The sequence below is a fragment of the Marinospirillum sp. genome, from assembly GCF_035271045.1.
GTDB lineage: Bacteria > Pseudomonadota > Gammaproteobacteria > Pseudomonadales > Halomonadaceae > Marinospirillum.
Genome location: NZ_DATESC010000002.1, coordinates 1 through 115,343 on the forward strand (window position 1 = coordinate 1; position 115,343 = coordinate 115,343).

Below are 115,343 nucleotides of genomic sequence, written 5' to 3' on the forward strand. Positions count from 1 at the left end.
GATCATTGACTAGAGATACCGCTTCTTCTTTGAATTCTTTAGAGTAGGTTTTATATTTACGTTTCTGATTCATCATTCACCTCAAGCTAGACAGGGTCTATTGTCTCTCATTGAAGTGTCTATTGGAATTAGACCAGAACAATTTGCCATCATTGCCTTTATAAATTTCACATTTACCTTTATCTTTACCAGCAGCCATACTTCTCTCCTTTTTTTAATTCCAAACCCAAAAAAGCCAACTGCCTTGTTTTGGCTAGCTGGCTTTATGTATTTGGTTTTTCGTTTGTCATTGTGATAATCCTTATCTGTGTTTTGTCCATGCTTTCAATATAGCTTATTTCTACACCTTATCTAGTCATTTCGGAAAAAAAAGGGTCAGGCGCGTTCGGAGTTTTGGGAAAGGGCTAAAGCCAATTTGGAATAAAAAAGGTCAACATATGGGGTCAGAGTCGTTCGGGGTTTTGAACGACTCTGACCCCTTTAACTCTGACCCCTTTACTTCAAGCTTGAACAGGGCGCGGTAACGCTCTTGCCGTTGCTGGGTTGTTGTGCCCAAATTAAGGTATAACGGGTGGGATTTTAATAAGCTGGTTTCTTTACCTAACGCATTGTTTATATAACTAGACCAAGGGTAATTAGCTGGGTCTGCCACCATGCCTGCTCTAACTGGGTTTAATTCTATATAGCGATAAACTTCTAATAGATACATTTCACTTTGTACTAAAGAAGATTTAAAACGCCCTTCCCATAAAGTCCCTGTTCTTTCATAACGGCGGTTAAAATATTGAACATAACGTCGTCCTAATGACTGCATCATTAACGAAATAGCCGCTGGGGCTTGGGGCGTGCATAATAAATGCACGTGGTTGGTCATTAATACCCAAGCATGAATTTCTACATTAAACTTATCGGCAGCATCTTTAAGCCAAGTAATATAAGCCTGCCTATCTTCGTCATTATTAAAAATAGCCTGCCGATTATTACCACGCTGAATAACGTGTTGTGGCACACCAACAATAGAAACCCTAGGCTTGCGTGACATAAAAAACTCCTTTTTGGGATTTGGGGTCAGAGTCAATTTAGGTTTTTTTTGACTCTGACCCCTTTACTTATAGTTCAAGTAGCAGCTTGACGCTAGGGTGGTTTTTTAAATTGACTCTGACCCCTTTTAACAGGTTCGGATAAAGGCGGTATTTATAGGCTTTTAGCATGACAGTCTATGTCTATAATTCGATGGTTTGTACGGTTCAGCTAAGTATAAGTAGTATTTTAGTACACAATCAACTTAGGCATTGATTGATTAATATGCACCCAAACATTATGCCAAGCAAGTTTATCAATAATCTAAAAACCGTCTCAAGCCGACTTATAAGAAAGGCATTTGCAGATCATTTAGCGCAGCACTATTGGAAACCTGTGCTTTGGACACGCACTGACTGCCTACTTACAACAGGCGGAGCAACGATTGATACGATTAGGCGTTACATCGAAAAACAAGAGCGCCCTAGCTAGGGCGCTGTGCTTACATCTCCACCTAAATCAAAGATTCTAGGTGGAGAATTACGCACAATTAGTTAAAATTTAAGCAGGTTGTTGTCTTCTTCGCCGAATATTTGGTCTAGGTTTAGGTTTTGGGCGTTGTCTGTGGTTTGTTGTTCTTTTTGGTGGTGTTGGTTGAGGGTTTCTAGGTGTTTTAAGCGGGGTTTGGAAAGTAGTTGGGCCTGGGCGATTTCTAGGGCGTGGTGTTGGTTTAGTTCGGCCAGTGCTTCGCCATTAAGTTGTTTTAGTGCGGTGGCATCTATTTGGTATACGCCTTTTACGGGTGTTGGGGTGTTGTTTTGGTTTTGTTCTAGCGGCCAAGGCACAATTAATTGGTGTTGGGCGAGGAGGTCTACGGCTTGTTGGGTGAGTTGTTTATTGGCTTGGTATTGTTGTAAGAAGTTGATTATTTCTGTAACGGGTTGGGTAAGTTGGTTTTCTGGGGTAAACAGTGGTTCGCCGGTGGGGTTGGCTTCTGGGTTTAGGTGTACAAATTCGCTGTTTTGGTCGATGCACAGCATAAGTTCTTCGGCGGTTTTTTCCACCAGTGCAAAAGGGTGGCTGCGAAAGGTGGCGGGTATATAGGGTACGCGCCATTGGCCTTGGGTGTTTACGTAAAGGTTTAGGTTGGCTTGTAGGCTTTGCAGTGCCACCAGTTGAAAGCCTTTTTCTGTGGCTATAAAGGCTAGGGGGTAGAAGGGCAGTAGTTCGGCCAGTTCTGCTTGTAATATGGGCGCGGCAGTGGTGTTTTTGGTGAATTGATAGTGGGTATATTTTACCCAATGGGTGTGTTGGTGGGTGGATTTTTGTACCGCTACCCATTGGGGGGTGTAGGGGGTTGGGGCTTCGTTGGTGGCTGGGTTGGTAGTTGGTTTCATGGTTAGCTTTCCTTGGTGGTTGGTTTGAATTTAAGAAAAGTCATTCTAGTACAAGGGATGCTTCACTAACGTTTGCAATGACGTGACCTCTTTTCTTCTTTCTTACACATTTCTTATATTGTTAGAATTTAAGCAGGTCGTCGTCTTCTTCGCCAAAGAGTTCTTCTAGGTCTAGTTCTTGGGCGCTTTTGTCTAGCGCGTTGTGTTGCTGGTGTTGTTGGTAGAGTGTTTCTAGGGTGGCGATGTTGTTGGTTGATAACCGTTGGGCGTAGATGAAGGTGAGTAGGCCGGTGTTGCGTAGGTCGGCTAGTTGTTCTGGGCTTAGTTCGTTTAGTTTGGCTTCATCTATTTGGTAGAGGCCTTTTAGGGTTGTCGTATTTTGTATAACCGTGGGTTGCCAAGGGGTGAAGAGGTTAAGTTCGTTTAGGCGGCGGCAGGCTTGTTGGGTGGTTTGTAGGTTAGCGGCCAGTTGTTGTAAAAAGTCTAGCATTTGTTGCAGTTCATGGCTGGGTTGGTCTTGGCTGTTAAACAGTTCTAGGGTTTTGCCCGAGGTGGCTTGTTCTTTGGGTAGAATAAGTTGGCTGTTGGTGTCGGCACAAATAATGTATTCGCCTGTTTCTGGGTGTGGGGCCAGGGCGAAAGGGTAGGCGCGTAGGTAGGCGGGTAGGTAGTTGCCTAACCAGCGGCCATCCGGGGCGACAAATAGGTTTTGGTTGGCTTGGTAGCCAAGCAGTGCCACGGGGTTGTATTGGTCGATGTCTGGGTCGTGTAAAAAGGCAATGGGGTATTGGCCGGCGGCTTTTTTAAATTCTGCGCCCACTAAAGGTAGGGTTTGTTGGTGTTTGGCGTAAAGGGTGTTTTGTTTTACCACCCAAACTAAATCTTTAAAAGTGGTGGGCGAAAGGCCTTGGTATTGGGCGTTGTGCATGGCGGTCTCTGGTTAAGTTGGGTTGAAAAAACCCCACGTCCTTGTGGGAGGTGGGGTTTTGTTTGTTGCTAGAAGTTTTGAATTAAATTGACTCTGACCCTATTAAGCGTTATTTAGCTATGCTGCATTTAATGTTATTACTTGATAGTTTTTAACTACTTCCTTTGAATTGATTAAAGCTAATGCAACCTTTTCTAATCCAGTCTGATTAATAGCAAAGTCAAGTGCGCTTAGAAGTTCAGTGCGCTGTTTTGAGTGCAAGGTTTTTTTCTCGTCATTTAGCGACATAGTAAGCCCCAATTTAATGTTATCTATACCTGTTTAGCTGCGTAAGACCAACCAGCGGCCTTCTTTTTTAATTTCTTCAAAAGACTCTGAGTCTTCAAGTGCTGCATAGGTTGTTATTAATAAGTCTAGCATAGTTTTGTTTCGACCGTACAACTTTAGCGTATCTATATTATGGTCATTTTTAGCATCAAAAGAACCTGCAACAGCAGTACGGTAGGCAGTTACAGCAGTTTTAATGGCTTTTAAGTCTTTAGCCTCAACCTTAGCTTCAATTGCTGGCGAAAGCGTTACATTGAGTAGCTTCATCCAACGATTATTTTTACCTTTTTGTGAAATAACTAGCTCGCACACAGCTACAGGGCTTTTATCTTTTTGTGTGAATACGCCATAAGCTAGCGATGATGACTGTACAGTTGCTTGTGTGCTAAGGGATTCTCCTATCCATTTAAGTTGGCGTACAACTTCTTGTGGGAAAATATTACAAGTTTCTGCTTCTTTTGACCATATTTCCAAGGCTTCTTCATAAGTTGAAGAATTAAACTGTTCAAAATACATGTTTATTTACCTAGATAAATAATTGAAAAAAACCCCACTTCCTTGTGGGAGGTGGGGTTTTGTTGTTGCTAGAGGTTTTGAATCAAATTAAATCGCTTAAATTTAAATGACTCTGACCCCTATTATTATGCGAAGCCGTTTACAGCAGTTACTGTGTAGTCTGCTTCTGATAAACCTGTTAGCTGTACTAGTACGTTTGCATCGCCATTATGAACGTAAACATCGCCATCGTATGCAAAGCCTTGCGATGTAGCACCACCATTACCATCTAGGTCTATTTCAATCTGTGTGATAACAGCTGTTGTATTAACGCTGGTTACTACATCAAAGTCGGTTTCTAGTGCGGTAACTACTGCAGCACGGTTAGCAAAGACAGTGGTAATATCGGTAATTGCCGCACCGCCTGTTAATACATCAACACCTACTTCAAAGTCGGTGATGGTGGCTAACAAATTACTAGTAGTTGAAGAGAAGCCGAAGGTGTCTGCACCTAAACCGCCTGTTACCATGGCTGTTGCTATGCCAGCTGCATCAAGCGCACCAGCTGCATTATAAACAGCGCCTTGCACTGTGATGGTGTCGTTTTGTACACCACCGGTGATTTCTACGGTTTGACGGTCAACAACTTCAATGTTGTTTACACCCACGCCACTACCAAATACATCGGCAGTACCATTGGCATTGTCACCGTCTTCATTTGTGTAGCCAACCACTTTAACGGCAAAGTCACCTAGTAAATCTGATGCATCAAGTGCGACATCTTGCGCTTCGCCACCAACTTTTGTTGCAGTGAAAGGTGAAGATGCAACACCTGTAGTACCAGCGGTTAGGTTGCCTGCTGCTTCTGTAAAAACAACAGAAGCGTCACCGTTTGTATCTTCTTCAACAGCAAATGCAGTAGCAGGGTTTGCACCAGCAACAACTGGATCATAAGTAATATCAATTTGAGTTGGTGTAGTTCCATTTGCTACTGCACTAATACCAGCAATACCATCTAAAGCAGTAATCAATGCAGCAAGGTTAGCATATGCAAAAGCAGGTAATGTAAACCCACCAGTAACTGCATGCTCTGAAGTACCATCAAAAGCGAAGCTAGAAGTATCAATGGTTGCTGTTGCTGAAGTACCAGTTACTGCAGTTACTGCTGGTGTACCAATGGCAAATGAACCTGTACCCGCAATGGTGGCACTGGCTAGTTTTTTCATATCAACACCAACCGCTGCTTTACCTGAAGTGGTTACGTTCAGTTCTTCAACTTTGTTTAGGTTGGCTGTACTGCCAAGACTACCTGCAGCGTTACCTATAGCAAATGCTTTGTCGCCTTCTACCGTTAATGTTAGGGCTTGGGCTTCAGATGCATTTAATTCTAGGATGTTGTCGTGGGCTGCAACGTTTAGGTTAAGTTCTTCAGCTTTGCTGGCTGTTACTATACCGCCTAACTTACCTTCAGCATTAATGTTAACAATGGAGGCTTCGTTGGCTTGTAAAGTACCTGTAAAAGAAGTTGCTTCTGTGCCTTTGGTTCCTGCTGCATGGGTGTCGTTATAAAGGGCAGATTCAATGTTTAGGGTGACTTCTTCTGCTTTACCTGCGGTAATGGTGCCATTGTAGGTGCTGAAGGCCGAAACGTTAAAGTCTACAACTTCTGCTTCAGAAGCAACAACGGTGGCGCTAGAAGCGGTTGGTGTACCATTAACTAGTTTACCATCGCAATCAACAGGGTTGGCGTTGCCTGCTGTGGTGTTAATGATTAGCTGGCCTTCACCTGTGTAGGTTGCTTTACCTGCAGAAGCATTACCTAGGTTTAGGGTTAGCTCGGTGTTGTCTAGGTTGGCTAGTAGTAGCTCGCCTGTCATACCGTAATTAACTGTGGTTAAGCCATCTACGCCTTCACCCGATACGGTTAGCTTGTTAGCACCTGTAACGGCTAGGGTTTGGAAGTTTTCCATGGTGGGCTTAATGGTTTTATCTGCATCTGCATTTATGGTTAGCTTGTTGTTGCCTTCGCCGCCATTTAGCTTAACAGTCGTGGCTAAACCTGTTGCGCTTACGCTGATGTTGTCATCATTTGTACCCGCAGTAATTTCTTTTAGGTTTTGCGTAGCAGCTTTTGTTAAATCAGCGGTTACTTTGCCTGTGGCTGCTGAAGCATCAAATACATTTAACTGAGTGCTTACGTTAGAAAGGCTTGTGGTTGCTGCACCTGTTACGGTGATAGAGTCTATACCAACAGTACCAACATTAAATAGGTTTAGTGTACCCATTGAATTAATGTTTAGGTTATTTAGCTGGCCTAGGCCTGTGGCATCTAGGGTTATTGTTTCTGCTGCTTTGTAGTCTTTACAACCAACTTCACCTTCTGAAGCTGTACCAATGTTGTTTAGTACTAGGTTTAGGGTGTCGTCAGATGCTGAAGATACTGCACCTGTGGTGTAACCTAGTTTTAGGTTACCTTTGGCTAGGTCGTAAGCTTTAATTTCTGCGTTAGTGTCAGCCAAGTTTTTTAGTTCAATGGTTTCTGCTGCCATTTTCAGGCTATAAGATTTTACGCCTTCAATGTCTTTGGCATCAAATATGCGACTGCGTGTGCTGTCGTTGGTTAGTTCTACATTTTCTACATTGGTCATACCGCCGTCTTTTTTGGCATCGAAACCAGAGAAGTTACCTTCCATAGAAAGCTTGAGGGTGTCTGTACCCGCGCCACCGTCAATATTGTCGGATGACTGTAAGGTCGTTGTATTAGAACGGCTGGTGATAGCACCTACAATGGTGTCGTCGTTTGCGGTAGTGTACTGCACACCTTCAACGGCTTCTTCGCCTTCGGCCAAAGGCGCAATGGTTTCTGCACCCGAGGTTAACTCAAGCGTAACGCCTTCAACGCCTGGGTCTACTGGGTCTACTGGGTCTACTGGGTCTACTGGCGCGTCACCACCAACAGTCAGGCCGTTATCCGTTGCCGCTGCCTTTTTAGCCGCTGCGATATCTGCCTCATCATAGCCTACTGGGCTAGCGGGCTTATCTGCAGCCGGTGTTGCAATAAAAGTAAACACTTGAGACAAGGTAGCAAAGGCAGAAGTAACGTTAACTTCGCCTGCTTCATTAATAGAAACTTGATTCGCCAGAATACCAGCGAACACGCCTTTTAACGTTGAGTTTAAAGTAACACCACTACCGACCAACTTGTCCATAAAGGCAGTTACAAAATCTTGTGCTTGTGCTTGTGACATGAGTCATCTCCGTAAATTATTTAGACAAGGCAGGCAATCTTACCTACCTTGCTTACTACTATTTTTTAAAACGGTTGGTTAAAAGCTGGTTATTATTAAACGATTAACCAGTCAGCGCCCCAAACATCGGTTACTGCAGTAACAGCAGCGTCTACATCAGTTATGCCAGCTACTGCATCAACAATCGCCTGTTCAACATTTTCGAAGGTTAGTACCCAAGTGTCTAGCTCGCCGGCGGTTGCGCCATCGAAGAGGGTTACGCTTAGGTTGTTGCCATCTAGGGCGACGGTGTAAGGCTTGTTGTTAAAGCTTGGGTCTAGTACGCCAAGTGCTGAAGAGTCAAACTCGACTGCGCTTAGGTCTACTGAGTCACTGGCACTGAAGTTAGTGATGGTGATGGTGTTGACCGCATTATCAGGCTGTTCTTCTGCTGTGAACTTGAAGATATCAGCTTCATCTGTTGCGTTAAGGGTAAGATCGCTACCTTCTGCAACTACGGCTACGTCTATGACGTTAGCGTTTGGATCGGTAGGATCGGTTGGATCGGTTACCGTCTTTAAGCTACCAAAATCTAGCGTGCCAATTTTTTGCGAGCTAGTAAATACGTTTTCGTTCGCTTTTAGGTGGTAAGCGGTAAATTCGCCCAAGTTGCCACCGTTTTCAACCATTAGAACATAATCTGCGCTGTTGCCTGCAGTTAGGTTTTGTAGGCCGTTAATTTGGTTGTCACCAGCATTACCTGTTAACTGGTTTTGTAGGCCTGTTGTTTCTAGGGTAGCAAACTGCTCTGCTGTTAAACCAATTTTAGCCACTTTTTCAGCGTTAAAGGTTTGGTTTAAGCTGCCTAAAACAACAGTACCAGCGTTATAATCGCTGAAGTCTAGGAAGTCACGACCTGCTGAAGCAGCGTTGTCATTGTAGCTAACAACCGTGTTAGTACCGTTTTCATAACCCGTTAGCTTTAAGGTATCGTTGCTGTTTGCGCCAGTACCCATCACTAGAACGTCTGAACCCGTACCTAGGTTAATAACATTGTCGCTTTCTGCAACAGACTGAGAGCCAGTCATTGCAAAGCCAGTTTCTGTAGCAAATTCAGTGTTGTAAACACCGTTGTTTAGGGTGTTTGCTGCACTTGTGTCTAACTTAGCTACTTCATCTTCTTCTAAATCAGCTAGGTTAGGCGCTGTAATTTGGATGTTTAGGTCGCTTAGGTTCAAACCACCATCAATTAACGATTCAATCGCTAGGGCATTACCGTCGTTGTCGTGTGCTGCAATTAGCTTGCTTAACACCGCATCGTTATTAACCGCTGCTTTAATAGCTTGGTTAATTTGTAGCGTACTGGTTTTATAATCAGTGCTGTCGATAACAATCGCATCAGACTCAAAACCTTTAAAGCTTACTTTTACAGTAGCTTGGAATAGGTTGTAAGTTTGAGCAACATTGTTAGCACCAGCAGAGTAAGCTGCATCGCTGTTAGAGGTTAAACCATTGCTGTAACCCGCACCTGCAATTAGCTCATTAACATCTGTAGTGGCGTTGTTGAACACCAATACTGCTTTGCTGCCTTCGTTGTCTGTGCGTACAACGTCGTTACCAGCACCCGCATTAATGGTTGCATTGCCTGCGCCTGGGGTTAAAATCCAGTCGTTGCCATTACCTGCATTAATGGTGATGTTGTTATTTAGCTGTTGGTTAGTTAACCAACCGCCACTGTTAGTAGCAACTTGAACCATGCCGCCAAGATCGTTCACTGCTGCAACGGTAATTACGTCGTTACCAGCGCCAGTGCTTACATTAACTTGAGTGTCAACTGCTTCTAACACTTCAGTATCAATGGCTAGGTTTAATACATCTTTGCCAGAGCTTAGGTTGTAAGTAATGGCGGCTTTGCTGTCATCAGCGGTGTAAATGCCAGTGTCTTCAAATTCATAACGGCTTAGAACGTCTTCAGAAACAAAGCTGTTAATGGCAGTGCTAGAAGCGTTGGTTGCAATAACTTGCTGTACGTCAACCAAACCAGCTGAGTTAAAGTTTTCGTTTACCAAAGAAGTAACGCTGCTACCTTTTTGCGTACCAACGTTAAAGTAACCATTGCTGCCGCTTTGTAGTTCAATGCGTGCTAGATGGTCGGTAGCTGCTTTAGATTCAAGCTTGGTGAACCAAACATTGTTAGTAGCGGTAACTTTGATTTCTTCTACGCCTTTGTCTGAAGCAGACTGGCCCGCCAAATTAACCGTAGCACCTTGTGAACCGTAACCTACGTTGTCGGCATCTAGGTTAGTGCTAATTAGCTTAGTAATGGTGGTTGGCGCTACGTTATCTAACTGAGCGTAAAGGGTGTAACCAGGGTCTGGAATAACACCCGTTTTGTTAACAAAACCTAGTGGCTTTAGAGTTGCGCCTTTAGTGTCTGTTAATACAATGCTTGTACCAGAAACTGCGTCGCCTGCTTGGTTTTGAACGGTAAAGTCATTACCTAGCGTTACATTAAAGTTAGCCAGTTTTGCATAAGCTTCTGAGTTGCTTGGGTTGCCTTCTGCATCTGTTGCAGGAACATTAACACCTTGGCCTAGCTCTTCAATACGCGCTTTAACGGCTTCAAATAGCTCATCGTAGTTTTGTGCTGCAAAAATAGCGTCTGACTGAATAAGCACTTGTGCGCCGTTTAAAGTGAAGGCGAAAGTGTCAACAGGTACACGCTCTAGAGGTGTTTTACCATCTTCTGCGGCACGCAAGTCAAGCAATTCTAGGAACAACTGTGAACCAGAGCTTTCTGCTGCTTGGCGCTCGATGATTGGAGACAAAAACAAGCCTTCAAATGCGTCGCCTTCACCAATTTGGTTTTTAAGTTCAAAAGTAAAGTCGGCAGAAATTTTGCTAGCACCAGCATCTAGCTGTGCTTTACCGACGTTATAAATGTTGTAACCGTCAGTGTTAGGGTTAATTGTGGTTTGGTCTTCTTCGGTGTCTGTAAACTTAACCACTAGGTCTGCATCAACAGGCGTAACAATATCTTTAAGTGCGGCTAAGTCGGTTGAAGTGCTAGTAGAAGCAATGGCTTTTTCTACATTAGCAATGTTGCCGCCTTGGGCAACTAGCTGGGCGTTAGCAAAGTCTACCGCTGCGTCTGCACGGCTTGCACCGGCTTCTAGAGCGTTAAAAATTGATTGTGCGCTGCTTGCGCCTAGGTTTTCAGCAACTTGCAGGGCAAACTCAGCGTTGGTGCCTTGGTTTAAAAGGCCTGTGGTTGCAATAAAAGCAGCAGCTTCTTTTTGGGTGTTAAATGCTTGTAATTCTGCAGCATAGCCACCGGGTGCTACGCCTAGGGTTGCCACTGTTACCAGTGATACTTGTGCTTTAGTTAAAGCCATTTGTAAAACTCCTGATCAAGGTTTACTTCAATTTTTCCGAACATTCGGCCCATCTGTTATATCAATTTATTGCAATATCAATTTATTGCAATATCAACTTATTACAATACCAACATGGCACAAGGTAACAGCCTTCGCCTTACCCGTGTGTGATGCTGGTCACACTGTGCATTTTTTTACATTCTTTTACAAAACCAGTCTTAAACAATCCGTTCAATACTGGAAAAAACGCGAATCGCATCATATAAGCTTAAACGCCGCTATACAACCATACCTTTTGTGTTTGGTTTACTTAAAATTAAACCCAATGTGGTTTTTAAATGGGCGCTAACGCCTTACTATATGATCCTTTACTACTGACTATGACTCACTGTTGGATGCTTTGTTTATTATGTTGACACCATTTACACCTAGTTTCTCAGCCATTAATTTAAACCAACCCCAAATCATGGGTATTTTAAATGTAACGCCCGATTCTTTTTCAGACGGCGGGCGCTATACCTTGGTTGAACGGGCGGTGCAGCAAGCCCTGCAAATGGCAGCCGAAGGTGCAAGTTTTATAGACATAGGCGGTGAATCAACTCGCCCCGGTGCAGTCGGTGTTGGTGAGCAGCAAGAATTAGACCGTGTATTGCCAGTATTAGAAGCGTTGCGTAAAGAGTCAGCAGTGATGATTTCTATTGATACCAGCAACCCAAAACTCATGCTAGAAGCGGCTAAGTTGGGCGCTAATTTATTAAATGACGTGCGTTCGTTTACCCGTGAAGGCGCGTTAGCCGCAGCAGTTGCCACAGGTTTACCTATTTGCATTATGCATATGCGTGGCGAGCCGTCTTTTATGCAACAGCAAACCGATTACCTTAACGTAGTAAAAGAAGTAGCCGACTGGCTAGCGCAGCGAATGCAGGTGTGTGTAGCAGCGGGTGTTGTAAAGTCACGTATTTTATTAGACCCAGGCTTTGGCTTTGCTAAGCTGTTGCCGCATAATCTAGCGCTTTTAGCCAACTTGAGTAAATTACAAGCGTTAGGGCAGCCCTTGTTAGTGGGAATGTCAAGAAAGCGAATGCTGGGTGAAATAACCGGCAAGCCCGCGTTAGAAAGGGATGCAGCAGGCATTGCCGCGCATTTATTCGCCGCGCAGCAAGGTGCTAGCCTTTTGCGGGTGCATTCTGTGGCTGGGTTAAATGATGCATTACAGGTTTGGCAAGCCGTGCAAGCGGCCAAAGCTATTTAAAAGACAGGATTAACCATGACGACAACGACAAGAAAATACTTTGGTACCGATGGCATTCGTGGGCGCGTAGGCGAGTTCCCAATTACACCCGATTTTGTACTAAAACTGGGTTGGGCAGCGGGTAAGGTGTTTGCTAAACAAGGTAAAAAGCGCATTTTAATTGGTAAAGACACGCGCTTATCCGGTTATATGTTTGAGTCCGCACTAGAATCAGGGCTTTCTGCGGCGGGGGTGGATGTGTATTTATTAGGCCCAATGCCAACCCCCGGTATTGCCTATTTAACGCAAACCTTTCATGCCGATGCAGGCATTGTGATTAGCGCATCGCATAATTCGTTTGAAGATAACGGCATTAAGTTTTTTTCCAGAAGTGGTGAAAAGCTGCCCGATGAAGTCGAGCTAGAAATTGAAGCGTGGCTTGAAAAACCTATGGAAACCGTCGCCCCTGCGCTGTTGGGTAAAGCACGGCGCATTAATGATGCGGCGGGGCGTTATATCGAATTTTGTAAAAATACCCTGCCTTTTAACGCCAGTTTACAAGGCTTGTCGTTGGTGGTGGATTGCGCCCACGGTGCGACTTATCATATCGCCCCTGAAGTCTTTAGCGAATTGGGCGCAACGGTGGATGTGATTGGTGCCACGCCAGATGGTTTAAACATTAATAAAGGTTATGGCTCTACCAACCCGCGTGCCTTGCAAGACCGCGTGTTAGCAGTGGGGGCTGATTTAGGGGTTGGGTTTGATGGCGATGGCGACCGTTTAGTGATGGTAACGCGCACGGGGCGTTTATTAGATGGCGATGACCTGCTTTATATACTTGCTAAAAATTTACAAAGCAAAGGCCAGTTGCAAGGGGGCATTGTTGGTACAGAAATGAGCAACCTAGGTTTAGAGCTGGCATTAAAAGCGGCCGATATTCCTTTTGTACGCGCTAAAGTGGGCGACCGTTATGTCATGGCAGCGCTACAAGAACACAACTGGCTGGTGGGCGGCGAGAATTCAGGTCATGTAGTTTGCCGCCATGTACAATCAACGGGCGATGGCATTGTTGCTGCATTACAAGTGCTGCAAGCCATTCAAGAAGCCGATGGGCAGGTTGAGTCTTTGCTGCAAGGCATGAAAAAAATGCCACAAAGTTTGGTGAATATTCGTACATCAGACAATAAACAAGCACTGATGCGCCACCCACAAGTACAAGCCAAAGTTAAAGACGTTGAGGCGCGTATGAATGGCAGAGGCCGCGTGTTATTGCGCCCTTCTGGTACAGAACCCTTGATAAGAGTGATGGTAGAAGGCGATAACCAAGATGAAGTACAAGCGCTGGCAGAAGAAATCGCAGCGGTTATCACAGACATTGCGGGCTAAGCTTAAATGTTGCTAGTTGAGGTTAGTGCCGATTTTTAATAGAATCCACGCCCTTGAATTATTTATAGGCTGAATGAATGCGACAGACATTGGTAGCAGGCAACTGGAAGATGCACGGTGATAAGCAGATGGTCACGCATTTGCTTAAAAAATTGCTTACTAAGCAAACACCCAGCGTAAAGTTTTTGGTCTTTCCACCCTACCCCTATTTGTCGCAAGCGGCAGAGATGTTAGCCGGTAGCAACATTGGCTTAGGCGCTCAAGATTGTTCACACGCCGCAGAAGGCGCTTATACCGGCGAGGTTTCCGTGGCTATGTTGACTGATCTGGGGGTTAGTCATGTTTTATTGGGGCATTCTGAACGCCGCCAATACCATGCAGAAACCAATGAACAGGTCTTAGAAAAAGCTAAACGTGTGTTAGCAGCGGGGTTGATTCCAGTCGTGTGTGTGGGCGAAACGCTTGAACAGCGCCAAGCCGGTGCAACCGATCAAGTGGTTTCGCAACAGTTAAGTGGCCTTTTGCAAGGTTTAACTTTGCTGCAATTACAAAAAGTTATCGTGGCTTATGAGCCGGTTTGGGCGATAGGTACGGGCTTAACGGCTACGCCACAGCAAGCGCAAGACGTGCATGGTTTCTTGCGTAACACTGTTGCTAAAGTAAATAAAAATTTAGCAGCCAGTATGTTGTTCTTGTATGGCGGTAGCATGAAGCCTGATAATGCCGCGTCATTACTAAAAATGCCAGACATTGATGGCGGGTTGATTGGTGGCGCGTCTTTGGATGCGGATCAATTTTTAGCAATTGGAAAAGCAGCGGAATAATGAATATGCACAGTATCGTTTTAGTCATTCATGTAATGCTAGGTTTAGGTGTAATTGCGTTAGTGCTTATGCAGCAAGGTAAAGGTGCAGAAGCCGGTGCTTCGTTTGGGGGTGGTGCGTCTAATACGGTTTTTGGTAGCCTTGGGCCAGTCGGTTTTCTGGGTAAAATGACCGGCTTGTTAGCGGCGGCGTTTTTTGTCACTAGCATGGGTTTAGCTTATTTAGCCAAGCAACAGTATTCACCAGACTTGGGTTTACCTTCAGAAGACATCATTCAAGAATTTGAGCGTGAACGCCTTCCTTTATTAGATGACAGCGGCGTGATTGAAAATCATCAACCAAACGCTCAGTAAAAATAATTTTGCCTTAGGGCTTGCTAAGTGTGGTTAGCAACACTATTATTCGCTGCCTTAATTCATTAAACAATTAAGCAGCGTAAATTGTGCAGCCTAGTAAAGTAACCTTGTCGAAGTGGCGGAATTGGTAGACGCGCTACCTTGAGGTGGTAGTGGGCTAAAGCCTGTGCGGGTTCGAGTCCCGCCTTCGACACCAAACTTTATAAAAGCAAGCGTGCACAAAAAGCGTAAGTAAACAGTAGATTATAGTTAAAGGTTGACGTAACGCATTTCAACCCCTATAATTGCTGCTTATCTGATGCGGGGTGGAGCAGCATGGTAGCTCGTCGGGCTCATAACCCGAAGGTCGTTGGTTCAAATCCAGCCCCCGCTACCAAGATTTAATCAGAAGCCCCTTTTTTAAGGGGCTTTTTGTTAGGTCGAAAAAATCTTCGCCAGACGGCGCATCGCAGTCTTACCCTCGAATTTTTCCGGCCTTTGATCATCTGATCTGCATAGGCAGAGCTGGAGCCTTTTCTGTGTCAAGCAAAGATAAGCTACTAGAACAGCTAATTGAGCCGGTTGTTCAGTCCCTTGGGTTTGAATTTTGGGGGCTGGAATTTAGTGGTCGCGGACAACACACGCTATTAAGAATTTATATTGAAAGCGATCAAGGTATTAGTGTTGATAACTGTGCCCAAGTAAGCCGTCAAGTCAGCGCACTGATGGATGTAGAAGACCCTATCGAAAGCGAATATACCCTTGAAGTATCATCACCAGGTATGGATCGCCCTTTATTTAAGCTAGACCACTATCAACGTTATACCGGTCATCAGGTACAACTTAAACTGCGTTTAGCCTATGAAGGTCAACGTAAGTTTGTTGGTCTACTTAAAGGCATTGAAGATGACGAAATCATTCTTCAAGTCGACGAAGATGAATACTGTTTTCCGTTTGAAACTATCGACCAAGCAAGCATTAAAACGCGCTTGGAAAAGCAAAATAAATAGCAAGGACTGTTTCTAAGAGGCTAAGGCATGAGTAAAGAAATCCTTTTGGTGGTGGATGCCGTCTCCAATGAAAAAGGCGTTCCCAAAGATACTATATTTGAAGCAATTGAAGCCGCATTAGCGAGTGCCACTAAAAAACGTTTTATGGAAGAAGGCGTTGATGTTCGTGTTCACATTGACCGTAAAACAGGTGAATATGATAGCTTTCGTCGTTGGTCAGTGGTTGATGATGAAGATTTTACTGAACTTGAAAGTGAGCTGCCAGCAACCGCAGCTAAAGAAGAAGGTTTGGTGGTTGGCGATGTTAAAGAAGAAAAAATCCCGTCGATTGAATTTGGTCGCATAGCAGCACAAACAGCCAAGCAAGTCATTGTTCAAAAAGTACGCGAAGCTGAACGTGCTGAAGTAATCCGTCAATACGTTGGTCAGCAAGGCTGTTTGGTTTCTGGTGTTGTTAAAAAAACCACCCGTGATGGTTTGATTGTTGACTTAGGCGGTAATGCAGAAGCTTATTTGTCACGCAATGAAATGATTTCGGGTGAAAAATTTCGCATGAACGACCGTGTTCGCGCTATTTTATTAGAAGTCAATCCTAATAATCGCGGCCCACAGTTAATCTTGTCGCGTACCTGTCCAGAAATGATTATCGAGCTTTTCAAAATTGAAGTACCAGAAATTTCTGAACAGCTTATCGAGATTCGTGGCGCTGCACGCGATCCTGGTTCACGCGCTAAAATCGCCGTTAAAACCAATGACCGTCGCATCGACCCTGTTGGCGCTTGCGTGGGTATGCGTGGTTCACGCGTACAAGCAGTTTCTAACGAGCTACACAATGAGCGCGTTGATATTGTGTTGTGGGACGACAATCCTGCTCAGCTGGTTATTAATGCAATGGCACCGGCTGAAGTTGCCTCGATTATTGTTGATGAAGACACCCATTCTATGGATATCGCAGTGGCTGAAGATAATTTAGCCCAAGCCATTGGCCGTGGCGGTCAAAACGTTAAATTAGCACGCGACTTAACTGGTTGGCGGCTTAATGTAATGACCGAAGCAGAAGCCAGTGGTAAGCAAGCGCAAGAAGCCGATGTTCTAATTGAATACTTTATTCAGCATTTAGACATTGATGAAGACATGGCGCGTACCTTGGTTGATGAAGGCTTTACAAGCTTAGAAGAAGTGGCTTATGTGCCGCTAGAAGAGTTCCTTGAAGTTGAAGGTTTAGACGAAGACTTAGTTAATGAGCTTCGCCGTCGTGCGAAAAATGAATTGCTGACCTTAGAGATTGCCTCTGAAGAAGCTTTGGCTGCGGCTAATCCTGAACAAGCCCTGCTTAACCTTGAAGGCATGGATCGCACCCTAGCATCAGCACTTGCACTTAAAGGCTTAACCACCCTTGATGATCTTGCCGAACAATCCATTGATGACCTTATGGATATCGAAGCTATGACCGAAGAGCGTGCCGGTAAAATGATTATGGCGGCCCGTGCTCACTGGTTTGAAGATGAAGCTTGAGCGCAACTAGGTCGTAGTTAGAGGAGATACATAGTGTCAGAAAATACCGTTAAAGAATTTGCTAAAGTAATCAATCAACCTGTTGATAATTTATTAGCACAAATGAAAGAAGCCGGTTTAAAGCACAACAGTGAAGATCAAAAAATATCTGAACAAGATAAACAAACGCTACTTGACTTTAAAAAGCGTATCGGTGGCACGGCTGCCGAGCCAACAAAAATCACTATGACGCGCAAAACAACGCAACAGCTAAAAGGTGATGGTCGCAAAAGTGTCAACGTTGAAGTGCGTAAAAAGCGTACTTTTGTTAAGCGTAGCGAAGTTGAAGACCAGGCTGAAAAAGCCCAAGAAGTGGCGCGTCATGCAGCCGAAGTCGAAGCTTCAAAAAAAGCGGAAGCCGAAACAGAAGCTAAGCGTCAAGCCAATGAAAAAGTACGCCGTGAAGCTGAAGAAGCAGCGCGTGTTGCTTTAGCAGCAGAAGAATCTAAGCGTAAAGCAAACCAAGAAAATAAAGTGACCGAACCCGTGTTAGACGCAGAAGCGCAGAAAAAAGCCGAGGCCGATAAAGAACGCCGTAAGCAAGATGAAAAACGCCGCGCCGAACAAGCGCGTAAAGCACGCGCTAACCCTGTTACCGGCGTGCAAGACGATGCGACTGAAGAACCCGCAGAAGCTTTATTGAAAAACACCAAAGTAGCCGTCACAGATGATAAGCCTAAAGTGGCCAAGTCAGGTGCGGGTAATCGTAAGTCTGCTGGTGGTAAAAAAACCGGCGGCAAGCGTGAAGATAGCTTTGAAGACCGTCGTTTAAGCCGTAAAGGTGGTAAAGACGACAAGCGTAAAGGCGGTGGTCGTCGTGCGGCTAGTAGTTCGCGTGAGCATGGTTTTGAAAAGCCAAGAGCACCGGTAACACGGGAAGTTCTTATTCCTGAAAGTATTACCGTTGCAGAGCTAGCTGACCGTATGGCAGTTAAAAGCTCTGAAGTCATTAAGGTCATGTTCAAAATGGGTGCTATGGCAACCATTAACCAAGTCATTGACCAAGAAACAGCCGCCATTGTTGTTGAAGAAATGGGTCACTTGCCTAAATTGCAAAAAGAAAATGCAATTGAAACCGAAGTGCTTGACACCATTAGTTACGAAGGCCAAGCGATTACGCGTGCGCCTGTTGTTACCGTTATGGGTCACGTTGACCACGGTAAAACGTCACTGCTTGATTACATTCGCCGTGCCAGCGTTGCAACAGGTGAAGCCGGTGGTATTACTCAGCACATTGGTGCTTACCACGTTGAAACATCAACAGGTAACATGGTTACTTTCTTAGATACCCCAGGACACGCCGCTTTTACAGCAATGCGTGCCCGTGGTGCTAAAGCAACCGACGTTGTTATTCTTGTTGTTGCCGCAGACGATGGCGTAATGCCACAAACCATTGAAGCGGTTCAGCACTCTAAAGCTGCTGGCGTGCCTTTAGTGGTTGCAGTTAACAAGATTGATAAAGAAACCGCTGACCCAGAACGTATTCGTAACGAGCTTTCTCAATACGGTGTTATTTCTGAAGAGTGGGGCGGCGATACACCTTTTGTACACGTTTCAGCAAAAGTAGGTACGGGTCTTGAATCACTGTTAGAAGCCGTATTATTGCAATCTGAAATGCTAGAATTAACGGCTGTGCCAGAAGCACCGGGTATTGGCGTGGTTGTTGAATCTCGTCTTGATCGTGGCCGTGGCTCTGTTGCTACCGTTCTTGTTCAAAATGGTACTTTACGTAAGGGCGATATCGTTCTTGCTGGTCTTAACTATGGCCGTGTGCGTGCGCTGATTGATGAAAATGGTAAGCAAATTGCTTCAGCAGGCCCTTCTATTCCAGTAGAAATTTTGGGTTTAGATGGCACACCAGAAGCCGGTGATGAATTCACCGTTGTTAAAGACGAGAAAAAAGCACGCGAAGTTGCGCTTTTCCGTCAAGGCAAATACCGTGAAGTGAAGCTAGCACGTCAGCAAAAAGCCAAATTAGAAAATGTATTCAGCCACCTAGAAACAGGTGAAGTTGCCACCGTAAATATCATCCTAAAATCGGATGTACGTGGTACGGTTGAAGCCATTATTGGTGCGTTAAAAGACTTAGAAACCAGTGAAGTTAAAGTTAATGTGGTTTCTTCTGGCGTGGGTGGTATTACCGAAACTGACGCTAACCTAGCCCTTGCTTCTGAAGCAATACTGCTTGGTTTTAACGTGCGTGCCGATGCGTCTGCTAGAGCCATTATTGAGCGTGAAGAAATTGATCTACGCTACTACAGCATTATCTATGAGCTAATCGAACAGGTTAAGCAAGCCATGTCGGGCAAGCTTGCGCCTGAGTACCGTGAAGACATAGTCGGTATTGCTGAAGTGCGTGATGTATTCCGTTCACCTAAGCTGGGTCAAATTGCTGGCTGTATGGTGGTTGAAGGTACGGTTTACCGTAACAAGAAAATTCGTGTATTGCGTGACAACGTGGTTATCTATGAAGGCGAGTTAGAATCTTTACGCCGCTTTAAAGACGACGCTGCGGATGTTCGTAATGGTATGGAATGTGGTATTGGGGTTAAAAACTACAATGACGTTAGAATCGGCGATAAGATCGAAGTTTTTGACAAGATCAGAGTAGAGCGCAGCCTATAATACAGCTAGCGACTTAATGCTAGCGCCTTAAAGTTGTTAAAGAGCCTCGATCTTCTGATACGTCAGAGTCGAGGCTGTTTTATTGGGAAGGTAACAATGAAAGAATTTAGTCGTTTAGACCGTATTGGCGATCAAATGCAGCGTGAATTAGCGGTGATGATTCAGCGTGAGATTAAAGACCCAAGATTAGATGCCATGATTACCGTTAGCGGTGTGAAGGTGAGTAAAGACTTAGGTTATGCTGACATTTATGTCACCGTATTGGGTAAAGAAGACAAGCCCGAAATTATTGCTGAAAACATGGCAATATTAAAACAAGCCGCTGGCTTTTTACGGGGACGTATTGGGCAGAATATCAAACTGCGTGTAGTGCCTCAGTTACGCTTTCATTACGACGAAAGTGTGCAGCGTGGCCAGCATTTAAGTAGTTTAATTGAACGCGCCATTGCTGAAGATAAAAACCGCCCTGAATAAGTTTTATGCAAACAAAAAAGCAAAAGACACAAAAAAAAATCCCCCGTAACCTTGTTAATGGCGTGCTGTTATTGGATAAGCCATTAGGTTTATCCAGTAATCAAGCTTTGCAAAAAGTTAAATGGCTTTTAAAAGCCAAAAAAGCAGGGCATACGGGTAATTTAGACCCATTAGCCACGGGTGTTTTGCCTTTATGTTTTGGCGAAGCGACTAAGTTTGCAAGCTATGGGTTAGAAGCGAATAAAACCTATGTCACCACCATACAGTTAGGTGAAACACGTGACACTGCCGATGCTGAAGGTGAAGTGGTTGAGCGTTTTTCTTTACCAGCCATGACTCAGATCGGTATTGAACAGGTGCTGCAAGGCTTTTTAGGGGCGCAGCAACAAGTGCCGCCTATGTATTCAGCCTTAAAGTTTCAGGGTAAAAAGCTTTATGAACTTGCCCGTGCAGGACAAACCATAGAGCGCCCACCCAGAGCCATTACTATTTTTAAGTTACAGCTGTTAAGTTTTACAACAGACAGCCTAACCCTAGAAGTTAGTTGCTCTAAAGGCACTTACATTCGCGTATTGGGTGAAGACATAGCAACTGCGTTGGGTTCTGGTGGCTATCTAAGTGCTTTACGCCGCACTGTGTCGGGTAGCGTTAATGAAAGTGACAGTCTAACCTTAGAAAGCTTGGTTAATTTACATGAACAGCAAGGCGAAGCAGCCATAGCCGCTTTGTTAAAACCAACCGACTATTTAATTGAGCATTTGCCTAAGTATTCGGTTGATGAGGTGTCTACCGCCTTGTTATTACAAGGGCAGGCGATTAAATTGCTGGACTCAAGCCTTGCTATCGGACAAAATGTGCGCCTTTATGCTTTAGGTCAAACCTTACTAGGCTTAGCTCAGGTGCAACAAGACGCAGTAAAAGGCTTAATGTTGCAACCGATTAAAATGCAAAGCACAGTATAGATAAAAAAATTTCAGGCAGGCTGTAACGTCGCACGGCTTTGCCCTTGTTACTAAGCGACTGTGGAGCAATACAATGTTAACAACAGAAAAGAAAGCGGAAATCGTTAAAGATTTTGCGCGCGCTGAAAATGATACCGGTTCTCCAGAAGTGCAAGTTGCTTTGTTATCTTTTGATATCAACGCGTTACAGCCTCACTTTGCCAGCAACAAAAAAGATCACCACAGCCGTCGCGGTCTAATTCGTATGGTTAGTCAGCGTCGTAAGCTGCTTGATTACTTGAAAAAGAAAGACGTAACACGTTATGCCGATCTAATTAAGCGCCTAGGTCTACGTCGCTAAGTTATCGATTCGCTAGCGAATCTTAAAAACCCCTCGTTGCGAAGGCAGCGGGGGGTTTTGCATTCTAACTGCTAGTACTTTGTTTGTGCTGCTAGTCAGCGTATGATTAAAGCGCTAATTAATGGCGAAAAAAATTGAATTTAAAGGATAAATTTGTGAATCCCGTAGCTATCAAAAAAACATTTCAATATGGTCAAAACACGGTCACTTTAGAAACTGGTCGTATTGCACGTCAAGCAACCGGTGCTGTGCTAATTACTGTCGATAACACTAGCGTGTTATGTACTGCTGTTGCCAAAAAAGACGTAAGCCCTACGCAAGACTTCTTTCCTCTAGCTGTTTTCTACCAAGAAAAAACCTACGCTGTTGGTAAAATTCCTGGTGGTTTTTTCAAGCGTGAAGGCCGTCCTACTGAAAAAGAAACCCTGATTTCTCGTTTGATCGACCGTCCAATTCGTCCTCTTTTCCCAGAGGGCTTTATGAACGAAGTACAGGTAATTTGTACGGTTGTTTCTGCAGAACGCGGTATGGAATCTGACATCGCAGCGATGCTGGGTGCTTCTGCTGCACTTAGTATTTCTGGCGTGCCTTTTAATGGCCCTTTAGCAGCAGCTCGCGTTGGTTACACTGACGCTGATGGTTATATGCTAAACCCAACGTCTGCTCAGCTGGTTGACTCACGTTTAAACATGGTTGTAGCAGGAACAGAAGGCGCAGTATTAATGGTTGAATCAGAAGCTAAAGAGCTAACTGAAGACCAAATGCTGGGTGGCGTACTTTTTGCTCACGATGAAATGCAAGTGGCTATACAGGCCATTAAAGAATTTACCGCTGAAGCAGGCAAAGCGGCTTGGGATTGGCAAGCAGCACCGGCTGATACTACAACCGAAGCTTTGGTTCGCCCTTTAGCTGAAGCCGGTATTCGTGAGGCTTATAAAGTTACTGACAAGATGCAGCGTTACGGTCGTTTAGGCGAGTTGCGTCAAAGCGTGGTTGAGCAGCTAGCAACTCATGCAGAAGCCGCGCCTTCTGCTGATGCAATTAAAGCCGTCTTTGGACAAATTGAAAAACAAATCGTGCGTAATAACGTGCTGGATGGCGAACCGCGTATTGATGGTCGTGACCACAAAACTGTGCGCCCATTAACCATTGAAGTTGGCGTTCTACCTAAAGTTCACGGTTCAGCGCTATTTACGCGTGGCGAAACTCAGGCTTTGGTTGTTGCAACACTAGGCACCAGCCGCGATGCACAAATCATTGAAAGCCTAGAAGGTGAGTTTAAAGACAGCTTCTTATTCCACTACAACTTCCCTCCTTACTCAGTAGGTGAAGCAGGCTTTATGGGTGGCCCTAAGCGTCGTGAAATTGGTCACGGTCGTTTGGCTAAGCGTGGCGTTCAGTCTATGCTGCCCAGCGAAGCTGACTTCCCTTACACCCTGCGTGTAGTGTCAGAAATCACCGAATCTAACGGTTCTAGCTCTATGGCTTCTGTGTGTGGTTCGTCACTGGCGCTAATGGATGCCGGTGTGCCTTTAAAAGCGCCAGTAGCCGGTATTGCGATGGGCTTGGTTAAAGAAGGCTCTCGCTTTGCTGTATTAACCGACATTTTGGGCGACGAAGACCATTTAGGTGATATGGACTTTAAAGTAGCCGGTTCAGCAGCAGGTATTACTGCCTTGCAAATGGACATCAAGATTGAAGGCATCAATGAAGAAATCATGGAAGCTGCATTAGAGCAAGCTTTGGTGGCGCGTTTAGACATTCTTGAGCAGATGAATAAGGTGTTACCTTCTGCGCGTACTAAGCTATCTGATAATGCACCAACTATGGTTACTATCAAAATTGATACGGATAAAATTCGTGATGTAATTGGTAAAGGTGGCGCAACCATCCGCAGTATTACCGAAAAAACCGGCGCTTCAGTGGATATCGACGATTCTGGCGCAATCAAGGTGTATGGCGAATCAGCCGAGTCAGCCCAAGCAGCGATTGATATGATTATCGGCTTAACGGCTTCTGCTGAAATCAATAAGGTTTATATGGGCAAAGTGGCACGCCTAGCCGACTTTGGTGCTTTTGTTACCTTCTTGCCAGGTCAAGATGGTTTGGTACACATTTCACAGATCGACAACAAGCGCGTTGAAGCCGTTAAAGATTACCTAACTGAAGGCCAAGAAATTTTGGTTAAAGTGATTGATATTGACAACCGCAACCGTGTGAAATTGTCTATCAAAGAAGTCACTGAAGACGATAAAGCGGCTTTTGCTGCTGCAGCAACAGAAGCTTAATCTTTAAAAGCAAGACAAAAAAATCCCCGCTCAAGCGGGGATTTTTATTTCTAAACTAGCTAAAAAATATTATTTTTCTGTTTTTACTATTTCTAGTAGTTCAACTTTAAATACTAGTGTTTCATTAGGGCCAATCGAACCACCAGCACCTGCAGGGCCATAAGCTAGGTTTGCAGGAATATAAACTTCCCACTCACTGCCTTCAGGCATTAGCTGTAACGCTTCTTGCCAGCCTGCAATCACTTGATTCACTTTAAAAGTCACAGGCTCGCCACGCGCATAAGAGCTATCAAACACCGTGTCATCAATTAACTTACCTTCGTAATGTACTTTTACGCTAGCTGTTGCGGTTGGTTTTTTGCCTTTACCTTGCTTAACAATCTTATATTGCAGGCCGCTGTCGGTTACTTTTACGCCTTTCTTTTTAGCATTTTCAGCTAAAAACTTTTGCCCTTTAGCAAGGTTTTCTTCACCTGCTGCCGCTTCTTTTTGTTGGGCTTCAGCGGCCATTTTTTGTTGTAGCTGGTCTAATATCTCGCCAATTTCTTCATCATTTAAGCTGGGGGTGTTGCCTTTATAAAGGTCTTTTAATGCGGCACTAAAACTGTCGACATCTAATTCACTAATATCTTGTTGTAACTGGCGGCCAACCATAATGCCTAGACTATAACCAATACGCTCTTCTTCCGTTTTAGGCGCTGCAACGGCTAGGCTAGGCAAAGCAAGCGCAAGGCTAATAGAAGTGGCAAGGGTTAGCTTAGCAAAAGTTTTATACATGGTTATTCCTTAATGGTTTTTTGGGTATTACAGTCTGATTTTAGGTTTTTTTTGGCCAGAATAGTTCCCTGTTGCCGAATAAAGCGTTTTTCTAAGTATTCCCGCAAACGCACTGCAGTCAACTCGATTTCTTCTTCATCCAACAAAATGCTTAGCATCACTTTAAGTGGTGCGTCGTCAACTAATCTTGGGTCTTCAAAACAATGCGTCAGGTTTTCAATTAAAGCGGCCTCACGATTATCGCAGTCTATCAGCCCCATTCGCTCTTGATAGTAATAATAAAGAACGGCTTGTTCTTGCTGTTCTGCTAACATTTCAGCTTTTAAAATATGCTCGTGCATTCGGTGCAAGGGGCCGTTTTCATTCATATCTGCTTTTTCTGCTAGGCGTTTAAGCTCATCACGCTGCCGCCTTAATTGTAAAGTATAATCTTGGTGCCAGTTTTCAAACTGTATAAAAGTTTTACGCCAATCAGGGTTAAAACGTAAGCGTTGTTGCGCTGTCCAAATCGCAAAAAACAGCAAATTAATATTGGCGCCACTGTCATCTTGAAGCTGTAAACAAGCATCTTTTATTCGTTTTAGCTGATAGAGGCTCAGCGAAAAACGCCAGAAAGGGTTATCATGCAGCAGCATTTTTTGTCCTTCAAATGATAGGAATAGGTCGGGAGTAGTCGTTATGATGACATTAGCGGGTCTTACACTGCAACGCGGTGACTTACGTTTGCTAGAAAACGCCAATGTTAGCCTGCATTCCGGTTGGAAGGTAGGGTTAACCGGTGCGAATGGTGCGGGTAAGTCATCATTATTTAAACTGTTGCTGGGTGAACTTACACCGGATGCCGGTGAGCTGCAAATGTCAGGTTACGATCGCATTGCTTATATGGCACAGGAAGTACGCAGTTTACAGCTAGCGGCGATTGATTATGTACTAGAAGGCCATCACGAATTAAAGCAAGTCGAATTGGATTTAGTGGCTGCTGAACAAGCGGGCGATAACCAACGCTTAGCGGAATTATATGGGCAATATGATTTATTACACGGCTATTCTAAAAAAGCTGAAGCCGAACAATTATTAGCAGGGCTAGGTTTTCCACAGGCAGTGTTTAATAATCCGGTGGACAGCTTTTCGGGTGGTTGGCGAATTCGTTTAAACCTTGCGCGTACTTTATTTATGCCATCCGATTTAATGCTGTTAGACGAACCCACTAATCACTTAGATTTAGACGCAACACTGTGGCTAGAAGGCTGGCTGCGTAGTTATCAAGGTACGTTGGTATTAATTTCTCACGACCGTGATTTTTTAGATAACGTCGTCGACCATCTGCTGCACGTTGAAAATAAACAGCTGAATTTATACAAAGGCGGCTATTCAGCTTTTGAACGCCAACGTGCCGAACGCCTTGCCCAGCAGCAGTCTATGTTTGTTAAACAGCAGCGTGAAGTCGCGCACATGGAAGATTTTGTGCGCCGTTTTAAAGCCAAAGCCACTAAAGCTAAGCAAGCGCAAAGCCGCATAAAAGCCTTAGAGCGCATGGAAAGAATTGCACCAGCCCACGTTGATTCGCCTTTTCATTTTGTGTTTCCTGAAGCCAGCCAGTTTTCTGACCCGCTGCTGGTAATGCGTAAAGCCGATTTAGGTTATCCAGCCAAACCCGTATTAAGTGGCGTGGGTTTTACACTACACCCAGGCCAGCGCATTGGTTTGCTTGGCCCTAATGGTGCGGGTAAATCAACGCTGATTAAAACGCTGGTAGGCGACTTGCCACCAATAACGGGACAGCGCACCCAAGGCGAACACTTATACATTGGCTATTTTGCTCAGCACCAACTAGAAGCGTTAGATGTAAATGCTACGCCGCTGCTGCATTTACAGCGTTTATCGCCTGACGTTAGAGAACAAGAACTGCGTAATTTTTTAGGTGGCTTTGGTTTTCAAGGCGATGAAGTTTTGGCGTTGGTTAAGCGTTTTTCGGGTGGCGAAAAAGCCCGTTTAGCGTTGGCAATGATTGCTTGGAAAAAACCCAACTTGCTGCTGTTAGATGAACCAACCAACCACTTAGATTTAGAAATGCGCCATGCTTTAACCTTAGCCTTGCAGGGTTTTGAAGGTGCGGTCATTGTGGTTTCGCACGACCGTCACCTTTTAAACAACACGGTCGATGAATATTGGCTGGTTGCTGATGGTAAAGTAGACAATTTTGACGGTGATTTAGAAGACTATGCGAATTGGTTAAAAAGTCGCCAACAAGCTTTGCGCCGTATAGAGAAAGCCGAACAACCACAAGATGAAACAACAGCACCAGTGGTTAGTAAAAAGTTAGACCGTAAAGAAGCAGTGCGTTTAAGGGAACTGTTGCGGCCTTTAAAAAAGGCAATCGAGCAACTTGAGCAGCAAACAGAAAAAATTCAGGCGCAATTAAAAGTGATAGAAACAACGCTAGCCGATGTAGACATTTACAGCGATAGCCAGCGTAAAGACGAGCTGCAACAGTTATTAAAAGACCAAGGGCGCTTAGAGCAAGAACTAGACGAATTAGAAATGCAGTGGTTAGAAAGCAGTGAGGCATTAGAACACCACACTGCTGAGTTAGGGCTTTAACTTTAAGCTATTGCTTATAAATAAGGGCTTTAATCTTCTTGATAAACCATTTTACGATTCATGCCGCCATCGACGACAAACTCTTGCCCCGTCACAAAACTGGCTAAGTCAGAGGCTAGCCATAAAACAACACCGGCTACGTCATCTGGCTTACCCATGCGCCCTACAGGGTGTTGTTCGTGATCTTGGTTAGAATGAAATGGCTCGAAGCGTGACGAGTTTTTTTGCCACTCACCTACTTCTATCCAGCCGGGGCTAATCATATTAACACGCACATCAGGCGCTAAGCTTATTGCCAGCGAGTGGTTTAAGGCTGCAACACCACCTTTGCTGGCTGAATAGGCTTCTGTGTCGGGTTCTGATTGATTAATGCGTGTAGAGCCAATGTTAATAATACTGCCTTGGGTGGCACGTAAATCCGTTGCAGCGTGTTTACTGCATAAAAATACACCCGTTAAATTAACATCAAGGTAACGCTGCCAAACGCCTAAATCTAGGTCTTCTAACGCGCCAGAATAGGGGTTAGATAAACCGGCATTGTTGATTAATAAATTAATAGGCCCCATTTTTTTGTGGGTAGTTTCCATCAGTTCACGCACTTGATCTTCGCGTGAAACGTCAACGGAATGAAATGCTACTTTGCCAAGCGTATCAAACAAGTGGATGCATTCAGTACCGGCTTCACCGTCAATATCGGCAATCATTACCTGCCAGCCTTGCTGTAAAAGTGCGCCACAGATAGCGCGGCCTATGCCTTGTGCGCCACCGGTCACTAAAGCAACAGGACGCGATTTGGATTCACTCAAAATAGAACTCCTTAAATACACTATTTACTTTCAAGTAAGAAAGTGACCGGGCCATCATTGATTAATTCAACCTGCATATTGGCACCAAACTGGCCGCAGGCAACTTGGGAGTGGCTATTTCTAGCGCAGGTAAGAAAGTGATTATAAAGCAATTCGCCTTTTACGGGTTCTGCTGCTGAAGAAAAGCCGGGGCGTAAACCTTTGTGAGTTTCTGCTGATAAAGTAAATTGAGAGATCACCAGTAAGCCACCGCTAGTTTGCTTTAAACCTAAGTTCATCTTGCCTATATCATCGGCAAAAATACGATAACTTAATACTTTTGCTAAAAGTTTTTCGGCAATCATTTCGTTGTCGGCTTTATCAACGCCTAAAAATACTAAAAGTCCTGCATCAATTTCACCAATAACGGCACCGTCTACCGTTACTTTTGCGCGACTAACACGCTGCAATAGTGCTTTCATTTCCTATTGACTCCTATTGTTTTATAATTTTTATTATAAAAATTAATAATCAAAAAGGTTGATATTGATAAATTCATTTGTCATTCTTCACGCTGAAAATTAATTGAATGCGTTATTGTGGCTTAAATTTTTGTTGAAACCAAAGAATAGAGGGTAGAGAAATGCTACTAAAAAAAGTGCTAGGAACGGCAGTCGCCAGTGTACTCGTTGCGGGTATGGTGGCTTGTGGTGGAAGTGAAGATAAAACGGCAACTAACGCAACGGCTGAATCTAAAGGTCAGAATTGGCGTTATGCCCATGAAGAATATGAAAATGACGTACAAGATGTGTTTGCTTATAAGTTTAAAGAATACATTGAGGCCAACTCAGCGCATTCTTTACAAGTTTTTCGCTTTGGTGAACTTGGTGAATCAGACGACATTATGGAGCAAACCCAAGCGGGTATTTTGCAATTTGTAAACCAATCACCCGGTTTTACAGGTTCATTGATCCCAGAAGCGCAAATCTTTTTTATTCCTTATCTATTGCCAGTTGAAGAAGCCCACATTATGGCGTTCTTCAAAAAAAGTAAGGCAATCAAAGAAATATTCCCCAAACTTTATGCTGAGCAGGGTTTAGAGTTATTAACCATGTATCCCGAAGGTGAAGTCGTCCTAACCACCGATGAACCCATTCGTTCGCCTGACGATTTGCAAGGTAAAAACATTCGTACCATGACCAACCCACTGCTGCTAGAAACTTACAAAGCGTTTGGGGGTATTCCCACACTTTTGCCTTGGGGTGAAGTGTATGGCGGCTTGCAAACGAACATTTTACAAGGGCAAGAAAATCCGCTGTTTTGGATTGAGTCGGGTGGTCTTTATGAAGTTTCACCTCATTTAACCTTTACGGGTCATAACCAATTCACCACCGCAATGATGGCAAATAAAGAATTTTTTGATGGTTTGTCGGCTAAAGATCAAACATTAATTAAAGCAGCTACTGATTATGCTTTTAACTACATGACTGAATACGTACCCGGTCTTGGTGAGAAAAAGCTGCAAGCGATTATGGATGCTAGCGATGAGGTGACAGTCACGCGTTTAACCGCTGCTGAGCGCCAAGTATTTATTGATCGTGCGCCACAAGTTGAACAAAAGTTTGTTGAAATTACTGGCGAGTCAGGTCAAGCGTTACTTGAGCAATTTAAAGCAGATTTAAAAGCGTCTGCTATTCAATAACGTTTTGCGTTGCTAATAAAGTTTTGCGTTGCCAAGGAAGGCGACTGAAATTAAACAAGAGGTAGGTTGTAATGGATGATTTTTCAAAGGATTCAGACGCAAATTTGCCCAGTATTTTAGGTCCTATCGACAAAGCAATCAGTCAGTTTGAAGCGGTTATTCTTGCTTTGGGTGTTTTGTTAATGGCACTTAATACGGTAGCGAATGTTATTAGCCGTTTTGCATTGGGTGAAAGCCTGTTTTTTGTAGAAGAAATTAACCGTATTTTAATTGTAATGATTACCTTTGCTGGCATGGGCTATGCAGCAAGGCAGGGGCGGCATATTCGTATGTCAGCTTTTTATGATGTTTTGCCTAAAATAATGCGCCGTTATTTAATGATTTTTATCGCTTTTACAACCAGTTTTATTCTATTTTTTTTAGGTTGGTTTTCCATTAGTTATGTGCAAAGCACCTATGCTACAGGGCGCTTGCTTCCCACTTTAAGTATTCCTGTTTACCTGATGTTTTTGTGGGTGCCAGTGGGCTTCTTTGTGACGGGTATTCAGTATTTTTTTACCGGCATAAAAAACCTTTCATCTAAAACCGTTTATTTATCAACCCAAATACAAGATGGTTATGAAGATGAAAAGGATACCTGACCTATGATGATTTTAATGCTAGTGACTATGATTGTTTTATTATTATTGGGTTTCCCGATGATGATACCTTTAACTACAGCCGCAATTATTGGCTTTGTAATGATGTTTGATGGTTTTGGGCAAATAGATACGTTTATACAGCAGATGTTGGCTGGAATTAGGCCAACGGCACTTATTGCTGTCCCTATGTTTATTTTTGCTGCCGATGTAATGACGCGTGGGCAGTCAGCTAATCGCCTAGTCGATTTAGTCATGGCTTTTATAGGGCATGTAAAAGGCGGCTTGGCAGTTAGTACTGCCGCCTCTTGCACTTTGTTTGGTGCGGTTTCAGGCTCTACCCAAGCAACAGTGGTTGCGGTGGGTTCGCCTATGCGCCCTAGAATGTTAAAAGCAGGCTATAAAGATTCTTTTATTTTAGCGTTAATTATTAATTCTAGTGACATTGCTTTTTTAATTCCGCCCAGCATTGGCATGATTATCTATGGTGTTATTTCAGGCACTTCAATCGGCGAACTATTCATTGCTGGCATTGGGCCTGGTCTGCTTATTTTGTTAGTATTTTCTATTTATTGCGTTATTTATGCCACCATTAACAAAGTACCAACAGAACCCCGTGCAAGCTGGTCTGAACGTTTAACGGCCATTCGCCAAGCGCTTTGGCCTTTGGGTTTCCCTGTACTTATTGTGGGCGGTATTTATGGCGGTGTGTTTAGCCCAACAGAAGCGGCCGCTGCTTGTGTGCTTTATGCGGTTTTTTTAGAATTTATCGTTTTTCGATCCTTAAAAATGACCGATATTTACCAAATTGCTAAATCAACCGGTTTGATTACTGCGGTGGTGTTTATTCTGGTTGCGGTAGGTAATGGCTTTTCGTGGATTATTTCTTTTGCACACATTCCTCAAACGCTGTTAGCAGGCATTGGTATTAACGAAGCAGGGCCACAAGGTGTGCTGGTTATTATTGCCACGGCCTTTTTTATTGCGTGTATGTTTGTTGATCCTATCGTGGTTATTTTAGTGCTAACCCCTATTTTTGCACCGGCGATTGCTAGCACAGGTTTAGATCCGGTATTGGTGGGCGTACTGATTACGTTAATTGTGGCAATAGGTTCAGCAACACCACCCTTTGGTTGCGATATATTTACTGCCATTGCAATTTTTAAGCGCCCCTATTGGGAAGTGATTAGAGGCACACCGCCTTTTGTGTTTATGCTGGTGATGGTGGCAGGGGCAATTATACTCTTCCCACAAATCGCGCTCTTTTTACGCGACCTCGCTTTTAGATAAGTTCTTTTAGGCGGGTTTTGGTATATTTGTAACACTAAGCAGAATTAAATTTGTGGTATAATTACCCTCTATTCTAGGGCTAAATTTGAAGAGCTGAAGTGGAAAATCTGAATTCTTGGTTTTTGGTTATAGCTGTCCTGCTATGTATAAGCATTTTAGCCAGCGTAATTTCTGCACGTATCGGAATGCCATTGCTCTTGGTGTTTCTGGCAGTAGGTATGCTGGCTGGTGAAGACGGTGTCGGCGGTTTAAAATTTGCCAGCTTTGAAGCGGCTTATGTAATAGGCAATTTAGCACTAGCGATAATTTTGCTAGATGGTGGAATGCGAACCCGCATGAAAACTTTTCGGGTGGGTTTGCGTCCTGCATTAGTTTTAGCCACTTTAGGTGTTTTGGTTACTTCAGGGTTAACCGGTTTGTTAGCCATGTGGATTTTTAAGCTATCTTTATTAGAAGGCTTATTAGTGGGTGCGATTGTAGGCTCTACTGACGCTGCTGCGGTGTTTTCTATGCTTAGCGGTAAAGGTGTTAGCCTAAATGAGCGTGTTAGCGCCACGCTAGAAATAGAATCAGGTACCAACGATCCGATGGCAATTTTTTTAACCATCACCTTAATTACGTTACTAACCCAAGACACACCCAGCCTAATGAGTGCCTTACTGATGTTTTTGCAACAGTTTGGCATAGGTATTCCAATGGGTATTGTGGGCGGTTGGTTCTTTGGCAAAGTATTAAAAAAGCTACAGCTTTCGACTGGTTTTTATCCTCTGCTCATAACGGGTGCTGGTTTAGCCTTATTTGCTACCACTAATATGCTGGGCGGTAGTGGCTTTTTAGCTATTTATTTAGCCGGCTTAATGATAGGTAATAGCCGTTCGGCCAAGCTAGAACACATTTTACCAGTACACGATGGTTTTGCTTGGCTAAGTCAAATTGGTTTGTTTTTAATTTTAGGTTTGCTGGTTACGCCGCACGAAATGCTAGCAACCGCAGTTCCGGCAACGCTCTTGTCGATTGGGATGATTTTAGTGGTGCGCCCAATTGCTGTACTGCTGTGCATAAAGCCCTTTTTCAAATTCAATTGGCGTGAATTAACCTTTATATCTTGGGTGGGTTTGCGCGGTGCAGTGCCCATTGTATTGGCGATTTTTCCTGTGATTGGCAATGTTGAAAATGCCAGTCTGTACTTTAATATCGCCTTTTTTGTGGTGTTGATGTCGCTTTTAGTACAAGGTGCTAGCCTGCCTTGGGTAGCGCGTTGGTTAAAGGTGGAAGTGCCAACAGGTTTTATGCCTAAAAACCGGACTTTATTGGGTGTTTTTCCTGAAGATGACTTTGAAACTTTTGTTTATTCGGTCAATAGCGGCACGTTAGACGGGGTTGAGTTGCGTTGCTTACGCTTTCCATCAGGGGCGCGTATTGCCGCTTTGTTTCGTAATAAGCAACTGATCCACCCTTCAGGCAGTACCCAGCTTAAAGAAGGCGACCAGTTGTGCGTGATTGGCCGTGAATCGGATTTACCCATTTTAAGTAAAATGTTTAACGGTGAGTCTCAGCCAGATAAAGAAAAGAATCGTAATTTTTTTGGTGATTTTACCTTGTCGGGTGATGCACCTTTAAAAGACGTTGCCGATCTGTACGGATTGACCATTAGTCCCGATCAAGAAGGCTTAACACTGAGTGAATTATTAGTGCGGCGCTTTGGTGGGCAAACCGTAGTCGGCGACCAAATGGAATGGCACGGCATACGCTGGGTGGTGGTTAACGTAGAAAATAACCAAATAAAGCAGGTGGGTCTTAAAGCTTTAAATAGCGGTTAAGTGATTATCCCAGTGCAATCGTTGGCCTTTTTCTAGGTGAATTAACTGGCGTTCGCCGCTGTGTGCGTTCAGTTGATATACCTTGCCTTGCCCGTTGCTGACTAAAAACTCACCAGCAATCGCTGCTGCTGCAACGCCACACCCATCTGCCACATAAACGCTTGATAAAAATTGGCGCTGCTGCATATCCCAAAACATCACCTGATTACCGCGTGGTGCAGAAACCGCAGCAAATTGCCCGCTGCTATCAAAACAGGCGCTGCCGCAATATTGCTGTAACTGGCTACGAATCAGTTCAGGTATGTCTAATACTTGCAGCTTTGTACCTTGTTGGTGCGCCAACACTAAAGGCACTGGGTTGGCTGGGTTGCCTTGGTATTGCAGCGCCACAATCACCTGCCCATTCGCAGCCACATCTAAATGGCGAATGCTGCACTGGTGAAATTCATCAGCTAGCTGGTGTGTTGCCAGTAGCTTACCGCTGCTGCTATCTAGGTAGGTTAACGAAGACTGCATGGTGTCTAGGTTAAGCTTTTCTCGCCCTGCTGTTTTAATACCGCCATTCGCCACCACCAGTGTTTTACCATCGGGCATCCATAAAAACTCATGGGGTTCTACACCGCCGGTTAACAACTCGCCTACCACAGCAAAATTTTGCGCTAAATCACGCACCACCAAGCGCCCTTGCTCATTAGTTGGCTCTTTTTTATTAGTGAATTGCTCACTGGTATAAAGGTAGCGTCCATCGGGCGACAGCAGCGCATGACCTTGCAAAAAATAACCCGTTTGGGGAGTTAAAGCAGCAACAGGCTGCTGGTTACGGTAATCATAAATATCAATAAATTTGCCAGGCCGCCGCGCAATGGTAAACAGCCAACCGCGTGTTGAGTCAGCTAAAACATGGTGCGCTCTGGAAGGTAGCAAGTGAGTGATTTGTGCTTGCCCTTGTGCGTTAAAAAAACTTAGCGCATAGCCGCCTTGACTGTTTTTAGCCGCTGAAGCATAAAGTCGCTGTTTTTCTTTAGCGTTAACAACCGGCATTTGTGCTAATAAAGGTGCTGCTGCTAACCAGCCCAGCAGTTGACGGCGGTTAATACCTTGCAACGGATTAGTCCCCATCACGGCTGTTAAACCCAAGGTGTGCTTCAAGCACTGCCATCGCTAGTTGTAAATTCTGTTGCAGCTCAGCCATTTGTAAACGCAGCCGCCGCAAGGTTTGGTCGGTTTGTTCCGTTAAAGCTTGCTGCTGGACTTCTGGTGTTTTGTTCAGTTGTTGATTCATCTGCTGAAAGCTTGCTTCAATGTTATTCGCTAAGTTTTTTTCGCCAGCTTCTAGCAATAAAGAATGCACGCTAACCGGCTTAAAACCACTATAAAGCTGATGTAAAGCGGCTAAGTTAGTGCGGATGTTGCTAATGGATTGGCTGCTGCGCCAAGCTTCACTTCTGCTCCAACGCGCCTTGTCAAAACCACTACCCAATGGGTAATCCAGTTTGTAATCCATAATCACTTGTAGCGGTTCGGCTAAGGCTTTTAGTAATGGAATAGCCGCTTCAGCAGCGGTATCAAAATAAGGGTTAGCACCTGGGTTTAACTGTCTTTCTGCTTGTAATGTCCAATCTTGCTCAATTTCTTGCGCCACGTTAACCATGTAATGATTAACGCCACTTAAAAAACGGCAAGCAGGCGTATTGGGCTGTAGGTTTTTTGCCGCATCCTCATCAAATAAGATTTTTTCCATTGCTGGAAAACCTTTTAAGCTGATGCTGGCGGTTTTAAAAAAAGCATCATCATAAACGGCATCGTCCAATAACAAAGCGCTGCGTAGTTGGTTAGCGCCTGTACCGCGTTTATCCGGCCAATAATGCAACCCATAATTACGCATTAGTAAAGTAACCGGCCCGTATTGAATGTGCTGCACCGCTTGCCAACGTGTCATAGCGTGTTGATAAGCGGCTTGGGCTTGCTCAAGGTTTTTATCAGTTGGCTGCTCACACAGTAAATTAACTTTATTTTGGCTATTTTCTAACGCTTGGGTGAGTTGTTGATAACTAGGAATAATCTGCTGGTTAATGGCGGCTTGGTTATAGGCTTGCCATTGTTTTTCGCTAGGTGCTGCTAATAAATAACTGGTAGGTGTAAGGGTTAAACATAATGCTGCAACGCTAGCTAAATGAGGCAAGTACTTCATCAAAGGGACTCCACAAAATGTATTAATTGTTGGCGTTGATGTTTGGGCAGCGCCATAAATTGCTGTTTAGACGATTCAGCTTCGCCACCGTGCCAAAGAATCGCTTCCTGCACATTACGGGCGCGACCATCGTGCAATAATTGGCTATGTCCGCTGACTAATTGCGTTAAACCTACACCCCAAAGCGCTGGTGTGCGCCATTGATTACCCTTGGCTAAAAACTCGCTGTGTTCATCGGCTAAACCGTCGCCCATGTTGTGCAACAGCAGGTCAGTGTAAGGCCAGATACTTTGACTTGCCAAGAGTGGGTGGGCATTTTTTTCGGTGACGTAATGTGGGCGGTGGCAAGCAGCACAATCCAACTGCTGAAAGATTTTTTCGCCAGCTAATACTTCTGGTTTTTGAGCATTGCGCCTTGGTGGAATGGCTAAAGTTCGCACGTAAAACTCTAAAACTTCGGTCATTAAAGGCGAAGCTTCTACACCACCTAAATGCTCGCTATTACCATCAGGCAATCTACGGCAATCACTTTGTGTGCTGGTGCAGCCACCGTAGCCTTGTGGAAAAATAGCACTAGAAATGCCGATATCTTCAATAAAAGCGGCGGCATTTTGTTGTTTTAAGTTAGGCTGGATCGCCTTCCAGCCAAAGCGCCCTATGACGGTTTTTTGCTGTTGAATGTCCCAAACGTGATTCAGTTGCCCAGCTATTTCAGGGTGATTTTTTTGTGCTGCTACATTGTTATGTAGTTCACTTTCCGAAATGGCTTCTAATAAACCTAAGCCAGGCATGGGCGGCGTAACGCGTGCCGACGTGCGTAGTTGCGGGTGCAATTCACCATAAGCCGGTTTAGTTATCGAATAATGGGGTTGGCGCAGTTCCACCTGTTCACCACCAGCAAGGGCGAGTGTTTGGAAAGTATAATTTAACGTTACTTGCCCTTCAGCAACTAAACCTTGCACCGATTGATCTTGTAATTGCCCACCGTAAACGGGTTCAGGAATAAACGCCTGTTTGCCGCTGGTTAGCAGGGCTTGCTGTTGCTGATTTTGTGGCGGAATACTTAAACGTAAGAATAATGAGCGAGCATTAGCGCTGGCTGTGTCAGGTTTTGGTGGCTGGCCGCGACCATTGTTGGTGTGGCAATTTAAACACGAGCGGGCGTTATACAAAGGCCCTAAACCATCACTTGCCGTGGTAGACGATGGCGAAGAAACCCAGAGTTTGCCAAAAATGGCTTGACCTAGATTAAAGTCCATACGCTGTTCCAAAGTCATATTCGCAGCGTGTTGGGAGAAAGAATGTTTACCAGCCAGCCGTGTTGCCGTGGTTTCGCCAGCGGGTAATTGTGGATTAGCATTTAGCCAAGAAGATACAATCAGCAGCAAGAGCAATGATGCCACTTTGCTGCTGACCAATCTGGCTAACAAAGGCTTGTTAGGCATAGGTTATGGTTTTACATCACGTTAGCAGGATTATCTAGGCTATCAGAACCTTCTAGGCCGGTATTTTCTAAACCTAATAGGCTCATCGCCGCTTCAATCGAGCGGGTTTGCGTGGTTAAACCATTAACCAAGCCTTGCACCAGCGCGTTACCTTCTTTGTTACCTGCCGCAATTAGCACATCAAAAGGCGAACCTTTTTCAGCCGCTTTTACGACGTTAGATGCGGCATTAACTGACGCATTTAACGCGGTGCGTAGCTGTGCATCTAATGCAGCATCTTTAGTTTTCACTAAATCAGCAAGGCTTGGGCCTGTCACTTTACTACCATCAATGCGCGTGTATTCAGCCAAGTAAACATTGCGAATACCCAACACATCATAATAATGGGAGTTGTGTGTATTATCAGAGAAACAGTCATGCTCTTCTTCTGGATCATGCAGCATTAAAGGTAACTTGGTGCGTTCACCAGCTAACTCGCCGTAAGAAAGACTACCCATACCCACTAAAATGGTTGCAAGCCCACCATCAGTGCCTTTAGCAGCGAGTTCAGCACGCGCAGCACCACCTTCTTGCCAGTTAGCAGCCATTTCTTTTAGGTCGCTAATCAATAGGTCTGTGACAACGGTTAGGTAGTCACGACGACGGTCACAGTTACCGCCGGTGCAGTTGTTTAGGCTGTAATCAGTGGCAGGGCGTTCGCCTGAACCGACTTCATTACCGTATAAATCTTGACCCCACAGCAAAAACTCAATCGCGTGATAGCCAGTTGCTACATTGGCTTCATTTTCATCGGCTTCATGCAAAGTTTCTGCTAAAAGTTTGGCGGTGATTTTAGTGGTATCAAGGGTTTGATTGCCTAAACGTAGGCGAGTATTAGCAATCACGTTGGCGGTGTAAAAGAGGTTTTCGTCAGATTCAGTGCCATAGCTGCTGCTATCAACATAGTCAATTAAGCCTTCATCTAACGGCCAAGCATTTACCTTGCCTTCCCAGTCATCAACAATGGCATTACCAAAACGGTAAACTTCGGTTTGTTGGTAGGGTGTGCGTGACGCAATCCAAGCAGTACGTGCCGCTTGTAGGGTTTCTTGGGTTGGGTTATTGAGTAGTGCTTGAATTTTAGTACGTAGTTCTTGGGCAAGAATAACCGAATCTGTATAGCCTGCTTCAGCAATGTCGCTATAAGTTTTAAGAACATCGGCGGGTTCAACTGATTTAGATGGGTTTGTGAGTGCAGCGCAGCCAGTTAAACTAAAGGCTAGCACTAATCCAGATAGCAAACGCATGAAGTTGCTCCTTTGGGGTGTAAAATCTTGAAGGTATAAAAGATGGTTGTTAATAGTAACACTTCTCATTATTATTACAAATAATTAATTTAATACGACTCATAATCATTTAGTAGTAAGTTAAATAGCGCAAATTAAGGGAATTAAACATGGCACAAAAATTCATTTTTACCCTGCTTGGTTTGGTTTTTGTTTTACCTAGTACCGTTCAGGCAGTGGATTTATCAAAAAAAAGCGCCCAAAAAGAATACTTAGGTCAGCAGCTTTTTTTTGATACAGCCTTGTCTAAAAACCGTACCCAGTCTTGTGCAACCTGTCACGAAACAGGTCAAGCGTTTATTGATACACGGGGTAAAGGCACTGCTGCTGCAGTTTCTTTGGGTGATGATGGTCATTCGTTAGGTGATCGTAATGCACCCACGGTTAGCTATGCTGCTAGTATTCCGCCCTTTCATTTAAAAACGAATGGTATTTATGCCGGTGGATTATTTTTAGATGGGCGTTCAGCTACATTGGCTGACCAAGCGGCAGGGCCACCGCTTAATCCAATAGAAATGGGGATGGACTCTGAAGCTACGGTGGTGACGCGTTTACAAGAAAATCCTAATTATGTTGCTGCTTTTAAACAGTTGTATGGTGAGCAAGTATTTGCTGATTCGGATACAGCTTATAAGGCGATGGCGGATGCAATTGCTGCATTTGAGAAAACAGCACTATTTAACCCTTATGATTCTAAATATGATAAAGAATTGCGTGGTGAATATACTTTTACCGATGAAGAGGAATTGGGGCGTACTTTATTCTTCTCGCAGCAGTTTACTAACTGTAATCAATGCCATCAGTTAGAAACACTGCCTAACCGCAGTGGTGAAGTGTTTACTAATTTTGAATACCATAACATTGGTGTGCCAGAAAATACGGCTTTGCGAGCGATCAATGGCGTGAAAGTGTTAGATGAAGGGTTATTTCAGCATCCCGATGTGAATGACCCAGCGCAACGTGGCAAGTTTCGCACACCGACTTTACGCAATGTAGCGGTAACAGCACCTTATATGCACAATGGCGTGTTTAAAGACTTACGCACCGTGATGCTTTTTTATAATAAATACAACAGCCGTGCGGCAAGTCGACAGATTAATCCTGAAACGGGCAATCTATGGGGAAAGCCAGAAATAGTAAGTAATATTTCGATGGATTTATTAACTTTTGGACCCGCTTTAGATGATCGACGGATTGATGCGTTGGTTGCTTTTATGAAAACGCTAACCGATCAGCGTTATGAGTATTTGTTAGGTACTAAAAATTAATGGCTCATTAATCTTTAGGTGCAAATAGCGTTGGGTCGTTGTCGGCTTCAGCGTGTTTTTTTGCATCGCCCTCTTTAATTAAAGAGGGTTCAACAGCTTCAGGTTTATCTTCACTCGGCTCTGGAGTTATTGCTTGTTGGGCATTTTCTTCGAGTAAATCGGGATCAAAGTCCATTGATTCAACAAACTTGTCTTCTTTTTCTTGCTGTAACATTTCTTGATAGCCACGCAAGGCTTCAATCATAAACTCATGGTAGGCGCGAGTATCTTGTAAAGTTTTTAGATTAGCCAGCAGTGTGTGTTCTTTAGACATCAGCGCTAAGCGTTTGAATTTTCTGGAACCAAGGCGTGAGTTGTATTGCACCAGCGGGTAAATGCGATGCATATAGCCTAAACGCCCTTCTAGGTTACGAATGTATTCAATTAAATCGCGCTTTAAACGTTTACGCAGAGTCACCAGTGATGGGTAGCGATTCAAGGAAGGAAAATAGCTCATCATGCCTGCACCGTGGGTTAGCCACAGCACAAAAGCGATACCACCTGCAATGCCGCCTACCCAAGAGCTGGTTAGGCTTAAAAGACTCGCTAAAAATAAGAATAAAGCAGAACCTAAAGCAATAAACCACAGGGTTCTGGCACGTTTTGCGGTATAAAGCTCGTGATCGGTTGGAAAGTCTAAAAGTGATAGCAGGTCATAATCAAGGGATTCTAGTTCAGCATAAAGCGCACGGCGTTCTGTGTCTTGTCGCAGTTTTTCGGCATCTTCACGCTCTTGAATTTTTTTCTGCCGTTCTTCTTCTTCCCAATCAAGGCGTTCTTTTTCTCGCGCAACACGACTTTCGAGCGCTTTTGCAGAGTTAGAACCCTGCTCTGCCGCCCAAGTGCTTATTTTTTTTTGCGTATCACTTTCAAGTGAAACGCTCTGTTCGTCGTTATTGTCTGGCATATTTACAGCAAGGCCACTATGCAACTATTAGGAATGGATGATGCCATGATAAATGCTTTATCTGCTCTTGTCCGTTTCAACCTGTAACTTGCAACGTAACTTTGCAGCCGTTTGTAGCTATAAAGCTATTGCAATCTTAAAGCGAACTATCTGGATTGACGAATTTCGTTAATAAGCTTATCAGCAACGACTAGCATATTTTCTAAGCTGCCAGCAGATTTACCATCAACGACATAGCGACCATCAATAACCAAAGCAGGTACACCAGTAATGCGATAAGCCTTTATGCGGGCTACATCTTGACGTAAACGGCTTTCTACACCAAAGCTGGTGTAAAGCTGTTCAGTTTGGTCACTTTTTATGCCGTATTGTTCAAAAAAGTTACCTAAAGCACGCTGACTACCAAGATTGGCATTTTGCTGATGAATGGCGTTAAACATTGCCATGTGTGCTTGTTCTGTTAAGTTCAAAACGTCCATGATGTAGTAAGCACGGGCGAGGTGTTCCCACTGTTTATTAAAAGCAGCCGGTAGCTTAACAACCTGTACATCGCTGGACTGTTTAAGTGTCCAAGTTTGTAATTGAGGCTCTAGTTGATAGCAATAACCGCAGGTATAAGAAAAAACTGCAGTGACTTCAATTTTATCCGCTGTAACTTGCAAAGGCGCTGGGTCTTTTAAGGTGGTGTAGCCTTGAGCCATGACTTGTGAAGCAACCAAACTAACGACTAGCAATACTAGACCGCGAAGAATATGACGCATAAATTAAAGCTCCCAAACAGAAAAAAACAAGGGGTGTCGCCACCCCTTATCTAGTTAAATGACTAAAGAATTAGTGATTAACGATTAGTACCATGCAACCCAGACATATAAGAAGCAACCGCTTCCATTTCTGCATCTGTCATTTTCTCAGCAATTAAACGCATCATTGAATTAGGATCATTGTTACGTGAACCTTCACGGAAGGTTTTTAGCTGATTAACGGTGTAAGTTGGGTGCTGACCCGATAAAGCAGGAAAGGCTGCGGGCTTATTGCCGCCACCATTAGGTAGGTGACAAGCGGTACAAGCGGGAATGCCTTTAGCCATATCACCAGCGCGGTAAAGATTACGACCTTTTTCTGCTAATGCAGGGTCTGCTTGACCTAAGTTTGCTGGCTTACTGGAATAATAGTTAGCAATTTCGCGCACATCAGCATCGGTGAAATGATCGACCATACCAGTCATTTCAGGAATACTACGACGGCCATCGCGTATATCTTTAATTTGTTTAAATAAATAATTGCTACCTTGACCTGCTAAGTTAGGCCAGTTAGGTATCATGCTAACACCTTCAGCACCGTGGCAAGCGGTACACGTTGCGGTTTTTTCTTCCACAGATTGTGCATAAGCCATGCCAGTTACGCTAGCCGCTAGGGTTAAGCTTAACAGTAGTTTTTTCATCATCGGTTGGGTCTCGTTTTTTTTGCTAGTCTTTAAAATCATTTGTCCGTTCATGGGCACTAGCATCGCGCCTACGGACGGTGAGTGATAAACTATTAACCTTGTAAGTTACCGCATTATAGCTAAGGCTTAGGCTAACTGGAATGCCAGTGGTCTAACCCTTTTGTTTAATTTCTTTCAGATGACCCCTATCCATGCGTCAAGTTAAGAAAAAAAAGCCTTTAAAGAAAATCATTTATGAGCCTGCTTCACAAGTTCCTAAAGTGTTGCAGCCCAAGCATTACAACACAGTCAGCTTTTTAACCAGCTCGCCAACTTTAGCACAATGCCCCCTAGATGATGGCTGGGAAGTGGCTTTTGCTGGACGTTCTAACGCCGGTAAATCAAGCGCACTTAATTGCCTTACCTCGGCGCGTTTAGCCAGAACCAGTAAAACACCCGGCCGTACCCAGCTTATTAACTTCTTTAATGTTGATGAACAGCGGCGTTTAGTCGATTTACCTGGCTATGGTTATGCCAAAGTTCCTACTACGATACGTCGTGAGTGGGGTCATCACTTGGGTGATTATGTGACCCAGCGCAAGTGTTTGGCAGGGATGGTGATTATGATGGATATTCGTCACCCCCTAACTGATTTTGACTTGCAATTAATTGATGTCGCAGCCCGTCGTGATTTACCAGTGCATATTTTGCTGACTAAAGCAGACAAGCTAAAGCGTGGCCCTGCTGCTAATCAGTTACAATTTGTTCGTAATGCATTGTTAAGCATTACTGGCAACCTTAGCGTGCAACTATTTTCATCCTTAAAAAGTAGTGGCACAGCCGAAGCTTGGGATAAATTAGATGAGTGGTTTAAGCTTGGTGCTTATGTTGCGACTGAATCCGAAGCCGCTATTGATGCGTCTTTACTTGATGTGCCTGATGGCGATGAATCAGCGAACTAACAATCGTTGCGAGGTATTCTACAAACAAGGTGTCTTGCTGACGAAAGTGGTTACTTGAAGGATGAGCAAACACTAGCACGCCTAGGTGGTTAGTATGGTTCAAGCGACAAATAATCGCTGAGCCTTGCTGTAAGTTATCTAAGCCAAGTAAGGCAGCGGTTGTGGCGTTTAACTGTAGGCTGGTTAAGCGCTTTTTAGCTAACAAAGCTAGCTGCTGCTGCTGCTGCTCTTCGCTGGCTTCTGGCAGACCGTTAATCTTGTTATGGCTCCAAATGGCTAAATACGGCAAAGCAAAATTGTGCTGCAACTCTTCTTTTAATAGCGCCGTCAATTCTTCGGTACTTTCTGCTTCTAATAACTTCACTAATAGGCGCTCAATACGCTTTAAACGCTTTTCGTTGTCACGGGCATTGTTGAGTAATTGCTCGTGATCTTGTTTTTGTTGATTAAGTTTTTCTCGTAAATTTTTTATTTGATACAGCAGCAGTGACTCAGCGCTACCACAATCATGCGCTAACGCTAGCGAGGTTAATAGCTGCTCTCGACCAATAAAAAAATGACGATTTTGATTCAGCCAAGCGGCAACCTGTTCTGCACTTATTTGCTCTAGGGTAAGCAGTTGGCTAAGGGTGTTTTTATGTGTGGTATCGGGTGTTACTGAGTTCATAAATAAATCTGTCCTTCAAAAACACGTTGTGCAGGGCCGGTTAATTTAACTGAATGCCCTTCACCTAGCCATTCAAGCTGCAAAATACCACCCGGTAGCTGCATTTCAACACGGGAATCAAACCAGCCTTGTAAGCGACCATAAACCATCGCCGCTGCCGCGCCTGTGCCGGAAGAAAGAATTTCACCCGTACCACGTTCATACACCCTTAAACGCCCTTGGGTACGAGCAATAACCTGTAAAAAACCAGCATTGACGCGCCGTGGAAACAGTGGGTGGTTTTCTATGGCTGTACCTAACGCATGAACCGGCGCATTAATAACGTCGTCAACACGGGTTATGGCGTGCGGGCCGCCAATAGAAACCACGCCAATGGTTAATTGTTGCTGCGTGAGTTGCAGCGGATAGCTAATGGCTTGTGCTGGTGTTTCAAAAGGCAAGTCATCAGGGTTTAAGCGTGGTATACCCATATCTACCGTTACTTGATTGCTATCATTTAAAGTAAGAATCAGCAATCCACCCGCTGTTTCTACTCTAAGCGTTTTTTTGCTAGTGAGTCTTTTTTCTTGCACAAAGATGGCAAAACAACGTGCACCATTGCCAGAACTTTCTACTTCGCTACCATCCGCATTAAAAACGCGGTAGCAAAAATCAGTATCTGGCCTGGTGGGTGGTTCAATGATTAATAATTGATCAAAACCTACACCAAGGTTGCGGTCTGATAAGTGACGAACTTGTTCTGGGCGCAAGCGAACTTTCTGGCTGATTTGATCGACCACCATAAAGTCGTTACCTAGACCGTGCATTTTGGTGAAATGAATTAACATTTTTTTAGCTCGTTATTTAGGTAAACATTGCTCGCCAGCCATTTGCTGTTCATAGCTTTCACGCTGACGAACAAGGTGGTATTCAGTACCATCCACCATTACTTCGGCAGGGCGATTGCGACTGTTGTAATTCGAGGCCATCGCAAAACCATAAGCACCAGCTGAGCAGACGGCTAAAAGGTCGCCTTGAATTAGGTTAAGCTGACGGTTTTTACCTAAAAAGTCGCCAGTTTCGCACACAGGACCAACAACATCCCACGTTTTGCTAACGTCTTCTTCATTAAGGCAAACGGGGATAATGTCTTGCCAAGCATCGTAAAGTGCAGGGCGTAATAAATCGTTCATGGCAGCATCAACAATGGCAAAGTTTTTTTCTTCGCCTTCTTTTAAATACTCGACTTGCGTTAGCAAAATACCGGCATTAGCAGCAATGCCGCGCCCCGGCTCAAAGACTAATTCAAACTCACGGTCGCCTAATTTTTCTAGCAACGCCTTAATATACTCTGCGGGTGAAGGCGGTGTTTCATCGTTATAGCGCACACCTAAGCCACCACCTAAATCTAAGTGCTGCAGCATTATGCCATCGTCAGCTAGTTGATCGATCAAGACTAATAAACGATCTAGTGCATCTAAAAAAGGCCCAAGCTCGGTAATTTGTGAACCAATATGACAATCCACGCCAATAATTTTAATGTGCTGTAAGTTGGCGGCTTGTTGATAAACTTCCCTTGCTAACTCAAAACCAATCCCAAACTTATTGGCTTTTAGCCCCGTTGAAATGTACGGATGCGTTTTAGGGTCAACATCAGGATTGACGCGAATTGAAACCGGCGCGGCTAAGCCCATTTCTTCAGCAACAGCATTAATGCGTAGCAGCTCTGGCACAGACTCTACGTTAAAGCATTTAATGCCTACTGTGAGTGCGCGACGAATCTCTATTACTTGTTTGCCAACGCCAGAAAAAACAATTTTAGACGGATCGCCACCCGCTGCTAAAACACGCTCTAGTTCACCAATAGAAACTATGTCAAAACCTGCGCCTAAACGCGCCAAAATATTCAACACGCCAAGGTTAGAATTGGCTTTAACGGCATAGCAAATTAAATGCGGCTGTCCAGCCAGTGGCTCAGCATAAGCTTGGTAGCGCTGTTCTAGGCTGGCACGAGAATAAACATACAAGGGTGTACCAAATTCTTTTGCTAACTGTTGAGTAGAAACGCCTTCGGCGTGGAGTTCACCATCACTATAGGTAAAAAAGTTCATCATATTAAGCGCTCAAAATAGTATTAATTATTTAAAATAATGACTGCAGCAGCATTAGCTTAGTATCAGGCTGTGGCAGGTATAAATTACCTTTTTGCCCACAGCCTGTTATCAGCAACAATGCTAGCAAAGCTAGCGTTATAGGTTTAAGTATTTTTTTAACCACGTTCAGCCACTAAAGTTAAGGCGCGTTTGGCGGCGGCTGTTACCTGTGCTGGCGCTGTGCCACCTAAATGATCCCTTGCCGCCACTGAACCTTCTAGTGTTAGCACGTCAAACACGTCAGCAGTAATAATGTTAGAAAATACCTGCAACTCTTCTAAAGTCATTTCTGCTAAATCACGGTTTTCTTCCACACCAAATGCCACAGATTTACCGACGACTTCGTGAGCATCACGAAAAGCTAAACCTTTACGAACAAGGTAATCGGCCAAGTCGGTAGCAGTCGCAAAACCACGGCGGGCAGCTTCGTGCATCACATCGCGGCGTGGCTCTATGGCTGGAATCATGTCGGCAAACGCACGTAAACAGCCTTTTACCGTGTCGATAGTGTCAAATAACGGCTCTTTGTCTTCTTGGTTGTCTTTGTTGTAAGCCAAGGGCTGAGATTTCATCAGCGTTAACAAACTCATTAAATGCCCATAAACACGGCCACTTTTACCGCGCACTAGCTCTGGTACATCGGGATTTTTCTTTTGTGGCATGATAGAACTGCCCGTGCAAAAACGGTCAGGCAAGTTAATAAAGTTGAATTGTGAACTGGTCCACAGCACTAATTCTTCACTCATACGCGACATATGCATCAGCAGCAGGGCTGCAAAGCTACAAAACTCAATCGCAAAATCACGGTCAGAAACTGAATCGAGTGAGTTTTGTGACGCGCGATCAAAACCTAACAACTCAGCGGTTAAGTTACGGTCAATTGGATAAGTTGTTCCTGCTAACGCCGCTGCGCCTAACGGTAAAACATTAACCCGCTTACGGGTATCCATTAAGCGCTCATAATCACGTTGCAGCATTTCGTTCCATGCTAATAAATGATGCCCAAAAGTAACGGGCTGGGCGGTTTGCAAATGCGTAAAACCGGGCATGATTGTGTTGGCTTCTGCTGCTGCTAACGCAATTAAGCCCGTTTGTAGGCGCGTTAATTCAGCCGCAATCACATCAATTTCATCACGTAAATACAGGCGTACATCGGTTGCAACTTGGTCGTTGCGTGAACGGCCAGTATGCAGTTTTTTGCCGGTAATACCGATGCGCTCAGTTAAAGCGGCTTCAATGTTCATGTGAACATCTTCAAGCTGTACCGACCATACAAACTTACCGCTTTCAATGTCTTGGCGAACCGCAGCTAGACCGCTAATAATATCGCTTAACTCGGCTTCAGTTAAAACACCCACCTTGGTTAACATAGTCGCGTGGGCAATCGAACCTTGAATATCGTGGTGGTAAAGGCGCTTATCAAAATTAACCGAAGCGGTAAAACCTTCTACAAAAGCATCGGTAGGCTCGGTAAAACGCCCGCCCCAAAGCTTTTCGGTTTCAGCAACCGGATTTATTTCAGGTGCGTTTTTTATTGAATCTTTGAGGGCTGGAGCATTTTTTTGCGTCATGGCGTGTTGGTTTCCAAAAGCGTTAGTTAACAATAAATTAACAAAGAATTAAGCCAAGTTTAACAGAGGGATGGAATAAAAGTCGCCACCTAGACGGGCTAAGGTTTGCCGCCAATTGTTGAAGGCTATATTCTATCCCCTTATTAAAAGTGGGCAATCAATCAATCATCTGATTTAAGGTTATCTTATGAACGCAACAACTAAGGTACACGCCCAGTGGTCTTCACGTATGGGGTTCGTATTAGCCGCGACAGGTTCAGCGGTAGGTTTGGGTAATATTTGGAAGTTTCCTTACATGGTGGGCGAAAGCGGCGGTGCTGCTTTTGTGTTGGTTTATCTCGTTTGTATTTTCTTAATTGGCTTGCCAATTTTAGTCAGCGAATGGTTATTGGGTCGCCGTGGTCAGAAAAACCCGATTAACACTATGCGTGATATGGCCGAGAAAAATAATGCCAGTAAAGCTTGGGTGTTGGTCGGCATCAGCGGTGTGCTGGGCGCTTTTTTAATCCTTTCTTTTTATAGTGTGATTGGTGGCTGGTCATTGGCTTATATTAAAGATGCGGTGGTTAATAATTTTTCTGATCAAAATGCCGATGGCATTGCTGCTATTTTTAATGGCTTATTAGCAAGCCCTGCTCAATTGTTGGTGTGGCATTCGGTGTTTATGTTGTTGGTGATCGGTATTGTTGCACGCGGTGTTACTAAGGGTTTAGAGGGTGCAGCCAATATTTTAATGCCCGCCTTGGGCGTGTTGCTATTAGTGTTGGTTGCTTATGGCGCAACGACTAGTGGTTTTTCACAAGCATTAAGCTTTATGTTTAGCCCTGATTGGTCGCAGCTAACCGGCAAAGTTGTGTTGTCTGCCTTGGGTCATGCATTTTTTACGCTGTCGTTGGGTATGGGCATTATGATGGCTTACGGTTCTTACATTGGCGAAGATATTGATTTGCTAAAAACGGCGCGTACAGTGGTTATTATGGACACGGTAATTGCTTTAGCCGCTGGTATGGCAATTTTCCCAATTGTATTTACTGAAGGTTTAGACCTTAGTTCTGGTCCTGGTTTAATTTTTGTTACTCTGCCACTGGCATTTGGCAATATTACGGGTGGCTGGCTGGTGGGCTTGGCATTTTTTGCTTTGCTAAGTTTTGCAGCGATTACTTCAGCCATTTCTTTGCTAGAGCCGGTGGTTGAGTTTGTTGAAGAGCGTAGCCCTTTAAGTCGTGCTACTTCAACGGTGGTTTCAGGTTTTGCTGCTTGGGCGTTGGGTTTATTGGCGCTTTTATCATTTAACGTGCTGGGTGATGTTTTAATTTTTGGCTTGAATTTCTTTGATTTGCTCGATCAACTTACCAGTAAATTTATGCTGCCTTTAACCGGCTTAGGTGGTATTTTATTTATGGCTTGGCATTTAGATAAAGAAAGCGTTCGCCAAGAGCTTAATTTGGATATTTATGATTTTAGCTTGTGGAGTTTGTTAACCCGTTATTTAGCACCCATTGCTGTTTTAGTGGTATTTTTTACTAATCTTTAAAGTAAATTTCTATTAATAGTAATCAACAGCAAAGGGGTAAAAGCCAATGTGTAATCAGATGAAAGTTTTGGCTGACCCTTTGCTGCGGTAGTGGGTGTGTTGGGTTTTTTGCTAACCGGTCATAGCATACAACACTAAGGATTAACTTGTGATTAACGCGTTAATATTCTGGCATCAATGGCATAAATAGTCGCTTCAATACGCCGGTTAGTGCGGTGGGCTTGTTCATTATCATTTAAGTCTAATAAGCGTGATTCACCATAACCTTTACCAATAATGCGTGCTGGGTTTACATTGAATTTCTTTGTTAATACTTCAACAACAGCTTTAGCGCGGGCGGTAGAAAGCTTTAAATTGTATTCTTCTGTTGCAGGTGTTGAAGTATGTCCACCAATTTCAACGGCTGTATCTGGGTTCTTTACCATAAAATCAGCTACTTTTTTAATTTCAGGGTAATAAATAGGGTCAATGTAGCTAGAGTCATTGAAGAACAAGATATTGATTTTCATGGAAACAACAAACTGTTCAACAATCGAGCAGCCATCTTCATTTACTAGGTGTGTAATGGGAGTATTTGGACAAAGGTCTAAACGATCAATAACACCATCTTTGTCTGAATCTAGGTCTGGAGTTGAAGTTATAACTGTTTGTATGGGTTTGTGTGGGTGAATAAAATCAACTTCGCTAGTATAAAACTGATAACGAATGCCACCTTTTATACCGTAATCAGTTAAGTTTTTTCTCATGCCTTGATAAGCAGCACCTTCTGCAAATAAAGACCAGCGGGAAGCAAAAGGTAGGCTTGCCCCTAAGCCTAGATTGGCAAGGGCATGACCATCGGCTGGCGTAACACTTTTAATACCAGCAAAGGCATATAAATGGTTTTTTTCAGTAAAGCGGTACATTAAATCTAAACCTAAGCGGCGTTCTTTGCCACCCTGAGCAAGTGCTGAAGCACGATCATAGTCTTGCTCTGCCCATTCAATTCTTGCGCCCCAAGAAGGGCTAAATAGTACACCTAGCTCTAGGCCAGGCCCATTACCACCATCAATGTAATCATAGTCAGCATGGTCTTTTTTCTTATCATCTGTTGTTACCGATTCATAAAAGCCGCCAATATAAACACCTTCCTGAGCTTGTAACAAACTAGAGTAGGCAAACATAGCGCCACTGATTAGAAGAATTTTACTGGTATGCACTCTAAACCTCAAAATTTAATAAAAATAAAAAACGGCATAAAACAAGGGTGCTTTATGCCGTTATGCTAATTTATATTTTAACTGATTATTTGTTAATCATTAGTATTCCATAGGCTGATTATCGTTATCAAGAGTATCTGAATAGTTGTTATTTGAAGCATCAGAGTCATTTAATCCTGTTAAATGACTGTCAGTCTGATCACTTTCAATGCTTTCTGTCCAGTTTTCAGAAGGCATCATATTCTCCACTTCACTCTCGGTTGTTTTAACCCAGCCAAGGTCCTCCTGCTGCATACTGCTAACCATCATTAAATTTGTATCAGCATTAAGGCTATCATTAGTTTCATTGCTTGCTTGATTAGCACCAAAATCAGGCACTTCATCAGTCACTTCATTAGTTACTTCATCAGTTACTTCATCAGTTACTTCATCAGTCACTTCATCAGTCACTTCATCAGTTACTTCATCAGAATCAGTTGCGGCTTCTAGTTGTTCTTCAGTCTCATCAAGGCTCGATAAAGTTTGAATACCTAACTCTGACTCTTCATTGTCTGAAGCTTGCTTGCTAGCATCTGGCTCAACAACAATGGTTGTTGTATAGGTATCACTAAAGCTACCTACACCATCGCCTACTTGGAACTCGAATCTACCATCTAAATTGCTACCTTCATTAGGTTCAAACACTAATAAACCTAACTCTATGTCAGATAAAGAAATAGTATCATCTGTTGAAATTTCGACCTTAGAGCTTTCTGTAGCAACATTGCCTTCTTTATCTATAACAGTCACACCTTTTTTAATAATGCGATAAAGGCTGCCATTTTCTGGTTCTGAGACAATTTTAATAACTTGGACACCTTCTGAAAGGTCATCACCAAAATCATTTGTCTTAAGGGTGTAGGGCGTGTCTACATTTATAACTATTGAGTCATCAGAAGATGTTGGGGTAAGAATACCTGAAAAGTTAAATTCCTCTGTTGCCGGATTTACTTTTTCATAGTTTCCACCAGTAACATCTAGAACATTTACAACAACTTCTGATAAATTACCTAACTCTTTGGCATCAATGGTAAATGAGCCTCTTCCCGTAGCATTTAGCTCAACTTGCATTTCTGTTCCATTCACTTCAACAGTGGCTACTGCTTTTTCTTGTGGTGGGTACCTTTCGTCCATTTGAATTGCAAAAGTAACTTGGCCATTCTCATCTACGGTTATGTCGCTAGAGTCTAGGGCTTGCTTGTAGCTAATTTCATGAATTAAATAGTCATCAACGTTGGTTGGCGCTGTGAATTCAACCTTATCAAACGATAAGATGTTTCCATCAGCATCAGGCAATTCAAAAGTAAAAGCTTCATCAACCTTGTCGGAGCTTCCTTTGGCATTCACTTCTTTTATCTTGTCACCTCCAGCATCATAGTAGGTCACTATGGCTTTAGTGGTGCTTTTGCCATCACCAGTCACTTGTGCAGAACCAATTACTTCACCATTGTTAGTAAAGGTAAGCTTGGCTGTTTCATGGTTATTTCTCCATGCAAAAGAAACATCAATTGAGTTCACATCCTTGTCAAAATCAACAACAATTTTTTCGCCAAGGCCTAGCTCTTTGGTGTCGCCGTTAGATTTCTCAACACTTTTGTCATTGATTTTAGTTTCTACACCAAATCCATCATGGTTTGTGCCTTTAATGACGGACAGGTTGGTTTCTTTTCCATCATTACCAAAGGCTGTAATCGTTACACCATTAGTGCCATCAACTGCTGAGCTTGAGTTAATAGTTTGAGCTTTTGCTGTAGCTGTTATCGTTATATCAACAGGCGTTTTTGTATCTAACACTCTAGCTGTTGCGGTGTCATTACCAATATCTATTGGCTTGAAATTGCCTTCTGTTGAAGTGATTTTAGCTGTTAGTTCACTCACGTCTATATAAACATCTTCAGTGTTATTGCTAGCAATTTTTATTGAGCCTGAAGTTTCTTGATCGGCAATGGTAATCGTACCTTTATCTGTGACTATTGTTGTTTCGCCCTGCGACGGCTCACTTAACGTAGCAGTGAACACATAAGAGGTATCTTCTGCATCCTCATTTACAGTTGAAGCTGTTAAATCAACAGTAGCCGGATTAACAGGCTCGGGTTCTGGCTCAGGCTCTGTTGTTGGAGCATCAGTCGGTGCATCAGTCGGTGCATCAGTCGGTGCATCAGTCGGTGCATCAGTCGGTGCATCAGTCGGTGCGTCAGTCGGAGCATCAGTCGGAGCGTCAGTCGGTGCATCAGTCGGTGCATCAGTCGGAGCGTCAGTCGGTGCGTCAGTCGGTGCGTCAGTCGGTGCGTCTGTCGGTGCATCAGTCGGAGCGTCTGTCGGTGCATCAGTCGGAGCGTCTGTCGGAGCGTCTGTCGGAGTGTCTGTCGGAGCGTCCGTTGGTGTCTCTGTTTCTTGTCTTGGAGGTACTGCTTCAGGCTCTTGTGGTATAGCTGCTTCAGGCTCTGGCTCAGTAGGTGTGTCTGGGTCTGTTTCTGATCCAGTCTGGCCTTCATCTTGTCCTTCTAGAAGACTCGCAGGCGCTACATCAGCAGAATCTAGAGGTGTTATAAAATCATCAACAGCTGCATCAGAGCTGCCAGCATTGAAATTTGGATCTAAGTTTAGTGGATTAACTGGGTTTACATTGCCAGCTAGGTTGCCATCTTGAATATTTAGCTGAAGTCCATCATTTGCAGCCATAGCATCAGCAGGAGTCGCAGCCGCATCAGTTTCATCGTCGGTAGCTTTTTCTGCAAGTTCTTCTGTGTTTATTAAGCCGTCGTTGTATTCGGCATGATCAACATTAGCTTCATCTGGCGTGAAGGTTTGAATGTTTTCATTACCCGACTCTTGTGCAAGCCCCATAATGTCTGAGGTATCAATACTTTCTTGCTCTTCTTGACCAATGTCTTCGGTACGGCTTAACACAGTTGATTCGTCAAATAGCAACGCTTCATCTGATTGTTGTTCATCAACTGCATTGTCTTTAGCGGTTGATTCGTTTGAATTTTCAGTTTGATCTGCCATGACTCACTACCCCATATTTTAGAGATAAATTTTAAATTATTGTTATTCTTATTAGGTTATCCGTAAGTACGTAATCTAGCTGCTAGCCATAAGTTATATTAAGCTAAAAGGCCTAGCGCTCATTGAAGCTATTGGTCAGTCCTTTAGTTATAGGGTCTGCAAGGTAAGCTAAAAGGGTTTTTTCACCCGTTAAAATGTCGGCAGATACCACCATGCCAGGCATTAAAGGAAAGCGGCTTTCTTCGCTACCTAAATAGTTTTTATCTAAAGCGACCCAGCCTTTAAAGTAAGGCTTTTCTGTTTCATCTAGCGTGCTAAATGCTGAAATTCGACTTAATGTACCTTTTGCATAACCATAACGAGCAAAATCGTAGCTGCTGATTTTAAGGTTTACCTTTTGACCTAGGTGAAGGTAGCCAATGTCATCGGGTGAAATGCGCACTTCTGCTTGCAGTTTTACATCATCAGGAACAATTTGCATAAGTACTGAGCCAGGTTGGATAACCTGCCCAGGGTTATTAACTGACAAGCTAAACACCAAACCGCTCGCGGGCGCTCTAACCCACAGTTCATCTAGTCGGCTTTTTACTTTGCTCAGCTCTTCTTCTGTTTCTGCAATCTGAGCTTTAAGTTGACCTAGTTGATCTAGTGGTTCTTGAAGAATTTGATTTTGGCTTTCATAGAACCGACTTTGTGATTCTGCTAGTTCTTGCTTAATAAGATTGATTTCTTTCAGAATCCTATCTTCTTCGCCGCGCGCTGTAACTGCTGCTCTTTCTGTTTCTAATAGTGTGATACGTGTTACAAGGCGCTTTTCAGCCATACCTTTACGCATAGTCAGCATTTGTTCGGTTAGCTCACGGTGTTTGGCCGCAGGTTCAAGCGCTTTATTTAACTGCTCTAATCTGAATACTCTTTGTTGAATTTGACGATTAAGCACTTCAAGCGTTAAATCTCTAACTTGTATCTGGTTGCTGAGTTGCTGTTTTTGTACTGCCACCATTGTTGGGTAAATTTCATTGTAGTGACTAAAATTAGGTTCGCGATCCATAATAAAAGATTCTTGGCGCTCTGCTCTAAGCTTGAGTGATGCCAAGCGCCCTTCAATTTGTCGCAGGTCAGAAAGCGCCCTAGCGTCATCTAGTTTAATTAAAATATCACCTTCTTTGACGAGCATTCGCTCCTCAATTAATATTTCTGCAATGGTTCCACCATTTAAGTGTTGAACAACTTTAATTTGCCCTGATGGAACAATTTCACCTGGCGCTAGGGTTACTTCAGTCAGCTGAGTTATGGATGCCCAGATAAAAAAGCCAATAACCATAAAAACAATTAAGTACAAGACCGGCTTAGCGTAAGAAGGTATGAGTTCGTCTTCTACCTGTATTGTTTCAGATAAAAGTCTACGCTGACGAGAACCAAGTGAAACATCTGTTTTTTGTGTGTCCATATAAGCGTTTATATCAGCGCCTGCTTTTTTTAATTGAGAATTATCAGCCATTAACTTAGCCCTGCCATGATTTTTTCTTCGACCTCAGCATAATTACCTCTTGCTGTGATTGTACCGTTTTCCATATAAAGAATATGATCAGCGTCGCGTAGGTGGCTAGGACGCGGCGTTACTAAAATTAAAGTAACACGCCCTTGTAGCCAGTTAATACAGCGCATTAATGCCTCTTCTCCAGCATCATCCATACCATTACCGGGTTCGTCTAATAGAACAATGGATGCTGGTTTTAAAATGGTGCGAGCTAAAGATAGTCGCTGCCTAAAGCCACTAGACATCTGTTCGGTGCTGCTATTCGATATTCTAGTATTAATGCCTCTTTCCATACGCTCCACATCGCTACTAAGGCCTGTCATTTTAATAGCCCACCAGAGTTCTTCTTCTGTTGCTGCTGGGTGAACCAGTCTTAAGTTTTGTGCGAGCGTGCCATAAAAAATGTCACACTTTTGAGGCATATAGCTAATAATGGAGCGCAAATAATCTGCTGCTATCTGTCGCGTATCAATAGCATCAATTCTAATCGAACCTGCTTGTGGGTAATGTAATCGACAAATTAAAGATAATAAGGTCGATTTACCTGATCCATCGGGTCCTGTAATACCGACTAGTTTTTTCTGAGGTACTTTAAATGTGATACCGAGTAGCACAGGGTCTAGGTCTGAAGCATAGCGGAAAGAAACGCGGTTAAAATCAATGGAACCTTTGTTTACAAAGCGGTTCGCTTCGTGGTTATGGCCATCGTTTTCTTGCGCCAATTTCATTAGCTGATTCACTTGGAAAACATTGGTCGAGATACGCGACCAACTAGTTAAAGCGGTAAATAGGTTTTGTAGGGGGGCAATTAAGCGCCAAGCCAAAATCATGGTCGCCATAATAGTACCGGCTGTAATTGCTCCTTTAATCACCATATAAGCCGAGGTAACCAGAATGGCTAAACCGGTAATGCTACCAATAAGGTGAGATATGGCCGATATTTTTTGCTGTGTTTGTTGTTCTGTAAACTCGGTATAAGCCGATGATCCGCTAATATCACGAAAACGCTTCATCCAAACACCTTGGCTACCAAGTGTGCGTAAACCGCTCATTTTACCTAAAGATTCATCAATCAATTCACTTTTTTTGCCTGATGATTCCGATGCACTTTCAGCTGCCCTATCAACCATAGGGCGAGTGAGTAGAAGCAGTAATAGGAATGCTGTAATAGAGGCTAACATAACCGCTGCGGCCCAAGGGTTAATAACAAAAATAACCACCAGCAGAATAATACTAGCGGGTAGATCAAAAATAAGTGTAACCAGTGGGCCTAGGAATAAGTCTCTTAAGCGCTCTAAACTTTTAATTCGGCTTATTTGGCGGCTAACAGAGACACCGTTTAATGACGAAACGGGCAGTCTAAGTACTCGCTCAAAAATTGAATTACCCAGCACGTATTCTATTCGGCCACCAATATAGGCTAAGAGTTTTCCGCGTAATAAGTTTAGGAACCAGCCAATACTTATCGCTAGAATTACGCCTATAAGTAAAAAGCCACCCATCATAATATTGGCACTTGGTATCACCGTATCAAATACTGAACGAACAAAAAGTGACGGTGTAACGGCTAGTGCAGTACTTATTAGGGTAACAATAAAAATTAATAATAGGTGTTTACGGAATTTCCAAAACAAAGATTTAACCCAAGTCTGCTTACCTTGCAGCTGCTCGGCATTAATAGGTTGAAAAATAAAAATTTCACCGTGCTCAGAAGGCAGTTTTTGCCAAATTTCTTCACTATTACTTTGGCTGTTAAAAACTTTATAACTACCATCGGGTAAGAGTTCTAATACGGCAATGGCAGGCTTATCATCAGCCATAAAAATACAAGGCAAGAGGCGGTTATCAAACTGCTTAAATTTATTTCCTAAATAGCGTGCTCTATAGCCCATATTGGCCATAGCGCCAAAGAAATAAGACAAATCAATGTGGTCGGCAAGGTGAGGTAGTGCCTGAGTAAACTCTCGAATACTGCCACTCCAACCAAGGGAGTGCGCTAAGGGTAAAAGGCACCTTGAAAGGTCTGATTCATTAAATACTCGCGTACCAATAACCGACTCTAGTGAATCGTTACTTTCAGGTTTCACAAAGCCGGTATTATCTTTTCCTCTGCGAGCAAAGATAAATTCGCCGTCATCTGGCTCTAACTTGCCACCATTAATACGATAGATGGTGTCGGCTAATTTAACCATTGATGGGCGGTTAGTAACCATAATCATGGTTAACTCACCCTTACGCGACTCAAGGTAGAGACGTAATTTTTTATCGCCTTCAAAGTCTAGGGCGCTATTGGCTTCATCAAACAAAATAACCGATGGATTAAAAGCAAGTACACGCACAATAGCAATTAGCTGACGAACCCCCATCGGGAGCGTTTCACTAGCATTTTCGCCTAAAGGTGTTTGATACCCTTGTTTCATGCTGGCAACAGTAAGGTTTAAGCCTAGCTGCTCTGAAACCTCTAGTGCGCGTGCTTCTCGGGCTGGGTCAAACATTGTGAGGTTTTCTAAAATAGAACCAACAAAAACAACGCCTTCTTGTGGTAAAAGAGCGATTTTTTGACGCACACTTTCTGGCTGAAACTGACTAATGGGTTGACCATCAACGAGCACTTGGCCTTCATCTATTTCTTCAATACCATTAATTAAAGAAAGCAATGTTGTTTTACCACTACCACTGTCGCCACGAATAACAACACACTCACCTTTTTGAATGGTTAAATTAAGGTTTTGAAAGAGGTGTTTCATACCATCTGCTGTTTCGTGGCCTAAAGAGACTTGATTCAGGCTGATACCAGAGCGTACGTCGGTGATTTGTTGCAGGCCTTCTTCATAATGACCTGGCATCGAAAGCACATCAGTTAGTCGTTTATCGCCCGCAATAAAAACCTGATAACGCATCCAAATGCTGAGCCCTTTTTGCAAAGGCTGGAGCGCACGCACGGATAGCATCATACAAGCAGCTAGAGCACCAGAACTCATGTTGCCATCGAGCACTAGCATTGCGCCAAAAAAGATAACTAGAATAATCATAATCTGCGACATGATACTGCCAAGACTATTAGCAAAGTTGCTACCAAAAAATAAGCGTTCGCCTTGGTCAGCACTGTTTTCTTTTAAGCGCTCATAACGGCGCTGCATAATGCTTTCTAATGACATGGTTTTAATTGATAAAACACCAGCGAGCACTTCCGTTAAGAAGCTAGTACGCCTTTCATCATTAGTATCGCGCATAATAATTTGCTTATACATCCAGCGGCCAAAGAAGAAGACCGCAACGACAAAGAGTGCAATTAAAACAATAGGCACAATAACCAGATTACCGGCTATTAACCAAATAACCGTTAAAAAAACTAATGCAAAGGGCAGATCGAGTAAAACTAAAAGCGCACTACCAGAATAAACATCGGCAACCTTAGAGACGGTTTGTACTTTTTCTGCATAGGCTCCAGGCTCTTCTTTGCTAAACAGCTGCATAGGAATTAGGAATAATTTATTAAGTACTTGAATACTCGCTCGGTGTTTAAAGCGTGCGCCTAGCCAGTTAGTAACTGTCGCATTCACCCCTTTTAATATTTCTTCTAACAGCATCATTAACACTATGCCAAGGGTTAGCACGACTAGCGTATCAATGGATTGGTTTTTTAATACCCGATCAAAAATTTGCAACATACCCAAGGGCAAAGCCAAAGCGAGCAGGTTGGTCATTAATGACGTTAGAATAATAATAGGCAACAAGCGTCGTAAATCGGGTGCGGTAATAATTTTTCGTAACGAACCAATACCGTTGACTTTTAACTTGGCCTCTGTCCTTTTTGCCGGATCTTGTGCTCTAGAAAATAGTTTATTTTGATTCTGGCTCATTGGTGTCCACTTATTGCATTTGCGATTTGATTAGGTCGAAACAAATAACTAATAATATTTTGTACGAGAGGGTGTCGAAACGAAACAGCATTAGGCTGATAAATGAGTACGCCTAGTGTTTCTGCATGTTCAATGGCTGTTTTAATGTAAGCTAAATCATCTTGCATTAATTTACTAAGTTGCTCTAAATTTACTGGTTCATCATGGCTTGCAACACAATAAAGTAACTTCCAGTCAACTTTAAACTTATCAATTCGTGAAGCAATAGTAATCATTAAAGCCAGTGATATAGGGTTTTTATTTGTGCTGTGTAAGAGTTCTTTGGCAAACAGGGGGATGCCTCGTGCTCTTTCTACAATCGCAGCAATATCCGTTGCTTCGTGGCTAGGCGCTTCATTAATAAGTGTAACAATGGATGCTTCATCCAACCGATTAAGGTGTATTAGTCGGTAAATAGAATGGAGTGTTTCGTTTATTGCATAACGTTGCGGCTGGCGACCACAAACAACAACCTGCACACCTTTAGGTAGGTTATTTAAAAAACTAACTAGTAAAGTTTTACTTTCTAGCGTTAGGTGGTGCGCATCATCAAGCACTAGAAAGCTTTTATCGGCTTGGTTTATATCAGCAAAAACCTGACCTAATTGCTCTAAATTTGGGTAGTGTTCGCTGTCAAAAAAACCAGAAGGCAGAATATTAATATAAAATAATTGCCGGTCTTCTTTCAGTGCCAAGCGTGCTGCTTCTCGGCATAAACGAGATTTCCCCATACCGCTTTCACCTTCTAGCAGCAGTATGCGGTACTTTTCAGCAAGGAGGTCATCAATAAGTTGAAGTTCTTCATCTCGACCGACTAAAGGTTGGTCGTCTGCTAGATTCCAACGGTTTAGAGAATGTAATTCAGAAAATAAAAGCTGCTGATTAGAGGTGTCGCTTGGTAGTGGTAGATTAAATGCCTGCATCACCGAGGCTGCTTGAGAGTTAAAAACTAGGTGGTTAGTTGCGGCACTGTCTCTAAGTTTATGACCCAAGGTTAATAAATTACTACCTACGGTTTCTCCGGACCAGCCCCCAAAACGGTTTTGACTTACTCTAATTAAGCCTGCGACTAATGCGCCGGTTAATACTTTATTCGACTTCTCATGCTTTAAGTCTTCTGTAACAAACGCTTTCATCACTTTAAAAACATGGCCTGCAACTCGTATTGCTGTTCGTATATCTTGTGCTGATGAGCGCTTAAGGCCAAACACCAAGTCACCATCGCCAGCTTCACGGCTAATAAATAATGCTTGGCTATCAAAAGCTATTTCTGCCAGACAGGTATGAAATAGTTTCATACCCGCTTGTGGTAAATAGCTGGGTACTTTTAGGCTTAAAATAATAGCAGGGCGGCGGGCTATTAATGTTTCTTTAGTAAATACGGCATCAAAGCCTGATTGGTCTTTAAATTCTGCCAAGCGAGCAACGGCCATAGTGCGGTTTTGAACATTCAGCTTTTTAAAAACTGCTACCAAATGTTGTTTAACCGTGCCTAAGCTAATATCAAGCTCTCTAGCGATTTCTTTATTAACCTTCCCCTGCTGCATAAGCTGTAATATTTGTTCTTGACGTTGTGTTAGCTCCGCCATAACAGCAGGTGTTGATCTGGTGAGGCTCTCATCTCTTGTCATCTAATAACCTCTTATCAATCCATGACTGGTAGCGAAATTTGCGTACCTTTCCAGTCGACACTGACTTGGCTAGCATCAATTGTTTTAATTAGCCCGCCACCGTAAAGCCGCTCTCCAACTCGGTGGTAATTGGCATCATCCTTACCTCTTCCCCAGCGTATGCGAGCCAGCATTTGCCCATCTATACCTTTTTCTATGTTTTCAACAAGGTACATGGGTCGCAAGATGTAGTCTTTATTTTGAAAACTTAAAATGACTTTGTTAGCGTCAGCATGTTTTAACTTACCTTGACGATCAAGTGTGCCACCAACAGGAACTTTTTGAAGATTAAAAGAGCGGTTATCAATTAACCAAGCCTGCCCTTGTTCTATTTTTAACAGAGAATACAAGAGACCATAGTTGGTATCACTAGCTTGAATGGTGCTTGCGGCTGTCGGTCTGGTTTCTTGTGCTACTGTTTGTTGGCTAGCAGGTTTTAGCGCCTGAAGTGATTCGCCAAGCTTGTAAGAGTGCCTTTCAATTGCATTAATACCAAATAGGCCAACGTATTCAAAGTTTTCAACAGGCTTATAAATAACACAGCGCTGTTGCGTGGCTCTTAATTTTTCACACCAAGCAACCGCATCTTGCTGCTTCTCGAAACCTGCAAAGTTAACAGAATACCAAGTAGCATCATCTGTTGGGTTGGGTAGATCAACATCTATCCTTTCAACAAGGAGTGTTTTAGCAGGCTGCAGGCTTTCATATCGCCGTGGCATATCGCGCATTAATGCTTCAATAGCAAAGCGGTCGAATACGCCAGCTAACTTTACTAACCAAGGGCTTTCTGTGAAGTTTTTAGGCTTATCTAACCAGCCGGCTTGTAAGTAGCTATATTTTGAATCTGTATCTAAAGATAAAGTTTTGACGGCTTTGTTTGGCTTTGTATCGGCTTTAAAAACGGTGTTTTGTTTACTTATTTCTCGGTAAGGAATGCCGCCACCCAAAGCAGAATAGAAATCAACAAAAGCTTGGTAATATTCAAGTTCAAACTGATAGAAGCTATCCTGCCGCTCTTGGTAAGATTGAATAGAATCAAGGAAGGTTAAAAAGTCTACGCCACCCACTGAGTAAGATTCAAAACCATAATCTTGGGCAATTTTGGCTGCCTTGGCAGACTCTTGCTGTAAGGCTAGCAGTTCGCCACTAAATTCTAGTTCGGTAATGGCTCTTCGCGTTGCACGTAAGCCGTTGTGGACGGTATTTACATAACTTTCAATCAGCTCATTACGCACCGCTTGAGCGTATTTAACTTCTTGCTCTTTAGCGCCACCATCAAAAACGGTTGCACTCAAAGTGCTTAAAGCATTCCAAATTAAAGTGTTGGGTTGGAACAAGTCAGCAGGGCTTTTTACACCAGAGCTTAGATCCGCTGCTAAAGTAAGTCCAGGTAAAAGTGCTTTACGCGCAACGTCTAAATCTGCATCAGCTGCTAACATTGCTGATTCAATCGCGCGTATATCGGGTCGCCTTAACAGGTAGGCAGTAGAAATACCTTGAACATCTTGCGGTAATGAAACGCTAGTTAAGCCTAAGTTAGACAAGGCTAAATAATCGGGCGAAATACCCATTAGGTGAGCAATTTCATATTTAAGTTGTTGGCGTTCTTTTAATAGTGTTGGCAAACGAACACGAGAACCAAATATAACCGAGCGCTGAATTTGCATTTCAACAATAGTCGCATCGCCTAAACGGTAACGGTCTTCCATTGCTAGCAGCATTGCAGTTAAGGTTTGCTCTGTTTCTTGAGTATTTTTAATGCGATCATTCAGCGACAAGTATTCAAAATAACTTTTTGACAGCTGCGAGATTAAATCTAAAAGCTGGGCATCGTACTGAAAAACCGCCTGTTTAAGTTTAAGGTCTGCCGACTTGGCTAAGCTTTTGCGTTGCCCCCAAAGGTCTAGGGTGTAACTACCCGAAAGCCCGACTTCAAACTCACCGCTTCCTCTAGCTCTGCCGCCAACAGGAACAGAGCCTATACCATCGGTGGGCTTCGATGCTATAGCCCGTTTGTGCTGTAATTGAAGGCATATTTTGAGCGCCAGCTTGTACAAAACGTGCTTTGGCTTGCACTACTCGCTGTGCTGCTATCTGTAACGTTTGGCTGTTAGTAATGGCACGATCAATTAATATGGCTAGTTCTTTATTACCGGTATAACGCCACCAAAGGTTAAACGTCATTTCGTTAGGCGCACTAATCGAGGGCGTTTTAGGTGCGCTAATCGACGTATTGGCGACGGAGGGTATCCGGTTGCCAATCTCTGGTAGAGTAACAATGTCTTTATTTAATTCATCTTGCGAAGGTGAAGCAGAGCAAGCCGTTAATCCTAGTGTTATTAGTAAAAAAAACACTCTTGTCATTACTCGATATCTCCATAAAACTGTAACTATACGGCTTTTATTTTTATTTTTATCCAAACAGGTAAATAGTTTAAATGTTTTAGTGTTATTAAGTGTCAGTTATTAAGCATTTAGCGACGAATTGTAATGGAATGTTAAGTCAGTAGATACTCAAAATCCGCCCATTTTTTGTTTAATTGCCATATAGCATAAAGTACCTACTAGCATTGAAAGTAGCGCGTTGCGTTTCCAAAGGTGCAGAATAACCACTAAAAGTGCAGGGATTAAGGCATCTAGCCCAAAAATAGGTGCAGCCCAGTTAGCCGAACGAGGTAAAAAAATCGCCACTAATACGGCCATAATGCCCGCCGGTAAATAGCGACCTAAGTGCTGAGCTAGTGGGTGACTGCTGTGTCTGCCTAAAAATACAAAGGGTATTAAGCGGGTTAAATAAGTTGCTGCAGCAGTCACTAAAATGAAGCTGACAAGGTAAAAGGTGTCATTGGTCATTGGCTTTAGCATCTATATTGTTATCTTTTGTGAGGGGGGTGGGGTAGCGGTATTTATGTGCAGGGTATTGCCAAAATAGTGCCACGCAAATTAATAGCATGGCTATGAGTAGCTGTTGGCTTGCTGGAGAAATCACTATTGCTAATAAGCCCGCTGCAATCCCCAGCCAAATTGTAAAACCTGAACGCAGCACCTTATATTGTTCAATACACAACACAATAAACAAGGCAACCAGCGCAAACTCAATCCCCGTTGCATCAAAAGTTAAGTTTTTTCCCAGCCAAGCGCCAAGACCACAACCTAAAATCCAATAACCGTGATTAAACAGGGTGATTAAAAAATCGACCTGCTGTTCACGCGGCTTATCAGTGCTGCGGGCGCGGCTGGTGAGCAATGAATAGGTTTCATCGGTTAGTCCAAAAATTAAATAAGGTTTCCGCCAACCCGCACCTTTAAAAGCTTCTAGCAAAGAAAGCCCGTAAAAAACATGACGGGCATTTAACAGCAGCATGGCAATAAATACCTGTGTTAGTCCAGCAACCGCCACCAGCAGTGTAACCGCCAGCAACTGCCCAGAACCAGCGTAAATAATCACACCCATTAACGGTGCTATCCACCAAGCGTAATCTAATTGGGTGCTAAACAGCACCCCAAAAGAAGCACCTAAAGGCAGGTAGCCAAACAGTACGGGTAAAGATGTTTTAAGGGCTAACAGCCAATTTTGTTGTTGCATGAGTTAAGCTTTTCCATTAACTGCTTTTTTCCATAATTTCTGGTTTTAAGCGCCGCGCTTTTTCAGGGTATAACAAGTTCAGCGCCACAGCACCGCCATCAACAACTACCGCTGCGTGTTCACGCATTAGCTGTCTAGGTTCAGCCACCCCACAGGAATGAGCAATGCTTTCAACTTCGTGGACTAGATTGCGATGATAGTTAGCAACGCGTACGGCCTTTTCATTGGGCACTAAGCCCTGCTGTAAACGTGGATTATGGGTGGTGATTCCTGTAGGACAAGTATTTTTATTACATTGCAACGCTTGAATACAACCCAGTGCAAACAAGAAACCGCGTGCTGATACCACAAAATCTGCACCCATACAAAGCGCAACAGCAACTTCGGTTGGATTGATTAGCTTGCCTGAAGCAATCACGCGAATGCGCTCTCTTAAACCGTTATTAATTAACTGGTTAACCAGCAGCGGTAGGCTATCTCTTAGTGGTAAACCCACGCTGTCCATTAGCGCCATTGGTGCTGCACCTGTACCACCGTCAGCACTGTCTAGGGTAATAAAGTCGGGGGCTGAATCCATACCTCTGGCATTAACACGCTCACAAAATTCTTTCAGCCAGTTAGTTGTGCCCAGTACTAGCTTAAAACCAACAGGTTTGCCAGTGACTTCGCGTACATGGGCAATAAAGTCGAGTAATGTATCAATGCTGTCAATTTCAGCGTGGCGATTAGGGCTGATTGACGCTTGTCCAACCGGAATGCCGCGTGTTTCAGCAATTTCAGCGGTTACTTTTTCTGCCGGTAAAATACCGCCCTTACCCGGTTTTGCACCTTGAGAAAGCTTAATTTCAAACATTCGGACTTGTTCAATATCGGCTAAGGCTTTTAGTTTGGTGTTGTCTAGTTTACCGTCTGCATCACACACACCGTATTTAGCCGTACCAATTTGAAAAATAATGTCGCAGCCGCCCGCTAAGTGGTATTTAGACAAAGCACCTTCGCCGGTATTCATCCAGCAACCCGCTTTAGCAGCACCCATCGCTAAAGCTTGAATAGCGGGTTTAGACAGTGCTCCAAAACTCATGCCAGAAATGTTTAGAAAAGATGGTGCATCGTAGGGCGTACGACAGTTAGTACCAATACGCATCGGCTGAGTTTGTGCTGCATCTTTTTCTAGGGTTGGAAACGGGCAGTTTAAAAAATAATAGGTGCCAGGTTTAGTTAAATCACGGGTCGAACCAAAAGCTACTGTGTTATCAATGTTTTTAGCCGCACGGTAAACCCACGAACGTTGAGCGCGGTTAAACGGCATTTCCTCTCTGTCCATCGCAAAGAAATACTGACGCAAAAATTCGCCTAAATGCTCAAAAATATAACGAAAACGACCAATTAAAGGGTAATTACGGCGCAAGGTATGGGCCACTTGCTGCTTGTCGTTACGGTACATAACAAAGGCGGTAATCAACAAGCCAATAATAATCAATAAAAATAAACTACCAATAATGACAACAAATATCGCTGCTGCCTGAATCCAATGCTCATTCATACAAATTAATCCCGTTGGTGAAAAATCGGCTAAGCCTAGCCTTAAACGGTGCTTAGTATACCCTGCTGCTGGATTTCTTTTTCTAAGTAAAAATTAAATGTAACAAAAGCTTGGCAATAGGCGGTTTTTATTTGACTTGTGTTCATTACAGTTTTGAATAGATACAGTTTGGCGTAGATTTTGTTACAGTTTTACTTAGGTTTTAAACGGTTATGGGTAAGCTATAATGCTAATATGCAAGTAAAATACTTTTATAAGAAAGCTCCTGCTAGGTAAAAAAATTGAATAATAATGACTTAATAACAACGGACGCGATTAGTCACCAAGCGATAACCACTATTTTAGACAGCTTAGATGCGTTAGTTTATGTAGCTGATATTCAAACCCACGAGTTGATATTTATTAATGAGTATGGTCGCAAACAGTGGGGTGAAGCAGCAGGGCATAAATGTTGGCAGATATTACAAGCAGGAAAAACAGCAGCTTGTGATTTCTGTACGAATCATTTGCTGTTAAATCAACAAGGCGAATCAACCGGCGTGCAGGTGGTTGAGTTACAAAATACAGTCAATAATCAATGGTACCAATGCCGTGACCAAGCCGTGCGCTGGATAGATGGACGCATGGTGCGAATTGAAATAGCGACCAATATCACCGACCGTAAACTGCTGGAACAAAAGCTGCGTGATGCGCGTTTGCAAGCAGAATTATTAGCCGATACCGATGTGTTAACTGGCTTAAATAACCGCCGCGCCTTTTTTAATTTAGGTAAACAATTACTGCACCAAGCCGAGCGTAATACCACGCCAGTTGCTATTTTAATGTTTGATTTAGATTTTTTTAAACAAATTAATGATAAATATGGTCATGCTACGGGTGATGAGGTGCTGATTGCCATTGCTAACATTGCTAAACAACAAATACGTTCATCAGATGTATTGGCACGTATTGGCGGTGAAGAATTTGCAGTATTTATGCCACAAGCGACTTTCGATCAGGCATTAACGTTGGCAAAATGCTTAAAAAAAGCCATTGCTGCTAACCAAGTGATTATTAACAAGGCCGTTATTTCTTGTACCGCTAGTTTTGGTGTAAGCATCATGGAAAACGGTACAAAAACTTTAGATGCTCTAATTGCTGAAGCCGATCAAGCCTTGTACGTTTCAAAAAATGGAGGCAGAAATCTAATCAGCATGGCAAATAAATTAATTTAAAATGCCTTCTTTTAAGTAGACTATTTTGCCGATATTAACAAAATAGTCTACTGCTTATTAATTATTTTTTAGTCCATGATTTATTATCCGATTTTTGGCCTTTAATAAAAGCCAAATTCAAAAAGTGCTCCAACGAATCGTCTAAAATCTCTAACCAAGGTTCTGGTAATTCAGGTGCTAAAGTGTTGGTTAAAGTAGACGTGTAGGCTTTTTCTCTAAAACCCATAATGTCGGCAATTTTATCTTTTTGCCATTGTTTAAGAATATCGCCCTGTTTTTCAACCGCAAATTCTGGGTAGTCGGTCGCGTTGGTTAAATCACGAATGTATTTAGCTTGAAAGTCGATATGACCACTCACACTATCAACTGCGGCATATTCAGTTAGCCACTTTTGCTCGTCGGCCTCACGCGCTGCTAGTTCAGGCAATGCAAACTTATCTAAAATCACATCGCGCACATACCAAGCTTGGGCATCGAACATATTAAAAGTGAAATACTGATCTTGCATCCCCAAATAAACCAACTGCGGGTTAGGTTGCCAAAAAATGCCTTTATATAAATTGGCAGGGTATAAACAGTTGTGCGTTTGTAGGCGCAACTCATCTGGCAAGAACGGAAAGTGGAACAAATAGCCTGTACACATAATAATGGCATCAAAACACTGGCTAGTGCCATCAGAAAAATAGGCAATATCACCTTCAAAATGCGTCACTAAAGGCTTTTCGGTAATGCCTTTAGGCCAAGCATAACCTAGTGCTGTACTGCGATAGCTGATAGTGACTGATTTAGTACCGTATTTATAACACTGTGTACCTATGTCTTCTGCTGAATAACTACTGCCTACTAACAAAATGTCTTTGTCTTTGAATTCTAAAGCATCACGAAAATCATGGGCGTGCATTATACGACCAGGAAATTCTTCCAGTCCTTCAAAATAAGGCATATTAGGCGTAGAAAAGTGACCCGTAGCAACGATTACATAGTCAAATTCTTCCGTTTCTTGTTCTTTGGTTTTGTGATTCATTACCGTAACGGTAAACTTTTTGGTGTTGTCATCAAAAGTTACCCAACGTACAGGGCATTCAAAGCGAATGTATTTGCGAATGTCTTGTTTATCAATGCGCCCCATAATGTAATCTTTTAAAACTTCACGAGGTGGGTAGGAAGGAATGGATTGTCCAAAATGTTCCTCAAAAGAATAGTCAGCAAATTCTAAACATTCTTTTGGGCCATTCGACCAAAGGTAGCGGTACATACTGCCGTGAACGGGTTCGCCGTTTCTGTCTAGCCCTGTGCGCCAAGTGTAATTCCACATACCGCCAATAGCATTTTGCTTTTCGTAACACACAATTTCTGGAAGGTTTTCAACACCGGCTAAACGCGCGGCTTCAAAAGCACGTAACTGCGCCAAACCGCTGGGACCTGCTCCTAAAATGGCTATTTTTTTCTTAGTCAAGATTAGCTCCTTTAATGGTTTTGTGGGCTAATCATAACATTTTTTTATGGATGACGTTTTACTGTTAATACTAATTTTAGTGCCTAGTATTAATGTCATTATTTTGTCATGTCATTAAGTTGTAATAGACTACAAAATTTTTAAACAGTCTACTGGGGGATGTATAATGACCATTAAAACGATACTGATTGTTGATGATGAAGCTTCCATTCGTGAAATGTTGGTGATGGCTTTAGAAGTAATGACAGATTACCAGTGTTTAGAAGCAGGTGATGCACAAACCGCCCACGGCTTAGTGATTGATTATAATCCAGATTTGATTTTACTAGATTGGATGATGCCAGGAATCAGCGGTATTGAACTGGCACGGCGCTTAAAACGTGATGCTGCTACGGCTGAAATCCCGATTATTATGCTAACAGCACGTAGCGAAGAAAGTAATAAAGTTCAAGGGCTAGAAGCCGGTGCTGATGATTATATGACCAAGCCTTTTTCTATGCGTGAATTAATTGCCCGTGTAAAAGCTGTGCTACGTAGAACAACGCCGGTGGGTATGGAAGAAGCGGTTGAAGTGGCTGGTTTACGATTAGATCCCGTTAGCCACCGCGTTTCTTCTTTCGATGAAGCTTTGGAAGTAGGGCCAACAGAATTTCGCTTATTACAATTTTTTATGACTCACCAAGAGCGTGCTTTTACGCGCAATCAATTATTGGATCAAGTTTGGGGTGGTGGCGTGTACATTGAAGACCGCACCGTAGATGTGCATATTCGCCGTTTGCGTAAAGCTTTGGGTGCTAAGCATGAACATCTAATTCAAACCGTCCGTGGCACAGGTTATCGTTTTTCAACTTATGACTAATTTATTTCGTAAGGAAATACACACATTTATTTTTTATCTAATTATTGGTTTAGTGCTAGGTTGGTTAATTAATCAAGCAGTACTTGGCTTATTATTTGGCTCACTGGTATTTATTGCTAGGTGTTTGTGGCAATTACAGCAGTTGGTTAAGTGGCTAAAGCATCCTGAAAAAGAACCACCCGAAGCTAAAGGCTTATGGGGCGAAGTATTTGATAGTATTTATCATTATCAACGGCATCAACAGCAGTACCAATTTCATTTGAAGCGAATACTGGATCGTATACAAAATTCTAGCCAAGCTTTGCGTGATGGCGTGGTAATGATTGATGCAAAAGGAAATTTAGAATGGTGGAATACTGCAGCTGAAACCTTATTAGGCTTACGCTCACCGGGTGATTTAGGTTATCCCATTACGCATTTATTACGTGAACCTGTATTTGTTGACTATTTTGAATCACAGCATTATCAAGAGGCTTTAGTGCTGGCTTCGCCAATCAATGAAGCACGTAGCCTTGAGTTTCAAGTCACATTATTTGGTAAAAATGAACGTCTTTTATTAGTACGTGATGTCACTAAAATGCAGCGATTAGAAGTTATGCGTCAAGATTTTATTGCTAATGTCTCGCATGAATTGCGAACGCCTTTAACCGTCTTATCTGGTTATTTAGAAATGTTCAGTGACCATGCTGAAAACCTACCGGCTAAATGGCAACGGGGTTTGGTGTTAATGCGCCAGCAGTCATTGCGTATGCAGCAATTGGTTGAAGATTTATTAACCTTATCTAGCTTAGAAACCAGTAGTTTTCAGCCAGCAGCAGAACCTATTCTTGTGGCTAATTTATTGAGTTCGATTCGTGTTGATGCCTTAGCACTTTCAAAAAGTCACCTTGCAAAAAATCCGCAGACAGCGGATCAGCATTCAATTTTATTAGAAGTGGATCAGCAACTAGGACTGTATGGTTCAGAAAAAGAACTGCGTAGCGCTTTTTCTAACCTAGTTTTTAATGCAGTAAAATACACACCAATAGGTACAGAAATCGTTTTGCGTTGGTATCAAGATGCTAATGGCGCTTACCTTGAAGTTAGAGATAAAGGGCAGGGCATTGATCCAGCTTGTTTACCACATTTAACCGAACGTTTTTATCGCATTGATAAAGGGCGTTCCAGTAGCACAGGCGGAACGGGGTTAGGTTTAGCGATTGTTAAGCACGTTTTATTACGCCACCAAGCTAAGTTGGAAGTAACAAGTAAACAAGATATTGGTAGCTGTTTTACTTGTTGCTTTCCACTTAGCATTACTTCTGCTAAAAAATTAAGCGCTGACCATTAATCAATCAGACCGTTACTGCTACTTCTTGCTTTTCAAAGCATACCACTTGGCCTGCTAGGATCTTGCAGCGTTTACGCAGTTCTACTTGGCCATTTACCGTGACTAAACCTTCATCAATTACATCTTTTGCCACACCACCAGACTCGCACCAGCCCAGCACCTTGAGCAAGTTATGCAGAGGAATAAAGGAGTGATCTTCTAAGCTAAACGTTTCTTTCATTGTAATGACCTTACTTATAGTGATAAGAGTCGACACGTCTTTATTTTAGACAAAAAAAAACCCCATTTAAAAATGAGGATTTTTTAAGTACTTGGTGGAGACGGCGGGAGTTGAACCCGCGTCCGTCGGCACTCTGCCCTTGGGTCTACATGCTTAGTTTCGTTCTTTGTTTTAACCGTTAGGTCTCCAACGAACAGGATACCCTTCAGCGATCTTCCGATTTAGTTTTAGCAGCGCCAACGAAAGCTATTTTTGCTGCGATCCTATCTGGCTGCGCTCAATAGTCTCAATTCACCGGCGATAGGCAACATGGCTTCATGAGTAGCCTAAGCGGCTAGAGCGTAATTATCGTCGTTTGCGACTATAATAGTTTGAAATAATTGATTTACGAGAGCTACTTCTCTCTCGGCATGCACCTCAGGTTTTGCTACCGGCGTCGAAGCCAGGACGTCCCCTTTAATGAACTCACATTCTAGCACAGTCACCTCGTTAAGCCACTACTTATTCTTATCACGCATAATGCGCCCACGCTGGCGTTCCCAATCACGGTCTTTATCATCTGCCCGCTTGTCGTGTAACTGCTTACCTTTCACCAAAGCTAATAAACATTTGATTTTATTGCCTTTCCAATACAGCGATAAAGGCACACACGTAAAACCTTTTTGATTAATCTGCCCCAATAAACGCGCAATTTCTTTAGTATGCAGCAGCAACTTACGCGTGCGCGTTGGGTCGGCAATGACGTGTGTAGAAGCGCTGGGCAACGGCATAATGTGTGAACCCAGCAGCCAAGCTTCTTCATCTTTAATTAAAATATAAGTATCAGTAAGCTGGCCTTTGCCGGCTCTAAGACTTTTTACTTCCCAACCAGATAAGACCACACCGGCCTCAATGGTCGATTCAATGTGGTATTCATGCCGAGCGCGACGGTTAACCGCTATAGTGCCGCTGGGAGTTTTGTTTTTTGGTTTTTTAGCCATCGTCTGTTAGCCCTTGATATTAAATAGCTGGTGTTAAATAACGAAAAAAATGCGACTAAGGCGCAGCTATTAGTCATCGTCTTGGTCATGTTAGAATTCAGCCCATACAGATAGAAAATGGAGTGAATTATGAGTCGCATCAGCCGCTCTGCTTTAGTAATGCATTCTGCAAAAGAAATGTTTGAACTGGTTAATGATTGTGAATCTTACCCTAAATTTCTTCCAGGTTGCAGCAATGCGCGTCTGATTCATCGAGAAGAAAGCTATTTGATCGGTGAACTAGAGCTTTCTAAAGCCGGCATGAAATACACTTTTACCACGCGTAACGAATTATTCGACCCAGAACGCATTGAATTAAAGCTTGTTGATGGGCCGTTTAAAAAGCTAAACGGCAGTTGGTATTTTCAACCGCTGAGCGAAACCGCCTGTAAAGTGCATTTTGAGCTAGATTTTGAAGCCGGTGGCGGTCGTCTTGTTGCAGCAGTGTTAACGCCTTTGTTCAACCAAGTTGCTAGCGGTCAAGTAGAAGCCTTTGTTAAGCGTGCGGATGTAGTTTATGGCAAACCCAGCTTCTGATATTGAAATTGAAGTGGCTTATGCCTTGCCTGACAAGCAAAAAATCCTTCAAATTGCAGTCGCAGCAGGCACCAGCGTGAAAATAGCAGCGCTTAACGCTGGCATAGAAAAACATTTTGCCGGATTAGACGTTGCAACAGCGCCATTAGGTATTTTTGGTAAGCTAATTGCTAAACCTACCGAACACGTGGTTAAAGAGGGCGACCGAATTGAAATCTATCGCCCTTTGTTAGCCGATCCTAAAGCGTCACGGATTAAACGCGCCGAGAAGAAAAGCAGTTAGCGTTGATGATCAAAATTGCTTAAACGCAACTCACCTTGGCTATTGATAGCAAAGTTTAACCTAAGCGTTTCGCGTTCAATAAGCTGTTGACCTTGGCGCAGTTGAGCAATGTAGTCCCACTGGTTAGGGTTGTCGGGCGCTTTTAAAAGTGGTGTACCTAAAATGTATAAAACTTGCGCTTGGCTCATACCCACTTTTAACTGGGCGACGGCTTCCTCATCTAAGATATTGCCTTGCGGAATGCCTTGTTGATAAGGGCTAAACAAGCTACAACCGCCTAAAGAAACGCTTATAAAAAAGGCGAACAGCATAAAGGTGAGTATTTTAGTCGGTTTTTTGTGCATTATGGGTTTAACTCTATTTTACTTCGGTCAATAATAGTAGGGTTCACATGATACTTAAACTTTGTGCTAGCGCGAAGTGTTCTGTTCACTTTTGTATTGAGAGCTCTTATGGCTGATAAAAACCAAGAACTAAGAAAAGTGGGTCTTAAAGTGACCTTGCCACGTATCAAAATTTTACAGGTATTGGAGCGTTGTGCAGACGACCATTTAAGCGCAGAAGATGTGTATAAAGCATTGATTGATGCGGATGAAGATGTCGGTTTAGCAACAGTCTATCGGGTATTAACCCAGTTTGAAGCAGCAGGCTTGGTAGATAAACACAACTTTGATGGCGGTCATGCAGTATTTGAGTTGTCGAAAGACGAACACCATGACCATATGGTTGATGTTGAAACGGGCGATGTTATAGAGTTTTATGATGCAGGCTTAGAAGAACTGCAACAAAAGTTAGCAGAATCTCACGGTTTAGAGCTGGTTGACCACTCTTTAGTACTTTACGTTCGTAAAAAGAAAGCTAATTAAAATTTAAAATTAAAGCCGCTCTAGTGGCGGCTACCTTTTAGCATTTCTTTAGCATGAGCCAATGTATGTTCTGAAAGTTTAATCCCACCCAGCATTCTAGCCAATTCACCAACACGGCCTTTTTCGTCTAATAAAACCATCTGCGTAAGCGTAGTGTTTTGATCCATTTGCTTGTGAATGTGCAGGTGTTGGTCGCCTTGCGCTGCGACTTGCGGCAAGTGGGTCACGCAAAGTATTTGTCCACGGCTGGCAAGTTGCTTTAATAAACGGCCAACAATTTCTGCGGTTGCACCTGAAATACCCACATCCACCTCATCAAAGACCAGCGTGGGTATACTGCTGGTTTGTGCAGTAATTACTTGAATAGCAAGGCTGATTCGGGATAATTCACCACCTGAAGCAATGCGAATTAAAGGTTTGGCAGGTTGACCGAGGTTGGGTGCAATCAAAAATTCAACTTCATCTAAACCGTTGGCGTGCAAGCCTTCTAAGGGTTTTAAACTGACTTTAAATTGGCTTTTCTCCATGCCTAAATACGCCAATTGTTCATCCACTGCTTGCTGTAATTTATTGGCTGCGGTGGTGCGCTCTTGGTGCAGCGTTTCGGCTTGCTGACGGTATTGAGTGCTTAGCGCCGTCAATTCGCTATTTAATAAATCTAAATGGGTTTCACTGTTGTCTAGCGCGTTTAAGGCTTGTTTTAATTGGGCATGGTGGGCTGGCAGTTCTTCAGCTTGTAAATGATGCTTACGCGCCATTTGGTAAATATCGCTTAAACGTGCTTCCACCCATTGCAGGCGTTCAGGGTCTATTTCTAGCGTACTGGCATAATGTTCAAGTTCACGACTGGTTTCTTGCAGTTGAATTTGTGCTTCACTCAACATTTGTAAAACGGGCTGTAAATTAGGGGCTTTAAGTTCGCTAATGAGTTGTAAGGCTTGATTCACTCGCTGCAACGCTGCACCCTCTTCATGGTCACACAAATCTAATGCTTGTTGACTGGTTTGAATAAGCTGTTCAGCATTGGCAAGCTGCTGCTGTTCGGTTTCTAACGCGCTTAATTCGTCGGCTTGCAGCGCTAACTGGTCAAGTTCGTCAATTTGGTAACGCAACAGTTGCACACGCGCTTGCTGTACATCGTCCTGCTCACGCAAGCTTTCAATGCGTTTATGTACCCTGTGCCAACTGCGATAAGTCGCCGTTAATTGCGTGGTTTGTGGTTGTAGTCCAGCGTATTGGTCAAGAATTTTTAGGTGAACATCTTTGCGTAACAAAGATTGATGCGCGTGCTGCCCATGAATGTCTAACAGCAGCTCACCCAAGGCTTTTAGGTGCTGAACAGGGCAAGACTGACCATTAATCCAAGCTTTAGAACGCCCATTTTTTTGCAGGCTGCGGCGTAAAATGCACGTATCGCTGTTTAGCGCGTGCTGAATTAACCAATCTTTGGCGTGGGGTAATTGGCTTAAATCAAAGCTAGCGGTTATTTCTGCTCGATCAGCGCCGTGGCGAATGCTATCGCTGTCACAACGATCACCCAGTGCTAAACCTAAAGCTTGTAGTAGAATTGACTTACCTGCACCTGTTTCGCCGGTAATAACCGTCATACCTTTACTAAATTCAAGCGCTAGGTGGTCGACGATAGCAAGTTGTTGAATACTTAGGCTGACCAGCATGATGCGCCTCCTGTTAGTATATACAGCTAGTGGGTGTACACCGCTCAGTTTATACCTTAGTGTTTGTTTTTTCACAAACAAGTGTTTATTTTTAAGCCTATTTTAGAGGATTTTTTATGGCACAGTCACCAAACAGCCAAGGTCGTCTTTATATATTTTCTGCTCCCTCTGGCGCAGGTAAAACCAGTTTAGTTGCAGCACTTTTACAAACATTAAAGCAAGTAGAAGTATCCGTTTCACACACCACACGCCCCATGCGCTCTGGCGAAAAAGACGGTGTTAATTATCATTTTGTAAACAAACAGGCATTTCAGGCACTCGTTGAGCAAGGTGCTTTTTTTGAACACGCCCAAGTCTTTAACAATAATTATGGTACATCGCGACTTGCTATTAACCAGCGTTTAGAAGCCGGTATAGATGTTATTTTAGAAATTGATTGGCAAGGCGCACAGCAAGTTAGAGCGCAGCAGCCCGAAGCAATTGGCGTGTTTATTTTACCCCCATCGTTACAAGCTTTACGTGATCGCTTAAATGCGCGTGGGCAAGATTCTGAAGCAGTCATTGAAAGTAGAATGCAGCAAGCAATAAGCGAGATGAGTCATTGGCACGAATACGATTATTTGGTCATAAACGATGACTTTACTCAGGCGTTAGGCGAGATAAATGCTATTTTTGTGGCTAAAAGGTTAGAATTAGCCAAGCAGCGTACTAAAAACGCCGTTTTATTGGCTGAACTTGCACTCACCAAAGCGTGATGGCTCTTGTTGCAGGGTGTGTTGCTCCGTTACACTAAGGTCAATTCATTACTTATTTATTTAAACAGGTGTTACTTAATGGCTCGAGTTACTGTTGAAGATTGTCTTGAAAATGTTGCGAATCGTTTTGAGTTAGTGATGGTAGCTAGCAAACGCGCGCGTCAGTTAACGATTGGTGGTAAAGAGCCGCGTATTGGTTGGGAAAATGATAAAGCAACAGTTGTTGCATTAAGAGAAGTTGCTGAAGGTTTTACTAATGCATCTATTTTAGATGAAGCAGAAGTTAAGCCAGTGGTTGTTATTGAAGAGCAGTCACCACAGGAGTATTAATCCCATGCTATTGATTACCCTACCTTGTTGCGGCATTGAACGTTGGACGGTCGGGTAATGAATACCATTGATGACCTGTGCGACCGACTAAAAGGCTACTTGCCTGCTGATGAAATTCAGCAGGTACGTCGTGCCTACTTTTATGCTGAACAAGCCCATGACGGGCAAAAACGCAGCTCTGGCGAGCCTTATGTTAGTCACCCGCTGGCGGTTGCCACTATTCTTGCTAATTTGCACATGGATCATCAAGCGCTGATTGCAGCACTGTTGCATGATGTGATTGAAGATACTGGCGTTAGTAAAACAGCCGTTGCCACCCAATTTGGCGAAATCGTTGCCGAGTTAGTTGATGGTGTTTCTAAGCTAACCCAAATTACTTTTGAATCTAAAGCCGAAGCCCAAGCCGAAAACTTTCGTAAAATGGTTTTGGCGATGGCAGAAGATATACGTGTCATTATCGTTAAGCTAGCTGACCGCTTGCATAATATGCGTACTTTGGGCGTACTTAGACCCGACAAAAAGCGCCGTATTAGCCGAGAAACCCTTGATATTTATGCCCCAATTGCGAATCGTTTAGGCATTAATACGCTGCGTTTAGAACTAGAAGAATTAAGTTTTCAAGGCATTTATCCGATGCGCTATAAGCAGCTTAAATTAGCGGTGATAAAAGCACGTGGAAATCGCAAAGACCTAGTTAAAAAGATTCAAGCACGCTTACAAGAAAGGCTGGATGCAGAAGGTTTAAGTGGGCACGTTGTCGGACGCGAGAAGAATCTATTTTCGCTTTACAACAAAATGAAAGAACAAAAAAAAGCCTTTAAAGCCGTTATGGATGTTCATGCCTTTCGAATTCTGACTGATTCCATTGATGATTGTTACCGTATTTTAGGCGTTGTTCATAACACTTTCAAGCCCGTTCCCGGACGTTTTAAAGACTACATTGCCATTCCAAAAGCCAACGGCTATCAGTCTTTGCACACCTCTTTAATTGGTTTAAGTGGCACACCCATTGAAGTGCAAATTCGTACCCGTGAAATGGAGTCTATGGCCAATAACGGTGTTGCAGCGCATTGGTTGTATAAAGCGGGGCAAACCGATCATCCAATTGCTGAAGGCAGTCATGCCAGAGCGCGTCAATGGGTGAAAGGCTTGTTAGAAATGCAGCAACGAGCAGGTAATTCATTAGAATTTATTGAGAACGTTAAGGTTGATTTATTCCCCGATGAAATCTATATTTTCACACCGCGTGGCGAAATTATGGAGTTACCTAAAGACTCTACACCCGTCGACTTTGCCTATGCCGTTCACACTGATATTGGTCATGCCTGCGTTGCTTGCCGTGTTGATCGTAAATTAGTGCCGTTATCGGCCAAACTGCACAGCGGCCAAACAGTTGAAATTATTACAGCATCAGGGGCTCGCCCTAATTTAGCTTGGTTATCGTTTATTACCACCGCACGGGCACGGTCGGCGATTCACCATTATTTAAAACAGCAGCAGCGCACTGAATCTGCCACGCTGGGGCGACGTTTGTTAGAAAAAGCGTTAAGCCAGTTTGATGTTGAGCTAGAAAAAATCAGTGAAGAACGCCTTGCACCCTTGTTAAAAGAGATGGACGTTAGCTCGCTGCAAGCATTATTAGAAGCCATTGGCTTGGGCGAACGCATGGCTTATGCCGTTGTGCGACGCTTATTAAATGATGTGGAAATTAAAACCGAAGCCATTGATAACCAAGAAGCGTCGATGGTTATTCATGGCACAGAAGGCTTAGTGGTTAGTTTTGCACGTTGTTGCCACCCCATTCCGGGCGATTCGATTCTAGGTCACATTAGTTTTGGCAGCGGCATTGTAGTACACCGTGATAATTGCCGTAAGCTAATAGGCATTCGAGAAAACCCTGAAAAATGCGTCACTTTACGCTGGGCTGATGCCGTTGCGGGTGAATTTAGCGTTAATCTGCGCTTAGAAATAAAACTACAGCGCGATACTATCGCCCGCATTGCAACGCTAATAGCAGAAATGGACGCAGGATTAGACGGTGTGAATGTTGATGAACGTGATATGCACATTTCAACATTAACGTTAAGCGTATTGGTTAAAGACCGCATTCACCTTGCCAGATTAATGAAAAAGCTTAGGTTGATTTCTGAAATAAGCAGAGTCGTTCGCCTGCGTTAGTGATTTATTTAGATTAATCGTTAAATTTAAGGATCAGTAAATTATGAGTAACCGTGCCATTATTAATACCGACCAAGCACCACAAGCCATAGGCACTTATTCGCAAGCCGTTAAAGCAGGCAACACGGTTTATTTGTCAGGACAGATTGCGCTAGTACCAGCGACGATGGAAATCGTAGACGGTGGTTTTGAAGCCCAAGCTATACAAGTTTTTGAAAACTTGCAGGCGGTTTGTGTGGCGGCTGGTGGCAGTATGGATGAAATCGTTAAAGTGAATCTTTACCTAACCGACTTGGCTAACTTCACAATCGTGAATGAAGTTATGGCGCGCTATTTTAGCCAGCCCTACCCAGCCAGAGCCGCTGTGCAAGTTGCTGCTTTGCCCAAGGGTGTTGCCTTTGAAGCAGAAGCAGTCATGGTAATTGGCGATTAGCGTTTAAAGTCGTTTGCGTTCATTAAATGCCCTAACTTGCTGGCTTTGGTGTCTAAATAGTCAGCATTGTGAGGGTTAAGGCCAGTGGTTAGCGGAATGCGTTCGTCAACGTTAATACCGTAGCGGGTGAAAGCATCAATTTTTCTTGGATTGTTAGTCATTAAGCGCACACTGTTAATGCCTAAGTGTTCAAGCATAGAAGGCAGCATAGAATAATCACGCATATCAGCTGCAAAACCTAGCTGCTCATTGGCTTCAACGGTATCTGCACCGCCATCTTGTAAGTTGTAAGCCCGAATTTTATTAAGCAGCCCAATCCCCCGACCTTCTTGGCGCAAATAAAATAAAGCACCACGCCCTTCGGTAGCAATACGCTTTAAGGCTTCTTGAAGCTGAAAACCACAGTCGCAACGTAAAGAAAATAAAGCATCACCGGTTAGGCATTCAGAATGGATACGTGCCAAAACAGCTTCTGCCGTGTCTAAATCACCCAGCGTTAAAGCTAAATGTTCTTTGCCAGTTTCGCTGTCCTCAAAGCCATGCATGGTGAAGACAGCCCAAGGGGTAGGTAAGCGGGAAGACGCAATAAAACGCAAAGTCACAAGCTTGGTCTCACAGTTATAGGTTGCTAAAGTTAAGTCTAAGTCGTTAAATTTTTGGCTATTCTACGCGTTAACCAAGCTTTAGGCAGCAATTGCAACTATATATTTCTTTTAATTAAACTGACCCACAGCGTTAACACGGCTAGAATGCTTATAAACAAAGTGGTTTTTAAGTCAATTATTATTTAGGAAAGTTTCATGTCTGAATTAAAAAATGATCGTTTTCTACGTGCACTTAATCGTGAATCTGTTGATGTAACACCCGTTTGGATGATGCGCCAAGCAGGGCGTTATTTGCCAGAATATTTGGCAACACGCAAGGAAGCAGGCACGTTCATGGATTTATGCCGTAATACAGATTTAGCCTGTGAAGTAACTTTACAGCCTTTAGAGCGTTTCGATTTAGATGCTGCTATTTTATTTTCAGACATTCTAACCATTCCTGATGCAATGGGTTTAGGGCTATATTTTGAAACGGGTGAAGGCCCACGTTTTAAAAAGACGATTCGCACCGCTAAAGATGTAGAAGACCTGCCCATCCCTAACATTGCAAGTGATCTAAGCTATGTCACCGATGCGGTTAGTCGCATTCGTAAAGAGTTAAACGGCCGTGTACCTTTAATTGGTTTTTCGGGTAGCCCTTGGACTTTGGCAACCTACATGATTGAAGGCCAAGGCAGTAAAGAGTACCGTCATGCTAAAGCAATGCTTTACGGTCAGCCTGATGTAATGCATCAGCTACTTGATAAATTAGCCCGCACAGTGACTGATTATTTAAACGCCCAAATACGCGCTGGCGCTCAAGCGGTACAAATTTTTGATTCTTGGGGCGGTGCTTTGTCAACGCCTGCTTATTTAGAGTTTTCTTTAAAGTACATGGAGCAAGTTGTTCACGGGCTGATTCGTGAGCATGAAGGTCGCAAAGTACCCGTCATCTTATTTACTAAAGGCGGCGGTCAATGGCTTGAACACATGGCAGCAACGGGTGCTGATGCGCTTGGATTAGACTGGACAACCGAAATGAGTGATGCGCGGGCGCGAGTGGGTCATCGCGTTGCTTTGCAGGGTAACTTTGATCCCAGCGCTTTATTTGCACCACCTGCAGGCATTCGTGCTGAAGTGGGTCGAATTTTAGAAAGTTATGGTTCAGGCAATGGTCATGTCTTTAATTTGGGTCACGGTATTAACCAGTTTGTTAACCCAGAGCATGCCAAGGTTTTAATAGACTCAGTGCATGAGCTGAGTATTCCGTATCATAGTCAGAAGTAGAAGCTAGACTTTATTGTGTTTTAAGGTTTTGCTAATATTACAAAATGTAACCAGTAACCTGAGGTGTGTAATATGTTTACAACGAATGATGAGCTGCCTGATGTGCTATCTAATATGTTGAAAGGGATAGCTAGCCCGCTGCCGCGCTTAACGGCGGATCAGTTAGAAAGTTTTCTGGCTTTAACGCACGCCGATAACGTAACTAATTTAAAAACAACGAATAATTGGCTCAGCAATTTTAATGGCCAAATTTTAAAAAGCATGATGGCTGCTTCTTACCAACAAAGTGATGTGTTTGCACCTTTTGGTGTGCCACAAGAACTATTTACAGGTTGGTTAAAGCCTTTAGTCAAAGCAACACAAGAAGCTGTTGCAGCAGGGCGTGATCCTGATCCAGTAGCTAATGATAATCTGCGTATTGAATCCCTTTATGCTTCGCGGATTAAGCGTTTGGTAACGTCGTTAACAAAAGAAGTAAAAGCTACCCCTGAAGAGTTGGCAGAAGGCCGTGATGACATTACGCGTAAAGGCTACCGTTTAATATTTGACCGTAAAGCGTGTGACCGTGTTTGTACAGAAGCCGCAGGTCAGGCTTGGTTACTTACCCACTTGGCCGCTTTTCAACAGCTAGAGTGGCGTTACCGCAGCTATGGACAAACCCGTTTAAGAGCGATGAAAAAGCTATTGCGCTCTTTGCTGCAAGTGATTGCTAACGAGCCATTAAGCAAACTACGCCGTAACCCTTATCGTAAACTTACGCCAGAAGGTGAGCGTGTACAAAGTGATGATAAGTATTTGGCTGATTGTGAATTGCGTCTTTTGGCACTACTGGCACACGATGCGTTTGATGTGCGCCGTTTTGCGCTTGAAGCACCAACGTCTTTCTTGGGTGCTTGCGATTGGCAAACGGTCGCCGGTTCAGAGCTTTATTCGGTTAAATTAAGGCATTACCCACTACCTGAAGGCGTTAAGCGCAACGGTAGAACGCTGTATATGGCTAGCCCAATGATTAATCGCTGCGAGATTTTTGATTTAGCACCGGGTAAGTCTGTTGTGGAAGGTATGTTGCAACAGGGCTATGACATCTACATGATTGATTATGGTAATCCAGGCCCAGATCAAGCCAATTTAGGTTTAAGTTTTTACGGCAAAACCGTGCATGACAAATACCTAGAAATGATTATTGAACGCCATCCTGAACAAAGCATTGATGTGATGTCTTATTGCATGGGTGGCACATTATTTATGCCTTACCTTGCACGCAGAATCGAAGAACTCAACATCAGTGGCGGTCAGCTACAAATTCGCCAAGTGGTACTGATGACCGCACCCATTTTCTTTGATGATGAAGAAAGCGGTCATAAACCCATGCGTGATGTGATTCGTGAGCATTATTCGCCTGAAGTGATGCAAACATTTTATGCTGGCTGCAACGTGCCACCACAAACCATTGAAGTGGGTATGCACGCCATTCAACCAGGCGTTGCTTTTAGTGTAGCCGAAGGTTTTTATGCACGTGCCAACTTCCCCGGCGCAATTGATGATGCAGCACCTTTTATGCATTGGTTGAATTCTGGTACGCGTTTCCCAGCGCGGGCGCACGGCGAGTGGATTAAAAAAATCTTCCTAGATAACGAAATTTGGGAAGGTAAATACGCACTACCGTCTAAGCATCCAGAGCTAGACGGTAAGCCAGTGAATATGGATATGCTAAATATGGCAGACGTGGCGCTGTTTGATTACCGTGGTTTACGTGACCCGATTGCACCCGTTGGCTCTTGTAGAACCAGCGAACGTTGGGGACGCAGAGATGATGGCAATATACAGATGACCTGTGGTGGCTTGAACCGTACGATTGAAAAAAATGTTGGGCACATCTTTGTGGTGAGTAAACGCTTGCTGGGCGATTTTTTAGAATCAGTAACTGATTTCTTACACGATGAGCCACCGGCTTATGTTCCCAACAAAAAAGCTGGAACACCTGATCCTTGCCCACCTGGAAAAGTGATTGTTGAAATTAAAGAAGTGACTCAACAGCTTGAAATTAAAGAAACAACCGTTATTGAAGCTAAAGCACCTGAAGCTGAAACTAAAGCACCCGAAACTAAAGCACCTGAAGCTAAACCGGTTACGCCTAATAAAAAGAGACCACCCGCTAAGCGTTAAATTTTAGTTATTGTTAGATTGCCGCCCAAGTATGTAAAGTTCATGCTTGGGCGGTCTGCCCTTGTAATTCTTATTTAGCAGCGGTTAGGGCTTGTTCTAAATCTGCCAACAAATCATCAATATGCTCGATACCTACCGATAAACGCACCATATCTTCGCTAACACCTGCGCTGGCCATTTCTTCAGCATTGAGCTGGCGGTGAGTCGTTGAAGCAGGAATTGAAGAGCAGCTTTTGGCATCGCCAATATTCACTAGGCGATTAAATAATTGCAGCGCATCATAAAATTTCACGCCAGCTTCTTTACCGCCTTTAATGCCAAAGCTAAGAATGCCCGACGCTTTGCCGCCCATGTATTTTTGCGCTAACGCATGGTCAGCATGATCAGCTAAACCGGCATAGTTAACCCAAGCAACTTGCGCGTGTTGTTTTAAGTATTCAGCTACTTTTTGGGTGTTTTCACAAGTACGTTCAATACGCAGGGCAAGGGTTTCTAAACCTAATAACAAGTTCCAAGCCGCTTGTGCAGACAGTGCCGCACCCATATTACGTAAAGGTACAACGCGGGCACGGGTAATAAAGGCCGCTGCGCCGACATCTTTTACATAATTAACGCCATGATAAGAAGCATCGGGCTGGTTTAATAGAGGAAAGCGCTCGGCATTGTCACCCCACGGGAACTTACCCGAATCAACAATAACACCACCAAGCGTTGTGCCGTGTCCACCAATGTATTTAGTGGCAGAGTGAATAACAATGTCTGCGCCTTGTTCAATGGGTCGCCATAAAAAAGGCGTTGCAACCGTGTTATCCACAACCACAGGTACGCCATGACGGTGAGCCACTTCCACCAAGCCTTCCATATCAACCACGCCACCAGAAGGATTACCGATGGATTCACAAAAAACGGCTTTGGTTTTTTTATCAATTAACGCTTCTAAACCCGCTAAATCATTTTTATCTGCAAAACGTACTTCAATACCTTGGCGCGGTAGTGTGTGTGCAAATAGGTTGTAAGTACCACCGTATAATTCGCTGATAGAAACAATATTATCACCCGCTTCGGCAAGCGTTTGAATGGTGTAAGTAATCGCAGCCATACCTGAAGCAACGGCCAAGCCAGCAATACCGCCTTCCAATGCAGCTACGCGCTGCTCTAATACACCACAAGTCGGGTTCATGATGCGCGTATATATATTGCCAGGCACTTTTAAGTCGAATAAATCAGCAGCGTGTTGTGCTGAATCAAAACTAAATGACGTGGTTTGGTGAATAGGCACTGCAACAGCGTGTTGGCCATCGGGTTCGTAAGCATGGTGTAGCGCAAGTGTTTCGCGTTTCATGGTGTATCCTTATTCAAGGTATGATTTAACTTTTAGTTATATTGAATGTGTTTTTTATAACTGTCAATAAAAAAGCAGGGTGTTATGGCAAAACAAAAAACCGCCTATGTTTGCATAGAATGCGGTGCAGAATACAGTAAATGGCAAGGTCAATGCGGCGCTTGTAAAGAATGGAATAGCGTACAAGAAATACGTTTAGGCGCAGCAACAAGCCGCAGCACACCAACCTCTTCAGCACGCAGCGGGTTTGCTGGCGGCTTGTCTAAACAGGTGCAAGACCTTTCTGAAATAAACTTGCAAGATTTACCAAGGTTTTCAACCACCTTCAATGAATTTGACCGAGTGCTGGGTGGTGGTTTAGTGCCTGGTTCAGCTGTTTTGTTGGGTGGTCATCCCGGTGCAGGCAAATCAACCTTGTTGCTACAGACGGCTTGTAAGCTAGCGCAATTAATGAAAGTGCTTTATGTCACGGGTGAAGAATCTTTACAGCAGGTGGCGTTACGGGCGCAGCGGTTAGGCTTGCCAACGCAAGGTTTAAAAATGCTGGCTGAAACCAGTGTAGAAAGTATTCTGGCGGTAGCAGAGATAGAAAAACCACAGGTGTTGATTGTGGATTCGATTCAAACCATGCACGTCAGCGATGTGCAGTCTGCACCAGGGGGCGTATCACAGGTTAGAGAGTCAGCAGCGTTTTTAACCCGCTTTGCTAAACAAACCCATACGGTGTTGTTTTTAGTGGGTCATGTCACTAAAGATGGTTCATTAGCTGGGCCAAAAGTTTTAGAACACATGATTGATGCGTCGCTGCTGTTAGAGGGTGATGGTGATTCACGTTTTCGTACATTACGCGGCCAGAAAAACCGCTTTGGTGCAGTCAATGAGTTGGGCGTGTTTGCCATGTTAGAAGGTGGTTTAAAAGAAGTTAAAAACCCTTCGGCCATTTTTTTATCACGTGATGAAGAACCCGCAGCAGGCAGTGTGGTTATGGCAACTTGGGAAGGTACACGACCGCTGTTGGTGGAAGTGCAAGCATTGGTGGATGAGTCGCAATTGGGTAATCCACGCCGTATAGCCGTGGGTTTAGATGCTAACCGCTTATCTATGTTACTGGCTGTGCTGCATCGGCATGGTGGTATTTTTACGGGTGACCAAGATGTGTTTTTAAACGTCGTGGGTGGGATAAAAGTGCTAGAAACCAGCGCCGATTTAGCTGCTGTAATGGCAATAGTTTCTTCACTCAAAAATCAACCCTTGCCGCATGAACTAATGGTGATTGGTGAGATTGGTTTATCGGGTGAGATTCGCCCTGTACCCAGCGGGCAAGAAAGAATAAAAGAAGCCGCCAAGCATGGCTTTACCAAAGCAATTGTACCCAAAGGTAATGTGCCTAAAGATATGCCAGCAGGAATGCAGGTGATAGGTGTTAGCAAGCTAAAAGAAGCGTTGGAAGCGATTTAAGTGAAAAACATGGATGTTTTTGCCTAGTTTTCTGACCAATTGGCTAGGAGATTTTATTAAGATTTTCATTTAAAAAAATGCTGCTGACTAGCGCAGTTCCCAAACTTTGCCTCTTTTAAAAGGTATAGGTTCAGCTACAAAATTTAGCAGTCCTGTAATTCAGTAAGAAATAATAGTGCTAATAAAGAGGCTTGCTGGAGGTGAAAAAGTAGCAGAGATTGATACAGATAAAGCATTCAAATAGATAACTGCATGGCCTGATAATTGATTACCTCTTAAAAATATTGATAGATAATAGTAAATATATAATATTATAATAAGAGTCTAGCAAGCTATTTGGAACGTCTTTCGGTTCAGTTCAGCAGGACTGCATTTGAGGATTTCTGTAAAAAAACAAATATAAAAAACAATAACAACATAGGTTATTATTACTATAAAAAAAGTTCAGATGCAGATTAAACCAATCTCTGTATTTGGATTCATTTACTACAAAGAAAAGGAAAACTCATGAATATTCGGTCCTTAAAAGGTATGTATATTGGGCTAAGCTGTCTGATAGCAGCTATGTTATTAATCTTATTTCTGGCCATACTCAAGTTGCAGGCAGCAAATGAAGAGCAGGCCAAAGCCAGTGCTCTGCGATACCAATCCTACCTTCTGGCTGATGAACTTCGCCAAAGCTCAGATGACTTAACCCGCCTTGCAAGAACCTACGTAGTTACAGCCGATTCCAAATGGGAAAAACAGTATTCTGAAATACTGGATATACGTAATGGTAATAAACCACGTCCTGAGTATCCCGAACGTATTTTCTGGGATTTTGAAGCCGCGGATATTCCAGTCGCACGCACAGGTATCCAAGCATCTTTGCATAATTTAATGGAAAAATCCGGATTTACCCCAGAGGAGTTTGCTTTACTTAATAAGGCTGAAGATAACTCGAATACTTTAATTAAAACTGAAACGGTAGCTATGAATGCCGTTAAAGGACTTTTCGAGGATGCTCAAGGGAAGTTTACAATTAGAGGTGAACCCGATCAGGCAACAGCCATTACCATGATGCACAATCAGGCTTATCACAACGAAAAAGCACGTATTATGGAGCCGGTTAACCAGTTCTTATCCATGCTGGATGAGCGGACATCAACAGCCGTTCAGGACGCACAAAAACAAGCACAAACTTGGCTCTATATTCTTTTGTTTATTTGCCTTATGACTTTTTTAATTTTAGGGACCGCACTGGCACTGGCTTGGCGATACTCTCAGCAGCAGCTTGGTGCTGAACCTAGTCTGTTGAATAAAATAGCCCAGCGTCAGGCAGAAGGTTACCTAGACGTGGATAACCAGAAGAGAAGTGGGGTAGCAGCTTCCATGCAGGCCGTCAGTCGTAAGTTACGTGAAGTTCTTGGTGTTGCTCAACAGGGAACACAAAGTGTATCGGCAGTGGCAGACCAACTGAGTAATGCTTCTGAACAACTCAGCACAGGTATGGCAGCTCAGTCAGAGCGGGTTACCCTGATTGCTTCAGCTTCAATAGAAATGGCACAAACAGCCAGTGAAATAGCTGATAATGTTAACAGCGTAGAAAAGAGTGCGATGGAAGCCCTTGAGCTTGCAGAGGCTGGTGGCACTAAAGTCAGCCAATCCACCAAATCGATGGATGATATTTTCAAATATGTGACACTGGCTTCAGATCAGGCAAGCACACTTGAGGTAAAAGCCAATCAGGTGCAGGAAGTTGTCAGCATCATCTCCAGTATTGCTGAACAAACAAACCTGCTGGCCCTAAATGCAGCCATTGAAGCGGCCCGTGCCGGTGAAGCTGGGCGAGGATTTGCTGTCGTTGCAGATGAAGTCCGTAGCCTTGCGGAACGTAGCACCCAAGCAACTCACGAAATCAATACAATTATTGGTAGTATGCAAGAGAGTGTTAATCAGGTTATAGATTCGATGGTTAAGGTTTCCTCCAGTGCAGAAGAGGGCAAAGAAATCTCACAAGATACAGCTCAATCCTTCACCAAAATCATTTCTTCAATTCAACTACTGCAAGAGCATGTCACCCAAAATAGGACCTCTATTGATGGAATGTCATCAACTGCGGATCAAATCACAGCTGATATTCAGGCAATTGCCGATGTATCCCATGAATCACTAGCTTCATCGCAACATATTGCTGAGTCAGCCAATGAGCTGGTGGAAAATATGCAAAGCCTTAACCAGAGCGCAGCTTATTTCAAGATTTGATGTTAAAAAGCACTAGAGCAAAAAAACACTGTTATCCAGAAGGGTGGCAGTATTTTTTTGTAGCACTTAGGATTCTTCTTATTCAATGCTTTTCATCAATTATATTTAATCTGTTGTATTTTTAAGGTTTTGGCTATTGTAATTGTATAATGCTTTAGGTATTAAATTTACTGGTAATTAATCAGATTTATTTATTGCCTGAAATAACAGTTTATAGGAAAAAGTTTTTTTATCAGGCTTTTCTAGTAACTTTTAAAGATCTTACTCTAAGGTGATCATGCATTAATGCAATTTAAATCGCTAACAACTCACCCGATTCAAGTAGGTGTATCTTGGTTTGTAAATCTAACTGGGCAAGTTCGGCTTTAATTTCTTCAGTTTGGCTAGGTTTTAAATGTGATAGCCATACCTGTTTAGGTTGATGCCCCAATGCATTAATAAACGCATTCAGCAGCGAAGGGGTAAGGTGTTTGGATACTTTAGCTAGGCTTAACAAGCGGTCTGGGAAGGCACATTCTGTCATTAATACATCTAATGTGCCTAGCTGATTGATTTCTTTTAAAAGCCGTTCACCATAAGTGGTGTCGCTAGTAAATGCGAAGGTTTTCTGTTGTGTATCAACCACATGATAACCGCAAGTAGGAACAATGTGCTCAACAGGAAAAGCCGTTAAAGTTAGTTCATTAATGACGACTGGCTGATAGGGCGTAACGGCATTGAACTTCACAACGGGTGTTATTTCATTGGGAAGTGTCGAAAAATCAGGCCAAATTTTCCAGTTAAAAATATGCTCACGCAGTGTTGCTAATACTTCGGGCAAGGCATAAACCTGAATGGGTTCTTTTAGCTGCTCAAAAAGGTTGTCGATCAGTAGCGGTAAAAAACAAATATGATCCATGTGTGAATGGGTTAAAAAAATATGCTTAATTTTTAACTGTTCTTCATGATTAAGCGTGCCTAAACCTGTACCAGCATCAAGTAAAATGTGTTCATTCAGTCGATAGCAAGTAGTGTATTGCCCAGCGCCCATACCACCACTACAACCTAAAATTTCTACCTTCACACTTAGCTCCTTGCTACGATTTTGTTGATTGATTCAAAGTTAATGCCTGGTAGGGTATTTATGTCGATGGTGTCTATTTGCTCGGGTTGCAAATGTTTTTTAGCGTAATCAAGGTAAACACCCTTGTAAACAAATAAAGTAAAGATATCTGGGTCAAGGTGATGATCTTCGACCATACGCCCCATAATGGCTAAAGCTTGCGACAAAGGCATGGGTTTTTTATAGGGTCTTTCATGGGCAGTTAAGGCTTCAAAAACATCGGCTATACCCATAATTCTTGCAGGTATCGACATTTGTTCGCGGGTTAGTCCTCGTGGATAACCTTTACCATCCATGCGTTCATGATGCCCACCGGCATATTCAGGAACGCGCTGTAAATGGCGTGGAAAAGGCAACTGTTCCAACATTGCCAAGGTGTGCACCATGTGACCTTCCATAATGGCGCGCTCTGCGCGGTTAAGTGTGCCACGCCGAATCGAAAGGTTCATCACTTCATCCTCGTTAAGCAAAGTATGGTGTTGACCTTTTAAGTCTATCCAGCCTTGCTCACTTAAACGTAGGATTCTGGCTATTTTTTCATCCGCTATAAACTCACCTCCCGTATTGGCAACTTGTAAGAATGCCAGACTATCAGCCAGTTGTGTTTCAAGTTGTGCATAAAAATCTAAACGCTCGGCGTTTAATGCAGCACCTTGTTTAGCAGCAGTTAGCTCTTCTTTTAATTTAGCAATTTCTAAGTCACGGCGTAAAATTTCAAAACGGTCTGCTATGGAATGAATACGGTCAACAATGGTTTCTAGCTTAGTGGACTTTTCCATAATGTGATGCGGTGTAATTACCTTCCCGCAGTCATGTAGCCAAGCCGCAGTTTTTAGCTCATAACGGTCTTCGTCAGTCATGCTAAAACCTTCTAACCCAGGAAATTCAGCACCATTGGCGGCTTCAGCAAGCATGAGTGTGGCTTCAGGAACACGGCGGCAATGTGCGCCGGTATGCGGTGACTTAGCGTCAATCGCACTAGCAATAACCTGAGCAAAACTATCAAATAAAGTACGCAGCTCATCAATTAAACGCCGGTTAGTCAGTGCAACAGCAGCTTGTGATGCTAAGGATTCAGCAACATCTTGGTCGCTTTCATCAAATGCTATAGTTAAGCCATTATTATCGCATTTATTAAGTAGCTGCAAAGCAGCAATAACTTCACCTTCGTGATTAAGCAATGGAATGGTTAAAAATGACTGAGATCGATAGCCTGTTTTTGCATCAAAAGCGCGTGTACCAGAAAAATCAAATCCTTCTTCATGGTAAGCGTCTTTAATACGCACAGTCGTTTTGTTTAATACCGACCAAGCCACAATCATGCGCTTATTGGGTAAGCCATCCGCTAGATGTAATGGAATTAATGGAAAGTTATCGCCAACAGGTTTGCCGCTGCCACCCAAATGAATATTAAGCGGGTCGTTATGAACCATAACAAAGCGCAGTGAATCATTATTCGGCTCCATCATATACAGCGTGCCAGCGTCGGCCTGTGTCAATTCTCGGGCACTGTTAAGAATCATTTCCAGCAGCTTGGTCTGATCTTTTTGTGCTGACAACGCAATCCCTATGGTGTTTAAACGCTTAATACGCTCATAGCTAGGGTTAGAAGAAAGCTTAGGTAACATATTGATCCTTGATTAAAGGCTGCTAGGTCTTGGATGCCTAAGACTGGCAAATTTCAAGTATAATGCCAAGTATTTAAACTTTGTAAAATTCTATGGAGAAAATCATGGTCAGAGTTGCAATCATGGGTGCGGGTGGCCGCATGGGTAAAACCTTAATACAGGCAGTAAGCGAAAGTACTCAAGTTACCTTAGCAGCAGGCATTGTTGAACCCAACTCTAGCTTAGTGGGTGTCGATTTAGGCGAATTGGCAGGCATCGGCAAAAATGCGATTCAAGTCACCGACTCATTAGAAAAAGTGGTTAACGATTTTGATCTATTAATTGATTTTACAACACCAGCCGTTACGCTGGCTAATGCGGATTTTTGTGCGGTTAATGGTAAAGCAATGGTCATTGGCACGACGGGGTTAAGTGACAGCGACAAAGCTGTGCTGGCTGCGGCTGCAGAAAAAGTGCCAGTGGTATTTGCACCAAACATGAGCGTAGGCGTTAACGTGTGCTTTCGTTTATTGGCATTAGCCGCTGCTGCGTTGGGCGATGATTACGATGTTGAAATTGTTGAAGCGCATCACCGCCATAAAGTCGATGCGCCTTCTGGTACGGCTTTAGGCATGGGCGAAGTGGTCGCCAAAGCACTGGGGCGTAACTTAAAAGACGTGGCTGTGTATGGCAGAGAAGGCCACACCGGTGCGCGTAAACCCGAAACGATTGGCTTTGCAACAATGCGCGTAGGCGATGTGGTAGGCGATCATACGGTCGTGTTTGGCAATGAAGGCGAGCGCGTTGAAATTACACACAAGGCGTCTAGTCGTATGACCTTTGCCAAAGGCGCGGTAAGGGCTGCCAGTTGGCTAGAAAGCAAGTCGGCAGGTCTTTATGATATGCAAGATGTACTGAACTTAAAGTGATTTGGTGGTAGACCTTTCTAACGTTTTTGCGGTAGAATTATTTAGATGAGCGTCCGAACTTAGGGCATAAGCTTACCTACCAAATTATATAAAAAAGCGGGATGGACACCAGTTCATCTCGCTTTTTTGCAACCCAAAATCGGTATCGGTCGTACTCAAACGACCCTGCTGAAAGCCTTTTATGGGAGGAAACTGTTTTGACCAGACCCGCTATTCTGGCCCTTGAAGATGGTAGTATTTTCCGTGGCGTTGCTATTGGTGCTGACGGACAAACTGTCGGTGAAGTGGTGTTTAACACAGCCATGACCGGCTACCAAGAAATACTGACCGACCCTTCTTATACCCGTCAGCTAGTAACCTTGACTTACCCTCATATTGGCAATACTGGCATCAACGCTGAAGATATAGAATCGGCTTCTATGGGTGCTGCCGGATTAATCATTCGTGATTTGCCATTAATGGCCAGTAATTTTCGTAGTGAAATGCCTTTGCAAGATTACTTGCAACAAAACCAATTGGTTGCCATTGGTGACATAGATACGCGCCGTTTGACCCGTATTTTGCGTGACAAAGGTTCGCTAAGTGGCTGTATTTTAGCGGGTGAAGCGGCAGCGGTTGCAAATGCAGCCGATATTGCTTTGGCTGCTGCACGTAATTTTCCAGGTCTAAAAGGCATGGACTTGGCAAAAGAAGTCACTACCAAAACCATCCAAAACTGGACAGAAGGTGAGTGGACTTTGGGTCAAGGTTATGCACAACTAGACGAAAGCCAGCAGCCTTACCATGTAGTCGCTTATGACTATGGGGTGAAGTTTAATATTTTAAGAATGCTTGCCAGTCGCGGTTGCCGTATCACCTTAGTACCAGCACAAACAACGGCTGCTGAAGTATTAGCCATGAAGCCAGACGGCGTGTTTTTGTCTAACGGCCCGGGGGATCCTCAGCCTTGCGATTATGCAATTAAAGCCATTGCTGAAATTTTGGAAACCCAAGTGCCTGTGTTTGGTATTTGTTTAGGTCACCAGTTATTGGCGTTAGCCTCTGGCGCACAAACAGTAAAAATGCCACATGGCCATCACGGTGCGAACCATCCAGTACAAAACCTAGACACCGGCCTAGTGATGATTACCAGTCAAAATCACGGTTTTGCCGTTGATGAAGCCACACTGCCTGCCAACCTTCGTGCGACGCATAAATCACTTTTTGATGGCACTTTGCAGGGCATAGAGCGCACCGATAAAGCCGCGTTTAGCTTTCAGGGTCATCCAGAAGCCAGCCCTGGCCCACAGGATGTTGCGCCTTTGTTTGATCGCTTTATTCAGCTGATTCAAGCCCGCAAGAACCAAGCTGCCTGAACCCGACGAAAGATATAGAGAACGTCATGCCAAAACGTACCGATATTAAAAGCATACTGATCCTAGGTGCTGGGCCAATTGTTATTGGTCAGGCCTGTGAATTCGATTACTCAGGCGCTCAAGCCTGTAAAGCGCTGCGTGAAGAGGGTTATCGCGTTATTTTAGTTAACTCTAACCCAGCAACGATTATGACCGATCCAGTGATGGCCGATGCGACTTACATCGAGCCTATCCTTTGGGAAGTTGTCGAAAAAATCATTGAAAAAGAACGCCCCGATGCACTGTTACCAACAATGGGTGGTCAGACAGCATTGAACTGTGCGTTAGATTTAGAAAAATACGGCGTACTAGAAAAATACGGCGTAGAAATGATTGGCGCTAATGCAGATACGATTGATAAAGCCGAAGATCGTCAGCGCTTTGATACAGCAATGAAAAAAATTGGCCTAGAATGCCCGCGTGCCAAAATAGCGCACAGCATGGAAGAAGCTTGGCAGGTGCAAGGTGATTTAGGCTTTCCTTGCATTATTCGTCCTTCCTTTACTATGGGTGGTTCGGGTGGTGGTATTGCTTATAACAAAGAAGAATTTGAAGAAATCTGCCTACGTGGTTTAGACCTTTCGCCGACTAAAGAGCTGCTGATTGATGAGTCGTTGATTGGTTGGAAAGAATACGAAATGGAAGTAGTGCGTGACAAAAATGACAACTGCATTATTGTGTGTGCCATTGAAAACTTTGATGCGATGGGTGTACACACCGGCGATTCGATTACTGTAGCACCAGCACAAACCTTGACCGATAAAGAATACCAAATTATGCGCGATGCTTCTTTGGCGGTCTTGCGTGAAATTGGTGTAGAAACGGGCGGTTCTAACGTGCAGTTTGGTATCTGTCCTGATACTGGCCGCATGGTCGTTATCGAAATGAATCCACGCGTATCTCGTTCGTCAGCATTAGCTTCTAAAGCAACGGGCTTTCCGATTGCTAAAATTGCTGCCAAATTAGCGATAGGTTACACCCTAGATGAGTTACAAAATGACATTACGGGGGGTGCTACGCCCGCGTCTTTTGAGCCATCCATTGACTATGTTGTCACTAAAATTCCACGTTTTACCTTTGAAAAATTCCCTCAAGCTAATGATCGCCTAACAACACAAATGAAGTCTGTTGGTGAAGTAATGGCGATTGGTCGTACTTTCCAAGAATCTTTGCAAAAAGCCTTGCGTGGCCTAGAAGTGGGTGTCAATGGTTTAGATCCTAAGCTAGAAAACTTCAACCCTGAATCTCTAGCCAATATGCGCCGTGAGTTACAAAACCCCGGTGCTGAACGCATTTGGTATATTGGTGATGCTTTTAGATCAGGTATGGATCTTGAAGAGATTCACCGCCTAACACACGTCGATCACTGGTACCTAGTACAAATTGAAGAGCTCATTAACCTAGAAGCTGAAGTGGCTAAAACAGGCTTTGGTGAGTTAGATTATGACAAGGTTTACCGCTTAAAACGTAAAGGCTTCTCTGATGCGCGTTTAGCACAACTATTAGGTGTGTCTGAAAGCTCTTTTCGTAAACTGCGTCATCAGTTAAACGTGCGCCCAACGTATAAGCGTGTTGATACCTGTGCAGCAGAGTTTGCTTCTAGCACCGCTTATATGTACTCCACTTATGAAGAAGAGTGTGAAGCTAACCCTTCCACGCGTGATAAAATCATGGTGCTAGGTGGCGGCCCTAACCGTATTGGTCAAGGCATTGAGTTTGATTATTGCTGCGTACACGCTGCGCTGGCGATGCGTGATGATGGTTATGAAACCATTATGGTTAACTGTAATCCAGAAACAGTTTCGACTGACTACGACACTTCTGACCGCCTCTATTTTGAGCCAGTTACACTAGAAGACGTGCTAGAAATTGTACATAAAGAACAGCCTAAAGGCGTAATTGTTCAGTTTGGTGGCCAAACACCACTCAAGTTGGCACGTGATTTAGAAGCGGCCGGTGTGCCGATTATTGGCACAACACCTGATGCGATTGACCGCGCTGAAGACCGTGAACGCTTTCAGCAAATGATTGAAAAGCTAGGTTTAATTCAGCCACCTAATGCAACGGTACGCAGTTTTGATGAAGCCTTGGCTAAAGCTGAAGTTATTGGTTATCCGCTCGTTGTACGCCCTTCCTATGTATTGGGTGGTCGTGCGATGGAAATTGTTTACGGTCCAGAAGAACTAGAGCGCTACCTAACCAGTGCTGTTAAAGTTTCTAATGATAGTCCAGTGCTGCTTGACCATTTCTTAAACGCAGCGATTGAAATTGATGTTGATGCGGTGTGTGATGGTAAAGATGTCGTCATTGGCGGCATTATGCAACACATCGAACAAGCGGGAGTTCACTCAGGTGACTCAGCTTGTTCCTTACCACCCTATTCTTTGCCTGCCGAAGTACAGGATAGGATGCGTGTCATCATTGCTAAAATGGCGCGTGAGTTAGGCGTAGTTGGCTTAATGAACGTACAGCTAGCTTACCAAGATGACATCATTTACGTTATTGAAGTTAATCCGCGTGCTTCACGTACTGTGCCTTTTATTTCTAAGTGTATTGGTATTTCGCTAGCACAAATTGCCGCGCGTTGTATGGCAGGTACTAGCTTAAAAGAACAGGGTTTTGAAAAAGAAATCATTCCACCTTTCTTTAGCGTTAAAGAAGCCGTTTTTCCTTTCAATAAATTCCAAGGTGTTGACCCAATACTCGGCCCAGAAATGAAGTCAACGGGCGAAGTCATGGGTAGCGGTGTGACCTTTGCTGAAGCCTTTATGAAAGCACAATTAGGCGCGGGTGAAAAAATGCCTAAAGCGGGTGGTCGTGCTTTTCTTTCAGTCCGTGAAGCTGACAAACCTTTTGTTGCTGAAGTGGCTGCATCTTTACATAAACTAGGTTACAAGCTGGTGGCAACCAGTGGCACGGCAGCAATATTGAAAGCTGCGGGCTATGAAGCAGAAATAGTCAATAAAGTGGCAGAAGGCCGTCCACACATAGTGGATAAAGTTAAAAATGATGAGATTGTTTACATCGTTAATACTACCGAAGGTCGCCAAGCAACTACGGATTCTGCTGGTATTCGTCGTGCAGCATTGCAACACAAAGTACCTTACAGCACCACCCTAGCTGGAGCTGCAGCCCTGTGCCAAGCACTTGAGTACGGTATGAATGTTCAAGTACGCCGCTTGCAGGATCTGCACAAAGGAGAAGTTTAGTCATGCAAAAAAGTCCAATGACAGTGGCAGGTGAAAGCAATTTACGTGAAGAGCTAACCCAGCTCAAAAGCGTAGAGCGTCCACAGGTAATTGCTGCGATTGCTGAAGCGCGTGAGCACGGCGACCTTAAAGAGAATGCGGAATACCATGCGGCACGTGAACAGCAAGGTTTTATTGAAGGCCGTATTCAAGAAATTGAAGGCAAGTTGTCGAACGCCCAAGTGATTGACGTTACAACTTTACCCAAAGTGGGCAAGGTTGTGTTTGGTGTAACGGTTAACTTGATTAACCTAGATACTGACGAAGCGGTGACCTACACCATTGTTGGTGAAGATGAAGCCAATGTAAATATAGGTAAAATCTCTTACTCTTCACCGATTGCGCGTGGCTTGATTGGCAAAGAAGAAGGTGATGTTGCTCACATTAAAACCCCAAGGGGTGATGTTGAGTACGAGATTGGTAACATTCGTTACGGCGAATAGGCACAATTAGCTAAAAAAACCGCAACACTCAATGTGTTGCGGTTTTTCATGCGTATTAATTCAGTTGCAGCGAATAATGCTTACTCAGCAAAACGTAACAAGTTAGAAAGCTTAGGGTTCGGTTTGCGGGCAGCACGGTAGTAAAGCCCTATTTTACCGATAGTTTGTACCAGTTCAGCACGTAGCTTATTGGCTAATTCTGCCATCATTGCACGGCGCTCATCACGATCATCCATATTAAAACGTATTTTAATAAGTTCATGGTCGGTTATGGCACGATCCGCTTCTTTAACAACGCCTTCGGACAATCCATTTTCAGCAACTAACACAACAGGGTTTAGGCTGTGGCCTAGCGCTCTTAGTTCTTTCTTTTGTGTGCCTTTCAGGCTCATGTTAATCTACTCAGCTTTAGTTAATTAATGGCAGCAATTGCTGGTTCGCCTATTCTAGTGCCAGAGAGTGGCTTAGGTCATCCTTTAAGGTGGCTAATTTTTTATGAGGTTGTTTGTGGCACGTTCAAAAACGAGTGCAGCTTGGTTAAAAGAGCACGTAGATGATGTCTGGGTGCAAAAAGCACAAAAAGACGGTTACCGTTCACGCGCCACTTATAAACTGGCGGAAATTGATGATAAAGACCGGCTCTTTCGGGCGGGCATGACCGTGATAGATTTAGGTTCTGCGCCAGGTGGCTGGTCACAACTTCTTTCTGAACGGCTAGGTAGCCAAGGTAAAATTCTTGCTTCAGATATTTTACCCATGGATGCTGTACCCGATGTAGAGTTTATTCAAGGTGATTTTACCGAAGAAGACGTGTTAGAAACTTTATTAAACGCCATGCAAGGCAAACAAGCAGACCTTGTAATTTCTGACATGGCACCCAATCTAAGTGGAATGAATGCTATCGATCAGCCCAAAGCAATGTATTTGGTTGAATTGGCGTTAGACCTTGCTGAACAAGTGCTTAAACCTGGCGGTGATTTATTAGCCAAAGTATTTCAAGGTGAAGGTTATGAAGAGTATTTGAAACTATTACGCAATCGTTTTACTAAAGTTTTAGCACGCAAACCAGCAGCATCTAGAGCTAGATCACGCGAAGTTTATTTATTGGCCCGAGGCTATAAAGGTTGAATAATTTGTTGAACGATTGACAGGTGACGCAATCTAGCTATCGCAGCGATATAAAGAATAAATGGAATTGTTACCCTTTGGTATCGGTCTTAACTGTTAAGTGATGTAGTATAGTATTTCTGTTTAGCTTGATTTTTAATTAATTGTTTTAATGAATTGCTTATGAATCAGGCAAGATCAACAAAGAGGGTATTGCCTTGAACGATATGGCCAAAAATCTCATTCTGTGGCTGGTCATCGCAGCAGTTTTGCTGACGGTGTTTAACAGCTTTAATGTTGAAAGCACGCCAAACACTACAAACTATTCTCAGTTTGTAAATGAAGTACAGCAAAAAAGAGTTAAGAAAGTTGTTATTGATGGCTACGATATTTTTGGTGAACGCGTTGATGGCTCACGCTTCCAAACCATTCGTCCGGCTGCTGATGACCCGCGTTTAATCGATGATTTATTAAGCAACAATGTTTTGGTCGAAGGTAAGAAACCTGAAAGCCAAAGCATTTGGATGCGGTTATTGATTGCTAGCTTCCCAATCCTATTAATTATGGCCGTGTTCATGTTTTTTATGCGCCAAATGCAAGGTGGTGCTGGCGGTAAAGGTGGCCCAATGAGTTTTGGTAAATCTAAAGCTCGTTTGTTAACCCAAGACCAAATCAAAACAACCTTTGCTGACGTTGCTGGTTGCGATGAAGCTAAAGAAGAAGTTAAAGAACTGGTCGATTTTTTACGTGATCCAGGTAAATTTCAGCGCCTAGGCGGTAAAATTCCGCGTGGTGTTTTAATGGTTGGTAGCCCAGGTACTGGTAAAACGCTACTAGCTAAAGCCGTGGCTGGTGAAGCGAAAGTACCTTTCTTTACCATTTCAGGTTCAGACTTTGTAGAAATGTTTGTTGGTGTGGGTGCTTCTCGTGTACGGGATATGTTTGAGCAAGCCAAAAAGCAATCACCCTGCATTATTTTTATCGACGAAATTGATGCGGTCGGTCGTCACCGTGGCAACGGTATGGGTGGTGGTCACGATGAACGTGAGCAAACCCTGAACCAGTTATTAGTTGAGATGGATGGCTTTGAGCCAAATGACGGCGTTATCGTTATTGCTGCAACTAACCGGCCTGATGTACTGGATAAAGCTTTATTACGCCCAGGTCGTTTCGACCGTCAAGTTGTAGTAGCGCTGCCTGATATTCGTGGCCGTGAACAAATTCTTAAAGTGCATATGCGTAAAGTGCCTTTAGGTGATGATGTTAATCCTTCTTTTATTGCGCGTGGCACACCGGGCTTTTCGGGTGCAGACCTTGCTAACTTGGTGAATGAAGCCGCACTTTTCTCTGCGCGTACCGGTCGCCGTTTAGTGGGTATGGAAGAGTTTGATAAAGCGAAAGATAAAATCATGATGGGTGCAGAACGCAAGTCGATGGTAATGACTGAAAAAGATAAGTCTATGACCGCTTATCACGAAGCTGGTCACGCTATTTTAGGTCGTTTGCTACCGAATCACGACCCTGTGTACAAAGTATCAATTATTCCGCGTGGTCGTGCTTTAGGTGTGACCATGTTTTTACCTGAAGAAGACAAAGTATCTTACAGCCGCCGTTACTTACTTAGTCGCATTACTTCTGCTTATGGTGGTCGTATTGCTGAAGAAATGTTCTACGGCGCTGACGGTGTTTCTACCGGCGCTTCCAACGATATTCAGCAAGCCACAAAAATGGCGCGAAACATGGTAACTAAGTGGGGCTTATCTGATAAAGCAGGTCCAGTGCTTTACAGTGACGAAGAAGGTGATCCTTTCATGGGTCAAGGTGGTGGTGCTGCAGGTATGAATGTAAGCGCTGAAACCGCTAAGCTACTCGATGCCGAAATTAGAAAAATTTTAGATGACTGTTACGAAGAAGCTGTGCACTTATTAGAAGAAAATCGTGATAAAATGGAATTAATGAAGAATGCATTAATGGAATACGAAACCATTGATGCCAGTCAAATTGACGAAATAATGCAAGGTCGTAACCCTCAGCCGCCTAAAGACTGGAACAATGATGGTGAAGGTGGTCTTAAAGTGCCTGCTGATAGTGAGCAAAGCGCTGCTGAAAATGCGAAGCCTGACCTTAAAAAGCCAGCTGATCCACTGGGTGGTTCGGTTCACTAAATTTTACGGTTTTAATTTTTAAATTCTTGCTAAATGAACGAACCCCTGAACATTGGATAGTCAATTTTTCAGGGGTTTTTTATGTCTAAATTGGGTCAATAATTTAAATGACAGCTAAAACAGCACCCAGTATGAATAGCTAAGCTATTCAATAAACAATGCAGCAGAATTTCACGCATTTGGTTAAGTTCTGCAAGAAAAATGCTAGAATTGTTTTTTGTCAGTCGTTTTGAATGTTTTAAAGAAGCAAGCAGCGGCTAAAGTAGTCATTAAAAAGTAGGTATAAAAAAAGCCCAACCTATTGAAAGGTTGGGCTTTTCCACCGGGACCTGCAAAGTTTCTCGACCGAAACAGGTTCCCTTTTCTAACACGCTTTGCCTTACAGCAAGCGTTTCACAAATGTCTGCCAGTGATACTGACTGACACCGCTTTCGCATTATAGCGAAGGTAAAGCTTAGATGCTAGCAAGGGTTGGTGTGCTTTGTTGAAGAATAGAATCAGTAGTCGTCGTAAAAAAACTGCCATTGCAAGGTTAGCACCACCGCAAGGGTGGCGATTAGTGCCGCGTGAACTCATTAACTGGGTAACACCCACTTGGGGCGAAAAGCAGTTAGAAATCAACCCTCTATTAGTTACTGAAGGTCGTATTGATCTGCAATCTGGCACCAAAGTTTCTAAAAAAAATCAGCAAAAAAATGCCACGGTTATTACCTATCGTGCAGCTTTAACAACTGCTCCAACTTCTGATTTAAAGCAAAAAATGCTCAGTGTTTTCGACTTGCGAGTCTTGTCTGAGCTCATTCACATCATGCACAGCCAAGAAAAATCCCCCGACGATCTGCTTCTATTCAAAGCCTCTAAATTAATTTCTGGGCTAGGTTTAGCCTTGGCTGGCTCGTCTTATGCGCGTGTAGAACAATCACTGGCTGATCTAGCTTCTTTTAGAGTAGAGACCTCCATCGACCACCAAGGCAGCAGTGATTACCTGCTTAACTTTGCCGAAACGGGTCGTATCAGCATCTTATCCGGTGCAAGTAGTTTTTCTACCAACGATCATTTAGCAGAAAAACCCACTAAGCGTCACTTATTTTGGCGTGTACAAATGGGTAATTTAATGCGCCTGCTACTGCGTTATGAAAGCTTGTTTACTTCCTACCCGCTAAGTGTTTACAAAGAAGCTGGACGCTCCCCCACGGCTCAATGGCTAACCTTCTTTTATTTTAGTCATGGACATAACGGCAGCGCGATTTATGAACATAAATTAACCACCTTGGCAGAAAAAACCAATTTACCCGCGCAAATTACGCAACGCTTAACCGCAGCAATTGAGCGTGAATACTTGTCTAAAAGCAAAGATGCAAAAAGCGAAGATGCGTTAGATAGGCAGGGTAAAATTGAACGCGTTCAGCAAAAAAGCCTACGCCTTGCCGCGGTAAGAATTCGTAACAATCTACAAAAAATAATCAATACTGGCATTTTTAGCCGCTTAAATATCCTTAACCCCGAAAATGATGACGATCCAATGCAAGGTAAAGTCCAAGCACGGCGCTACCAAACTAAGGTCGAAATGTTTTTATCCAACCGGCTTACTGCACGAAACTGGGCACCTAGCTAGTCATAAAATCAGTGTATTAATAAATAAAGCGCAATACTATCAGGCATAAAAAATCAAAAAAATGCCTGCGCCTAGTCACGTCTGTCATACCAATAAAATCACCTTTCTAGCAGTAACCTTTGCCCATTGCTGGCAATTTTTTCTTATTTTCCGCCATTCCTACTATTTTTCACAAAAATGCACTCAAACTAAACCTTAGTAGTGCTTAGTTATCCACAATTTTATCCACAGATTAGAGTTTTTAAATTTTTAACTGTGCTATTGAATTAATTCTTAGCGTAAAATAATTAAGAACTGAGCCAATAAAAGCTTTAGTTGATAGAATCAAATTTAGATCCGCGTTTTTGAATTGTATGCAATGCAGAAATTTATTTAAATAACCAATAAATACAATCACTTAGCAATATAAAATAACGGCTAAATAATGCTTAAAGGGTTTAAAGATTATTGAAGTAAAAAAGGGGTTAAGCAATTTAGAAGCAATTTAGAAAAAGGCTAACTTTGGACAAGCCAGCAGAAATAAGAGTAAAATAACCAACAGTTAAGAAATATAGACCTATGGTTTCACCTTTCAAAAGCACCCATCTTTTTAGTCAAGTTGGGGCTTTTTTTATTTTTATTGAACTTAAAAACAGGTGCTGTATGCGTATTCTGCTTTATTCAGACTACCCAGCTTTGTTAGAAGCATTACAAGAAGAATCTAAACGCTATTCAGGTATCGAGCTTTTTCAAGCTAACTCAGACACTGAAATTCTTACGCTACCCGATTTCCAATTTCTGCTTTTAGCACCTTTAGCTGAAACAACAGAAGTTGGCGCGACACCTTGCACAACGAATCAATTAAACACCTGGCAACAAAAAATCAGTCATTTAGTTGAGCTATGCAGTTTAAGGCAAGCTCAATTAACCCTAATTTCTTCAGACCTTGTTTTTTCAAAACAGCAAATCGCCGTTAACGAGCAAGATATTCCTGAAAATACAACCCCATTAGCAAAAAGCTTATTACAACTTGAAGAAACCGTTGCAGCAATGCCGCAATCCATTATTTTACGCACGCCACCTACTTTAAGCGCCTCACCTAAAGGCGGGTTAGCACAAGTATTAGCAAATTGTAAAAAACAACAAGCACCACAAACGATCAGCTATCGTGGCTTACAACCACTAGATGATCTAGCACGCATATTACTTAGTATTATTCTGCAACTGGATGCTGGTGCTAAAACTTTTGGATTGTTTCATTACGCTGGCAGTGAACCACTTAGCCAAAGCGAATTATTTGTAACCTTAAAACGCAGCCTTAACCTTGAAACTAACTTAAATAAAGAAACGGCAGATCAGCAACTTACCCTATCAACCCAACACCTGTTAGAAACTTTTGGTATTCACCCGCGAGCTTGGCGAGAAAAATTACCTGCACTGCTGGAGCAATTGAATGAAGCAAACTAAGCCACGTCCGTTAGGCAGTTTATTATTTTATTTTGGCTACTTTACTGCTTTATTAGTGATTGGTGTGCCTATGACGCTACTAGCCATTCCTTTTCCATTACGCCAACGTTTTACTTTGCTAAATGTTTATAACCGCTTTGTATTATTTTGGCTAACAATCACCTGCAACATTAAATACCATTTTGAGGGGTTAGAAAATATACCCAACACCAGTCATGTCATGGTGGCAAATCATCAAAGCGAATGGGAAACCATTATTTTACATACGCTTAAACCACCTCTTTGTACGGTACTTAAACAAGAGCTGTTAAATATTCCTATTTTTGGCTGGGGATTACGCCTAATAAAACCTATTCCTTTAGATCGTAGTCAACCCGCAAAAATGCTACGTAAAGTGTTAAAAGTCGGCGGGGAACGCTTGGATGAAGGTTTGTCAGTACTTATATTTCCAGAAGGTACTCGCGTCGCGCCAGGTTGCCGCAAGCCATTTAGTAAAAGTGCCGCAATGATTGCTTGTAAAGCCGGTGTACCGCTGCTGCCGGTTGCACATAATGCAGGCGAGCATTGGGATCCTAAAAGTTGGATAAAACTATCAGGCATTTTAACCTTACGGATTGGTAAACCCATTGCAACAGTAGGGCGTAGAGCCGATGAAGTGATTGCTGAAGCTGAAGAGTGGATTGAAAAACAACTAGCCGAAATATCTGCCGTGCCTCGCCCAGTAAAACATGAATCATAAAAAAAGCCCCAAACTTATTAGATAAGCTTGGGGCTTTGAATCAACGCTTAACTGAATTTAAGCTTGCTGATAACGCTTAAAAACTAAACAAGCGTTAGTACCACCAAAACCGAAGCTGTTCGATAACACCCTATTTAAAGTTACATTTTCACGCGCTTTACCTATAACAATATCTAAACCAGCCGCAGCTTCATCTAAATTATCTACGTTAGCAGAAGCAGCAATAAAGTTATTTTCCATCATCAGTAATGAATAAATAGCTTCTTGTACACTGGTTGCACCTAACGAATGACCAGTTAAAGACTTAGTAGAACTCAATGCTGGGCAATCATCACCAAACACTTCACGAATAGCTTTTAACTCTGCCATATCGCCTACGGGGGTCGATGTTCCATGCGTATTGATATAATCAATTTTACTACCGCCTAGGCCAGCCATTGCCTGCTGCATACAACGTGCTGCACCTTCACCTGAAGGTGCAACCATGTCGTAACCATCAGAGGTTGCGCCATAGCCAACTAATTCAGCGTAGATCTTTGCACCACGCGCTTTGGCATGTTCTAACTCTTCCAACACCAACATACCGCCACCACCTGCAATAACAAAACCATCGCGGTCAGCATCATAAGCACGCGAAGCTTTTTCTGGGGTTTCATTATAATTAGTAGAAAGTGCCCCCATAGCATCAAACAAAGAAGACATAGTCCAATGCTCTTCTTCGCCGCCACCCGCAAAAACCACATCTTGCTTACCTAGCTGAATCATTTCCATTGCATTACCAATACAATGAGCAGAAGTAGCACAAGCTGAAGAAATAGAGTAATTCACGCCTTTAATTTTAAAAGGAGTCGCTAAACAAGCAGAAACCGTACTCCCCATAGTACGTGTTACGCGATAAGGCCCTACACGACGCAGACCTTTTTCACGCAAAATATCTGCGGCTTCAACCTGATTGGCAGACGATGCACCGCCTGACCCTGCAATAAGGCCGGTACGCACATTAGAAACTTGCTCTTCATTCAAACCAGAATCTGCAATTGCTTGCTGCATAGATAAATAAGCAAAAGCGGCAGCATCACCCATAAAACGCTTTAATTTACGGTCAATTAATTCATCTAAATTCAAATCAATACTACCTGCGACATGGCTACGAAAGCCCATATCAGCATATTCTTGTTTAAACTTAATGCCAGAACGCCCCTGACGTAATGCATCAAGAACACTTGCTTTATCTGACCCTAAGCATGAAACAATGCCCAAGCCGGTAATGACAACTCGCTTCATTTGTTAATCCTCTTTTAGAAGTTGCTAGTACTGGTAAATAAACCAACACGCAAATCTTTTGCCTCGTAAATTTTACGACCATCGACTTCCATTACACCATCAGCAATGCCCAAAACTAACTTACGGTTCATGGTGCGTTTAATGTCAATACGGTAGGTTACAAGTTTTGCAGACGGTAATACTTGACCAGTAAATTTAACTTCACCACTTCCTAAAGCCCGCCCACGACCAGGATTACCTTGCCAACCTAAGTAAAAGCCTACCAATTGCCACATGGCATCCAAGCCTAAACAGCCAGGCATAACTGGATCCCCAGGGAAGTGACAATCAAAAAACCATAAATCAGAGGTGATATCTAATTCGGCAACAATCTGACCTTTACCGTAAGTACCACCGTTAGTGTCAATAGTAATGATACGATTAAGCATCAACATATTAGGCATAGGCAGCTGGGCATTGCCCGGACCAAAAAGTTCGCCGCGGCCACAAGCCAAAAGTTCTTCATAGGTATAGGAGTTTTGTTGGGTCACTAGATGCTTCCGTTAATTAAGGTAATATTGATTTAAGGTTAAGTTAACTCTGTATGGTAGTTTACTGGCAAAACAAGCGGTTTGCATCTGCCAACACTTAATCTACACCGCAGCATTTAACCTGTTACAATAATAGACCATAATTTCAGATAAAATGCGGCAGCACTTATAACCTATCAACTATGAAAATAAACCTGCCTGTAACAGCTAATCTCGTTTCTTTATCTGCCCAAGATCAACTAGTTTCAACTACAGATCTCAAGGGCATGACCACTTATGCAAATGATGATTTTCAGCGTATAAGTGGCTTTACTAACGATGAACTTGTTGGTAAAAACCACAATATTGTTCGTCACCCTGATATGCCTCCCTTAGCCTTCACAGACCTTTGGGCACGCCTTAAACAAGGCGAATCTTGGATGGGTGTAGTAAAAAACCGTTGTAAAAATGGTGACTCTTATTGGGTCGATGCTTTTATATCACCTATTTTTGAAGATAATCAGCACATTGGCTATCAATCCGTGCGAGTTAAACCCGAAGATAGTTTAATAAAAAGAGCTGAGGCAACCTACAAAGCAATCAACAGTAAAAAACAAAAAGCGCCTCATAAGCGCTGGTCGGTTTATGGTTTATTGCTTGGCTTAGTGCTGCTACAAATTCTTTCAACCCTTACTGTACTTTACCTTATTGATAGCCGAGGTTTGGCTGGCTTGGTAGTAGGTTTTGTTGGATTATTCGTTTTAGGTAGCATCGCGGTGTTTTTAAATCCTTTAAAAAATATTTACCAAAAAGCCCTTAATATCGTTGATAATCCCGTAGCTCAGCAAGTTTATAGTGGCAAAATGAATGAATTTGGTGCATTAGATTTAGCCTTACGAATGCAGCAGTCCCAACTACGCACGGTGATCGGGCGGGTACAAGATGCCACCAAAAAGCTAGATAAAGTTGCTAATACCACTGAAAATGCTATGCATCAGGCTGAACAGAGTATTGTCGATCAAGAGTCGCACCTAGATAACTTAGCAGGCATGGTCGATCAGCTAGATAATAGCATTCAAGAAATAGAGCACAGCATTCAAGGTATTAAGACTGCTAGCCACCACATGAATCAAGAAACCCACCGTGGTCAAGCCAGTGTTATAGCCAGTGTTGCAAGTGTTAGGCGTATGGCTAATAAGTTAACCGCCGTAACGATTAGTATTGAAAGCCTACGTGACGATGCTAACTCCATTAGTGATAGCGTTCATGCCATTACTGAAATTGCTGACCAAACTAACCTTTTAGCCCTCAATGCTGCCATAGAAGCTGCGCGAGCGGGTGAGTCAGGGCGCGGTTTTGCCGTTGTTGCTGATGCCGTGCGCCAATTAGCCAATAACACGCAAGGCGTTACCGAAACCATCACTTTATGCATTCAGACTATTCAAGAAAATATCAATATTTCAATAAACCAAATGCTAGAAAGCCATCAAGAAAGCCAAATTACCGTTGAGCAGATTGAAAAGGCCGGTTTAGTTTTAGATGAGATGACCGTAGCTGCTGATAATGTACTAAATGCTAGCCAACGGGTTGCTACAGCAGTCGAGCAGCAAGCACAAGCCAGTAACAGTGTTGTTGATAGCTTACAGCAACTTAGAGAAGGCGTGCACAGCACACGCCTTCAAGCTACCGCAACCTCACGTGGCACCGACCATTTAACTGAGCAAATCAGAAAAATGCATTCCTTAGCTAAAGCTTTCTCTATCAAAAAATAATTCGGTAGTCACTATGAGCAATAATCTTCAACTACTCAGCACACTATTAGTGCTTTTACCGCTAGTTTTAGCGCTGGGCTTTATACTCGGTCATTGGTTTAAAATTCGCCAAGGGCGAGTTCAAAGCGTAACTTTAGCCTTAATGCGTGAAGTCTTTGATCACACGCATGATGGCGTAATCATTACTGATACCAACGGCAGCATTGTTGCTGTTAACCGCACTTTTACTCAAGTTACAGGCTATAGTGAAGTTGAAGTATTGGGTAAAAATCCACGTTTATTAAGTTCTGGTTACCATGATGCAGCATTTTACCAAGCTTATTGGCAAGGTTTGGTTAATGATGGCATTTGGCAGGGTGAAATTTGGAATCGCCGTAAAGATGGCGATGTTTACCTTGAGTGGTTAACCTGTAAAGTAGTGAAAAACAATAAAGGGGCACCAACCCATTACGTTGCGGTATTCAGTGATATTACCGAACATCGCCGCCAAGAAGCACGATTAGAGTATGCGACCGAAAATGATCGCCTAACAGGGCTTCCGAATACCACCAGTATTTTGCGTGAATTAACAAACAACGCACCTAACTTGCAGCGTCAATGGTGTGTTTTTTTGCTGGATATCGACAATTTTCGGTTGGTTAATTCTAGCTATGGTTTTGCAGTAGGCGATCAGCTTTTAAACAGCATAGCTAAACGCTTGCAAAGTTGCTGTACCAAAGGGCTAGTGGCACGGCATTCTGCTGATGTGTTTATTCTAGCGGTGCATTTAAACAATACCAATGACAATAACCCGCTAATAAAAGTAAATGAATTAAGGCATTGCCTAAGTAAACCTTTTTCTGTTTTAGGGCGCTTAATGGAATTTAGTTTTTCTATTGGCGCAACCACTTGGAATGATCCTAACCTTGCCATTAACACTGTTTTGCAAGAAGCCGAATTGGCGCTACACGCATCCAAAAATAGAGGGGCTGGGCAAATACGCCTTTACAGTGAAGATTTAAGAACAGATAAAAACCCTTTAGCGTATTTACAAGGGCTTAGAGAAGCATTAAGCAATAACCAATTGCAGTTGTTTTATCAGCCGTTGGTGATGGCTGACACAGGTAATATTCATGCTTTAGAGGTGCTGTTGCGCTGGACACATCCAGTGTTGGGTAGTATTCCACCTGACCACTTTATTCCACTGGCAGAACGTCATGGTTTAATGGAGCCATTAGGACACTGGATATTACAAGAAGCACTTAAACAGTACGCTGACTGGGAAAAACAAGGTATCGCGCCACCTCACCTAGCGGTGAATGTTTCACCGATTGAATTTCAAAGTGAAAATTTTGTTGATAATGTTTTATCAGCGTTAAAAACGCATCAAATTAAACCTAATTGCTTAGAAATAGAATTAACCGAAGGTGTGTTTGTGCAGCAAGATAACAGTACCCTTGAAAAATTAGAGGCTTTATCTAATCATGGCATTAACTTAGCGATTGATGACTTTGGTACTGGCTATTCGTCGTTGGCTTATTTAAAGCATTTGCCGGTAAACCAATTAAAATTAGATCGCGCCTTTATTCAAGGTTTGCCAGACAACGAAGCCGATAAAGCAATTGTTGAATCGACTTTGGCGCTATGTCGAGGTTTAAAAATGACGGTAGTGGCTGAGGGTGTAGAAAACATTGAGCAAGCCGATTACCTGCGGATGCAAGGTTGTGATTACATTCAAGGGTATTTTTATGGTCGGCCAGCCGATAAAGATCAGACTGGCCAACTTTTGACTCAAAGAAAACAACTAACTAAGCCTTATGACGCTGCTGTACCAAGCTATTAAGCGCTTCTAGCAAGACCTTGCTGTTTTCTTCAGCGATTACCATGATTTCAACGATCTGCTCTCTTTTAGCAACACTAGACTGCTGATAAAGTGCTAAGGCTTGGTTAAATTGTACTTGTAATTGCTGATAGTTATAATGAACTTCTTTAAAACTAGATAAGTTCGCCATCGAAGTGGTTGTAGAGCGGTCTAACCAATCTTGTAAATAACTAGCAGCAGGGTTTTCTTTATTTATTGTATCGGTATTTGCTACATCAGTTGTAATTTGATTAAATGCAGCATAGTTGTGTTGCTTATTAATAACATGGTCGACTTTTAATAATGAAGCAAAGCTTAAATCTTTAATGTATTCAACCTGTTGTAAAGTTTGCTCAGCATCTTCAGCAACCTCTGCAAAACATTGCTGAAAGCCTTCTATTTCATGCATGATTATTTCAGCCAACTGCTGGCTTTCTCTTGCACCTTCTAATGAACTAATCACTTGTTGATTAAAACCTTGTAAGGTAGTGCTAATGCTTAATGCCGCGTGTTTAGTTTTATTAGAAAGCTGCTTTACTTCATCGGCAACCACCGCAAAACCACGACCTTGTTCGCCCGCCCGTGCAGCTTCTATTGAAGCATTTAAAGCCAGTAAACTGGTTTGGTCAGAAATATCAGTAATGGCTTGTAAAGTATTAGTCACTGCTTCGCTTTGTTCTTTTAATGCTTCAACCGTTTGCGCGACTAACAGTACGCTAGTGGTGATTTTTTCTAATAAACCGCTAAGTTGTATCGCACTGTTTTGACTGGTTAAAGCATTTTCAGCATTTTTCTCTGAGCTGTGTGCAATGCTATTCATTAGCTCACTAATTTCTTTAAGGTCTTGCTGACTTAGCTCTAAATTGGCACGTAGATTACGTGTATTTAACTTATGGAGTTGTGCAGCAAGGCGGTTTTGTTCGGTAAAAACGGCATTAGATTGCATTGCCATAATGGATTGATTAACGCTTTCTAAAGAGCGAGAAAACTCTCCTGGTAAACCTTTAGATAAAGCCTTACGTGAATAATCTTTATTTGCAACAGCATTAAAAGCTGAATTTACTTCTTTAAAATAAGTTTCAATTAAATCTAAGAAATCATTTAGATCCCAACTGACTTGCCCTACTTCGCCTAAACCTTTGGTGTGTGTAATACGATGGTACATTTCACCCACACGCGCTTTTTGTAAAGCATTATAAATAAGCGATAAAGTGATTAAAGGTTTGTGTGAGTAATGCCAGACATAAAATGTAAAAACTAAAGCTAATAGTGTTGGTATAAAAGCATAAAAAGAATTATTACTAAAAAAAACAACCAATGCAGAACCTAAAGTTAATAAATTAAATACAATACAAACAATTAAAAACTTACTGCCAAGAAAGGGTGTTCCTTTAGAGATATGCTGTCCTAGATTTGCTTGAATCATAAATCACTCCTTTAACGCTTCAAGCTGTATTAGCAGCTCATCGTAACTGCAAGCCTGCTGTTTAATTTGATCTTTTAGCCATAAAAGAGACACTTCAGGAGCACGGCTTGGAGTTTCATTTGCTTCAATTGTTAGCATTTGCTGGTACCACTGGCTTACTTTTTTAATGGCTTGGTAATTAGGCCGCCGGCGCACTGAAAAGTAACCTGCTAAAGTTGAGTCGACTTGATAATCAGGCGTAATGTTTGCAAATACCCAATAAAAACCACCGTCTGCTGTTGCATTTTTAACGTAACCAAAAAATTCTTTTTTTTCTTGTAATGTCTGCCATAACAAACGAAATACACCTTTAGGCATATCAGGATGACGAATGATATTGTGAGGTTTACCCAATAGCTCAGGTTCTGAATAGCCAGCAATTTGCATAAAGCGACGATTAGCATAAGTAAACTGACCTTTAGGGTCGGTTTTACTAATGATAATTTCATCTTCGCAGAGCTTAATTTCATGCTCACGAGTCATGGTATAACTCCTAATTAAGTTGAAGATGGGAAGGAGGTTCAAAATTAAACCATCATTAAGCTACCATAAGAAAGCCCAGCAAAGCGATCAGCTTAAAAAAGCATCAAGGAGTCATTACTGGATAAGCTACTTAAAAATAAACTAATCCCCAGAAGCAATATAAAACCACCACCGGCCAGTGCGAATAATGCACCTAGTTGGCTAAAGCCATTGTTTTGTAGCTTTAATAAACGCTTAGCTATAAGTCGTGCCTGTACGGCGAGGGTTGCTAAACTGGCTACGGTTAGTGCTGTTCCTAACGACATGGCTAAAATAGCTAATACACCAATCCACCACAAGCCTAGCAGATTGGTTGCCACTAAAACCAGCACCGCACCAGAACAAGGACGCAAGCCAATCGAAACCACCAAACCTAGGTTTTGTAATCTATTACGCCCACTAAATTGCTCAGGTGTAACATGGTGTACCTTGCCACAACTGCTGCAAGCGCTGGAAGATAAAGCCTTGGCAGAAACTTGTAAAGCTAAAGGTGTTTTAAAAGAAGTATTAATAGGAGAGAAGCGAGGGATGGTAGCTAAAACTTTAGGTGGCGTGTTTTTTTGAGCTTGCAGCAGTTGACGCACACCGCGAATCATTAGCAACAAGCCTAACAGGGCAACCAATATAAAACTTGCTGCTTCAACATAAATAACGCTGGCAAACGCTTCTTTAGCCAACCAACCCAAGCCATGCACTAAAACACTGACTAATAAAATGGCTGTAACGCCTTGTAGTAGCGCTGCCATTACCGATAGTTGTAAGCCTTGGCGTAATTTTTCTGGCTGAGTTAGTAAGTAAGTTGTTAAAACTGCTTTACCATGCCCAGGGCCTGCTGCATGAAACACGCCATACAAAAAACTTAATAGCAGCAATAGCCAAGCGTTGTACCAAGTACTGCGCCAAGTGTGTGCTTCACTTAATGCTTCTACTTTTGCAGATAAGCTGCGGTGGTATGCTCGCTGCTTTTGTATTATCCAAAAAGTCAGTTCTTTCCATGCAGCAGGCGCACTAAAAGAGGCTGTTTTACTAGCTGCTACTTCATTAATTGCTTCAGCAGTCGGCATATTGGGTAATGGAGAGGCACTGGCTTGAGGCGCTGCGGCAAATAAAGACACACTTGTAAGTAAAAAAACGAATAAAATCAGTTTAAGCATTCTAAAGTGACTCGTTCAGCAAAATACAAGCCCAGTTGTGGGTCGTCAGCCGTTTCGGTTTTGTCTAAAGATAAGGCTTTTTCAATTAAGTCAGCCGAAGGCGTAGGTGTTTTTAACTGAGCAGTACAGCCTTGAATTAAAGCCGTGCTATTTAAGCCTGCTTCCAAAGCGTGCAGCATTTCAATGTAATAAGTAGGGTCATAAATTTGGTAGCTAAAAGGTGTAATAGCTAGCAATGGCGGTTGGTTAAGCGGTAAAAAAAACTTAATTTCAATGCGCTGCCCAATGCGTAGCAGTGTGTAATCTATTACCTTACCCCAACTGGCTTGAACAGATGAATTGGCTTGTTCTTGGCTAAAAAATCCTTGAGTAAAAAAATGTACGTTATTTAAGTTATTTACAATTTCTACTGCGAGTTGGTCATAACGCGTTTCAAGTTCATTTTTTGGACCGCCACGCTCTAGTTCTTCAATTAACACAAGGCTATAAAAAGGGTCAAATCGCCAAGCTTGTTGCAAGCCTAACAATTGACCCTGTTCATTCATTATGGGCTTTACACGCAAGTCGACCCAAACGTGTGGATGAGCAATAGCGCTGCTAGCCATAACTAGCAGCGCTAAGGTAATCAATAAAAGTGGCTCAAGACGATTCAAGCGCTGCATGGATTAACTTTAAACACCTTGTTGGTGGTTGCTAGCTACTTTAATGCGTTACTTTGGCTCTAACGCCGTTAATAGTGTTTCTAAATTGTGTTGCATCATTTGATAATAGCTACTGGCCGAATCTGAGGTTTTGGATAAGGCATCAGAATAGAGCGTACCACCCAATTTTGTCGAAGTTTCGCGTTGTAGCTGTGCCACTAAGCGCCGATCGCCTATATTTTCTATAAAAATAGCAGCAACCTGTTGCTTACGAATTTGCTTAACCAGGTGTGCCATTTCAGACGCTGAAGGTTCTGATGTTGTGCTTATACCTTGAGGTGACACAAAAGTAATGCCGTAAGTCGAGGCTAAATAACCAAAAGCGGCATGAGAAGTCATTACGGTACGCTGCGCTTTAGGCAAACGATCAAAACGCAACTTCATCGACTGATGCAAACCTTGTAAGCGCTTAATGTAAGCCGTTGCACGGGCTTCATAATAGGCTTTACCTTGCGGATCAACGTGAACTAAACCATCACGAATGTTACGCACATACTGCTGCGCTTCAACCAAACTTTGCCAAGCATGAGGATCGTATTTACCGTGTTGATGACTCGCGTGGCTGTCGTGGTCATCGTGGTCATGCTTATCATGGCTGTCGTGGTCGTGGTCATTGTGGCTGTCGTGGTCATGTTTATCATGGTCATCATGTTTTTTTGCCATATCATTAATCGCAATGCCTGTACTGGCTGTTACTCTAAGGCCTTTATATTCGCTAGCAGCAACCAAACGGTTCATCCAACCTTCAAAAGTTAAGCCATTTTCAATCACTAAATCAGCTTTAGCTAGCTTACGTGAATCTGAAGGTTTTGGTTGATAAGCATGAGAATCTTCATCCATACCAACAAGGCTAATTACTTCAGCGCGTTCGCCCGCAATTTCTTGGGTCATATCTTGTAAAATACTAAAAGTGGTCACTACTAAGAGTTTGTCTTTGGCTTGCAAGCTCGCAGCACTTGCAGAAAAAGCACTAACAATCAGTGTTAACGCTAATAATAAACCGCCCAGTCTTTTTAACTTCATTTCCTACCACTCCAGATTAAGATTTAAGGTGTTTACCTGAGTGCAGCCAACGTTTAAGCAATCCATCGCGGCCTACAAATAGTGAAAAAATATGCAAACTACCCAACATTAAAATAATCGCTGGGCCGGTAGGTAAATCTAAATGCCAAGACATTAACAAACCTAGCCAGCAGCCTAAAAGCGCAATGCCCAGCGCAACTAACAGAAGTTGGTCTAATTGCCTTGCCCAAAAACGTGCTGCTGTGGCAGGTAAAATCATAATGCCCACGGCCATTAACGTACCTAATGCCTGAAAACCTGCCACCAAGTTAAGGACTACCAGCGCTAAAAATACTAGGTGCGTTGTTGTACCAATGTTGCTGTGGCGGCGTAAAAAATCAGGGTCTAGGCATTCCAAAACTAAAGGGCGTAAAAAAACGGCCAACAGCAATAAAGTAACCGTTGTAATGCCTGCCAATAGCACCAGCGCTTCATTATCAAGTGCTAATACGCTACCAAACAATAGGTGCAGCAGATCAATGTTGCGGCTTTGTGTTGATACCAACAGCACCCCCAAAGCTAACGACAGCAGGTAAAAAACGGCTAGATTAGCGTCTTCTTTAAGTACCGTAATTCGCGCTAACCCCCCCGATAATAAAGCCACCACCCAACCAGCAATTAAGCCGCCCAGCGTCATAGCACCCAACGACAAACCGGCTACCATATAGCCCAAGGCTGCACCAGGTAAAATGGCGTGAGCAATGGCATCGCCGGTTAAACTCATACGCCGCAGCATTAAAAACACGCCCACGGGTGTGGCGCTAAGGCTTAATGCGATGCAGCCAACAAGGGCGCGGCGCATAAAACCAAAATCCATAAAAGGTGCGAATAATGCCTGATAAATCATCTCTAACATCAGGATTCACTAGCCTCATCAAAATCACAAATGGGTGCTAGTGGATCAGCTAATACTTGCATTTTGCGTGCCTTAGCTAAATTTTCAGCAGTGAGTACTTGTTCGGTTGCACCCATGCCTAAAACGTCCCTTGCCAACAATAAGCACTTAGGAAAATGGCTGCGTACTTGGTGCAAATCGTGCAACACCGCAATAATGGTGCGCCCTTGCTGGTGCCATTGTTGAATTAATATCAGCAAATCTGCCGTGGTAGCTTCATCAACCGCTGCAAAGGGTTCGTCTAATAAAATAAGTGGCGCATCTTCTAATAACAAACGCGCAAACAATACCCGCTGCAGTTGCCCACCGGACAAAGAATCTAACGAGCGCTGATCGAAACCTGCCATGCCCACTTGCTGTAACGCAACCTGCACGGCTTTTCGATCTGCTTTTTTAATCGCAGAAAATGCACCGCACCTAGGCCAATGCCCAAGGCTTACAAAATCGACAACGCGTAGCGGAAAATCTAAATCCAAACGCGCCCGTTGCGGCAAATAAGCCAATTGAGGCTGTCCTTGCGGCCAATGAATATCACCCCCTAAAGGGCGTATTTCTTGCATTAAGCCTTTTAACAGGGTTGATTTACCACCACCGTTTGGACCAACGATGGCTAATAAATCGCCCGTCAAAATGTCACCTTGTAGATGGTGAACAGCAGGGTGGCGCTCATAACCTAAGGTTAGGTTATGAAAAGTGGCTAAAGGGGTTATAGGTGGTTTATTCATCACAAAATCAACTCATT

At 43.2% G+C, this 115,343-nt stretch carries 97 protein-coding genes, 2 tRNA genes and 1 other RNA gene; 47 read left to right on the top strand and 53 right to left on the bottom strand.

Translation table 11 applies throughout. The features are described 5' to 3' along the window. Positions 1-430: 430 nt before the first annotated feature. Positions 431-1,042, bottom strand: coding sequence for an REP-associated tyrosine transposase (locus VJY63_RS00915; protein WP_324047730.1), 612 nt, complete (start codon positions 1,040-1,042; stop codon positions 431-433). 263 nt (positions 1,043-1,305) lie between these two features. Here VJY63_RS00915 and VJY63_RS11835 point away from each other — a divergent pair, with 263 nt between their 5' ends. Continuing rightward, positions 1,306-1,512, top strand: coding sequence for a transposase (locus tag VJY63_RS11835; protein WP_414674796.1), 207 nt, complete (start codon positions 1,306-1,308; stop codon positions 1,510-1,512). Between the two features lie 62 nt (positions 1,513-1,574). Here the strand turns inward: VJY63_RS11835 and VJY63_RS00920 are convergent, their stop codons facing one another. The 6 genes from VJY63_RS00920 to VJY63_RS00945 form a co-directional block, all read right to left on the bottom strand. Then, on the bottom strand, positions 1,575-2,417 hold the full coding sequence (locus VJY63_RS00920; RefSeq protein WP_324047732.1) for a SapC family protein: 843 nt from the start codon (positions 2,415-2,417) through the stop codon (positions 1,575-1,577). A 121-nt stretch (positions 2,418-2,538) separates the two neighbouring features. Beyond that, entirely contained in the window at positions 2,539-3,345 is an 807-nt protein-coding gene (locus VJY63_RS00925) for a SapC family protein (RefSeq protein WP_324047733.1), read from the bottom strand. Positions 3,346-3,462: 117 nt separating this feature from the next. Further along, on the bottom strand, positions 3,463-3,633 hold the full coding sequence (locus tag VJY63_RS00930; protein ID WP_324047735.1) for a hypothetical protein: 171 nt from the start codon (positions 3,631-3,633) through the stop codon (positions 3,463-3,465). A gap of 33 nt (positions 3,634-3,666) precedes the next feature. Beyond that, complete coding sequence (locus VJY63_RS00935; protein WP_324047737.1) at positions 3,667-4,188, bottom strand: hypothetical protein; 522 nt, start codon at positions 4,186-4,188, stop codon at positions 3,667-3,669. A gap of 125 nt (positions 4,189-4,313) precedes the next feature. Beyond that, complete coding sequence (locus VJY63_RS00940) at positions 4,314-7,415, bottom strand: hypothetical protein (RefSeq protein WP_324047739.1); 3,102 nt, start codon at positions 7,413-7,415, stop codon at positions 4,314-4,316. Between the two features lie 95 nt (positions 7,416-7,510). Continuing rightward, a complete protein-coding gene (locus VJY63_RS00945; protein WP_324047741.1) occupies positions 7,511-10,789 on the bottom strand; it encodes a hypothetical protein in 3,279 nt (1,092 codons plus the stop codon). A 391-nt stretch (positions 10,790-11,180) separates the two neighbouring features. Here VJY63_RS00945 and folP point away from each other — a divergent pair, with 391 nt between their 5' ends. From folP to pnp, 13 genes are all read left to right on the top strand, one after another. Next, positions 11,181-12,023, top strand: a complete 843-nt coding sequence (gene folP / locus VJY63_RS00950; protein ID WP_324047743.1) for a dihydropteroate synthase — start codon at positions 11,181-11,183, stop codon at positions 12,021-12,023. Positions 12,024-12,038: 15 nt separating this feature from the next. Further along, positions 12,039-13,388, top strand: coding sequence for a phosphoglucosamine mutase (glmM, locus tag VJY63_RS00955; protein ID WP_324047745.1), 1,350 nt, complete (start codon positions 12,039-12,041; stop codon positions 13,386-13,388). 77 nt (positions 13,389-13,465) lie between these two features. Beyond that, on the top strand, positions 13,466-14,212 hold the full coding sequence (gene tpiA, locus VJY63_RS00960) for a triose-phosphate isomerase (protein ID WP_324047746.1): 747 nt from the start codon (positions 13,466-13,468) through the stop codon (positions 14,210-14,212). A gap of 5 nt (positions 14,213-14,217) precedes the next feature. Then, on the top strand, positions 14,218-14,565 hold the full coding sequence (gene secG / locus VJY63_RS00965; RefSeq protein ID WP_324047748.1) for a preprotein translocase subunit SecG: 348 nt from the start codon (positions 14,218-14,220) through the stop codon (positions 14,563-14,565). 112 nt (positions 14,566-14,677) lie between these two features. Continuing rightward, a tRNA-Leu gene (locus tag VJY63_RS00970) sits at positions 14,678-14,764 on the top strand. Positions 14,765-14,867: 103 nt separating this feature from the next. Continuing rightward, positions 14,868-14,944: transfer RNA gene (locus VJY63_RS00975), tRNA-Met, on the top strand. A gap of 142 nt (positions 14,945-15,086) precedes the next feature. Next, positions 15,087-15,557, top strand: a complete 471-nt coding sequence (gene rimP, locus VJY63_RS00980; protein WP_324047749.1) for a ribosome maturation factor RimP — start codon at positions 15,087-15,089, stop codon at positions 15,555-15,557. Positions 15,558-15,584: 27 nt separating this feature from the next. Next, positions 15,585-17,072: a transcription termination factor NusA gene (gene nusA, locus VJY63_RS00985; protein ID WP_324047751.1), complete on the top strand. Its 1,488-nt coding sequence runs from the start codon at positions 15,585-15,587 to the stop codon at positions 17,070-17,072. Between the two features lie 33 nt (positions 17,073-17,105). After that, positions 17,106-19,736: a translation initiation factor IF-2 gene (gene infB / locus VJY63_RS00990; protein WP_324047753.1), complete on the top strand. Its 2,631-nt coding sequence runs from the start codon at positions 17,106-17,108 to the stop codon at positions 19,734-19,736. 96 nt (positions 19,737-19,832) lie between these two features. Then, complete coding sequence (gene rbfA, locus VJY63_RS00995; RefSeq protein ID WP_324047755.1) at positions 19,833-20,210, top strand: 30S ribosome-binding factor RbfA; 378 nt, start codon at positions 19,833-19,835, stop codon at positions 20,208-20,210. 5 nt (positions 20,211-20,215) lie between these two features. Continuing rightward, complete coding sequence (truB, locus tag VJY63_RS01000; RefSeq protein ID WP_324047757.1) at positions 20,216-21,172, top strand: tRNA pseudouridine(55) synthase TruB; 957 nt, start codon at positions 20,216-20,218, stop codon at positions 21,170-21,172. A 73-nt stretch (positions 21,173-21,245) separates the two neighbouring features. Beyond that, the gene (rpsO, locus tag VJY63_RS01005) at positions 21,246-21,512 is read left to right on the top strand and encodes a 30S ribosomal protein S15 (RefSeq protein WP_324047759.1); all 267 of its coding nucleotides are present in this window, start codon (positions 21,246-21,248) and stop codon (positions 21,510-21,512) included. Between the two features lie 155 nt (positions 21,513-21,667). Next, the gene (gene pnp / locus VJY63_RS01010) at positions 21,668-23,800 is read left to right on the top strand and encodes a polyribonucleotide nucleotidyltransferase (protein WP_324047762.1); all 2,133 of its coding nucleotides are present in this window, start codon (positions 21,668-21,670) and stop codon (positions 23,798-23,800) included. 69 nt (positions 23,801-23,869) lie between these two features. Here the strand turns inward: pnp and VJY63_RS01015 are convergent, their stop codons facing one another. Together VJY63_RS01015 and VJY63_RS01020 are read right to left on the bottom strand one after the other, a co-directional pair. After that, on the bottom strand, positions 23,870-24,577 hold the full coding sequence (locus VJY63_RS01015) for an FKBP-type peptidyl-prolyl cis-trans isomerase (protein ID WP_324047763.1): 708 nt from the start codon (positions 24,575-24,577) through the stop codon (positions 23,870-23,872). A gap of 2 nt (positions 24,578-24,579) precedes the next feature. After that, positions 24,580-25,212: a TIGR02444 family protein gene (locus VJY63_RS01020; protein WP_324047765.1), complete on the bottom strand. Its 633-nt coding sequence runs from the start codon at positions 25,210-25,212 to the stop codon at positions 24,580-24,582. A gap of 43 nt (positions 25,213-25,255) precedes the next feature. On the opposite strand from VJY63_RS01020, the gene VJY63_RS01025 reads away from it, so the two are divergent. Further along, a complete protein-coding gene (locus VJY63_RS01025) occupies positions 25,256-27,178 on the top strand; it encodes an ATP-binding cassette domain-containing protein (protein ID WP_324047767.1) in 1,923 nt (640 codons plus the stop codon). A 29-nt stretch (positions 27,179-27,207) separates the two neighbouring features. Here the strand turns inward: VJY63_RS01025 and VJY63_RS01030 are convergent, their stop codons facing one another. Together VJY63_RS01030 and dtd are read right to left on the bottom strand one after the other, a co-directional pair. Beyond that, positions 27,208-27,984, bottom strand: a complete 777-nt coding sequence (locus VJY63_RS01030; protein WP_324047768.1) for an SDR family oxidoreductase — start codon at positions 27,982-27,984, stop codon at positions 27,208-27,210. A gap of 20 nt (positions 27,985-28,004) precedes the next feature. After that, a complete protein-coding gene (gene dtd, locus VJY63_RS01035; RefSeq protein WP_324047770.1) occupies positions 28,005-28,445 on the bottom strand; it encodes a D-aminoacyl-tRNA deacylase in 441 nt (146 codons plus the stop codon). Between the two features lie 161 nt (positions 28,446-28,606). On the opposite strand from dtd, the gene dctP reads away from it, so the two are divergent. The 4 genes from dctP to VJY63_RS01055 all read left to right on the top strand — a co-directional run bounded on the left by dctP (position 28,607) and on the right by VJY63_RS01055 (position 33,413). Next, complete coding sequence (gene dctP, locus VJY63_RS01040; protein WP_414674797.1) at positions 28,607-29,665, top strand: TRAP transporter substrate-binding protein DctP; 1,059 nt, start codon at positions 28,607-28,609, stop codon at positions 29,663-29,665. A gap of 71 nt (positions 29,666-29,736) precedes the next feature. Beyond that, positions 29,737-30,306: a TRAP transporter small permease gene (locus VJY63_RS01045; RefSeq protein WP_324047772.1), complete on the top strand. Its 570-nt coding sequence runs from the start codon at positions 29,737-29,739 to the stop codon at positions 30,304-30,306. Between the two features lie 3 nt (positions 30,307-30,309). Then, entirely contained in the window at positions 30,310-31,593 is a 1,284-nt protein-coding gene (locus tag VJY63_RS01050; RefSeq protein ID WP_324047774.1) for a TRAP transporter large permease, read from the top strand. Between the two features lie 98 nt (positions 31,594-31,691). Continuing rightward, entirely contained in the window at positions 31,692-33,413 is a 1,722-nt protein-coding gene (locus VJY63_RS01055) for a potassium/proton antiporter (protein ID WP_324047776.1), read from the top strand. Here VJY63_RS01055 and VJY63_RS01060 read toward each other — a convergent pair. From VJY63_RS01060 to VJY63_RS01075, 4 genes are read right to left on the bottom strand one after another with little or no spacing between them, the layout of a single operon-like run. Continuing rightward, positions 33,399-34,562, bottom strand: a complete 1,164-nt coding sequence (locus tag VJY63_RS01060) for a DUF1513 domain-containing protein (RefSeq protein ID WP_324047778.1) — start codon at positions 34,560-34,562, stop codon at positions 33,399-33,401. The two genes, VJY63_RS01055 and VJY63_RS01060, sit on opposite strands and share 15 nt — an antisense overlap. Continuing rightward, entirely contained in the window at positions 34,522-35,604 is a 1,083-nt protein-coding gene (locus tag VJY63_RS01065) for an imelysin family protein (RefSeq protein ID WP_324047780.1), read from the bottom strand. The genes VJY63_RS01060 and VJY63_RS01065 overlap by 41 nt, the downstream gene beginning before the upstream one ends. Then, on the bottom strand, positions 35,604-37,049 hold the full coding sequence (locus VJY63_RS01070) for a di-heme oxidoredictase family protein (protein ID WP_324047782.1): 1,446 nt from the start codon (positions 37,047-37,049) through the stop codon (positions 35,604-35,606). The genes VJY63_RS01065 and VJY63_RS01070 overlap by 1 nt, the downstream gene beginning before the upstream one ends. An 11-nt stretch (positions 37,050-37,060) precedes the next feature. Next, on the bottom strand, positions 37,061-38,335 hold the full coding sequence (locus tag VJY63_RS01075) for an imelysin family protein (RefSeq protein ID WP_324047784.1): 1,275 nt from the start codon (positions 38,333-38,335) through the stop codon (positions 37,061-37,063). A gap of 149 nt (positions 38,336-38,484) precedes the next feature. Between VJY63_RS01075 and VJY63_RS01080 the strand changes: the two genes are divergently transcribed. Then, positions 38,485-39,642 carry a cytochrome-c peroxidase gene (locus tag VJY63_RS01080; protein ID WP_324047786.1) on the top strand — a complete coding sequence of 386 codons (1,158 nt, stop codon included), beginning with the start codon at positions 38,485-38,487 and terminating at the stop codon, positions 39,640-39,642. A 7-nt stretch (positions 39,643-39,649) separates the two neighbouring features. Here VJY63_RS01080 and VJY63_RS01085 read toward each other — a convergent pair whose 3' ends face one another. From VJY63_RS01085 to VJY63_RS01095, 3 genes are all read right to left on the bottom strand, one after another. Then, positions 39,650-40,588: a hypothetical protein gene (locus VJY63_RS01085; protein ID WP_324047788.1), complete on the bottom strand. Its 939-nt coding sequence runs from the start codon at positions 40,586-40,588 to the stop codon at positions 39,650-39,652. A gap of 146 nt (positions 40,589-40,734) precedes the next feature. Further along, positions 40,735-41,349, bottom strand: a complete 615-nt coding sequence (locus tag VJY63_RS01090) for a thiol:disulfide interchange protein DsbA/DsbL (RefSeq protein WP_324047790.1) — start codon at positions 41,347-41,349, stop codon at positions 40,735-40,737. 77 nt (positions 41,350-41,426) lie between these two features. Further along, the gene (locus VJY63_RS01095; RefSeq protein WP_324047792.1) at positions 41,427-42,032 is read right to left on the bottom strand and encodes a c-type cytochrome; all 606 of its coding nucleotides are present in this window, start codon (positions 42,030-42,032) and stop codon (positions 41,427-41,429) included. A gap of 191 nt (positions 42,033-42,223) precedes the next feature. Here VJY63_RS01095 and yihA point away from each other — a divergent pair, with 191 nt between their 5' ends. Then, on the top strand, positions 42,224-42,973 hold the full coding sequence (gene yihA, locus VJY63_RS01100) for a ribosome biogenesis GTP-binding protein YihA/YsxC (protein ID WP_324047794.1): 750 nt from the start codon (positions 42,224-42,226) through the stop codon (positions 42,971-42,973). On the opposite strand, the gene VJY63_RS01105 is transcribed toward yihA, so the two are convergent. The 5 genes from VJY63_RS01105 to argH are packed head-to-tail and all read right to left on the bottom strand — an operon-like array spanning position 42,921 to position 47,343. Further along, a complete protein-coding gene (locus VJY63_RS01105; protein WP_324047796.1) occupies positions 42,921-43,640 on the bottom strand; it encodes a DUF484 family protein in 720 nt (239 codons plus the stop codon). The two genes, yihA and VJY63_RS01105, sit on opposite strands and share 53 nt — an antisense overlap. Further along, entirely contained in the window at positions 43,637-44,467 is an 831-nt protein-coding gene (gene dapF, locus VJY63_RS01110) for a diaminopimelate epimerase (RefSeq protein WP_324047797.1), read from the bottom strand. Before dapF ends, VJY63_RS01105 begins: the two co-directional genes overlap by 4 nt. Before the next feature lie 12 nt (positions 44,468-44,479). Continuing rightward, positions 44,480-45,730: a diaminopimelate decarboxylase gene (lysA, locus tag VJY63_RS01115; protein ID WP_324048064.1), complete on the bottom strand. Its 1,251-nt coding sequence runs from the start codon at positions 45,728-45,730 to the stop codon at positions 44,480-44,482. Between the two features lie 31 nt (positions 45,731-45,761). After that, a complete protein-coding gene (lptM, locus tag VJY63_RS11825) occupies positions 45,762-45,896 on the bottom strand; it encodes an LPS translocon maturation chaperone LptM (protein ID WP_349254589.1) in 135 nt (44 codons plus the stop codon). Beyond that, positions 45,889-47,343: an argininosuccinate lyase gene (argH, locus tag VJY63_RS01120; protein WP_324047799.1), complete on the bottom strand. Its 1,455-nt coding sequence runs from the start codon at positions 47,341-47,343 to the stop codon at positions 45,889-45,891. Before argH ends, lptM begins: the two co-directional genes overlap by 8 nt. Before the next feature lie 187 nt (positions 47,344-47,530). Here argH and VJY63_RS01125 point away from each other — a divergent pair, with 187 nt between their 5' ends. Continuing rightward, entirely contained in the window at positions 47,531-48,877 is a 1,347-nt protein-coding gene (locus VJY63_RS01125; protein ID WP_324047801.1) for a sodium-dependent transporter, read from the top strand. A 152-nt stretch (positions 48,878-49,029) separates the two neighbouring features. On the opposite strand, the gene VJY63_RS01130 is transcribed toward VJY63_RS01125, so the two are convergent. The 10 genes from VJY63_RS01130 to VJY63_RS01175 all read right to left on the bottom strand — a co-directional run bounded on the left by VJY63_RS01130 (position 49,030) and on the right by VJY63_RS01175 (position 65,365). Beyond that, positions 49,030-50,076, bottom strand: a complete 1,047-nt coding sequence (locus tag VJY63_RS01130; RefSeq protein ID WP_324047803.1) for an OmpA family protein — start codon at positions 50,074-50,076, stop codon at positions 49,030-49,032. A 99-nt stretch (positions 50,077-50,175) separates the two neighbouring features. Further along, positions 50,176-53,124 carry an immunoglobulin-like domain-containing protein gene (locus VJY63_RS01135; RefSeq protein ID WP_324047805.1) on the bottom strand — a complete coding sequence of 983 codons (2,949 nt, stop codon included), beginning with the start codon at positions 53,122-53,124 and terminating at the stop codon, positions 50,176-50,178. A 112-nt stretch (positions 53,125-53,236) separates the two neighbouring features. Then, positions 53,237-54,625, bottom strand: a complete 1,389-nt coding sequence (locus VJY63_RS01140; RefSeq protein ID WP_324047807.1) for an HlyD family type I secretion periplasmic adaptor subunit — start codon at positions 54,623-54,625, stop codon at positions 53,237-53,239. Then, entirely contained in the window at positions 54,625-58,527 is a 3,903-nt protein-coding gene (locus VJY63_RS01145) for a peptidase domain-containing ABC transporter (RefSeq protein WP_324047809.1), read from the bottom strand. The genes VJY63_RS01140 and VJY63_RS01145 overlap by 1 nt, the downstream gene beginning before the upstream one ends. Continuing rightward, entirely contained in the window at positions 58,524-60,197 is a 1,674-nt protein-coding gene (locus tag VJY63_RS01150) for a LuxR C-terminal-related transcriptional regulator (RefSeq protein WP_324047811.1), read from the bottom strand. Before VJY63_RS01150 ends, VJY63_RS01145 begins: the two co-directional genes overlap by 4 nt. A gap of 14 nt (positions 60,198-60,211) precedes the next feature. Continuing rightward, on the bottom strand, positions 60,212-62,293 hold the full coding sequence (locus VJY63_RS01155; RefSeq protein ID WP_324047812.1) for a TolC family protein: 2,082 nt from the start codon (positions 62,291-62,293) through the stop codon (positions 60,212-60,214). Then, positions 62,187-62,600 (bottom strand): hypothetical protein, encoded by a 414-nt coding sequence (locus VJY63_RS01160; RefSeq protein WP_324047814.1) that lies wholly within the window; start codon positions 62,598-62,600, stop codon positions 62,187-62,189. The genes VJY63_RS01155 and VJY63_RS01160 overlap by 107 nt, the downstream gene beginning before the upstream one ends. 150 nt (positions 62,601-62,750) lie before the next feature. After that, positions 62,751-63,089 (bottom strand): branched-chain amino acid transporter permease, encoded by a 339-nt coding sequence (locus VJY63_RS01165; RefSeq protein ID WP_324047816.1) that lies wholly within the window; start codon positions 63,087-63,089, stop codon positions 62,751-62,753. Then, complete coding sequence (locus tag VJY63_RS01170; protein WP_324047818.1) at positions 63,079-63,822, bottom strand: AzlC family ABC transporter permease; 744 nt, start codon at positions 63,820-63,822, stop codon at positions 63,079-63,081. The genes VJY63_RS01165 and VJY63_RS01170 overlap by 11 nt, the downstream gene beginning before the upstream one ends. 16 nt (positions 63,823-63,838) lie before the next feature. Beyond that, positions 63,839-65,365: an FMN-binding glutamate synthase family protein gene (locus VJY63_RS01175; RefSeq protein ID WP_324047820.1), complete on the bottom strand. Its 1,527-nt coding sequence runs from the start codon at positions 65,363-65,365 to the stop codon at positions 63,839-63,841. A 281-nt stretch (positions 65,366-65,646) separates the two neighbouring features. On the opposite strand from VJY63_RS01175, the gene VJY63_RS01180 reads away from it, so the two are divergent. Then, complete coding sequence (locus VJY63_RS01180) at positions 65,647-66,579, top strand: GGDEF domain-containing protein (protein ID WP_324047822.1); 933 nt, start codon at positions 65,647-65,649, stop codon at positions 66,577-66,579. Between the two features lie 61 nt (positions 66,580-66,640). Here VJY63_RS01180 and VJY63_RS01185 read toward each other — a convergent pair whose 3' ends face one another. Next, positions 66,641-68,035, bottom strand: coding sequence for an NAD(P)/FAD-dependent oxidoreductase (locus VJY63_RS01185; protein WP_324047824.1), 1,395 nt, complete (start codon positions 68,033-68,035; stop codon positions 66,641-66,643). Positions 68,036-68,201: 166 nt separating this feature from the next. Here VJY63_RS01185 and phoB point away from each other — a divergent pair, with 166 nt between their 5' ends. Further along, positions 68,202-68,894, top strand: a complete 693-nt coding sequence (gene phoB / locus VJY63_RS01190; RefSeq protein WP_324047826.1) for a phosphate regulon transcriptional regulator PhoB — start codon at positions 68,202-68,204, stop codon at positions 68,892-68,894. Continuing rightward, positions 68,887-70,224 carry a phosphate regulon sensor histidine kinase PhoR gene (gene phoR / locus VJY63_RS01195; protein ID WP_324047828.1) on the top strand — a complete coding sequence of 446 codons (1,338 nt, stop codon included), beginning with the start codon at positions 68,887-68,889 and terminating at the stop codon, positions 70,222-70,224. Before phoB ends, phoR begins: the two co-directional genes overlap by 8 nt. Before the next feature lie 4 nt (positions 70,225-70,228). Here the strand turns inward: phoR and VJY63_RS01200 are convergent, their stop codons facing one another. The 3 genes from VJY63_RS01200 to smpB form a co-directional block, all read right to left on the bottom strand. After that, on the bottom strand, positions 70,229-70,444 hold the full coding sequence (locus VJY63_RS01200) for an RNA-binding S4 domain-containing protein (protein WP_324047830.1): 216 nt from the start codon (positions 70,442-70,444) through the stop codon (positions 70,229-70,231). Positions 70,445-70,536: 92 nt separating this feature from the next. Beyond that, positions 70,537-70,899, bottom strand: a transfer-messenger RNA (tmRNA) gene (gene ssrA, locus VJY63_RS01205). A 42-nt stretch (positions 70,900-70,941) separates the two neighbouring features. Then, entirely contained in the window at positions 70,942-71,424 is a 483-nt protein-coding gene (gene smpB / locus VJY63_RS01210; protein ID WP_324047832.1) for an SsrA-binding protein SmpB, read from the bottom strand. A 129-nt stretch (positions 71,425-71,553) separates the two neighbouring features. Here smpB and VJY63_RS01215 point away from each other — a divergent pair, with 129 nt between their 5' ends. Both VJY63_RS01215 and VJY63_RS01220 read left to right on the top strand, forming a co-directional pair. After that, on the top strand, positions 71,554-72,000 hold the full coding sequence (locus VJY63_RS01215) for a type II toxin-antitoxin system RatA family toxin (protein ID WP_324047834.1): 447 nt from the start codon (positions 71,554-71,556) through the stop codon (positions 71,998-72,000). Continuing rightward, positions 71,981-72,283, top strand: a complete 303-nt coding sequence (locus VJY63_RS01220) for an RnfH family protein (RefSeq protein WP_324047836.1) — start codon at positions 71,981-71,983, stop codon at positions 72,281-72,283. The genes VJY63_RS01215 and VJY63_RS01220 overlap by 20 nt, the downstream gene beginning before the upstream one ends. Here the strand turns inward: VJY63_RS01220 and VJY63_RS01225 are convergent. Then, positions 72,280-72,627 carry an outer membrane protein assembly factor BamE gene (locus tag VJY63_RS01225; protein ID WP_324047838.1) on the bottom strand — a complete coding sequence of 116 codons (348 nt, stop codon included), beginning with the start codon at positions 72,625-72,627 and terminating at the stop codon, positions 72,280-72,282. The two genes, VJY63_RS01220 and VJY63_RS01225, sit on opposite strands and share 4 nt — an antisense overlap. Before the next feature lie 108 nt (positions 72,628-72,735). On the opposite strand from VJY63_RS01225, the gene fur reads away from it, so the two are divergent. Continuing rightward, positions 72,736-73,149, top strand: coding sequence for a ferric iron uptake transcriptional regulator (gene fur, locus VJY63_RS01230; RefSeq protein ID WP_324047839.1), 414 nt, complete (start codon positions 72,736-72,738; stop codon positions 73,147-73,149). 20 nt (positions 73,150-73,169) lie between these two features. Here the strand turns inward: fur and recN are convergent, their stop codons facing one another. Beyond that, positions 73,170-74,825, bottom strand: coding sequence for a DNA repair protein RecN (gene recN / locus VJY63_RS01235; protein ID WP_324047841.1), 1,656 nt, complete (start codon positions 74,823-74,825; stop codon positions 73,170-73,172). Between the two features lie 116 nt (positions 74,826-74,941). Between recN and gmk the strand changes: the two genes are divergently transcribed. From gmk to VJY63_RS01255, 4 genes are all read left to right on the top strand, one after another. Further along, on the top strand, positions 74,942-75,580 hold the full coding sequence (gene gmk, locus VJY63_RS01240) for a guanylate kinase (protein WP_324047843.1): 639 nt from the start codon (positions 74,942-74,944) through the stop codon (positions 75,578-75,580). A gap of 78 nt (positions 75,581-75,658) precedes the next feature. Next, complete coding sequence (gene rpoZ / locus VJY63_RS01245; protein ID WP_324047845.1) at positions 75,659-75,910, top strand: DNA-directed RNA polymerase subunit omega; 252 nt, start codon at positions 75,659-75,661, stop codon at positions 75,908-75,910. Between the two features lie 57 nt (positions 75,911-75,967). Further along, positions 75,968-78,088 carry a RelA/SpoT family protein gene (locus VJY63_RS01250; protein ID WP_324047847.1) on the top strand — a complete coding sequence of 707 codons (2,121 nt, stop codon included), beginning with the start codon at positions 75,968-75,970 and terminating at the stop codon, positions 78,086-78,088. A 43-nt stretch (positions 78,089-78,131) separates the two neighbouring features. Continuing rightward, complete coding sequence (locus VJY63_RS01255) at positions 78,132-78,521, top strand: RidA family protein (protein WP_324047849.1); 390 nt, start codon at positions 78,132-78,134, stop codon at positions 78,519-78,521. Here VJY63_RS01255 and ribA read toward each other — a convergent pair. Beyond that, positions 78,518-79,123, bottom strand: a complete 606-nt coding sequence (gene ribA, locus VJY63_RS01260; RefSeq protein ID WP_324047851.1) for a GTP cyclohydrolase II — start codon at positions 79,121-79,123, stop codon at positions 78,518-78,520. The genes VJY63_RS01255 and ribA overlap by 4 nt on opposite strands. 198 nt (positions 79,124-79,321) lie before the next feature. Here ribA and hemE point away from each other — a divergent pair, with 198 nt between their 5' ends. Next, the gene (gene hemE, locus VJY63_RS01265; RefSeq protein WP_324047854.1) at positions 79,322-80,392 is read left to right on the top strand and encodes a uroporphyrinogen decarboxylase; all 1,071 of its coding nucleotides are present in this window, start codon (positions 79,322-79,324) and stop codon (positions 80,390-80,392) included. A gap of 72 nt (positions 80,393-80,464) precedes the next feature. Beyond that, the gene (locus tag VJY63_RS01270; RefSeq protein WP_324047855.1) at positions 80,465-82,558 is read left to right on the top strand and encodes a hypothetical protein; all 2,094 of its coding nucleotides are present in this window, start codon (positions 80,465-80,467) and stop codon (positions 82,556-82,558) included. Between the two features lie 70 nt (positions 82,559-82,628). Here VJY63_RS01270 and VJY63_RS01275 read toward each other — a convergent pair whose 3' ends face one another. Continuing rightward, positions 82,629-83,900 carry an O-acetylhomoserine aminocarboxypropyltransferase/cysteine synthase family protein gene (locus VJY63_RS01275; RefSeq protein ID WP_324047857.1) on the bottom strand — a complete coding sequence of 424 codons (1,272 nt, stop codon included), beginning with the start codon at positions 83,898-83,900 and terminating at the stop codon, positions 82,629-82,631. Between the two features lie 84 nt (positions 83,901-83,984). On the opposite strand from VJY63_RS01275, the gene radA reads away from it, so the two are divergent. Together radA and VJY63_RS01285 are read left to right on the top strand one after the other, a co-directional pair. Further along, positions 83,985-85,358 carry a DNA repair protein RadA gene (gene radA, locus VJY63_RS01280; protein ID WP_324047859.1) on the top strand — a complete coding sequence of 458 codons (1,374 nt, stop codon included), beginning with the start codon at positions 83,985-83,987 and terminating at the stop codon, positions 85,356-85,358. A 507-nt stretch (positions 85,359-85,865) separates the two neighbouring features. Beyond that, on the top strand, positions 85,866-87,602 hold the full coding sequence (locus VJY63_RS01285) for a methyl-accepting chemotaxis protein (protein ID WP_324047861.1): 1,737 nt from the start codon (positions 85,866-85,868) through the stop codon (positions 87,600-87,602). Positions 87,603-87,894: 292 nt separating this feature from the next. Here the strand turns inward: VJY63_RS01285 and VJY63_RS01290 are convergent, their stop codons facing one another. Together VJY63_RS01290 and VJY63_RS01295 are read right to left on the bottom strand one after the other, a co-directional pair. Beyond that, positions 87,895-88,665 (bottom strand): 3',5'-cyclic-nucleotide phosphodiesterase, encoded by a 771-nt coding sequence (locus VJY63_RS01290; RefSeq protein WP_324047863.1) that lies wholly within the window; start codon positions 88,663-88,665, stop codon positions 87,895-87,897. Between the two features lie 2 nt (positions 88,666-88,667). Then, on the bottom strand, positions 88,668-90,332 hold the full coding sequence (locus VJY63_RS01295) for an HD domain-containing phosphohydrolase (protein ID WP_324047865.1): 1,665 nt from the start codon (positions 90,330-90,332) through the stop codon (positions 88,668-88,670). Positions 90,333-90,436: 104 nt separating this feature from the next. Here VJY63_RS01295 and dapB point away from each other — a divergent pair, with 104 nt between their 5' ends. From dapB to greA, 4 genes are all read left to right on the top strand, one after another. Then, on the top strand, positions 90,437-91,240 hold the full coding sequence (gene dapB, locus VJY63_RS01300; protein ID WP_324047867.1) for a 4-hydroxy-tetrahydrodipicolinate reductase: 804 nt from the start codon (positions 90,437-90,439) through the stop codon (positions 91,238-91,240). 197 nt (positions 91,241-91,437) lie between these two features. After that, positions 91,438-92,595 (top strand): glutamine-hydrolyzing carbamoyl-phosphate synthase small subunit, encoded by a 1,158-nt coding sequence (carA, locus tag VJY63_RS01305; protein WP_324047869.1) that lies wholly within the window; start codon positions 91,438-91,440, stop codon positions 92,593-92,595. 26 nt (positions 92,596-92,621) lie between these two features. Then, positions 92,622-95,843, top strand: a complete 3,222-nt coding sequence (gene carB / locus VJY63_RS01310) for a carbamoyl-phosphate synthase large subunit (RefSeq protein WP_324047871.1) — start codon at positions 92,622-92,624, stop codon at positions 95,841-95,843. A gap of 2 nt (positions 95,844-95,845) precedes the next feature. After that, on the top strand, positions 95,846-96,325 hold the full coding sequence (greA, locus tag VJY63_RS01315; protein WP_324047872.1) for a transcription elongation factor GreA: 480 nt from the start codon (positions 95,846-95,848) through the stop codon (positions 96,323-96,325). Positions 96,326-96,405: 80 nt separating this feature from the next. Here greA and VJY63_RS01320 read toward each other — a convergent pair whose 3' ends face one another. Then, the gene (locus VJY63_RS01320) at positions 96,406-96,717 is read right to left on the bottom strand and encodes a YhbY family RNA-binding protein (RefSeq protein WP_324047874.1); all 312 of its coding nucleotides are present in this window, start codon (positions 96,715-96,717) and stop codon (positions 96,406-96,408) included. Positions 96,718-96,820: 103 nt separating this feature from the next. On the opposite strand from VJY63_RS01320, the gene rlmE reads away from it, so the two are divergent. From rlmE to VJY63_RS01345, 5 genes are all read left to right on the top strand, one after another. After that, entirely contained in the window at positions 96,821-97,453 is a 633-nt protein-coding gene (gene rlmE / locus VJY63_RS01325; protein WP_324047876.1) for a 23S rRNA (uridine(2552)-2'-O)-methyltransferase RlmE, read from the top strand. A gap of 197 nt (positions 97,454-97,650) precedes the next feature. Beyond that, the gene (gene ftsH / locus VJY63_RS01330) at positions 97,651-99,597 is read left to right on the top strand and encodes an ATP-dependent zinc metalloprotease FtsH (protein ID WP_324047878.1); all 1,947 of its coding nucleotides are present in this window, start codon (positions 97,651-97,653) and stop codon (positions 99,595-99,597) included. A 484-nt stretch (positions 99,598-100,081) separates the two neighbouring features. Further along, complete coding sequence (locus VJY63_RS01335) at positions 100,082-101,212, top strand: hypothetical protein (RefSeq protein ID WP_324047879.1); 1,131 nt, start codon at positions 100,082-100,084, stop codon at positions 101,210-101,212. Between the two features lie 642 nt (positions 101,213-101,854). Continuing rightward, on the top strand, positions 101,855-102,658 hold the full coding sequence (locus VJY63_RS01340) for a sugar nucleotide-binding protein (RefSeq protein WP_324047881.1): 804 nt from the start codon (positions 101,855-101,857) through the stop codon (positions 102,656-102,658). Continuing rightward, positions 102,645-103,397, top strand: a complete 753-nt coding sequence (locus tag VJY63_RS01345; protein WP_324047883.1) for a lysophospholipid acyltransferase family protein — start codon at positions 102,645-102,647, stop codon at positions 103,395-103,397. The genes VJY63_RS01340 and VJY63_RS01345 overlap by 14 nt, the downstream gene beginning before the upstream one ends. Positions 103,398-103,454: 57 nt before the next feature. Here VJY63_RS01345 and fabB read toward each other — a convergent pair whose 3' ends face one another. Together fabB and fabA are read right to left on the bottom strand one after the other, a co-directional pair. Then, positions 103,455-104,681 carry a beta-ketoacyl-ACP synthase I gene (fabB, locus tag VJY63_RS01350; protein ID WP_324047885.1) on the bottom strand — a complete coding sequence of 409 codons (1,227 nt, stop codon included), beginning with the start codon at positions 104,679-104,681 and terminating at the stop codon, positions 103,455-103,457. 14 nt (positions 104,682-104,695) lie between these two features. Continuing rightward, positions 104,696-105,211 (bottom strand): 3-hydroxyacyl-[acyl-carrier-protein] dehydratase FabA, encoded by a 516-nt coding sequence (gene fabA, locus VJY63_RS01355; RefSeq protein ID WP_324047887.1) that lies wholly within the window; start codon positions 105,209-105,211, stop codon positions 104,696-104,698. 182 nt (positions 105,212-105,393) lie between these two features. On the opposite strand from fabA, the gene VJY63_RS01360 reads away from it, so the two are divergent. Together VJY63_RS01360 and VJY63_RS01365 are read left to right on the top strand one after the other, a co-directional pair. Further along, the gene (locus VJY63_RS01360) at positions 105,394-106,962 is read left to right on the top strand and encodes a methyl-accepting chemotaxis protein (RefSeq protein ID WP_324047889.1); all 1,569 of its coding nucleotides are present in this window, start codon (positions 105,394-105,396) and stop codon (positions 106,960-106,962) included. 13 nt (positions 106,963-106,975) lie between these two features. Continuing rightward, positions 106,976-108,784, top strand: a complete 1,809-nt coding sequence (locus VJY63_RS01365; protein WP_324047891.1) for a putative bifunctional diguanylate cyclase/phosphodiesterase — start codon at positions 106,976-106,978, stop codon at positions 108,782-108,784. On the opposite strand, the gene VJY63_RS01370 is transcribed toward VJY63_RS01365, so the two are convergent. The 7 genes from VJY63_RS01370 to VJY63_RS01400 all read right to left on the bottom strand — a co-directional run bounded on the left by VJY63_RS01370 (position 108,750) and on the right by VJY63_RS01400 (position 115,326). Next, complete coding sequence (locus VJY63_RS01370; RefSeq protein ID WP_324047893.1) at positions 108,750-110,228, bottom strand: methyl-accepting chemotaxis protein; 1,479 nt, start codon at positions 110,226-110,228, stop codon at positions 108,750-108,752. The two genes, VJY63_RS01365 and VJY63_RS01370, sit on opposite strands and share 35 nt — an antisense overlap. Positions 110,229-110,231: 3 nt before the next feature. Continuing rightward, the gene (locus tag VJY63_RS01375; RefSeq protein WP_324047894.1) at positions 110,232-110,750 is read right to left on the bottom strand and encodes a PAS domain-containing protein; all 519 of its coding nucleotides are present in this window, start codon (positions 110,748-110,750) and stop codon (positions 110,232-110,234) included. Positions 110,751-110,842: 92 nt separating this feature from the next. Continuing rightward, the gene (locus VJY63_RS01380; RefSeq protein ID WP_324047896.1) at positions 110,843-111,943 is read right to left on the bottom strand and encodes a hypothetical protein; all 1,101 of its coding nucleotides are present in this window, start codon (positions 111,941-111,943) and stop codon (positions 110,843-110,845) included. Further along, the gene (locus VJY63_RS01385; protein ID WP_324047898.1) at positions 111,931-112,605 is read right to left on the bottom strand and encodes a DUF1007 family protein; all 675 of its coding nucleotides are present in this window, start codon (positions 112,603-112,605) and stop codon (positions 111,931-111,933) included. Before VJY63_RS01385 ends, VJY63_RS01380 begins: the two co-directional genes overlap by 13 nt. Positions 112,606-112,653: 48 nt before the next feature. Then, positions 112,654-113,667: a metal ABC transporter solute-binding protein, Zn/Mn family gene (locus VJY63_RS01390; protein WP_324047900.1), complete on the bottom strand. Its 1,014-nt coding sequence runs from the start codon at positions 113,665-113,667 to the stop codon at positions 112,654-112,656. Positions 113,668-113,683: 16 nt separating this feature from the next. Next, a complete protein-coding gene (locus VJY63_RS01395) occupies positions 113,684-114,562 on the bottom strand; it encodes a metal ABC transporter permease (RefSeq protein ID WP_324047902.1) in 879 nt (292 codons plus the stop codon). Next, a complete protein-coding gene (locus VJY63_RS01400) occupies positions 114,562-115,326 on the bottom strand; it encodes an ABC transporter ATP-binding protein (protein ID WP_324047904.1) in 765 nt (254 codons plus the stop codon). Before VJY63_RS01400 ends, VJY63_RS01395 begins: the two co-directional genes overlap by 1 nt. Positions 115,327-115,343 lie beyond the last annotated feature (17 nt).

Coding starts and splice junctions, on each gene's coding strand:
- VJY63_RS01390 (WP_324047900.1), bottom strand. CDS start 113,667: ATGAAGTTAAAAAGACTGGGCGGTTTATTATTAGCGTTAACACTGATT.
- VJY63_RS00925 (WP_324047733.1), bottom strand. CDS start 3,345: ATGCACAACGCCCAATACCAAGGCCTTTCGCCCACCACTTTTAAAGAT.
- rpsO (WP_324047759.1), top strand. CDS start 21,246: ATGTTAACAACAGAAAAGAAAGCGGAAATCGTTAAAGATTTTGCGCGC.
- lysA (WP_324048064.1), bottom strand. CDS start 45,730: ATGAACTTTTTTACCTATAGTGATGGTGAACTCCACGCCGAAGGCGTT.
- VJY63_RS01095 (WP_324047792.1), bottom strand. CDS start 42,032: ATGATGAAAAAACTACTGTTAAGCTTAACCCTAGCGGCTAGCGTAACT.
- VJY63_RS01125 (WP_324047801.1), top strand. CDS start 47,531: ATGAACGCAACAACTAAGGTACACGCCCAGTGGTCTTCACGTATGGGG.
- VJY63_RS01255 (WP_324047849.1), top strand. CDS start 78,132: ATGAGTAACCGTGCCATTATTAATACCGACCAAGCACCACAAGCCATA.
- VJY63_RS01385 (WP_324047898.1), bottom strand. CDS start 112,605: ATGCAGCGCTTGAATCGTCTTGAGCCACTTTTATTGATTACCTTAGCG.
- dctP (WP_414674797.1), top strand. CDS start 28,607: ATGCTACTAAAAAAAGTGCTAGGAACGGCAGTCGCCAGTGTACTCGTT.
- VJY63_RS00935 (WP_324047737.1), bottom strand. CDS start 4,188: ATGTATTTTGAACAGTTTAATTCTTCAACTTATGAAGAAGCCTTGGAA.
- VJY63_RS01285 (WP_324047861.1), top strand. CDS start 85,866: ATGAATATTCGGTCCTTAAAAGGTATGTATATTGGGCTAAGCTGTCTG.
- VJY63_RS01370 (WP_324047893.1), bottom strand. CDS start 110,228: ATGATTCAAGCAAATCTAGGACAGCATATCTCTAAAGGAACACCCTTT.
- greA (WP_324047872.1), top strand. CDS start 95,846: ATGCAAAAAAGTCCAATGACAGTGGCAGGTGAAAGCAATTTACGTGAA.
- VJY63_RS01360 (WP_324047889.1), top strand. CDS start 105,394: ATGAAAATAAACCTGCCTGTAACAGCTAATCTCGTTTCTTTATCTGCC.
- glmM (WP_324047745.1), top strand. CDS start 12,039: ATGACGACAACGACAAGAAAATACTTTGGTACCGATGGCATTCGTGGG.
- folP (WP_324047743.1), top strand. CDS start 11,181: ATGTTGACACCATTTACACCTAGTTTCTCAGCCATTAATTTAAACCAA.
- recN (WP_324047841.1), bottom strand. CDS start 74,825: ATGCTGGTCAGCCTAAGTATTCAACAACTTGCTATCGTCGACCACCTA.
- VJY63_RS01015 (WP_324047763.1), bottom strand. CDS start 24,577: ATGTATAAAACTTTTGCTAAGCTAACCCTTGCCACTTCTATTAGCCTT.
- VJY63_RS01065 (WP_324047780.1), bottom strand. CDS start 35,604: ATGAAGTACTTGCCTCATTTAGCTAGCGTTGCAGCATTATGTTTAACC.
- VJY63_RS01375 (WP_324047894.1), bottom strand. CDS start 110,750: ATGACTCGTGAGCATGAAATTAAGCTCTGCGAAGATGAAATTATCATT.
- VJY63_RS01165 (WP_324047816.1), bottom strand. CDS start 63,089: ATGACCAATGACACCTTTTACCTTGTCAGCTTCATTTTAGTGACTGCT.
- rpoZ (WP_324047845.1), top strand. CDS start 75,659: ATGGCTCGAGTTACTGTTGAAGATTGTCTTGAAAATGTTGCGAATCGT.
- VJY63_RS00930 (WP_324047735.1), bottom strand. CDS start 3,633: ATGTCGCTAAATGACGAGAAAAAAACCTTGCACTCAAAACAGCGCACT.
- VJY63_RS01295 (WP_324047865.1), bottom strand. CDS start 90,332: ATGTTACCTAAGCTTTCTTCTAACCCTAGCTATGAGCGTATTAAGCGT.
- VJY63_RS01085 (WP_324047788.1), bottom strand. CDS start 40,588: ATGCCAGACAATAACGACGAACAGAGCGTTTCACTTGAAAGTGATACG.
- VJY63_RS01050 (WP_324047774.1), top strand. CDS start 30,310: ATGATGATTTTAATGCTAGTGACTATGATTGTTTTATTATTATTGGGT.
- dapF (WP_324047797.1), bottom strand. CDS start 44,467: ATGTTAATTCATTTCACCAAAATGCACGGTCTAGGTAACGACTTTATG.
- phoR (WP_324047828.1), top strand. CDS start 68,887: ATGACTAATTTATTTCGTAAGGAAATACACACATTTATTTTTTATCTA.
- VJY63_RS01105 (WP_324047796.1), bottom strand. CDS start 43,640: ATGAACTCAGTAACACCCGATACCACACATAAAAACACCCTTAGCCAA.
- VJY63_RS01215 (WP_324047834.1), top strand. CDS start 71,554: ATGAGTCGCATCAGCCGCTCTGCTTTAGTAATGCATTCTGCAAAAGAA.
- dapB (WP_324047867.1), top strand. CDS start 90,437: ATGGTCAGAGTTGCAATCATGGGTGCGGGTGGCCGCATGGGTAAAACC.
- yihA (WP_324047794.1), top strand. CDS start 42,224: ATGCGTCAAGTTAAGAAAAAAAAGCCTTTAAAGAAAATCATTTATGAG.
- VJY63_RS01365 (WP_324047891.1), top strand. CDS start 106,976: ATGAGCAATAATCTTCAACTACTCAGCACACTATTAGTGCTTTTACCG.
- VJY63_RS01220 (WP_324047836.1), top strand. CDS start 71,981: ATGGCAAACCCAGCTTCTGATATTGAAATTGAAGTGGCTTATGCCTTG.
- VJY63_RS00940 (WP_324047739.1), bottom strand. CDS start 7,415: ATGTCACAAGCACAAGCACAAGATTTTGTAACTGCCTTTATGGACAAG.
- VJY63_RS00945 (WP_324047741.1), bottom strand. CDS start 10,789: ATGGCTTTAACTAAAGCACAAGTATCACTGGTAACAGTGGCAACCCTA.
- VJY63_RS01250 (WP_324047847.1), top strand. CDS start 75,968: ATGAATACCATTGATGACCTGTGCGACCGACTAAAAGGCTACTTGCCT.
- VJY63_RS01275 (WP_324047857.1), bottom strand. CDS start 83,900: ATGAAACGCGAAACACTTGCGCTACACCATGCTTACGAACCCGATGGC.
- gmk (WP_324047843.1), top strand. CDS start 74,942: ATGGCACAGTCACCAAACAGCCAAGGTCGTCTTTATATATTTTCTGCT.
- VJY63_RS01075 (WP_324047784.1), bottom strand. CDS start 38,335: ATGCGTTTGCTATCTGGATTAGTGCTAGCCTTTAGTTTAACTGGCTGC.
- VJY63_RS01145 (WP_324047809.1), bottom strand. CDS start 58,527: ATGAGCCAGAATCAAAATAAACTATTTTCTAGAGCACAAGATCCGGCA.
- VJY63_RS01025 (WP_324047767.1), top strand. CDS start 25,256: ATGATGACATTAGCGGGTCTTACACTGCAACGCGGTGACTTACGTTTG.
- smpB (WP_324047832.1), bottom strand. CDS start 71,424: ATGGCTAAAAAACCAAAAAACAAAACTCCCAGCGGCACTATAGCGGTT.
- VJY63_RS01400 (WP_324047904.1), bottom strand. CDS start 115,326: ATGAATAAACCACCTATAACCCCTTTAGCCACTTTTCATAACCTAACC.
- VJY63_RS01340 (WP_324047881.1), top strand. CDS start 101,855: ATGCGTATTCTGCTTTATTCAGACTACCCAGCTTTGTTAGAAGCATTA.
- tpiA (WP_324047746.1), top strand. CDS start 13,466: ATGCGACAGACATTGGTAGCAGGCAACTGGAAGATGCACGGTGATAAG.
- VJY63_RS01380 (WP_324047896.1), bottom strand. CDS start 111,943: ATGCTTAAACTGATTTTATTCGTTTTTTTACTTACAAGTGTGTCTTTA.
- VJY63_RS01140 (WP_324047807.1), bottom strand. CDS start 54,625: ATGGCTGATAATTCTCAATTAAAAAAAGCAGGCGCTGATATAAACGCT.
- fabB (WP_324047885.1), bottom strand. CDS start 104,681: ATGAAGCGAGTTGTCATTACCGGCTTGGGCATTGTTTCATGCTTAGGG.
- VJY63_RS01160 (WP_324047814.1), bottom strand. CDS start 62,600: ATGACAAGAGTGTTTTTTTTACTAATAACACTAGGATTAACGGCTTGC.
- VJY63_RS01045 (WP_324047772.1), top strand. CDS start 29,737: ATGGATGATTTTTCAAAGGATTCAGACGCAAATTTGCCCAGTATTTTA.
- VJY63_RS01090 (WP_324047790.1), bottom strand. CDS start 41,349: ATGCGTCATATTCTTCGCGGTCTAGTATTGCTAGTCGTTAGTTTGGTT.
- nusA (WP_324047751.1), top strand. CDS start 15,585: ATGAGTAAAGAAATCCTTTTGGTGGTGGATGCCGTCTCCAATGAAAAA.
- VJY63_RS01175 (WP_324047820.1), bottom strand. CDS start 65,365: ATGAATGAGCATTGGATTCAGGCAGCAGCGATATTTGTTGTCATTATT.
- VJY63_RS01200 (WP_324047830.1), bottom strand. CDS start 70,444: ATGAAAGAAACGTTTAGCTTAGAAGATCACTCCTTTATTCCTCTGCAT.
- VJY63_RS00915 (WP_324047730.1), bottom strand. CDS start 1,042: ATGTCACGCAAGCCTAGGGTTTCTATTGTTGGTGTGCCACAACACGTT.
- VJY63_RS01320 (WP_324047874.1), bottom strand. CDS start 96,717: ATGAGCCTGAAAGGCACACAAAAGAAAGAACTAAGAGCGCTAGGCCAC.
- rbfA (WP_324047755.1), top strand. CDS start 19,833: ATGAAAGAATTTAGTCGTTTAGACCGTATTGGCGATCAAATGCAGCGT.
- VJY63_RS01080 (WP_324047786.1), top strand. CDS start 38,485: ATGGCACAAAAATTCATTTTTACCCTGCTTGGTTTGGTTTTTGTTTTA.
- VJY63_RS01150 (WP_324047811.1), bottom strand. CDS start 60,197: ATGACAAGAGATGAGAGCCTCACCAGATCAACACCTGCTGTTATGGCG.
- rlmE (WP_324047876.1), top strand. CDS start 96,821: ATGAGGTTGTTTGTGGCACGTTCAAAAACGAGTGCAGCTTGGTTAAAA.
- VJY63_RS01225 (WP_324047838.1), bottom strand. CDS start 72,627: ATGCACAAAAAACCGACTAAAATACTCACCTTTATGCTGTTCGCCTTT.
- radA (WP_324047859.1), top strand. CDS start 83,985: ATGGCAAAACAAAAAACCGCCTATGTTTGCATAGAATGCGGTGCAGAA.
- argH (WP_324047799.1), bottom strand. CDS start 47,343: ATGACGCAAAAAAATGCTCCAGCCCTCAAAGATTCAATAAAAAACGCA.
- fur (WP_324047839.1), top strand. CDS start 72,736: ATGGCTGATAAAAACCAAGAACTAAGAAAAGTGGGTCTTAAAGTGACC.
- phoB (WP_324047826.1), top strand. CDS start 68,202: ATGACCATTAAAACGATACTGATTGTTGATGATGAAGCTTCCATTCGT.
- carB (WP_324047871.1), top strand. CDS start 92,622: ATGCCAAAACGTACCGATATTAAAAGCATACTGATCCTAGGTGCTGGG.
- VJY63_RS00920 (WP_324047732.1), bottom strand. CDS start 2,417: ATGAAACCAACTACCAACCCAGCCACCAACGAAGCCCCAACCCCCTAC.
- hemE (WP_324047854.1), top strand. CDS start 79,322: ATGTCTGAATTAAAAAATGATCGTTTTCTACGTGCACTTAATCGTGAA.
- VJY63_RS01135 (WP_324047805.1), bottom strand. CDS start 53,124: ATGGCAGATCAAACTGAAAATTCAAACGAATCAACCGCTAAAGACAAT.
- VJY63_RS01270 (WP_324047855.1), top strand. CDS start 80,465: ATGTTTACAACGAATGATGAGCTGCCTGATGTGCTATCTAATATGTTG.
- VJY63_RS11835 (WP_414674796.1), top strand. CDS start 1,306: ATGCACCCAAACATTATGCCAAGCAAGTTTATCAATAATCTAAAAACC.
- VJY63_RS01345 (WP_324047883.1), top strand. CDS start 102,645: ATGAAGCAAACTAAGCCACGTCCGTTAGGCAGTTTATTATTTTATTTT.
- secG (WP_324047748.1), top strand. CDS start 14,218: ATGCACAGTATCGTTTTAGTCATTCATGTAATGCTAGGTTTAGGTGTA.
- VJY63_RS01395 (WP_324047902.1), bottom strand. CDS start 114,562: ATGTTAGAGATGATTTATCAGGCATTATTCGCACCTTTTATGGATTTT.
- VJY63_RS01020 (WP_324047765.1), bottom strand. CDS start 25,212: ATGCTGCTGCATGATAACCCTTTCTGGCGTTTTTCGCTGAGCCTCTAT.
- truB (WP_324047757.1), top strand. CDS start 20,216: ATGCAAACAAAAAAGCAAAAGACACAAAAAAAAATCCCCCGTAACCTT.
- dtd (WP_324047770.1), bottom strand. CDS start 28,445: ATGAAAGCACTATTGCAGCGTGTTAGTCGCGCAAAAGTAACGGTAGAC.
- VJY63_RS01170 (WP_324047818.1), bottom strand. CDS start 63,822: ATGCAACAACAAAATTGGCTGTTAGCCCTTAAAACATCTTTACCCGTA.
- VJY63_RS01070 (WP_324047782.1), bottom strand. CDS start 37,049: ATGCCTAACAAGCCTTTGTTAGCCAGATTGGTCAGCAGCAAAGTGGCA.